We start from the raw sequence: 113,558 nt of genomic DNA on the forward strand, positions 1-113,558 counted from the left end.
GCCGCCGCCTTCGATCCCTTCACCGGTCCGTACCAGGTGGATCCCGCGGCGTCGCTGCGCTGGTCGCGCGACGAGGAGCCGGTCTTCTACAGCCCCGAGCTCGGCTACTGGGTGGTCACCCGATACGAGGACGTCAAATCCGTCTTCCGCGACAACATCCTGTTCTCGCCGTCGATCGCACTCGAGAAGATCACCCCGGTCTCGGAAGAGGCGACGGCGACGCTCGCCAAGTACGACTACGCGATGGCGCGCACCATGGTGAACGAGGACGAGCCCGCGCACATGCCGCGCCGCCGAGCGCTGATGGACCCGTTCACACCCAAGGAACTGGTCCACCACGAGCCGATGGTCCGCCGCCTCACCCGTGAGTACGTGGACCGGTTCATCGACACCGGCCGCGCCGACCTGGTCGACGAGATGCTGTGGGAGGTACCGCTCACCGTCGCCCTGCACTTCCTCGGCGTGCCGGAGGAGGACATGGACGAGCTGCGCAGCTACTCGATTGCGCACACCGTCAACACGTGGGGCCGCCCCGCGGTCGAGGAGCAGGTCGCGGTCGCCGAGGCCGTGGGCAAGTTCTGGCAGTACGCCGGCACGGTGCTCGAGAAGATGCGCAAGGATCCGTCCGGCCACGGGTGGATGCCGTTCGGCATCCGCGTCCAGCAGGAGCAGCCGGACGTCGTCACCGACTCGTACCTGCACTCGATGATGATGGCGGGAATCGTTGCGGCGCACGAGACCACGGCCAACGCCTCGGCCAACGCCTTCCGTCTGCTGCTCGAGAACCGCAGCGTCTGGGAGGAGATCTGCGCCGACCCGAGCCTGATCCCGAACGCGGTCGAGGAGTGCCTGCGCCATTCCGGTTCGGTGGCCGCGTGGCGCCGACTGGTCACCGACGACACCACCATCGGCGGCATCGAGATCCCGAAGGGATCGAAGCTGCTGATCGTCACCTCGTCGGCCAACCACGACGAGCGACACTTCGACAATGCCGACGATTTCGACATCCGCCGCGAGAACTCCAGCGACCATCTGACGTTCGGTTACGGCAGCCACCAGTGCATGGGCAAGAACCTCGCCCGCATGGAAATGCAGATCTTCCTCGAGGAGTTCACCAAACGCATCCCGCACATGGAGCTGGTCCCCGACCAGGAGTTCACCTACCTGCCCAACACGTCGTTCCGCGGACCGGATCACGTTCTGGTGCAGTGGGACCCGGCCAAGAATCCGGAGCGCGCCGACCCGTCGATCCTCGACGAGCGGCAGCCCGTGAAGATCGGTGAGCCGTCGAAGACCAACATCTCGCGGACCGTCACGGTCGACGCCGTCACCCCCGTCGCCGACGGCGTCGTGCGCGTGACACTGTCCGATCCGTCGGGCAAGCCGCTGCCCAAGTGGACGCCGGGCTCGCACATCGACGTCGAACTGGGTGACCTGTCCCGGCAGTACTCGCTGTGCAGCGACCCGAACGATCTGTCGCACTACGAGATCGCGGTGCTCGAGGAGCCCGAGAGCCGCGGCGGATCGCGCTACGTGCACCGCACCCTGCAGGCCGGGCACACACTGAAGATGCGCGGCCCGCGCAACCACTTCAAGCTCGACCCCGACGCGCAGCGCTACGTCTTCGTGGCCGGGGGCATCGGCATCACTCCGGTGATCGCGATGGCCGACCACGCCAAGGCCATCGGCAAGGACTACGAGATCCACTACTGCGGGCGTGACGTCGCGACCATGGCGTTGCTCGACCGGCTGACGGCCGATCACGGCGACAAGGTCGAGATCCACTCGAGCGCCGCCGGCAACCGCCTCGACATCCCGGCCCTCCTCGCGACCCCCGTCGACGGCACCCAGATCTACTCGTGCGGACCGGAACGCCTGCTCGCCGCGCTCGAGGAGGCCACCGCGCACTGGCCCGAGGACTCGCTGCACGTCGAGCACTTCACGTCGAACCTGGCCACGCTCGACCCGGCCAACGAGCACGCGTTCGAGGTGGAGTTGCGCGACTCCGGCCTGACCATCCAGGTCGCTGCCGATCAGACGGTGCTCGACGCCCTGCGCGCGTCGAACATCGACATCCAGAGCGACTGCGAGGAGGGGCTGTGCGGATCGTGCGAAGCCCCGGTCCTCGACGGTGAGGTGGACCACCGCGACATGGTGCTCACCAAGACCGAACGGGCACAGAACAAGTCGATGATGACGTGCTGCTCGCGCGCGTGCGGCAAGAAGATCAGTCTCGCCCTCTGATCCCCTCCCCAGAATCTCTCCAGCACCCGAAAGGATCCGTCATGGGATCTCCGTCCGTCACCGGGGCCGCCGTGCCGCCGGGTTCGGCCACCACCGATCAGCCCCCGAAGTCCAGCTTCAAGCGCGTCCTGACCGGCAGTATGGCCGGTGCCGTGCTCGAGTGGTACGACTTCGCGATCTACGGCATCCTCGCCGCGACCGTCCTCGGCCCGCTGTTCTTCCCCGGTGACGACGGCGTCGCGAAGCTGCTGCTGGCGCTCGCCACCCAGGGCCTCGGCTTCATCGCCCGCCCGCTGGGCGGCATCGTGTTCGGCCATCTCGGCGACAAGTTCGGCCGAAAGCCGATGCTGGTCACCACCTTCATCCTGCTGGGTACCGCGACGGCCGCGATCGGCCTGCTGCCGACGTACGACCAGATCGGCATCTGGGCGACGGTCGCGCTGGTGGTGCTGCGCATGATCCAGGGCTTCGCGCTCGGCGGCGAGTTCGGTGCCGCGGTGCTGCTGGTCAGCGAGTACGGCGAGCCGAAGAAGCGTGGCTTCTGGGCGTCGTGGCCGCAGGCCGGCGCCCCGATGGGCACGGTGCTGGCGACCGTCATCGTCTCGGTCCTCGGCTTCTTCCTCACCGACGACGCGTTCGACCAGTGGGGCTGGCGTGTGGCCTTCCTGTTCGCGATCCCGCTGCTGATCGTCGGCTTCTGGGTGCGCCGCGGCGTCGAGGAGTCCCCGGTCTTCAAGGCCGCACAGGAGCAGGCCGCGAAGGCGCCTGCGACGCAGGAACGTTCGTCGATTCTTGAGGCACTGAGCCGCCCTCGCGCCGTTCTGATCGGCCTGGGCATGCGCCTCGGCGAGAACATCGCGTTCTACGTGTACACGGTCTTCGTCATCGCGTACGCCACGACGTACTTCGACTTCCACCGCGGTGACATCATCCTGGCTGTGACGTTCGCGTCGCTGTTCCAGTTCGTCGGCATGATCGGCGGCGGCGCTTGGTCGGACCGCATCGGCCGCAAGAAGGCGATGCTGGTGCCCGCGATCATCCTCGTGGTGTGGGCGCCGGTGTTCTTCTGGCTGGTCCAGCTCGAGAGCCTGCCGATGCTGTGGCTCGGCGTGTGCGTGGGCGCGTTCTTCCACGGCATGCTGGCCGGTCCGGAGGCGGCATGGATCACCGAGCTGTTCCCGACCCGCTACCGGTACGCCGGTTCGTCGCTGGTGTTCCAGGGCTCGTCGATCATCGCGGGTGCCCCGGCGCCGTTCATCGCGGTGTGGCTGATCGAGAACTTCGGCGTCGGCACCGTCATCGGATACCTGGTGGTGACGATGGCGATCACCGTGGTGGCGCTGCTGCTGAGCCGGGAGACCAAGGGCGTGGACCTCGACGAGGTCGCGTGATCGGGACCGCCGGGTCGGCTGATCCGGCCTGACGATATGGGCCCCGGTCCGATTCCCCGCGTGGGATCGGGCCGGGGCCCATATCGTTCGGCATACTCGACGGCGGCAGTTACAGACAGGAGACTTCGAATGACCATCGCTCACAAGCTCGTCGGGCACGGCCCGGTCAAGGTGATCGCGCTGCACGGCTGGTTCGGCACGTCCGAGGGCTGGGGCATGCTCCCCGAGCTCGTCGACGCCGACACCTACACGTACGCGCTCATCGACTACCGCGGCTACGGCGCCCGCAAGGACGAGGCCGGCGAGTACACGCTCGAGGAGATCTCGGCGGACACCCTCGCCCTCGCCGACGAGCTGGGCTGGGACCGCTTCGCCCTGGTCGGACATTCGATGGGTGGCGCCGCGGCGCTGCGCGTGCTGGCGGACGCCCCGGAGCGTGTCACCGCGGTCGTCGGCATCAGTCCGGTGCCCGCGTCGGGCGTCCCGTTCGACGCCGACAGCGAGGCGTTGTTCACGGGTGCCGAGAACGAGGACGGCAACCGCTACGCGATCCTCGACTTCACGACCGGTAACCGGCAGTCGGCCACGTGGCTGAACCAGATGACCGAGTTCTCCGTCGAGCACACGACGCGCCCGGCGTTCGGTGCGTACCTGCGCGCGTGGGGCGGGGCCGATTTCGTCGATGCGCTGCCGCAGACGTCGATCCCGGTCAAGGCGATCGTCGGCGAGCACGATCCCGCGTTGGGCGCCGAGACGATGAAGGCGACGTGGATGGCGCAGCTGCCGCAGTGCGAACTCGACGTTCTCGCGAACGCCGGCCACTACGCGATGTTCGAGGCTCCGGTCGCACTGATCACCAGCATGGAGGCCGTGCTCTCCGAGCTGAAGTGAGCTGATCCGAGCTGACACCACGGCAGCGCCGGTACCCCGCGGATGGGGTACCGGCGCTGCCGTCTTCGTGGATCCGGACGTGTTGCCGGTCAGGGCTTCCCGGTGAAGACCGGGTCCTCGAAGGAACGACGGGATCGAACCCAGGAGGGGGACAGGGCGTCGACGATCTCGTCGGTCACGGACTCGTCGAACACGACGATGCGGTCCGCGATGCGCCACTGCCCGTCGCGCCGCTCGAACCGGTCGACGTAGCGGCACTTGACGGTGGCCCGGGACTGCGGGCCACCCGCGACGGCGGGCGCCTGCCGCAGGTAGCACAGGCAGTACGACTCGACGTCCGCCGTGTCGCCGTCGAGATCGATGAGCACGTTGGTGACGTAGTGCAGCGACGAGTCGATGGTGGCGTGCCGGCTCTTCATGTCCTCGATGAGTCCCGCCACGGTGCCGATGTAGCCGCCGTGGTTGTCGATCGCGTCGGGGAAGTAGCAGTCGGCGACGCGATCGAAGTCCTTGCGGTCCACCGCCCGCGCGTAGCGGTAGAGGACCTCGGTGATCTCCTGCTTGTCGATGAGCGACACGCGCTCTCCTCTCGTGACGAACGGGCCCTGCCGGTGTCGCCACCGGCAGGGCCCGAGGGGACGAACTAGTCGACGCGGAGCTCGATGCCCTTGGTCTCCTTGACGAAGAAGATCGCGCCGAGCGTGAGCAGCGCACAGAACACGAAGTAGAACGCCGGCGCGAGGTTGTTCCCGGTGATGTCGATCAACCACGTCGCGATGAACGGGGCCGTGCCACCGAGAGCCATGTTGGTGATGTTGTTACCCAGGGCCAGGCCGCTGTAGCGGACCGACGCCTTGAGCATCTCGACGTACGTCACGTAGGACGCACCGTTGACCACCGACACCGCGATGAACAGGACGGACTGGCCGACGATCGCCTGCCAGATGCTGCCACCCGCCATGAGCATGAACATCGGGACGCCCAGGACCACGGCGGCAACCGTGCCGGTGAACAGGACGGGCTTGCGGCCGTACTTGTCCGCCAGGTAGCCGGCGATCGGCAGCGTGATGACACCGAGAACCAGCGCGAGCGACGTGGACAGGAAGGCGACGGTCGACGACTGGCCGCCGGCCTTCTGCAGGTACGTCGCCGCGTACACCGAGGCGATGTAGTAGCCGCCGGTGATGAGCGCACCCAGGAAGATGATCTTCACCAGCGCCGGACCGGAGCTGCTGAGCAGTTCCTTGACCGGCACCTTCGCGGTCTCGCCCTTGTCCTCGAGCTCCTTGAACTGCGGGGTGTCCTCCATGTGGTTCCGGATCCAGATACCGACGACGCCGATGACGACCGACAGCAGGAACGGGATACGCCACGCCCACGACATGATCTGGTCGTGCGTGAACACGGAGGTGAGCGCCAGCGCGGTCAGCGATGCCACCAGCGAACCGATGTAGGTGCCGGAGTTGACCATCGAGGTCTGGAACGCGCGCCACCTGGCCGGAGCGGACTCCGACACGAAGGCGTTGGCGCCACCCAGCTCGCCACCGGCAGCGAAGCCCTGCAGGCAACGGGCCAGCACCAGGATCGCCGTCGCCCACACACCGAGCGTGACGTAGGTGGGCATCATTCCCATCGCCGCCGTCGCGACGACCATCAGCAGAATCGTCCAGGACAGGGCGTTCTTGCGGCCGTACTTGTCGCCGATGTGGCCGAAGAAGATGCCACCGGGCACACGCAGGAAGAACGCGACCGCGAACGTCGCGAACGTGCCGAGCAGTGCGGCGGTGTCGTTCTCCGAGACGAAGAACAGCGACGCGATGATGGTCGCCATGTAGCCGTAGATACCGAAGTCGTAGTACTCGACGACGGTGCCGACGATGGCCGCACGCACCACCTTGACGGTGGACTGCTTCGGCTGGGTCTCTGTCTGCACGGGATCCGGTCCTCGGGCGGGCTCGGGGTTACGAACCGCGGGCTCCACAATATCGTTCGTTGGCATGGATGGTCCTTTGTAAGTGTCTGGTGCGCAACACGCTCGGTGTCAGATTCCTGCAGTTGTCAGTGCCGTCGACGTCGTCGACTCGCCGCGGGCGGTGCGCGCGGCGTTCATTCCGGCGATCCGGCCCATCGTGAGGGCGTTCGCCACGGCGTTGCCGCCGCCCACGTACCGGAGGCCGAGGATGCCGGCTCCGGCCTCACCGGCCGCGAAGAGTCCCTGGACCGGGCGTCCGGTCCGGTCCAGTACCGATGCGTTGCCGTCGATCTCGACGCCCGCGTGTGTGCAGACGAGTTCGGCGGGCAGAAGTCGGGCCGCGTAGAACGGCCCCTGGTCGATCGGGTCGGGGTCGGCGGTCGATCCCTTGTTCGCGAGGGTGCGATGACGCAGGAAGTCGTCGTCGACACCGTTCGGGAGTTGGTCGTTCCACCGCGCGACGGCCGCCTCGAGAGCATCGGCGGGCACGCCCATCGCGGCGGCGAGTTCGGTGAGCGTGTCCGCTCGGAGGGTGCGCCCGGCCTCGGCCTCGTCGAGAATCCGCTCGGGAGCCCAATCAGTATAGCCCGCAGGAAGATTCAGTCTAGCCCTTTCGTCGAAGACGACCCAGGCCCCGCCCTGCTGTGCGTCGATGATCCCGGTCGAGACCGCGTACGACGCGTCCTCGTCCATGAACCGACGGCCGTCGCCGTTGACGTAGATCCGCGACTTGGGCGGGAAGCCCGACTGCCAGTGGTGGAACCGCTGGAAGTAGACGGTGGGCAGCATCAGACCCCAGCCCTCGCCGGTGACGGCCGCGTCGACCTGCTCACCGAACGCCAGGTGGTCGCCCCGGCTGCCCTCGGCGGCCACGACGAAGAGGGAGTCCCCGCCCCGGTTCGCGAACGGGTAGAGGCGGTCGACCAGATCCTTGTTCTGCGCGAATCCGCCGCTGGCGATCACCACTGACGACGCGCGGACCTCGATGTCGTCGGCGACCACACCGGCCACCCGGCCGTCCTCGACAAGCAACGATTGCACGCGGGTGTTCAGAACCACCTCGACGCCCTGGTCGCGGCGCGCCTTGTCGAGCACCTGGACCAGCCCGTAACCCTGATCCTTGGGCACGTGCCCGCGCCAGACGTCCTCGACGCCGGCCTGCGCGAGACCCGGCATGTGGGCGTTGGCGGATTCGCGGGCCGGAATCTCCACGCCCAGGCCGATCAGCCACTCCAGCGTGGGGCCGGCGTTCTCACAGAAGGCGCGGACCAGACCCGGCTTGAGCATCCAGTGGTTGAGGTCCATGTAGTGCTGGAAGAACTTCTCGGCCGTGTCCTCGATCCCGAGGCCCCGCTGGACGCTCGTGCCGGCGGCGGTGAACAATCCCGCCGACAGCTGCGTCGAGCCGCCCAGTTCGGTCTGCGACTCGAACAGCAGCACCGATGCACCCTGCTCGGCCGCCGAGACCGCGGCCGCGAGTCCCGCTCCGCCGCCGCCGATCACGACGACGTCCCAGTTGTCTTCACTCATGAGAGGGCTCCTCCCGTCTCGGCGAGAATGCGGTGGTACAGCCCGTTGGACACCAGGCCGCCGTCGACCGTCACCTCACTGCCGTTCATGTACGTGGACCGGTCGGACAGCAAAAACAGCACCGCATCCGTGATCTCGTCGACGGTGCCCATGCGTCCGGCCGGGATGCTCTGCAGCGAGGCCTTGACGAAGGCGTCCGCTCCCCCGACGAGAGCGGTGCCCACCAGCCCGGGATGCACGGAGTTCACCCGGATGCCCCACTGCGCGAACTGTCCGGCCGCCGACTTCGACAGCCCGGTCAGTCCCCACTTGCTCGACGCGTACGCCGGCGAGAAGTAGCCGACCTGGCCGGAGATCGACGAGATGTTCACGATCGATCCGCCGCCGCTCTCCCGCATCAGCGGTGCGGCGGCCTTCATCCCGTAGAACGGACCGAACAGGTTGATCCGCATGGTCAGTTCCCAGATGTCGTCCGGGGTGTCCATGAACTCGCGTCGCCGACTGATGCCGGCGTTGTTGACCAGACCACCGAGTTCGCCCTTGGTGGAGCGGATCTCGTCGATCACCCGGGTCCAGGCCGCGGAGTCCGCGACGTCGAGTTCATGCGCCGACGCGCTGCCACCGGCAGCCTCGATCTCGGCCATGACCGCGGAGCTGTCCGCGACGTCGGCGACGCAGACGTGCACGCCCCGTGCGGCCAATGCCTTCGCATGGCCCGCGCCCATGCCGCCGGCGGCGCCGGTGACGAGGACGACGTTCGGGAAAGTCTCGGAAGTGGAGCCTGCAGAACGACCCGTCGACTCAGACATGGCGCGAACCACCGTCGACGGCGATGGAATGGCCGGTGACGTAGCGGGCGCTGTCCGAGAGCAGGAACAGCAGCGGCCCGAAGACCTCCTCGGGCGAGCCGAGGCGGTGCAGCGGCACCACGCTCAGCGCGTGCTCGAGGGCGGCGGGATCCTCGCGGACCCACCGGGTCATCTCGGTGTCGATGTAGCCGGGGGCGATGGCGTTGACGCGAATACCCTTGTCGCCCAGTTCGACAGCGAGCGACTCGGTGAGGTGCGCGACGGCCGCCTTCGAGGTGCAGTATGCGCCGCGTCCACGGCGGATGCGCAGCGCCGACACCGACGACATGTTCACGATCGCGCCGCCCGGCGCCATGTGGCGGGACGCGGCCTGCGCGCCGAACAGCACACCCTCGACGTTGACGTCGAGCACCGCGGCGATCTGTTCGGGGGAGATCTCGTCGACCAGCGCGAACGGGAAGATGCCCGCGTTGTTGATCCAGAAGTCGATGTGGCCGAACTCCTTCAGCGCGACCTGCGCGAGCGCCTCGTGCTCGTCCGCCTTGGTGACGTCGATGCGGGTGCCGACGACGCGTCCGGGCGTCTCGGCCAGCGAGTTCGCGGCGAGCGCGGCGTTGATCTCGTCGGCGGTGGCCGCCATCTGCTCCTCGTTGATGTCGGCGCCGACGACGTTGACGCCGCGGGTGGCGAGACCGGCCGCGAAGGCCGCGCCCATACCCCGGGCAGCGCCGGTGACGACGGCGACCTTGCCGGCCATCTCCGGGTACAGCGCAGTCATCAGGGACGCGTCGGTGCGGCCGGGGTTCTGGGTGTCAGCGGTTTCGGTCATGATCGGGTGTTCCTCCAAAAACAATGTTCTGCAAAAGATTCGGGATGCACGTCTGTCGAGCCCCGAGATGTCAGGACTGAGGGGCCTGATCGTCCCGGCGGACGACGCGGCGCGCAATGCGCCACTGCCCGCCCTCTCGCACCACCCGGTCGGTGACGGTGGTGAACCGCACGAGGCGGGAATCCCCACCTATCCGGGTCGCGACGATCTGCAGGTAGGCGTGGACCTCGAGCTCGTCGTCACCGACACGATCGACGGCGATGTTGGTGAGCACGTGCCGATGCGCCTCCCCCGCCACGGACGCGTTCGTGAAGAACGCGTCGGCGAACTGGGTGAGCGCCTCGACTCCCACGACCGGGGCCGGGTAGCTGGGTGAGTGGAATTCACCGTCTGCCGTGAAGGTGGCCGCCCACTCGGACGCGTGCCCCTCGTCGATGAGGTGGCTCTGCCGCCCGTACAGCTGGTGGATCTCCACGATCGCCACTGCACCGATGTCGGCGCGTGCCTCGATCCCTGTCATCACGAACTCCTCGACCCTCGACGGCGCTTCCCGAACGGGATTGCGCCGTCACACTCGGTGTGCGATAATCGAACGCATAGTGCGATTAAGAAGAAGCGTAGGTGTCTCGCCTCACACGAGTCAAGGGAGGGATCCATGGCGTCGGTCGGTTCCGATGAACGGATGAACGAAAGTGCTGGGAGAACGGGCGCGGTCCAGCTCGATTCACGGATGTCGAAGACGCTGCACAACGGGCTCGAGATCCTCGAGTTGCTGACGCAACACAAGTACGGGCTGACGATCACCGAGATCGGCGAGGGAATCGGCGTGCATCGCACCGTCGCGGATCGGCTGGTGCGCACCCTCGAGGCGCACCGACTGTGCCGACGGACCGAGAGCAAACGCATCCTGCTGGGGTCGGGACTGGTGACGCTCGCGGGCTCGGTGGAGCAGGACCTGCGCGAACTCGCCCGCCCCATCCTCGAGGAGCTCGCGGATTCCGTGGAGGCGACCGCGCACCTCGCGGTCCGGGAGGGCGAGGACTCGGTCCGCGCGCTCATGGTGATCGAGCCGCGCAACTCCCGGGCGCACGTCGGCTTCAACGCCGGCCAGATCGACCCGATCAACCGCGGGTCGGCGGGATTGGCGATGCTCGCGGCGCTGCCGCCGCAGGAGGGCGAGCGCCCCGAGGTCACGCGCGCCCGCGAGCGCGGATTCGCGGTGACCTCGGGCGAGGTCACTCATTCGGTCACGGGCATATCCGCCACGCTGCCGAACCGCCGGCCGGCTGACCTGGTGAGCATCGGTGTCTCGGTGTTCGATTCGTCGGAGGAGCAGAAGCTGGGCGAGGCGGTCATGGCCGCGGCCCGGCGACTGGGGGCGCTACTGCTCCGCTGACCGCCGCAAGGCGGGTCAGGTCAGCGAGAATCCCTGACCCGCAGGGCGAGTCCGGCCACGAGGCAAGCCACGGCTGCGGTCGCGAGCACCAGGGGGCTCATGGACCAGCCCCCGACGTGGGTGGCGACGAACGCGACGGCCGGCGGTCCCACGATCGACCCGACGTTCGACAACTGCACCACCAGTCCGTTGACGGGGCCGATCTCGCGCGGTCCGCGGGCGGCGCTGGGCACGGCTGCGAACACCGCGGCCGGCAGCAGCCCACCGAGAAGGGCGAAAGCGATTGCAGCGCCGTAGGACAGGCCGAACGGCGACCACCCGGCGTAGACGAGGACGGCAGCCAGGCCCATCGACGTCGCGGCCACCGCGATCAGCGTGCCGGGGCGTACGCCCCGATGCAGCAACACTCCGGAAACGACGTTGCCGACGATGTTGCCGAGGACGACGAGCGCGGTGAGGATCGCCGCAGAGGTGTCGGCCCACCCGCCCGATGCGTACACGGTGGGCAGGAACCCGATGACCGCGAGGTACTGCAGCGAGTAGGTGCCGAAGGCGACAGCGATCAGTACTGCAGCCGGGTTGCGCCACACGGTAGCTCGCTTCGCGCCGGCCGACGCAGCCGGAACCCCGGCCACGCGAGGCACCACTGCGACCACCAGGCCCGCGCACCCGAGCAGCAGTCCGGCGTTGACGGCCCACAGCCCCCTCCAGCCGACCGCGTCGATGATCAACGGGCCCAGCAGAATCGCGACGAACTGTCCGAGCGGCATGTAGATGCCCCACAGCCCGAGCGCGAAGCGGCGATGCCGGTCCCCCGACGCCGCCGTGATGGTGGCGGGAGCGGACACCGCGACGCCCATGAAGCCGAGCCCCTCGAGGACCCGGGAGAACAGCAACGCCGGTGTCCCGGGACCGATCGCACCGAGCCCGGCGCCGGCTGCGAGGGCGAGCAGAGCGAACGCCAGCATTCGGCGTCGGCCGAGTCTGTCGACGAATCCGCCTGCCGCACTGCCCAGCAGAGCGCCCACGAACGTGTACGACGACAGCAGGACCCCTGCCGCGGTCAGGCTCATTCCGAGATCGTCGCGCACCGTCGGCAGTGCGACGATGACCTTGCCGACCTGACTGGCGGCCAGGACCCCGGCAAGCAATGCGACGGCCACCACCGGCCACGAAGACGACTCCAGCGCCGCCGGCTGCTGCCGGGCGGCGCTGGACTCGGAGACCTGCTCAGCCACCGATGGTGGCGTCCACGTTCCGGTCGGCAGGAACGGTGAGCGACGGATCGGCGGCTGCCGCGATGGCCTCCTCGAACTCACGCTGCCCCACCTGTGAACCGAGGACCAGGGCGAGGCGCGCGAGGAAGCCCTCGCGGTCTTTCTCGCCGACCTGGTCGAGCGCGTCGGACAGACCCATCCACACGTTCTCGCGGCGCAGCTCCGCCGGATCGATGGCGGGTCCGCTGTCGACGGTGGCGCTGGCACCGGTCGGGGCATCCCCCAGTGAAAGGTGGCGGGCGACGTCCTCGATTCGTCCGACACCGTCGATGCGACACAGCAGCAGACCGTCGGGGCGGATCACGAAGACCTCGCCGTCGCGGGCACCGAGCGCGGCGACGATCCCGCCGTCGGCGTCGGGCACGACGGAGACCGACGCGTCGGACGTGTCGCTACCGATCAGGATGGCGCGCACCGACTCCGGAGCCAACGCCGCGGCGAGAGTTGCAGTCGCGGCGGCCAGCGCCGCGGCATCGACCTGCACACCGAGCACCGCGAAACCGGTGCCGCGCAGCTTGTTGAGTGACGTCTCGGTGCCGTCGGCGGTCACGACGCGACGATCGTCGACCGGGTCGCCGGCGGCGACGCCCGCGACATCGGCCGGAGTGGGCCACGTGAGCGGCGAGATCCGGGCGTTGGTGGCGCTGGACTGCCGCGGGTTGATGAGGTGGCTGAACTCGGGGCGGTTGACGGCCAGCGCGAGGATCGCGTCCCGCGTCGTCAGGTAGCCGTGGCTCCCGGGCGACATGATGAGCGTGCTCTTGCCGGCGTTCGCGACGTTCTGCCGCCACGCGTCGTGGCGCTCCACCGAGTACGCCTGCAGCATCTTCTCGTCGGCATTGCCGTGGATCACCGCGGCGAGCTGCCAGGCGAGGGTCTCGGCGTCCTCCATGCCCGAGTTCAACCCGCGGACACCGAAGATCGGCACCAGATGGGCGGCGTCGCCGGCGAACAGCAGGCGACCGTGCGTGAAGTCCTCGAGCGCCAGCGCGCGAGCGCTGTAGAAGCCGTGCCATTCGAGGGTCCACGGCAGATCGTTCTGCAGCCACTCCAGGTGCCGCGTGATGCGGTCCCGGATGCGGTCCTCCTGCGTCTCGATCTCGGCGTCCTCGGACGGGTCGAGCTGATAGTCGATGCGCCAGATGTTCTTGGGCTGCTTGTGCATGATGATCGTCGAGCCGGGGTTGCTCGGCGGATCGAACCAGACCATGCGCTCGGCCGGCAGTTCCGACTCCCAGTGGATGTCGGCGATGACGTAGCGGCCGTCGTAGTTGTTGCCCTGCAGCCGGAGTCCGGCCAGTTCGCGCATGCGGCTGCGGCCACCGTCGGCGGCCACGACCCAGCGGGCGCGCAGGTGGCGCTTGCCACCGGCACAGTCGACCTCAAGAGTGACCTCGTCGTCGGCGCGCAGCACGCCGGCGATGCTCGCCGACCAGTGCAGCGTGATGAGGGGGTTCGCCTCGATCGTGTCGACCATGATCTGCTCGAACTCCGACTGGGAGACGTTGATCATGGGCGGGCGCACGTCGTGGTCGGCGTTGCGCATCTGGAAGTGCAGCACCTGCTGGTCGCGGTAGAAGCTGCGGCCACCGACCCACGGGAGCACGATCTTCTCCAGCTCGGCGCCGAAGCCGAGGCGCGCGGCGGCCTCGAGGCTGTGGCGGGAGATACAGATCGCGCGGCTGCCGAAGGACACCTGGTCGGCGGCCTCGATGATCGTGACGGGGATGCCGCGCTGCGCGAGGCCGAGCGCGACGGCCATGCCGACCGGGCCGGCACCGACCACGACGACCGGGAGGGTCTCGTCGGTGGCCGCCATCGAATCGAAGGCCGAGGCCGGGTATTTCTTGGGCTGGTAGTAGGTCGACATGGAGCTAGACCGCTTCCTGCTCGATCGGACGGGAGGACGTGGTACCGGGAACCTTCAGCACGAGGATGCTGGCGAGGCTGATCAGGGCGATCAGCACGAAGTACCCGGTGATCGCGAGCGACGTGTCGAAGCTCGCGTACAGCGCGGTGGCGATGATCGGGGCGAGACCGCCGCCGAGGATGGCGCCGATCTGGTAGCCGAGGGAGGCACCCGAGTAGCGGATCGCCGGCGGGAACAGCTCCGCGAACAGCGCGGACTGGGGTCCGGCGCAGCAGCCGAGGGTGAAGCCGAGGCCGATCATCGCGACGATCATGACGGGCAGGACCGCGGTGTCCATGAGCGGGAAGAACACGGCGGCGGCGATCACGAGCGCGATCGAGCTGCGCACGTAGACGGGACGACGTCCCATGGTGTCGGACTTCCACGCGCTGAATGCCATGCCGGCCATCCAGAACGGGCACGAGCCGATCAGCAGGAACAGCATCGTGGTCTTGCTGAAGCCGAGTTCGGTCTCCCCGTACTTGAGGACGTAGACCATGTACGCGTACGCGATGCCGTTGGTGGCGATGAACGTGCCCCCGGCCAGCAGCACCGTCTTCCAGTGCTTGGTGAGGACCTCCATGATCGGCAGCTTGTTCGGCTGCTCCTGGTCCTTGGTCTCCTTGAACTCGTTGCTCTCCTCGAGGCCGAGCCGGATCCACATCGCGACCAGCACGAGGACGGCGCTGAGCAGGAACGGGATTCGCCAACCCCACGCCTTGAAGGTCTCGTCGCTCATGAAGGCGGTCAGCGGCAGGTAGACGAGGTTCGCGACGAGGACACCCGCCGGGACGCCGATCTGCGGGGCCGCACCGTAGAGGCCCTTGCGCCCCTCGGGGGCGTTCTCGGTGGCGACGAGCACCGCGCCGCCCCATTCGCCGCCGACGCCGAGGCCCTGGACGAAGCGCAGCGTCACGAGCAGGATCGGGGCGAACACGCCGATCGCGTCGTAGTTGGGGAGCACACCGATGCCGACGGTCGCGAAGCCCATGAGCAACAGCGAGATGACGAGCATCGACTTCCGGCCGACGCGGTCGCCGAAGTGGCCCATGACGACGCCACCGATGGGACGCGCGATGAAGCCGACGGCGAGCGTCGCGAACGACGCCAACGTGCCCGCGAGGTCCGAGGAGTTCGGGAAGAACTGGTGCCCGAGTACCAGCGCCGCGGCCGTGCCGTAGATGAAGAAGTCGTACCACTCGATCGCGGTGCCGACGAAGCTGCCGAGCGCGGCCTTGCGGGCCTTGCGGTGCAACTCCTGCGGCGGAGCCGCAGCCATGGTTGCCGTCATGGTTCGGGTGCCTTTCAACTCTGGAGGCATGCAGGGACGAAACCCACCTGCACACATGCCGACTAAGCGGCCTGCAGGACATCTTGACCTGGATCACATCGCGTGAAAAGCGCAAGAAAGCGGGGTGAATGCGCAGAAATCCTGAGGTTTGTCACTCAGGTGCGGCGCACGCCCGGGTAGCGGACTCGCCGCTTCGGATCCTGCCTTGTTCCGGACCGATTGTCCCGTGTGAGAGTGCCTACACCGACGCCGTCTCAGTGGGCTGCGACATCTCCTGCGACATCGCCGTCCACCGCGAAGTCGACAAAGGCGCGCGCGGTTCGGCTCAGCAGCGCGTCCTGCGACCACGCCAGGAGGATGTCGACCTCCGGCACCGGAGGCTCCACCTCCGGGCGGACGACGACGCCGAGCCCCTCGTACGTGACGTCGAGCTGCGGCCGCTGGATCAGCAGCGTCCAGCCGAAGCCGCGGCCGACGAGCGCGCGGGCGGTCTCGAAGTTCTTGGGACGAAACCGCACCTGCGGAGTGAAGCCGGCGCGGCTGCACATCTGCAGCGCATGGAACGAACTCGGTGGGGCGTCGAGCAGCACCATCGGCTCGTCGGCGAGCTCGGCTAGCTCGACGACCGGCGCGTCGGCCAGACGATGGTCGGCGGGCAGCAGGATCGCGGGCTGCCGGGTGTCCATCCGGGCCCGCCGCAGTTCCGGCGACAGGTCGAGGTCGTAGACGATCGCGAGGTCCAGCTCGCCCGACATCAGCCGCCCTTCGAGGCGGTCCTGGGTGTCCTCGACGAAGTCGACGGTGACCTGAGGGTGCAGCTGGTTGAACTCGTACAGCAGCCGCGGCAGCAGTGTCGGGCCGAGCGACGAGTAGCAACCGATCGCGAGCGGACCGGTGAGCACGCCCTCCGCCCCGGATGCCTCGGCGGCGAGGTCGCCCGCCTGCTCGAGCAGCGCCTTCGCGCGAATCAGCACCCGTTCGCCCGTCGGGGTGAGTTGGACGCCGTGCGCCCGCCGGCGCACGCACAGCTGCGACTTGAGTCCGCGCTCGAGTTCGGTGATCGCGAGCGAGACCGCGGACTGCGAGACGTGCAGCCGATCCGCGGCGGCCCGGATGGTGCCGGTCTCGGCGACGGCGACGAACACGAACAGCTGACGCATCGTGTACGCCGGCGGCCTTGCCGAGCTGACCATGGTTACCTCCGGGCATCGATTCTCGCACGGGTTCCGCAAACCACGATCGAGGGGAATACTCGCCAGTAGCTTGTTCGCTAGGTTCTTCGATCGCTCTCTTCGAGGAGGCGGATCACGGTGACACCGACCCAGGTGACGGAGGAACAGGCCCGCGCGGTCGCCGAGGAGGCCCGCGAGAGCGGCTGGGAGAAACCGTCCTTCGCCAAGGAACTGTTCCTCGGGCGATTCCCGCTCGACCTCGTCCATCCCTTCCCCCGGCCCGCCCCCGACGAGGCCGCGCGAACCGACGTCTTCCTCGCCGACCTCGAGCGGTACTGCCGGGGGATCGACGGGTCGGTGATCGAGCGGGACGCCCGCATCCCCGACGAGTACGTCGCCGGGTTGGCCGAACTCGGTTGCTTCGGGCTCAAGGTGCCGGTCGAGTACGGCGGGCTCGGACTGTCCCAGGTCGCCTACAACCGCGCGCTGATGGTGGTGTCGTCGGTACACGGGAGCCTCGGCGCGTTGCTGTCGGCGCACCAGTCGATCGGTGTGCCGGAACCACTGAAGCTGGCCGGCACCGAAGAGCAGAAGAAGAAGTTCCTGCCGCGCTGCGCGAAGGGCGCGATCTCGGCGTTCCTCCTCACCGAGCCCGACGTCGGCTCCGACCCTGCGCGGATGGCGTCGACGGCGACCCCGACCGATGACGGTTCCGCGTATCTACTCGACGGCGTCAAGCTGTGGACCACCAACGGTGTGGTGGCCGAGCTGCTGGTGGTGATGGCGCGGGTGCCGCGCAGCGAGGGGCGCCCCGGCGAGCCGGGCAGTGGACATCGCGGCGGGATCAGCGCGTTCGTCGTCGAGGCCGACTCCCCCGGCATCACCGTCGAACACCGCAATGCGTTCATGGGCCTGCGCGGGATCGAGAACGGCGTGACCCGGCTGAATCAGGTACGGGTCCCGGCCGAGAACCTCGTCGGTCGCGAGGGGGACGGACTCAAGATCGCGTTGACCACTCTCAACGCGGGCAGGTTGGCGATTCCTGCGATGTGCGCGGGGGCCGCCAAGTGGTCGCTCAAGATCGCGCGCGAATGGTCCGCCGAACGGGTGCAGTGGGGCCGGCCGGTCGGCGAGCACGGTGCGGTGGCGGCCAAGATCTCGTTCATCGCGGCCACCGCGTACGCGCTCGAGGCCGTCCTCGATCTGGCCGGCAGGATGTCCGACGAGGGGCGCAACGACATCCGCATCGAGGCCGCACTGGCCAAACTGTGGTCCAGCGAGATGGCCTGCCGGATCGCCGACGACCTGGTCCAGATCCGCGGCGGACGCGGCTACGAGACCGCGGCGTCACTGGCGGCCCGCGGCGAACGAGCAGTGCCGGCGGAGCAGTTGCTGCGCGATCTGCGGATCAATCGCATCTTCGAGGGCTCGAGCGAGATCATGCGCCTGCTCATAGCTCGCGAAGCCGTCGATGCGCACCTCGCCGCCGCGGGCGATCTGGCCGATCCGAAGGCGAACCTGCAGCACAAGGCGAGGGCAGCGCTCGGGGCGAGCGGCTTCTACGCGCGGTGGCTGCCGCACCTGGTGTCCGGCAAGGGCCAGCTGCCCACGTCGTACAGCGAGTTCGGTTCGCTGGCAACGCATCTACGCTTCGTGGAAAGGAACGCGCGCAAGCTCGCCCGCTCCACGTTCTACGGCATGGCGCGCTGGCAGGCCGGCATGGAGAAGCACCAGTCGTTCCTCGGCCGCGTCGTCGATATCGGTGCCGAGCTGTTCGCGATGTCTGCGGCCTGTGTGCGGGCGGACATGGAGCACACGGAGGATCCGGTCCGCGGCGCGGCCGCCGTCGACCTCGCCGACGCCTTCTGTCGGCAGTCGCGGCTACGGATCGAGCGGCTGTTCGCGGCGCTGTGGGAGAACACCGACGACACCGACCATCGGATCTCGCGCGGCGTGCTCGGCGGCGAGTACACGTGGCTCGAGGCCGGAGTCCTCGACCAGTCGGAGGGCACCGGGCCGTGGATCGCGTCCTGGGCGCCCGGACCGTCGACGGAGGAGAACGTCGCGCGCAGATTCTCGACCACCACAGTCGAGGGGGCCACCACATAGCCTGCGTTCAACTGGCTCCAATTCCCTGTGGAGCCCGATGGTTTTCCCCTCCGAGTCGGGTCTATCTGTGCAAGCGCAGTATCTGACGAGGGGAGAATCCCTGTGGCAAAGGGATGGGAAGCGATCGGCGCCAACGGCGTCTCACTCGGGGTGGAGCACTTCGGGGATCCGACAGCACCGCTGATTCTGCTCACGGGCGGAACCACCATGTTCTCGTGGCCCGACGCGCTGTGCACCGCACTCGCTCGCGGCGGGCACCACGTCGTGCGGTACGACCTGCGCGATTCCGGTGCGTCGACCACCGTCGATCCCGAGAAGCCGGCCTACACCCTGCGCGACCTGGCCGCGGACGCCGCGGCGCTCGCCCACGAACTCGACTCGAGGCCGGCGCATCTGGCGGGCATCGGTGTCGGCGGAATGGTGGCCCAGGTAGCCGCGCTCGATCATGCGGACGCTTTCGGCGCACTCACGCTCGTCGGAACGCGGCCTGTCGCTCCGGGGCCGGTCGACGACGATCTGCCCGACCATGACGACGCAACCATGGGCCGGCTGTTCTCACATCCGATGCCGGACTGGTCCGACCGCGCCGCCGTGGCGGAATTCGCCGCCGCCGGCGCCGAGATCCTCGGCGACGACCCCGCCGCCGCTCGCGTGAGCGCCGAACGCATCTGGGACCGCACGCAGAGCACCGAACCGGCGATCCAGATGGCCAACCAGCTGGGAATGGTGTTCTCCAAGCTCGACTGCAAGCCGCGCTGGCGCGAACGCCTGCCCGAACTCACGATCCCGACACTCGTGGTGCACGGCAGGCACGACCCGTTCTTTCCCCTCGGCAACGGTGAGGCGTGCGCACGAGAGATCCCCGGCGCGCGGCTACTCGTGATGGAAGATGCGGCGACCGCGATCCCCGGTACGGCCGCCGACGGGGTGGCGGCCGCGATGCTCTCCCTGGGGCGGTGATACCGCCTCAGTGCGCCGTCGTGTCCTTCTTCCGCTTCGGAAGCAGGTGCGCGATCAGCACGACGATCGCGCCCAGGATCAGTCCGACGACGGCGGACGCCACCGTTCCCGCGGTCCACGACAGGACGCCGCCGAAGCCGCCGTGCACGAGTTCGCCGAACCAGTGCTCGAGGTCGTGCAGACGGTCGGCCGGCCAGTGGAATCCGGCCTCGCCGACGTTGACCAGCAGGATGTGGCCGCCCACCCACAGCATCGCCGCGATGCCGACCACGGTGAGCACCGCCATCACCTTCGGCATCGCGGCGACGAGGCCGCGGCCGATCCGCTGACTGAGCGTCGACTTGCGCTGGGCGAGCGCGAGACCCACGTCGTCCATCTTCACGATGACGGCGACGACGCCGTACACGAGGATGGTGATCAGGATCGCGACGACGATCAGAACCATCAGCCGGGTGAGGAACGGTTCGTCCTCTACCGACGACAGGGAGATCACCATGATCTCGGCGGACAGGATCAGGTCGGTGCGGATGGCACTGCTGACCATCGCCTTCTCACGTTCGGGCCCGTCCTGCAGCGCCGGCGCGTCCTCGTCCTCGTGGTGGCCGCCGGTGAGTGCCTCGTAGACCTTCTCGGCGCCCTCGTAGCAGAGGAAGAGACCACCGGCGATCAACAGATAGGGCAGCGCCGCCGGCAGGAACTGGCTGAGAATCATCGCCACCGGGAGGATGATCAGAAGCTTGTTCCGGATCGATCCGATCGCGATCTTCCGGATGATCGGCAGTTCCCGCTTCGGCGAGAAGCCGTGGACGTAGCGGGGCGTGACAGCGGTGTCGTCCACGACCACCCCGGCCGCCTTGATGCTCGCCTTGCCGGCCGCGGCGCCGACGTCGTCGATGGATGCCGCGGCCGCTTTCGCGATCGCTGCGACGTCGTCCAGCAGGGCGACGAGACCACCAGCCACGGGAACCTCCCACTTTCGAATGTGTCCAGCCGGATGCGCTGAGCCGGTCGAGCGACACGTGCTCGGGGCTAGTCAGCCTATCGCCGCGCGGGGAGCGGCAGCCACACCGGCTCGGCCGGGATCCGCTCCACCGCCGCCCGCCGGCCCGACACGCTCGTGTCGGTGCCGTCGCGCACACTGGACGCCGTGAGAACGGTGCTGGTATCCGACAGCGACGGTGCCACGCTGGTCCGGACCGACGAGTCCGGCGCTCCGGTGGAGGCGCCGCGCCGCACGGCAGACGTCGCGGCGACGGTCCGGGAGATCGAGGCGGCCGAGCATCCGCGCTGGGTGTTCGAGGACTCCGCACGTGCGTGCCCGCCGCTGCTCGCGGAGGGTGTGCGCGTACAGCGCAGCCACGACCTGCGGCTGACCGGCGCGCTGCTCGACATGCGCGCCGGGCGGCTCGCACCCGCACCCGAGATGCCCGTCGACGACCGTCCCGGACTGTTCGACGCGGTCGCGTCCACCGCGCCCGACGTGGTGATCGAGCGGCACCGCCGCCAGCTCGCGGCCATCGCGGACGATCCACGCTTGCGCCTGCTGGTGGCCGCGGAGTCGGCCGGTGGGCTCGCGGCCGCCGAGATGAGCCACGACGGGCTGCCGTTCTCCACCGACGCCCATCTGGCGCTGCTCGCCGACGCGCTCGGCCCGCGCACTCGGGACGACATGCTGCCCGTCCGCCTGCACCAGGTGACCGACGAGGTGTCGGCGGCGTTCGGGCGTCAGGTCAACCCGGCGTCGCAACCCGAGGTGGTCGCGGCGTTCGCACGCGAGGGCATCGAACTGGCGTCCACGCGCAAGTATCTGCTGCGGGAGATCGACCACCCGGCCGTCGAACCGCTGCTGCGCTATCGCGACCTGGCGAAGCTGCACGCCGCCAACGGCTGGACGTGGCTGGATGCGTGGGTGCGCGGCAACAGGTTCCGGCCCGTGTACGTGCCGGGCGGGGTGGTGTCCGGCCGCTGGGCCAGCCGCGGCGGCGGCGCGCTGCAGATCCCGAAGGCGTTGCGCACGAGCGTCATCGCCGATCCCGGACACACCTTCGTGATCGCCGACGCCGGCCAGCTCGAGCCGCGCATCCTCGCGGCGATGTCCGGCGACCCGCGGATGACCGCGGCGGCCGGCACCGACGACCTGTACGCCCTCGTCGCGGCCGAGGTCTTCGCCGGAGACCGCGCCAAGGCCAAGATCGCGATCCTCGGTGTCCTCTACGGCGCCACGGCCGGCGAGGCCCGCGCGCTCCTGACACTGCTGCGCAAGCGCTTTCCCGTCGCGGTGCAACTCGTCGAGGACGCGGCCCGGGCAGGTGAGCGCGGCGAGGTGGTGCACTCGTGGCTCGGCCGCGCCTGCCCGCCGCCGTCGGACTCGTGGTGGTCCAACGGCGACACCCACGCGCGTGGCCGGTTCACCCGCAACTTCGTCGTGCAGGCCACCGCCGCCGAGTGGGCGCTGTGTCTGCTGGCAGATCTGCGCCGGCGCCTGTCCGCCGCTCCGGGTGACGGCGAGTTGGTGTTCTTCCAGCACGACGAGGTGATGGTGCACACCCGCCGTCCCGACGCGGCGGCCGCGCACGTTCTCGCTTCGGCGGCGTCGGCGACGCGACTGCTGTTCGGCGACACAGCAGTTCGGTTCCCGATGGAGGTCGAGGTGCGAGAGTGTTACGCCGAGCCGGAGGACTGACGCGGCTCCGCCGCACCGCCCCGGATGGTGTCGTGCTGTACCGGGACGAGTCGCTTCTTCGGGAGCAGGAACAGCCACGCGGCGATCACGAACGCCACCTCTCCCACGGGTTGGGCGCGCCCGTCACCTGATCGGCGTCACCGTCACGGTGGATATCCGGCGGCCGTCGAGCGCCTCGACGGTGAGGTGGAACCCGTCGACGTCGACGCGGTCGCCGAGTCGGGGCAGTCGTTGCAGTCGATGCTGCACGAAGCCCGCGATCGTCTCGTACGGACCCTGGGGAAGCGCCGTACCCGTGTCCCGCTCGAAGTCGTCGACGAGCAACCGGCCGTCGACCCGGGACCGCTCGGTGTCGGCGACTCGCGGCTCGGGGTCGAACTCGTCACCGATCTCTCCGACGACCTCTTCGACGATGTCCTCGACCGTCACGATGCCGGCGGTGCCGCCGTACTCGTCGACGACGAGCGCTATCTGCGAATTGTCCTGGCGCATCACGGCGAGGGCGGCGAGCGCCGGTTTCGACCCGGGCAGACGCAGCAGCGGCCGGGCCAGGTCGCCCACAGTCTGCGCCTCGCCGCCGCGCGCGAGCAACAGGTCCCGTAGGTGCACGAAACCGGCGACGTCGTCGAGGGTCTCCGCGCACACCGGGTAGCGGCTGTGGCCGAGTGCCAGCGCGTCGCCGCGAGCCCGCCGCACCGGGGTGTCTGCGCCGAGGAAGTCCACGTCGGTGCGCGGGCGCATCACCTCGACGAGCGATCGCCGGGCCGCGTCGAACACCTCCGTGAGCACCCGGCGCTCCTCCTCGGCGACCGCGCTGTGCCCGGTCACCAGCTCGCGCAGTTCCTCGTGGGTGATCTCCTCCCCCTTACGTCCGGGATCGCCGCCGAGGATCCGCACCAGAGCGTTCGTGGACAGCGAGAGCAGCCAGATGACGGGTCGGACGAGTCGGGCGAACCGGTCGAGCGGCGGCGCGGTCACCAGCGCGACACCGGTTGCGCTCTGCAGCGCAATGCGTTTGGGGACGAGCTCACCCAGCACCAGCGACAGGTACGAGATCACCAGGGTGGTCGCGACGAGCGCCACCGCGTCCGCCGTCCCGGCCGACAGACCCCAGTGCCGCAGCGTGGGCGAGAAGTTCGGGGCGAGTGTGGATGCCCCGTAGGCGGCCGAGAAGAACCCGGCGACGGTGACTCCGATCTGCACGGACGACAGGAAGCGGTTCGGATTCCGCGCGAGCGCGGCCGCACGCTCACCCCGCCGCCCGTGCTGTTCCAGCGCGCGGAGCTGCCCTTCCCGCAGCGACACGAGTGCGATCTCGGTGGCCGCGAACACGCCGCCGATCAGGATGAACACAACCACCAGAACAAAGTTCAGGATCGTGCCGCCGTTCACACCCCGAGACTAGCGCCGCGGCGCGCTGCCGTCCTCCACCTCCACCCGGCTACCTCGAGAGGACGCACATCCGTATCGTCGAGGCCGCAGGTCGGTACGACGAAACTTCAACGATCACAATCGCATCGGAGTGAATCATGAGGCTTGACGGAAAGGTCGCGATCGTCACCGGAGGCGCCGGGGGTATCGGACGAGGGATCACGCGGGCGTTCACGAAGGAAGGCGCCAAGGTTCTGGTCGTCGACATCAACGACGAGGCGGGCAACGCGCTCGCGTCGGAACTCGGCGATTCGGTCCGCTATCTCGCCGCCGACATCTCGAAGGAGGCGAGTGCCGCCCAGATCTGCGCGGCCGCCGTGGACGCGTTCGGCTCGGTGGACGTGCTCGTCAACAACGCCCACGCGTCCCGGCAGGCACCCCTGCTGCAGACCACCCAGGAGATGATGGACCTGGCCTTCGGCACCGGCTTCTATCCCACCTTCTGGCTGATGAAGGCGTGCTACGAGCAGTTGAAGGCCCACGAGGGCTCGGTGATCAACTTCGCGTCGGGCGCCGGAATCGACGGCCAGGTGAACCAGGCGTCGTACGCGGCGGCCAAGGAAGCCATCCGCGCCATCTCCCGCGTCGCGGCCAACGAGTGGGCGGCCGACAACATCAACGTCAACCTGATTTCGCCGTTGGCTCTCACCGAGGGCGTCGAGGCCTACATCGCGGCCAATCCCGGCATCGAGGAAGCGCTGCTGTCCCGAACCCCGCTGCACCGCTTCGGTGATCCCGAATCCGACATCGGACGGGTCGCGGTGTTCCTCGCCAGCGCCGACGCGTCGTACATCACCGGACAGACACTCATGGTCGACGGCGGCAGCATCAAACTGCGCTGAGTGTCCGGCATCCGCACACGCGTCCCGCCTTCGATGTGGTGATCGGCCACCGCCGGCGAGATGGCGTGTTGTACTGGTCTGCATTGGTTGTCCGGCCGCGATCGCGCACGAGGAGCACCGATGACACGAGTGGAGTCCTCCGGTGACACGCCGCCCGGCACGGTGACGCGCGTGCGCCGCGGTTGGCCGGTGTTCACGGTCCTCGCGATCGCGATCGTCGCCTTCTTCCTGGGCGGACTGGGCGGTTCGTTCCAGGGCAAGCTCGCCGAGGTGCAGAAGAATGACAACGCGTCCTATCTACCCGGATCGGCGGAGTCGACGATCGTCGCGAACGAGAGCGCGAAATTCCTGAAGGTGGAGACCATTCCGGGTGCCGTGGTGTTCCACCGCGACAGCGGGTTGACGGACGCCGACAAGGCCGCGATCGACCAGGCGCGGATCTCGATGGCGTCGGTGGAGGGCGTGGACGCCGACGGCGTGACGCCCACGCAGATCTCGACGGACGGCACCACCGCGTCGGTGTTCGTGCCGTTGATCGCGAAGCAGGACGGAGCGACCGTCCAGGGCAACGACCTCGCGGCCGCGGAACAGGACGTCATCGACGCGGCGCAGAACGCGGTGCCGTCGGATCTCGAGGTGTTGCCCGCGGGCCCCGGCGGCCTGCTGGTGGCGTTCATCGACGCGTTCGAAGGCCTCGACAGCACGCTGCTCGGTGTCGCGCTGCTGGTGGTGATCCTGATCCTCTTGGTGGTGTACCGGTCGCCGATCCTGTGGTTCTTCCCGCTGTTCTCGGCCCTGCTCGCGCTGGGGTTGTCGTCGATGGTGATCTACGTCCTCGCCGACCACGAGATTCTCACCCTCACCGGACAGAGCCAGGGCATCCTGTTCGTGCTGGTGATCGGTGCCGGCACCGACTACGCGCTGCTGCTGATCGCGCGATATCGGGAGGAACTGCACTTTCACGACAATCGCTTCGACGCGATGATCAAGGCATGGCGGGAGTCCGCGCCGGCGATCACCGCCTCCGCGGTGACCGTGATCCTCGGCCTGCTGTGCCTGGGCTTCTCGCAACTGAACTCGAACAAGAGCCTCGGCCCGGTCGCCGCGATCGGCATCGCGTGCACGTACGTGGTGATGATGACCTTCCTGCCCGTGGTGTTGTCCGCAGTCGGCCGGTGGGTGTTCTGGCCGCGCAAGCCCCGGACCGACGGTGCGACAGACCTTGCGACACACGGGCTGTGGGGGCGGATCGCGGACGTCGTGGGGCGCCGGGACCGGCCCGCGTGGATCGGCGCCACCGTCCTGCTGGCGGTGCTGTTCGCGGTCGGCATCGGCAGCCTGCAGACCTCCGGTCTCACCGCCACCGAGAACTTCACCAACGAGCCCGACGCCGTCCGCGGGCAGGCACTCTACGACGCGAACTTCGACCAGGGTGCCGGGGCGCCCGCCGTCGTCGCCACGAACGCGTCCACCGTCGACGCCGTCATCGCTGCCGCGAGTGGAGTCGAGGGTGTGCGGCAGGGCCCGGGCTCGGTGTGCGTGCAGGTCGACATCGAGAAGGTCAAGGCGCTGCTGCAGAACTCCGGTGGCAATGCGCAGCAGCTCCCGCCCGGCTGCCCGCCGTCGCTGCTGAACGTCGCGCCGATCGACGGTCGGACCATCGTCAATGTGGCACTGGCCGATTCGTACGATTCGCCGGAAGCCCTCGAGACCGTGGAGCGCCTGCGCGACACCCTGCACGCGGTGCCGGGCGCGGATGCACTCGTCGGCGGTAGCTCGGCCGCGACGCTCGACGTACAGACCGCGTCGGTACACGACCGGAACCTGATCATCCCGATCGTGCTCGTCGTGATCTTCATCGTGCTCGCGGTGCTGCTGCGGGCGCTGCTGACGCCGCTGATCCTGATCGCGACAGTCGTGCTGAGCTTCGCCGCGACCCTGGGCGTGTGCGGATTCTTCTTCACGCACGTGTTCCATTTCGCGGGTGCAGACCAGTCGTTCCCGCTGTTCGCGTTCGTGTTCCTGGTCGCGCTCGGCATCGACTACAACATCTTCCTCATGACTCGTGTCCGGGAGGAGACGCTCACGCACGGCACCCGGTCGGGCGTGCTGCGCGGCCTCGCCGTGACCGGCGGCGTCATCACGTCGGCGGGCATCGTGCTGGCGGGCACGTTCGCGGTCCTCGGGGTGCTGCCGCTGGTGTTCCTCGCCGAGGTGGGCTTCGCGGTCGCGTTCGGCGTCCTGCTCGACACGATCGTCGTACGCAGCGTGCTGGTGCCGGCACTCTCGCACGACATCGGCCGGAAGATCTGGTGGCCGTCGAAGTTGGCGCAGGCGAAGAACTGAGCCGTCGACGGTCGGCGGGACGGCGCATCGGTTGACGGATCGGTCCGGAAGTGGTCGGCTGGTAGGTGATGGATGGCGCGCCTCGCCCGCGCCGCGGCCAGGTACGCGCTCTCCACCGATGATGCCCTGCAGCCCAAATACTTTCGGGGCGTCGTCTCTACCGCACGGAAACGTGATCCGTAGGGAAGGAATGAGATGTCGAACTACACCACCGACGACTCCGGTATCCCGGTACCCAGCGACGAACACTCACTGACCGTCGGACCCGACGGGCCGATCCTCCTCCAGGACTACTACCTGATCGAGAAGATGGCCCAGTTCAACCGTGAGCGCGTGCCGGAACGCCAGCCACATGCCAAGGGCGCCGGTGCGTTCGGCACTTTCGAGGTCACCAACGACGTGAGTGCCTACACCAAGGCGGACCTGTTCCAGCCCGGCAAGAAGACGGAGATGCTCGCGAGATTCTCCACCGTCGCCGGTGAGCGGGGCAGCCCGGACACGTGGCGCGACCCTCGCGGCTTCGCCCTGAAGTTCTACACCGAGCAGGGCAATTTCGACATGGTGGGCAACAACACCCCCGTGTTCTTCGTCCGCGATCCCATGAAGTTCCAGGACTTCATCCGGTCCCAGAAGCGGCGGGCCGACAACAATCTGCGCGATCACGACATGCAGTGGGACTTCTGGACGCTGTCTCCCGAGTCGGCACACCAGGTGACATGGCTGATGGGTGACCGCGGTATCCCCCGCACGTGGCGGCACATGAACGGGTATTCGAGCCACACGTACATGTGGGTGAACGCGCAGGGCGAGCGGTTCTGGGTGAAATACCACTTCAAGACCGACCAGGGCATCGAGTTCTTCACGCAGGACGAGGGCGACCAGATGGCCGCCATGGACACCGACTACCACCAGCGGGACCTGTGGGAGCACATCGACGGCGGCGACTACCCCACCTGGACGCTGAAGATGCAGATCATGCCGTACGAGGAGGCCAAGACCTACCGGTTCAATCCGTTCGATCTCACCAAGGTGTGGCCGCACGCCGACTACCCGCTCATCGACGTCGGCACCATGAAGCTGGACCGCAACCCGGCCGACTACCACTGCGAGATCGAGCAGGCCGCCTTCGAGCCGAGCAGTTCGGTGCCGGGCACCGGGCCGAGCCCCGACAAGATGCTGCTCGGTCGGTGGTTCTCCTACCCGGACGCGCACCGCTACCGGATCGGATCCAATTACAAGGAGTTGCCGGTCAATTCGCCGCATGCCGGGCCGCGGAACTCGTACACCAAGGACGGGCAGTTGCGGCACCACAATCCGGGCGATCCGGTGTACGTACCGAACTCGAAGGGCGGCCCGCACGCCGACGCCTCGGTGTCCGGCGAGTCCCCCGGCTGGTACACCGACGGCGAGATGGTCCACCAGGCGTACACGCTCCGCAAGGACGACGACGACTGGGGTCAGGCCGGCACGATGGTGCGCGACGTCCTCGACGACGCGGCCCGCGAACGGCTGGTGTCGAACATCGTGGGGCACCTGCTCAACGGGGTCACCGAGCCGGTTCTCTTGCGCGCCTTCGACTATTGGCGCAACGTCGACAAGACCCTCGGCGATCGGGTCGAGGACGGCGTCCGCGCGAAGCAGGGGGAGAAGGATCCCAAAGCCGCGGGCCAGTCCAATCCGGCGCGGTCCTCGGCTCAGGCGAAGGCGTGAATGTCTGATTGATCCCGAATCCGTGATAGACAGCTTCCCAGGGGAGCTGTCTGTTACGGGGAGGGACATTGGGCGACGACAACGAGGCGGGGACGTCCCGCGCGGTCGCGGCGTGGACGTTCGGGCTGTCACTGGTGTCCGTCGTGGCCGTCGGCGTCGTCGTCGCGGGGTTTCTGCACAGCCCCGAGCCCGAACTGACGACCGCACTGCCGACCACCACGCCACCGACCACCGAACCCGAGCGGCCCGAGTACTCGTACGTCACGCCGTCGGTGACGTATCCGACGCAGATCCCCGGATGCGATGTCGTCGAACGGCCGGGCGAGAGCGAGTGGACTGCGTTCGTGGTCGACCGCGACTCGGGTTACGACAACCCCGACTACCCGTGGTTCTCCGGACCCAAGGCCGGTGCCATGTCGCGGGCGCCACGGGACGCGCTGCCCGGCGGCGTGGAGGTGGAGTTCGCTTCGCCCGAACGGTCGCTGATCTTCCAACCGATCATGAGCGAGGACGCGCCGGAGGACGGCGCTCCGGATTACGACGGCAACACCAATGCCGACGCGACACTGTCGCGGGATGGGAAGAACGGCTCCCTGTCCGTCGCGGTTCGGCTCAGCACCGACGCCATCCCGGCATGCGTAGCCGGATACCTCGACGCGCGCCGGACGCTCGCCGACGGCACCGTCGTCGACGTCCTGGACACGTGGTCGGAGACCAACGGGGTGCGCACCCTGTCGCGCAGTGCCAGTGCGTACGCGCCGGACGGGACCCGCGTCTCGGCCTATGCCACCGATGCCGCGGTCGCGGACTCCGGGCAGGCGAACAGCGGGACCGTACCGCTCACCGTCGACGAACTCGTCGTGCTCGTCACCGCGCCCGGCCTGCGCGTGACGGCCCCGGTCCCGCCCGGCAGCGCCACCCCGCCCGCCTCGTGTTCTTCCCCGGTCGAGCAGCGGTCGGGTCCGGACATCGACCGCGCCACCGCCGAACGGTTCGGCACGATGCTGGCGGCGGTGCCCCTCGACGGCCTGACACTCGATCGTCCGCTCGGCGCGCTGCAACCAGCCCGTCTGGGCGGCGACGCCGTGTGCCAATCGGTGCGGGTGACCACACCGGGTCGGGAGTCGACGCTCGACGTCGCGATCGCCGGCGGGCAGGAACTGCCGTCGACCGACGCCCCACCCGAGGCCTCGAGTGAGCGCAGTCGCACCACGGTGCGACAACTCCCCGACGGGTCTGTCGTCGAACAGAGCGAGCACGACTACACATCGATGGGTCTGCACCCCGGTTCCGAGACGAGAGCGACGACGCAACGGGTCGTGACCGTCACCCGCCCGTCCGGGACCCTCGTCCGAGCGTCGTCCGAGGCGGACTCACCGTCCGTGCCGGTGTCGTTCGAGCAGCTCGACGCGATCGCGCTCGTACCCGGGATCGAGGTGCCCAGGTGAAGCGCGAGATCCGTAACCTGCTCGCGGCCGCGGCGGTGGCCGTCGTGACCGTCACCGGCGCCGTCGTCACCGTCGCGCAGGCAGGAGACGACGGCACCCGCAAGATCACCGGAACCAACGATGCCGCACCGGGGCTGGGCTGGTCGGTGGACGCCGCTGCGATGCACGGACAGGCGTTCGCGGAGTTCCGCGATCCCCGCACCGGCAGCGAATTCGACTGGGGAAGTAGCGGTTTCATTGCCGCTGATGACGTCGTCGTCAGTATCGTGGGCGTCTCGCACGGCGGCATGACCCTGACCGATCCCCAGATGTTCGGGATCGACGCCGGCAACGGTGCGGTGCGCTGGCAGAGCGCGGCCGACGACCTCGGGGGCTGCGCGGAGGCTCCCGTAGACGGCCGCCTCGTGTGTTTCACGGCGCCGCTTGCGGAGGACCCGGCCCTCGTCGGATTCGATCTGCGCACCGGCGAGATCACCCGAACACCCACGGACTGGATGGTTTTCGCTATCGCCGCCCACGACGACCGCTTGTATGTCGCGGAGGGCAACATCGAGGACGACGACGTCCGCCTGCACGCCGGCACCCTCGCCGACCCGGACGCGCAGTGGTCGCAGCCGTTCGCGATGGGCTCGATCTGGGAGGACGACCTGCCCCAGGCCCTGGACGTCGCGCATGGTCAGGGCCTGCTCACCCTCGGTGCGGATGTCGCCGGCTTCGATCTCGACAGTGGCCGGCCGACGTGGACCACGCGACTCGAGGGCTGTTCGCGGGCCGTCCCCGGCGACGGTGGTGTCGTGGTCCGGTTCCGCACCGAGTGCGACGGCTACCGGATCACCGGGTCCGATGCCATCGGCAGTGACGGACGCACCATCGTGTCGACCGAAGGCGCGGGGGCCCAGAACCTCTCGTTCGATCACCCCGCCGACGAGAGCCTTCCACTGCTGGTCGGCGACGGCGCGTACGACCGCCGGACCGGCGAGCGGGTCTGGACCAGTCCTGATCTCGTCGCCGCGCGCGAACCCGACGAGTACAACTCCGACACCGTCCGCGGTACGGCTGTCGCTGTGGCGGGGGACGTCGCGATCCTGCGCCCTGGGGCGCAGACGATGTCGGGACTCGACCTGCGTACCGGTGAACGGTTGTGGACCCATGACGACAAACGGTTCGGAACCGTTGCGGCACTCGACGGGCCGTCGCTGTTGACGATCGACGGTGACGGGATCCGCGCCGTCGACACCGGGACCGGGGAATCGCTCTGGGACACCCCGTTCCGCAAGATCGACGACGACCCCGACGCGCTCGCCTCGGACGGAATGCTCGCCGCCCCGCATCCCGGCCACTACGTGTACGCCTCGTCCCGGACGATGATCGGGTTACGCCCGCTGCCGCGGTAGCCGCCTGGGCGGCGTCACAGGAAGGCCTGGCTCGTCCACAGGTGGAACAGCGCGTAGGCCCGCCACGGCCGCCACGGCTCCGACGCCGCAGCAGCCTCACGCGGCGTCTTCACACCCAATGCCCGGCGCAGCACCAGATCCCCTGACGGGTAGGCGTCACGGTCACCGAGCACCCGCACCGACAGGTAGTCCACGGTCCACGGTCCGATGCCGGGCAGCGCGAGCAGCCGGGTCCGGAACTCGACCGGATCGGCGCCGGGCCCCAGGTGCAGCCCGTCCGACGCCGCCGCGGCGAGCGCCTGCACGGTGCGGGCGCGGGCACCGGTGAGTCCGACGGCCTTCCGGATGATCGCCGGATCGAGTGCGGCCAAGGACTCGGGTTCAGGGAAGCTGACGAACCCGTCGAATGCGGTCGGGATGCCGAACGCCGCCACGAACCGGGATCCGAATGTCCTTGCCGCCGAGAGCGACACCTGCTGACCGAGAACCGTCAGCACCGCCGTCTCGAAGCCGTCGACGGAGCCGAGTACCCGCAGGCCGGGCCGCGCCGCGACGTGCGGCGCGAGCAGGGTGTGCCGCGCGAGTGCGGCGTCGACGACGTCCGGGTCGGCGTCGAGGTCGAGCCAGCGGCGAACCAGTGCTGCGACATGCGAGACATCGGCGGAGTGTGCCGCCCGGATGTCCGCCTCGACGTGGTCGGTCCCGGCGAAGCGGACGCTCACCACCGCGGGCCCGTGCGGCGCGGGCACCACCCGGGTGTGCGTCCCGCTCTCGACGTCGTGGCGTTCGAGGCCGTCCACCGCGTGCGCCGCCAAGGCGCCGAGCATGGGCGCCGTGGTGAAGGGTGGGCGGAACGGCAAGTTCGTGGCGGTCAACGTTCATCCTCCAGCCCGGTGACCCGCAGCGTGATGTTGAGCCGACCGGCAGTGAGGCCGCAGTCGGGGTCGGCAGTGCCCGGAAATACCTTGGGTACACCGTGGTACGCGAACCGTGACGGGCCGCCGAACACGAACAGGTCACCCGACTGCAGTTCGACGTCGGTGTACGGCTTGGTGCGGGTATCGGGGTTGCCGAAACGGAAGGTGCAGGTGTCGCCGATGCTCAGCGACACCACCGGGGCGTCCGCCCGCTCCTCCTGGTCGCGGTGCATGCCCATGCGGGCGGCGTCGTCGTAGAAGTTGATCAGCGCGGCGTCCGGCTCGTAGGCGGCACCCGCAGCCGGATCGTCGTAGGCGTCGGCGACGGCACGTCTTCCCAACTGCGCCAGCCACTCCGGCACCGGCAGCACCCGCCCGCCACCCGCGTCACCGGCGATCCGGCTGTAGCGGTACGGCTGCCAGTGCCAGCCCAGGCACACGGTCTGCACCGACATCGCGTGCCCGGTGGGCAGGCGCGCGGCCCGCATCGGCACCGGCCCGCGCGCCCAGTCGCGGCACGCCTCCACGAGTCGGCGTTGCTCACCCAGGTCGAGCCAGTCGGGGACCAGCACCGCACCGTCCGCGACGGTGCGGCGGGGCCGAGGCAGCAGGGCCGACATCTACCGGTCCCCCTTCCCGTGCGATCGCTTCCATTCGTCGTACTCGTCTCGTAGGCACACCGCGCACGGCCGGTAGCCGGCGGCGACAGCGGTGTCCTCGTCGGCAAAGAACACGCGCTGTGTCACGTAGCCGCCGCGGGCGATGGCGCGGGCCGCGCCCGGACAGTCGAGCCTGCCGTAGATGCGGTCCTTGCGGTGACCGCCGAGAGTGCCGGGAGTGGCGCTCTCGTAGGGCTTCCCGTCCCTACCGATCAACATGTACATCCCCGATTCACTCCGCATCATGCAGTACCAGTCCGAGCGTGCGCCGGACGCCGCCGCGGACGGTGCTGACCCCGTGCCGCATCGGGGCCGCGGACCAGCCGCGCACCGACTCCACCGGGCGGTCGTTGGTGGTGAAGACGAACGCGTGCCCCTGCCGCAGCACGGTGGCGGTGCCGCGGGACTGGGCGCGGGCGCGCTGCTCGACCAGCAGGAACTCGCCGCCCTCGTGGTCAACGCCGGGCGCGTCGAGTCCGATCACCACCTGCAGCGGAAACACCAGCTCGCCGTAGAGGTCCCGATGCAGCGCGTTCCAGTCGTCCGGACCGTAGCGCAGGATCAGCGGGGTGGGCCGGCGCTGCCCCGCCGCGTGACACATGGTGAGCCACTCGTCGAGGGTGTCGGGCCACGGCGCCGGCCGGCCCAGCCGCCATGCCCACTCCCGCGCGACCGGCAGAAGTTTCACGTAGAACCGGGCCCGCATCTCGGCGATCGTCGGCGGCAACGGGTAGTCGAAGTACCGGTACCGGCCGGCGCCGTAGCGGTGCCGCGCCATGTCGACCGTCGACCGGAACAGCGCGTCGTCGTCGAAAAGCTCCGCCAACTCCCGGCATTCGCCGGGATCGAGGAGCGGACGGGCGCTCTGGGCGCCGCCGAACCGGTCGAGCTCGTCGAGCAGCGGCGTCCAGTCGAGGGCGTCGACGCGGTCCGCGAGCGCGCTCACGCCGCCTCCAACGTCAGCAGCGCGCGCTTGGTGTCGACGCCACCCGCGTACTGGCCCATGCTGCCGTCGCTGCGCACCACCCGGTGGCACGGCACGAACAGCGGCAGCGGGTTGGTGGCGCAGGCCGATCCGACCGCCCGGACCGCGCGCGGGCTGCCGGCGGCCTCGGCCACCTGCGCGTAGCTGGCGGTGCGGCCGTACGCGATGTCGGGCAGGCGGGTGAGGACAGTGCGCCGGAAACCGCTCGACAGGCGCAGATCCAGCGGGACGTCGAAGCGGGTGCGCCGGTGCGCGAAGTACTCGTCGAGTTGCCGGGCCGCGGCGTCGAGCCGTCCCGGAGCCTCCAGGATGCGCGGGCTCACCTGCCGAGCCAGCATCGCGAGCACCACGTCGTGGTCCTCCCGTGGGTAGGCCACCCGGACCAGCCCGACGTCGGTGGCGACGAGCAGCAGCCGTCCGACGGGGGTGTCGACGGACCGGTAGGCGAGGTCGAGCAACCCGTCGCGGTCCGCGGCGGTAACGAGTCGGGCGTGCAGGCGGCTCAGATCCGAGGGGTCCACGCTCGGGGTGGGGATGACGCTCATCGGACGGCTCCTTCCTGAGCGAGTGGTTCGGTGGCGGCCGGGTAGGTGCGGCGAAGCCGGGCGATGCCGTCGGCGGCGGCGCGGCGGGCCGCATCGGTGCTGTTGCCGAGGATCGCCGCGACCTCCGCATACGGAAGTCCGGCCAGGTGGTGGTAGACGACGGCGGCGCGCTGCGTGAACGGCAGATCGGCCAGGGCGTCCCACAGTTCGTGGTTCCACGCGCCGGGCAGATCCCGCGCCGACGCCCGGTCGGGCAGGTCGTCGGTGGGGACCGGCGTGCGTTGTCGGACGCGGTACACGTCGACGGCCTTGCGGTGCGCGATGGTCACCAGCCACGCCTCGACGTTCGCGCCGGGCGGCAGGTCGGGGTACGCCCGCAGCGCCGCCAGGAACGTCTCGGACCACGCGTCGTCGGCGTCGACGGGCCCGAGCAGTGCCCGGCACACCCGCAGTACCACCGGCCCGTGCTCGGTGACGATGTTCTCGAACGGTTTCAGTCCCACACCGGGTAGACGCTCCGGTGCGCCGGAACGTGAGGATCGATCCGCGTCAGAACAGTCCATCCTGGATTCCCACGGCGGCCGGGCTCTCCAGATCCAGCAGGAACTGCTTGCGTCCCAGCCCGCCGGCGTAGCCGGTGAGCGCGCCGTTGCTGCCGACCACGCGGTGACACGGGACGATGATGCCGATCGGGTTCCGGCCGTTGGCGGCGGCGACGGCGCGGATCGCGGCGACGTTGCCCAGATGCTCCGCGAGCTGCAGATACGACCAGGTCTCGCCGTACGGGATGGTTCGCAGCGCGGCCCACACCCGCTGCTGGAACTCGGTACCGCGCGGTGCGAGCGGCACCGTGAACTCGGTGCGCTCCCCGGCGAAGTACTCGGTGAGCTGCGAGGTGACGTCTTCGAAGCCGGTGTCGGTGCGCGGACCGAACCGCGCACCGTCCGGCAAGTGCCGCTGAAGGTGCATGTACAGCCCGCACAGACCCTCGGGATTGCGGACCAGCGTCAGCGGCCCGACGGGCGAATCGACGACGGTGTGTTCGGCATCCACAGCTCCGATCCTCCCAGCAACCACCGACAGTCCGGGAAGTTCGGGCAGGATTGCAGAATGCCGCTTCTCCCCAACCCGCTCCAACTCGTCTCGACGGTCCAGAAGGCGGCGCAGTCGTCCCTGCAATGGTCCGTGGACACGGCCGTCTTCGTCGCCGGCCTGCCCACCCGGGTGTCGGCGCTGCTCGACGAGGCCGAGGGCCTGGTGCGGCAGGTGTCCGGCGTGGTCGACGGCGCGGCCCGCGCGGTCGCCGCGGCCGACACGGTGATCGCCGCGTGCGCCGCGCTGGTCGATCGCACTGCGGTGGTCGCGGGCGAGACGGAAGTGGTGGTGGCGTCGGCCTCGCGGTCCGCAGCCGTCGCCGACCAACTACTCGAGATCTACCGACCGCTGGCGCTGACGGCCGCGCCGCTGGCGACGCAGTTCGTCGACGAGATCAGCGAGGACGAGGTGCACGCCGCGGTCCGGCTGCTCGACCAGCTTCCCGAGCTGACCGACCGGATGGCGGCGCTCATGCCGATCCTCGCGACGCTCGACACCGTGTCCCCGGAGATCCACGAGCTGCTCGAGGTGGTCAAGGACGTGCGGCAGGCGATCATCGGGGTTCCCGGGTTCGGCTTCTTCCGCCGTCGCGGGGAGGACAAGCTGGGCGAAGGCGAGTAGGCCGAACCCTGCCCCACAACGAAAGGCAGAGCCGATGGAACCGCAACCGCACGGCACGCTCGTCCGCACGCCCGGCGGCGTCGACCTGCGTCTCACCCGCACGTTCGACGCCCCGATCGACGACGTCTGGGCGAGCATCACCGAATCCGGACGCACCGCAGCATGGTTCGGACCGTGGGAGGGAGAACCCGGCGCCGGCAACACGATCCGCGTGCAGATGGCGTTCGAGGAGGACGCTCCGTGGACCGACATGCGCATCGATGCGTGCGAGCCGCCGCGACACCTGGCGCTGTCCACCAGCGACGACGCCGGGGCGTGGCGACTGGCCGTCGACCTGCGTGAGGCCGACGGCACCACCGAGTTGACGCTCACCCACGTCGGCGTCCCCGACGAGGCCGTCAGCGAGATCGGGCCCGGCTGGGAGTACTACCTTGACATGCTCGTCGCGGCGCGCAACAGGACGCCCCTGCCGGACTTCGCGAACTACTTCCCCTCCCAATCCGGCTACTACCGGGACCTGGCCGCGAATCTCGGTTAGCGCTCGACCGACTTCGCGAGCAACGGCAGCGTCCGGAACGGCACGATCTCCGACAGCACCACCACCGACATCGACCGCGCAACGGTCGACGAGTGGTGCAGTGCGATCAGCAGGGTCTGCAGGTCGTCGTGCGACGCGGTCGCGACCCGGCACAGGACGTCGCCGACGCCGGTGGTGGCCCACGCCTGGACCACCTCGGGAAACTCCTCGAGTTCCTTCGTCAACTGTCCGAGCGAGCCCTGCGCGATCTCCAGGGTCACGAACGCCTGCACCGGGTAACCGGCTGTGTGCAAATCGATCTCGGGCCCGTAGCCGGTGACGATCCCGGCCTCCTCGAGACGGCGCAACCGCGCCTGCACGGTGGCGCGGGCCACCCCGGCCCGCCGGGACAGTTCGAGGATCCCGATCCGCGGCTCGTCGCGCAGGCGGGCGATCAGGTCGACGTCGAGCGCGTCCAGTCGATGCCCACCCCGGTCCATGGCAATGTCACGGCGTGACGCGGGAGCGGGCGACGATCACCGGGCACTGCGCGTGATACAGCAGCGACTGGCAGGTGGAGCCCAGGAGTGCGCTCTCGAAGCCGCCGCGGCCGCGGCTACCGACGACGATCGAGCGGGCGGTGGCACTGAGGGCGACCAGGTGCTTGGTGGGCCCCGCCTCCGCGATCACGGTTTCGACCTGCACCGACGGGAACTTGGCGCCCAGGGTCGCGATCAGCCGATCGATGCGGCCGCGGGCCTCCTCGTCGGCCTCCTGCGTGCCGCGCCGACGACGCGCGTGCACGGCCGTCATCTCGGCATGCCGGATCGACGCCTCCTGCATCGCGGTGCCGACGACGATGTCGGCGCTGTCGGAATGGTCGACGCCCGCGACGACGGGACCGGACGTGGGCGGGACGGGGCTGCCGTCGGCGCCGCGCACCACCGCAACCGTGCACTTGGCGTGATGTGCGAGGGAGAGGGCGGTCGACCCCAGGACCATGCGTTCGAAGAAACCGGCGCCCACCGACCCGACCACCAGCAAGCTCGCCTTCTCCGACAGGTCGACGAATGCCCGATTGACCCGGCCGCGAAGCAGTTCCACCTCGATGTCGATGGTGTAGTCCTCGATCGTGGCAGCTTCCCGCGCAGCCTTGAGAGCCTCCCGGCCGGCCGCCTCTTCTTCCTCGAGGTCGTCGGCGACGAACGGGAAGTCGTTCTCGGTGTCGATGACGTGCACCAGTTTCAGCGGCACCTTGCGGGCGTGGGCTTCGACGGCCGCCCACCGGACGGCGTGGATCGCGGCGTCGGATCCGTCGACGCCCACGATCACCGGCCTGGTCTCGTTCGCTGGTGACATCGTCCACTCCGATCGGCTCGTGTGTGCACGTTCGGTATCAGACTAACGGCGAAACCCTGCCGTGGCGTGAGCTTGGGACCGCGATCGTGGCTTCGGTCAGGACGCCATTTCGTCCGAGGGATCCTGATTCGTCCGGGCGTCCGCTGCATCCTCGAGTTCCGCGAGGCTCGCGCGGATGAGTTCCAGGTAGTGGTCCAGATCCGGCATGGTCGCCTTGTCGGCGATCACGGTGAGCATCAGGCTGCCATCCGCGGTCGTCACGACAAAGTGGCGCAGCTGGTCTCCATCGACGGGCGGTTGGGCACCGATCACCGCCACCGCCGGCGCACCGTTGAGCGTGAAGCCCTCGATCGAGAAGGGCATATTGCTCACCATCGTGTGCTGGTGCCGCGGACGAGACGGGTCAGGGGTGCTCTTCTTGCGCGAGTACGCCATCAATCGCAGCAACGGCGGGGGCGCGGTCTCCATCGCCGCCGCCTGTCGGCGCACCGCGATATGAGAGGTTCGGGTCTTCTCCGACTTCGATGACAGAGCGATGAGGGCAACTCGTTCGAGGGGATCTGTAATGCCGGTGTGCATGTCGACGCCCATGATCGCCAACTGGTTGGCGGACTCCCATTCCTCGATCTTGCGCATGGATCGCGGCACCATCGCGACGAGCGAACCCTGATGAGGCTCGCCCTTCTCGGCGAGGTAGCGCGCGAGGGCGCCGCCGATCACGGCAAGCAGTACATCGTTTGCAGTGGCGTCCGGAGCGGCTGCGCGGATACGGCGAACCCCGCTCGCGGGCAGAGTAACTGGAGATAGAGAGCCGAATCCGGTCACCTTGCCGTTGAAGCGGGTGGCAGGCTGCTCGACCGCCTCCACCCACTGCCCGGACTCCGCGGCCTCGTTCACCTCACGGACGGCTGCTCGGTTGCCCGGAACATCCTTGGCGAACCGCCGGAGCGCTCCGGGAAGTCCCAGTACCGACCTGGCGAACATGCGACCCCGCAGGAAGCGCGTGGCCGGCACAGGGTTCGCGGGAGCCGCCTTGTCCGAGAAGATCTTCTCAGCCAACTGCAGGACCGCGAGCCCATCACCCGCGCTGTGGTGGGTCTTGAGCACGACGGCGGTCCGCCGACCGGACTGGCCGTCCATTCCGGTTATTCCGGTGAGAATGTGCAACTCCCACGGTGGACGGGTGAGGTCCATCCGCGAGGTCAGCAGTGCGTCGAGATGCTGTTGCACGGGCACCCATCCGGGTTCGGAGATCGCGCGGACTCGAACATGCTGATTCAGGTCGAGATTCGCGACCGGTTCCCAGAAGGGGTGTGCGAGACCCAGAGGAACACGGCGGATCCGGTGTGTGAACATGCGGTTGTGGCCGAGTCTCGCAGCCACCCATTCGACTGCGGCGCTCTGCGACAGCTCGGCTGGCTGCCGATCTGTGTCGAACAGATACACAGCGAGGAGGTGGCCGGGATGCCCGTCCGACTCGTTGTAGACGAAGTCGGCGTCGCGTGGACTGAACTGTTCGACCCCCGCAACCGGTACTTCAGACGAAGGCATGGACACTCCTATCGGTTCGATCTGTAGTGCGATCGCATCGGCGGTCCGATTCGCGTCTTGTCCCGCGAACACGAAACCGAGGCGTCGAACCCGCTGTCGGGTGCGAGAGCCTCGGTTCCGCCACGTGAATACGATGGGCGCCGGCTACTTCTGGGGCGGGTTCTCGAGAATCTTGCTTCCCGTGCCTACCAACCCGAAGATCGCGGCGATCACGGTGATCGAGCCGTTGAGGTACTGCTGGACCATTTCGAAGACCTTTCTCTAGACCGGATTCGTTATGGGCGGGTTCGGGTTCAGAGACAGAGCATTCAGGTACTGAGCGAGCGTGCCCACCAGATCGATAGACCCGAACCCGACCAGGTCGGCGCTGTACGTGAGAGACAGATCGAACATGTTTTCCCCTCCTTCGTTACTGGCCGACGGTCGAGCCGAGAGTTGTGCCGACGGAGCCGAGGCCGCCGTCGAGGCTTCCAGCGATGCCTGAGGAACCTGCAGGCCACAGCGCGATCACGTCACCGACGACATTGAAGATCGCGTTGACGATGCCGTTGAGGCCATTGAAAATGGGCGCTTCCAGAGAACCCACGTCGACACTCGTGACGAGGTCGACAAGACTTCCGGTGTCCACTACGAATCACACTCCTTCAAAAAATTGGTCGTTTTACCCTCGTCAGAAGGGGACGAAGGTGAAGTCGGTCGACAAAGCCAGCGGGACGAAGAGCATGTTTCCTATGATCATCTGTACGAGTTCATTCGTGAGCAACGGAGCCAGCGATCCCAGCGTCATTCATCTACTCCTTCTCTCAGAGATTTGGCACGGCAGTACAAATCTGCCGTCAGCTCATTTCCAACAGGCCGGCCAGCGACCCGGTGAGGCCCTCGACGCCCGGCATCCACGAGCCGCCCCAGACGTCGTCCAGGAGGCCGCGCACCAGTACCGCCGTCGCGTTCAGAAACGACACACTCATTCGAAATCCCACCCTCTCGGTCGGTGTTGAAACCATTCATCGAACATCTGCACGGTGCCGCTCCCACCTTCCACGCAGTTGCGAACTCAAGCAGCACACAGACGCTCAGGAAGCTCACACGCTGGGGCCCGATCGCCCCTTCCGAACCCCTTCAGCAGCCGTGATCGAAAAGAAACTAACCCATGCGAGTCCGATTCGGATGGCTTTTGACCGAAACATTCCAGCGGTCCACTTTGCACACCATAACCGCAGGACAGAGGGCTCGTTCCGGGCCGCCCGATGACGCAGCGGCCTTGACCCGGAAACGGCAGGCCCAAATTGCACTGGAGTTCAATTCATTGGAGTTCAACAAGGAAGTGGTCGACTTCGGAAAGAGTGCACTGCAGACAAATTCAAAGTGCAAGGCGTCGCACTCGGCATACAAACTGCACACTCGACAGGGCCTCCGTCGGCACAGATTGTCCACTCTGGACATCCGAACAGGCCGATGTTGCCTCCCCCGAGCGCCTCGGGGTGTGATCGACCCGTACCTGTCACGGGAGGTCCGTTCATGACCGTCGACCAGTCACTGACCCGCCACGATGACGCCGTCCTGCGCCAACTACTCGGGCTCGTCGAACACGACCCGTCCGCCGATCCGTTCCCGGTTGTCGGGTGGGACGCCATCGTGTGGGTGGTGGGCAACGCGACGCAGGCCGCCGCCTACTACCGAGCGGTGTTCGGGATGGAGCTCGAGGCGTACTCGGGTCCCGAGAGCGGCAACCGCGATCACCGCGCCTTCGTATTACGCAGCGGTGCCGTCAGATTCGTGCTCACCGGCGGCGTCGACCCGTCCAGCCCCCTGCACGACCACCACTTCCGGCACGGCGACGGCGTCTACGACGTCTCGCTCGAGGTCACCGACGTCGACCGCTGCATCGCGCACGCCCGCAGCCAGGGCGCGCGGATCCTCGTCGAACCGCACGACATCTCCGACGAGCACGGCACCGTCCGCACCGCGAGCATTGCCGCCTACGGCGAGACCCGGCACACCCTGGTCGACCGCTCCCGTTACTCGGGGCCGTACCTGCCCGGCTATGTCGCGCGCACCGCCGCCACGAGTGCTGTGCCGCAGGTGATCCAGGCGCTCGACCACGTCGTCGGGAACGTCGAACTCGGCAGGATGAACGAGTGGGTGGAGTTCTACCACCGCGTCATGGGGTTCACCGATCTGGCCGAATTCGTGGGCGACGACATCGCCACCGAGTACTCGGCGCTGATGAGCAAGGTCGTCGCGAACGGCAACCACCGCATCAAGATTCCGCTCAACGAGCCCGCGGTGGGACGCAAGCGGTCGCAGATCGACGAGTTCCTCGAGTTCTATCGCGGCCCCGGATCGCAGCACCTGGCGCTCGCGACGTCGGACATCCTGGGCGCCGTGGACCGGCTGTCGGCGGCGGGCGTCGAGTTCCTGCCGACACCGGCGTCGTACTACGACGATCCGGCGCTGCGGGCACGGATCGGCGAGGTACGTGTCCCGATCGGGGAACTCCAGCGCCGCGGGATCCTCGTCGACCGCGACGAGGACGGGTATCTGCTGCAGATCTTCACCAAACCCATCGGCGACCGTCCGACGGTGTTCTTCGAACTCATAGAGCGGCACGGCTCGCTCGGGTTCGGCAAGGGCAATTTCCAGGCCCTGTTCCTCGCGATCGAACGTGAGCAGGAGCGGCGCGGCAACCTGTAGGCGCTTCGCGCCCGTGCGCCTTTTTGGTAGCTGGGCCCACCAGAAAGGCGCACGGGTGGCGCAGCCGCCTAGATCGACGTAATGCCCAGATCCAGCGACATCTGCGAACCGGTGACGGTGCGCGAGCGGTCGCTGGCCAGGTACAGCACGACCTCGGAGACGTCGTCGACGCTGCACTTGCTGAGCCCGGCGAGCGGCCACTTGTAGTTGTCGATGTAGCGCGGGTACTGCGCCAGGATCTTGCCGACGTTGGCGTCCTGGCCCATCGGGGTGTCCACCGCGCCCGGGTGGATGGAGTTGACGCGGATACCGAACTCGCCCAACTCGATCGCCGCAGTCTTCGTCAGACCCACCAGGCCGTGCTTGGCGGACGTGTAGTTCGACGTCCCGGGGCTGGCCTTGATGCCGGCCGCCGAGCTGACGACGATGATCGAGCCGCCGCGACCGCCGTCGATCATCGCGGGAACCGCAGCCTTCAGGGTGCGCCACACGCCGTTGAGGTTGATGTCGATCATCGTGGTCCACTGCTCCTCGGGCATCTCCCAGAAGCGGTTCCACGTCGAGATGCCGGCGTTCGCGACCACGATGTCGAGACGGCCGAATCGCGCAACACCGGCGTCGACGGCGGCCTGCAGGTCGGACTGGTCGCGGACGTCGCCGATCGCGGTGACGATCTCGCGGCCCTCGGCGCGCACGAGGCGGGCGGTCTCCTCGAGATCCTCGGGCGTGGCCGCCGGGTAGCCGACGTCGTCGGACACGGACGCGCAGATGTCGAGCGCGATGATGTCCGCGCCTTCCTGTGCGAAGCGCACCGCGTGGTTGCGCCCCTGTCCGCGTGCCGCGCCTGTGATGAAGGCAACCTTGTTCTCGAGCAGTGCCATGCGAATCCCTCCGGATCCCTCGTCGTGCAGTATCTCCGCAGATTAAGGCAGTGATTGAGCCTCGTTCGGGGCGCTTTCCGGTGACCGGGACCACAACCGATTCGACCCCCGATCCGGCGGGTGGTCGAGGCACCCCGAAACGTCGTGTAGGCTGAACATACCGACGCGGGGTGGAGCAGCTCGGTAGCTCGCTGGGCTCATAACCCAGAGGTCGCAGGTTCAAATCCTGTCCCCGCTACAAATGAAAGACCCGGTATCGCACCAGCGATACCGGGTCTTTTCTTTTGTCCACGACGCCGCCGCCGGCGTCACACCGGTTTTCGGAACAACACACACGAAATGCACGCCGAATCGGTGTGTGTTGCCGACAGAAAGGGTGTGGCGCCGCGGCCTCGGCGCGCCGGCACTCCACCGCCCGACCCGAGACGATTCCGGGCAACCCGAAGCTGCCCCTCCCCCGGTACCCCTGTCGGCGGCTAGATTGCTTCTATGGCCGACCGCGATCGGGACACCCTCGGTAAGCCGCGCAACGCCCGGCCCCGGGATCGTCTGGGGCGCCCGCTCGAGTGGGGCGAGGAAGGGTTTCCGACGATGCCCGACGACCTGGACCTCGATCCCGGCGAGGCGATCACCGAGGCGCAGCGCCTGCTCGATCACGACCTGCCGTTCCACGCGCACGAGGTGCTCGAGTCCGCCTGGAAGAAGGCGCCGCACGAGGAGCGCGGACTGTGGCAGGGCCTGGCCCAGCTCGCGGTGGCGGTAACCCATCAGATGCGCGGCAACCCGGCCGGCGCCGTCTCCCTGCTCAGGCAGGGCCGACACCGCATCGTCCCGTTCGAGGACGACCCGCCGCACGCGCTCGACATCACCGGCCTGGTCGCGTGGGCCGATCACCTCATCGTCGAACTCGATCGAGACACGCAACCCGACACGATCCCGGTTCCCCGACTCCGGATGCCCTGATGACTCATCCTGGTCAAATGACCGTTCTGCCGATGTTCCCCCTCGGCGCCGCACTGCTGCCCGGGGAACGGCTCCCGCTGCACGTGTTCGAGCCCCGGTTCCAGGCGCTCGTCCGCGACTGTCTCACTGCCACCGAGGGTCCCGTCTTCGGCACTGTGCTCATCGCGCGTGGCCACGAGGTGGGCGGTGGTGACGTCCGCAACGACGTCGGCACCGCGGTGCGGATCGTCTCCCACGTCGGCATCGGCGACGGACGGTACGCGTTGGACTGCGTCGGCGAGGAGCGCATCCGGATCGTGCGATGGCTCGGCGACGACCCGTATCCGCGCGCCGAGATCGAGCCATGGCCGGTGGAGGCGTCGAGTCGCGTGTCGGACGACCAACTCCAGCACCTCACCGACAAGATCACCGAGCTGTACATCCTGCTGACCCGGATCCGGGAGTTGCGCGACGATCCGCCGCCAGCCCCTCCGCGCCTGTTCGACGTGCTCGAGCGGCCCGGCGACCACCTGTACGCGCTCGCCTCCTGGGTACCGATGGGGGCAGCGGACAAGTACGCGGTGCTGTCCGCCCAGACCGCCGACGACCGGCACCGGGCGCTGACGGACGCGATCGACAACGCCCGCGAGATCGCCGAGTTCCGACTCTCGGGGCGGCGGTGACCGGAGTGGACCGTCGGATGCACTAGCGTCCGACCTCCGGGGAATTCAGGGGAGGAAACACATGATCCACGTTCGACACAAGGCCGTTGCCGTCGTTCCCGTCGATCTGGCGTTCGCGCACATCGACGACTATCGGAACGTGCCCGACTGGATGTTCGGCATCAGCCGATTCGTCCCGATCGGCGACCTCGACCAAGGTCTGGGCGCCACGTACGACGCGACGATGCAGCTCGGCCCCAAGGCGCTGAAGTCGACGGTCGAGGTCACCGAGTGGGAGCGGGATCGGCTCATCACGTTGTCCTCGGTCTCCGGATTCGGCAACCGGTCCAGTTGGATGTTCACCCCGGTCGGCGACGACCGCACCGAGTTGTCCGTCGACTTCGGCTACGAACTGCCGGGCGGGCTGGCCGGCAAGGCCCTGGGCAGGCTGATCGAGCCGTTCGTCACCACCGCGATCAAGCAGACCGAGACGAATCTGCGCAAGCAGATCGAGTCGCTGGGCCTGTAGATCAGGCGGAGTGCCGGCCGCGGTAACCCAGTGCGCGGCGGGCGAAGTCGAGGCTGAACGCGATCGTCATGGTGGCCTCCGTCAGCACTGTGCCCATCACCGGGTAGGCGTGGATCTGGCCACTCCACACGTGCGTCTCGACGGCCTGTCCGACGTCCTCGAGCATCCCCGTCATCGCCTCCACGTCGGGGCGCATCAGCTCGTACTGGGCGACGCTGAAGAACACCGGCGGGTACACCCGCGGATCGGCCTCGATGGGCGAATCGGCCCCGGCGATCGGTTCCGGACCGCCGGCCCACCGGTCCTTGAGCGCCTCGACCTGGCTCATCGGCAGGTAGGCGTCGCGACGCATGTAGTCGGGGTCGTGCTTCTCGAGCGCCAGGTTGAGCAGCGGCGAGTACCCGATCACGGCGGCGGGGGTCACCATGCCGCGGGTCGCGGCCAGTTCGGCCACCTTCATCGCCAGGTAGCCACCCGCCGAGTCGCCCGCGAGGATGATCTTCGTGGGATCCTCGGCTCTGCCGAGCAGATCGGTGTACGCGGCCATCGCGTCGTGGATGGACGTGCCGATCCCGCCGTACGGCAGCTGCCGATACTCGACGGAGATCACCGGGACGCCTGCTCGGGCCGCGAGTACCGCACAGAGGCTGCGATGAGTTGCCAAGCCGCAGAAGACGAATCCGCCGCCGTGGAAGTACAGGACGGTCGCACCCGCGAGCGAGTCGGCAGCCTTCCGGTGATGGCTGATCAGTTCACTCGGCACCCCGCCGAGCGTCATCGGCTCGATCGTGACGCCCTTGGGCTTGGGTAACCGGTCGACGACCTTCTCCAGGTGCCCGAGAGCCGCGATGCCCCGGTCGGTGGTGGGCCACGCCGCGAAGAGCGGTTTGACGAAGATGCGCGCGATCCAGAACACCAGCCACGCCCGCCAGCTCACCTTCCAGTGCCGGATGATCGTCGTCTCGCGCGTACGCATCGTGCCCCCAGTCGTCGTCCCCGCGGGTGGTCAGGTCCACCCCGCCCGCCACCCTAGAGTCCGGCGCCGGAACCCGCACGGACATCAGACCTGCAGCAGCGGGATCAGGAGTTCGTCGTCGGTGAGTGCACCGTGCTGGCCCGCCAGCATCGACATCCGCGGCTCGGCCTCGCTGCGGACCACGGCAGTGGCGCCGTGCGCGATCATCACGACGTCACCCACCCGGCGCAGCGCGGCCGGGGTCGGGTTCGGCCCCAGCAGCCCGGCGGCGGCGACGTCGTCGCGGGTACCCACCCAGGCCCGCGAGCCGAGCAGCTCCCGCCACCGGCTCAGGACGCCCGCGGCACGCCCGGGTTCGGTGTGCACGTACCGGCAGCGGGCTTCGCCGGTGAGGGCGACCACCCCGCTCGACAGCGCGGGTTCCTTGTCGAAGTCGACGCGGTGCGACGGGTCGACCGGCACCATGCCGTGGTCGGCGGTCACCAGCAGGTTGACGTCGGGACCCAGGTGCGCGACGAGGTCCTCGACGAACCGGTCGACGATCGTCAGCTGCGCCACCCACGGGTCGCTGCCGGGTCCGTACACGTGGCCGAGGGTGTCGATCTGACTCAGGTAGCAGTAGACCAGGGTCCGCTCTCCCGCCGTCGCGGCGTGCACCGTCGAGTGCAACAGGTCGCCGTACGCGACGGTGCCGACGAAGCGGCCGCCGCGCAGGGCGGCACGGGTGAGTCCGCTGCCGGCGAACTCGCGGGGCAGAACTGTCGTCGCGATCACGTCGGCTGCCGTCGCGCGCTCGAAAACTGTGGGGGACGGCTGGATCCGCTCCGGCATCACCTGCGCGAGCAGGTCGCGGTGGTCGCCGACCCGCTGCCAGCGCAGCCAGTTGAACGGTCCACCCGCCTCCGCGACGTCCGAGACGTAACCGGTGATGCCGTGCCGGCCCGACGGCAGTCCGGTGCCGAACGACGCCAGGCTCGTCGCGGTGGTGGTGGGGAATCCGGCCCGGATCGGTCGCCCCTCGATGCCGTTGAGGAACGGAGCGGCATCGAGGTTGCGGCGCAGTAGATTCCAGCCGAGACCGTCGATCAGCAGAACCACGGTCCGATCGGACTCGGGTATGTCCAGCCGGTTCGCCTCGCCGGGCGCGCCCAGCGAGGACAGCGCCGACGGTAGGACGTCGGCGAGCGTGGGCTCGGCGTACACGTCGCGCAGAGGTAGGTCGTTCGCCACCGGCACTCGCTATCGTCTCGAAGATCGGGTTCGCTTCGTACCCCTCCGACTCTAGGCGGATCATCCGTGGGTCGAGGTACGAAAATTTCGACCCAAATCGCTCATGCCAGGCGATTTCCCCCGCTACTGTCCGTGAGATGGTGCAGGCGTTGAGCTTTGAATCGACGGTGCCGCGACGGTTCGTACATCGTCAATCCGTGTCCGAGGTCTACCTGACGGACGGTATCCCCGTCGGGGAGGCCGGCCGGTTTCGGCTGGGCGCCCAATGGCCGCGACAACACGCCTTCTACCGAACGTGCACCGACCGCTACGACACGATGCTGCTCGGCGAGACCGTTCGCCAGTGCGCCATCTATCTCGGACACATGCACTACGCCGTACCCCTGGGGCACCTCTTCACGATGCAGACGATGCGCATCGAGGCACACCTCGACCGGTTGACCATCGGGTCGTCGGCGGCGGGGGTCGTCATGAACGCCCAGGTCACCGAGCACGCGCGGCGGGGCAGTCGCTTGTCGGCGTTCAGTGTCGACGTGGACTTCCTCGTCGACGACACGCCGGCGGGACACGGCATGGCCGTTGCCGGTGTCCTCACCCCGGACGACTACGCCCGCATCCGGTGGAGCAGTGACCGGGCCCCGACGGTGGGGCGCATCCCGCAGCCGCTTCCCGTGCTGCAGTCCGCCGTATGTGTTCCCGACGACCGCGCGGTCGTGCTCGGTGTCCATCCGTCGGGCGACATCGGTCGCTGGCTGCTGCGGGTGGATCCGACGCATCCGGTGCTGTTCGACCATCCCTCCGACCACGTTCCGGGCGTGGTGGTGCTCGAGGCGGCCCGCCAGAGCGCGCGCCTACGGCTCGGATGGTCGTGCGCCGATGTGGAATCGCTCGAACTGCGGTTCCGTCGGTTCCTGGAGTTGGACGAACCGACAACGGTGACCACCGAACTCCGGCCCGGAGAGGACGGCTGTGTCGACGTCGAGTTCTCGCAGTGGGGCGAGATCAAGGCGTCGGGCACCATCCGCCTGGCGGTGCCTCTGCCGACCGTCGAACCGGCTCACGCGTTCGTCGGGCTCCACCGGGTATGAACGTACCGGTCGATCTTGTGACGCCGGCGGGGTGCGACCACCGAGGCCAGCACGAACGACACCATCTGATCGAGTCGCGCATCGAGATCCGCGCGGCCCGTGAGCACGTTCGACACCATCTGGACGCCGGTGAAAGCCGAGACGAAGTACCGCGCGAGTTCCGCGGAATCGACGGTGTCGGCGATGTCGCCCTCTTCGATCGCGGCCTGGAACACCTCACGAAGACCGTCGATCCAGTCCAGGTACGGCGCCGTCGGTCCGGCCGCCGCGCTCATCTCCAACGTCAGGCGGATACCGGCCCGCACCACGGGGTCCTCGACGATCTGCCGCCCCATCTCGTACGCGAGCATCACCAACTGCTCGAGCGCCGGAGCCTCGGTCGCGCGGATCGCGGCCACCGCGTTCATCGAGATCGCATGCTGTTCCTCGATGATCGCGACGGCCAGATCGTCCTTCGATTTGAAGTGGAAGTACAACGCGCCCTTGGTGAAGCCCGTCAGTTCGACGATCTCGGTGAGGCTGGCTCGTTCGTAACCGGTCTCGTCGAACCGAGTGGCTGCGGCCCAGATGATCTCGTTCCTCGTCTCGAAAGCCCTCTCCTGCTTGAGCACTGTGCCGATCCCCTCTCGCTTCGCCTCCCCATCGGACACACCACTGCTGCGCTCGCCGCTCCCTCCGGCGCCGCCCAGTGATGCCACGCGACGAAACGGGCGGACACCGTCCCCACATCGCCCTGGTCGGTGCGTCCGGTTTCATCGGCGGTGCCACTCTACGGGCACTTGCCGCGTCTGACGGCGAAGTCACCGCAGCAGTGCGGCGAATGCCGGAGTCACCGATCCCAGGTGTCCGATATGTCCTGTCCGACATAGGCGTTCCGTCCACTTTGCACTCAGCGCTCGACGGTGTCGACGCCATCGTCCACGCCGCGAGCTACACCGGTCCGGACGAGACCCTGTGCCGGCGAATCAACTACGAGGGCACCCGGAATCTGCTCGCGGCAGCCGAGGCCCGGTCGATCGATGTCGTCGTCACCCTCAGCACCATCGGCGTCTACGGAGCGGGTCCGTTTCGGGACGTCGTCGAGGACACCCGCGAGCCGAATCCGGTCACCGTGCTCAGTGCCACCCGAGCGGCAGCCGACCGGATGGTCCGCGCCCAGGGCGGCATCGTCGTCCGACCCGGATTCGTCCAAGGCGAGGGCGATCGCTGGTTCCTTCCGGGGCTTCGACACATCCTCGCCCGCATGGGGGCCTGGATCGACGACGGCGCCGCACTCCTCTCGGTCATCTCCGTCGACGAACTCGGCGAACTGATCGCCCGTCTCGCTCTCACCAGCTCGGACGCCGACCGGGGCGCACTGTTCCATGCCGCGTCACCGGAACCGATGTCGGTGTTCGACATTGCGACTCGAACGGCCACCGACGGCCTACCCACCACCAGTTGTTCGTTCCCGACGGCGCTCGCCGGCGCCGGTGCGGCAGGCCTCACCGATCGGCACGTCGACCTCGTCGGGCGCGACCACACGATCGACGGGACGAAACTGCGGCGGCGTTGCGAGCGACCCACCCTTCGGGCCACCTCGGAGTTGCCGATTCGCCCACGCGACACCACCCGCAGTGCCAACCTGAAGCCATGAGTCCCCGGAACGCCCCAGTACGAGGTGATCACTGATGGCCCGACCCGTCCGCGTCGTCGTTCTCGGCTCCGGATCCTGGGGCACCACGGTCGCCAAACTCGCGGCCCACAACACGCCCACGTTGCTGTGGTCGCGTAACCCCGAGACGGCCGACGAGATCAACACCGAACACCGCAATTCGCGTTACCTCGGCGAGCACGAGCTGCCGGAGAGCCTGCGGGCGACGTCCGACATTCTCGAGGCCGCGAACGAGGCCGACGTGCTGGTGGTGGGGGTGCCGTCGCACGCGATCCGCAGCACGCTGAACCTGATCTCCAACGAGGTGCGCGCGTGGGTGCCGGTGCTCTCGCTCGCGAAAGGCCTCGAACCGGGTACCCGGCAGCGGCCCACCGAGGTGATCTCCGAGTGCCTGCCCGGTCACCCCGTCGGGCTCCTCGCCGGCCCCAACATCGCCCGCGAGATCGCCGACGGGCTGGCCGCCGCGTCGGTGGTCGCCACACAGGACGAGGACGTCGCCACGGCGCTGCAACCGTTGTTCGCGTCCAAGGTGTTTCGCGTCTACCGCAACACCGACGTCCTCGGCTGCGAGCTGGGCGGCGTCCTGAAGAACATCGTGGCGATCGCGTCGGGCATGGCCGACGGTCTGGGCGTCGGCGACAACACCCGCGCGATGGTTCTGGCCCGCGGGCTCGCCGAGATGACCCGACTCGGGGAGGCGATGGGCGCCAACCCGCGCACCTTCGCCGGACTCACCGGCGTCGGCGATCTCATCGCCACGTGCATGAGCCCGGCGTCGCGCAACCGGCGTGTCGGCGAAGCCATCGCCCGCGGGCTCACCGTCGACGAGGCCGTGGAGAAGCTGGGGCAGGTGGCGGAGGGCGTCAAGACCGCGCCGACGGTGATGGAACTGGCCCGCGACTACCACGTCGAGATGCCGATCGCCGCCGAGGTGGAGGCCGTCGTCGCCGGACGCAAGACCCCCGAGGACGCCTACCGTGGCCTGCGGAAAGTCCAGCCGGGCGGCGAGGACGAGGTGGCCTGACCCGCTCGACCGATTTGTCTTGAACACTGTTCAAGTTGCACACTGCTGACGTCAGGCGGTGAGGGAGGCGCTGCGCGGAGACCTCACGGATGGGAAGCAGCGTGTCGGAGTCGGTTCGTCACACCCGGGTGCTGATCGTGGGCGCGGGATTCGCCGGACTCGGCATGGCCCTGCAACTCACGCGCCGCGGCCGACGCGACTTCCTGATCCTGGAGCAGGCCGACGCCGTGGGCGGCACGTGGCGGCAGAACACCTACCCGGGCTGCGAGTGCGACATCCCGTCGGTGCTGTACTCGTATTCGTTTGCCCCCAAGACGGATTGGACGTCGTCGCACGCCGGGCAACCGGAGATCCTGGACTACCTCATTGAGCTGACCGAGCGCCACGGACTGCGCGACCGTCTGCAGTTCGGTACCGAGGTCGCCGGGGCGCAGTGGGACGAGACCGGCTGCCGCTGGCATGTTTTCGACAAGAGCGGACGTGAGTTCGTGGCACAGTACCTGGTGGTCGCGTCGGGCGCTCTCAACGTGCCGCGCATCCCACGCATTCCCGGCGCCGAGACGTTCGCGGGCGCGAGCATGCACTCGGCGGCGTGGCGCAACGACGTCGACCTCACCGGCAAGCGGGTGGCGCTGATCGGCACCGGCGCCAGCGGGATCCAGCTGGCGCCGCACCTCGCCGAACGGGCGGCCGAACTCACCGTCTTCCAACGCACCCCGGCCTGGATCCTGCCGCGCCGGAGGTTCCGTACGGCGGTCGCGGCGAGCCGACGGAGCACGCTGGCGCGCAATCTGTTTCGCGCGGCCACCTACTGGGGCGGCGAGGCGCTCGGTGTCGGCCTCGGCCGTCCCCGACTACTCGAGCACACCCAGAACCGCGCCCTCGCACACCTGCGCAAGCAGGTGCACAACGCGGTGCTGCGCGACGCCCTCACCCCCGACTACCGCATCGGCTGCAAGCGGATACTGCGCTCCAACGACTTCTATCCCACGCTGGCCCGCCCGAACACCACCCTCGTCACCGACCCGATCACCGCGATCCACCCGAGCGGCATCGAGACCGCCGACGGCACCCGCCACGACGTCGACGTCATCGTGTACGCCACCGGGTTCCGCGTCGCCGGCGCGCTGAACCGCATGAACCTGGTCGGCCGCGGCGGCGTCAGCCTGCTCGAACGCTGGCAGCAGGACGGCGTCCGCACCCACCTGGGCGTCACGATGTCCGGGATGCCCAACGCGTTCTTCCTGTCCGGGCCCAACACCGGCCTGGGCCACAACTCGGTGATCGTGATGATCGAGGCGCAGATCGCGCACGCACTCGACGCGATGCGCCTGGCCGAGGAGAGCGGCGCGGGCACCGTCGAGGTCCGCGCCGCCGCCCAGGACGCGTTCGATTCGTCTCTGCGGGAACGGCTCTCGCGCGGCGTGTGGAGCACCGGTGGCTGCGCCAGCTGGTACCTCGACGCCCGCGGGTCCAATCACGCGCTGTGGCCGGGGACGTCCTGGGACTACCGGCGGCGCACCCGCGTCGTCGATCCCGCCGACTACCAGCTGCTCCGTGCCGAATCGCATCGCGGCCTGACGACGCCGAAAAACGGCTGGACGCGCTCCGACGCCCGTTGCTAGCGTGTGCGCGACCGTGACTTCACACCAGGAGGTGAGACCCATGTACGCAACGAACATGTGGGTGCTCCCACTCGTGTGCACGGTCGGGCGATTGACGTAGGTGTCGCCGGGAGCGCCGAAATTCAAGGCACTCCCGAAAGGCCACACCATGCACTTCACTTCCGAGACATCGTCGAACGGTGTCGTCGAACGCACTTTCACACTGGACGAGATCACCGGCGCGCTCTGGTCGCCCCGATCCGGGGCCGGCGGCGGGCCACTGCTGCTGTCGGGTCATTCCGGCGGCATGCACAAGCGAGCGCCGGGACTGGTGGCCGGCGCACTGCACAGCGTCGCCGCCCACGGGTTCACCGTCGCCGCCATCGACGCACCCGGGCACGGCGACCGCCCGCGAAGCGCCGAGGATCAACGGCGGGTGGACGCGATCCATCGGGCCCGGGCGGCGGGCGAACCCCTCGCCCCGATCGTCGTCGAGCACAACATGTCGGTGGCGGAGCGCGCGGTACCCGAATGGCAGGCGACGTTGGACGCGCTGCAGGCGCTGCCCGAGATCGGTGCCGAAGCGCAAATCGGCTACGGCGGAATGACGTTGGGCGTCACGACAGGACTGTTGCTCGCGGCAGCCGACCGCCGGATCGCCGCACTCAGCATTGGTGCGGTGTTCGTGAACGATGCCCTGATCGAGGTGGCCCGACGGATCACCGCGCCGGTCGAGTACCGGATTCCGTGGGACGACGACGAGATCGACCGCGCGTCCGGGCTCGCACTGTTCGACGCGTTCGCCTCCACCGAGAAGACCCTGCACGCCCACCCGGGCCGGTACTTCCAGGTGCCCGAGCACGAGCGCGACAGTTCGGCCCGCTTCTTCGGCCGCCACCTCGGCCGAACCACCGGCGAGGTTCCGGACTGACCGAGGCGGTATCGGCGTCCACCCACCGGGCGCCGATACCGCCACCGCACACGCCGTTGCATGCACGAATGCACATCTTCGCCTTTGACAATGATTTTCATTACGCGATAGACCTTGCGGCATGATTCGCACCGACCCCACCTCCCGACGCCTCACCCTCGCCGCGTCCGTCGCGACGTGCGCGGCCCTGCTGGCGGGCTGCTCGGGTACCGACGACGGCACCACCACCGCGACCGCCGCAGCGGCCGTGGGCCCCGAGTCCACCACCGCCAAACCCGCGCAGGCTCGCTCCGCGACACCTCGACTGGCCGTCACCTACGACGGCGGCATCCTCGTACTCGATGCCGAATCGCTCTCGCTGGTGGGCGAAACCGAGCTGGCCGGGTTCAACCGGCTCAACCCGGCCGGCGACGAGCGGCACGTGATCGTCTCCACCGAGGACGGCTTCCGTGTGCTCGACACCGGAGCTTGGTCGGAGGCGCACGGCGACCACGCGCACCACTACACCGCCGCGCCCGCCCTCACCGCCGTCACGTTCGACGCGGACAAGCCCGGCCACGTCGTGCGGCACGCGGGCCGCACCGTCCTGTTCGACGACGGCACCGGACGCGTCGACTCGTTCGACCCGAGCACCCTCGCCGACGGCAAGCCACAGACCACGACGTTCACCACCCCGGTCGCGCACCACGGCGTCGCCGTGGAACTGGCCGACGGTGGGCTCGTCACCACGCTCGGCGACGCCGAGACCCGCACCGGCATCGTCGTCTACGACGCCGCCCGCACCGAGATCGCCCGCAGCGAGGAGTGCCCGGGCGTGCACGGCGAGGCCGTCGCCGCCGACGAGACCGTGGTGTTCGGCTGCCAGGACGGTCTGCTGATCTACCGCGACGGCGCGATCACCAAGGTCACCAGTCCCGACCCGTACGGGCGGATCGGCAACCAGGCCGGCTCGGAGGAGTCCGCCGTGGTGCTCGGCGACTACAAATCCGACCCGGACGCCGACCTGGAGCGTCCGACACGGGTGTCGCTGACGAACACCGTCACCGGCGAGCTGCGCCTGGTGGACCTCGGCACCAGCTACACGTTCCGGTCTCTCGGACGCGGCGCGTTCGGTGAGGCCTTGGTCCTGGGCACCGACGGCGCGCTGCACGTACTGGACCCGAACTCCGGTGCCACGATCCGCACGATCCCGGTACTCGACCCGTGGACCGAGCCGACGGAGTGGCAGACGGCCCGGCCTGCGCTGTTCGTGCAGGGTTTCACCGCGTACGTGACCGATCCGGCCACCAACCGGATCCTCGCTGTCGACTACGAGAAGGGCCAGGTCACCACTACTGCCGAGCTGCCGCACACCCCCGACGAGATCACCGGTGTGCGCGGCTGAGGTTCACCCGGAGGGTTGCGTGTTTCTGGGAGTCTCGCTTAGACTCCTCGGTCATGCAGCGCATCCAGGTAGTAGTTCACCGCCGTAGCGGGGTCTGATTCGGACCGACCCCTCGCTGCGGGTCGTTGAGCTATCTACTTGTCGGTCCTTCCTTCACTTCAGGAAGACCCCCGAAAATGCCCACCTCCCAGGCTTTCGCCACCACCACCACGTTCTCGAACGATCCGTTCTTCCAGCGTTTCGGCACCCACCTGCCGCGCGACCTGCGCGCCCAGGCGCAGGGCCTGAGCTGGACCGAGTTCGCCCAGCGCTTCAGCCCCACCGGCGGCCCGGTCCGTCTGGGCAGCTGGACGTCGGAGCACCTCGGCGCCGGTCGGCACACGTTCACCGCCACCCTCGGGCTCGGCGACCGCATCTCGTCCGCGGCGGCGACCGCCACCGGACCCATCGCGGCGCTCACCTCGATGCTGTTCGACGCCGGTTTCCAGCTCGAGATCCTGTCGTTCCACCAGCAGCGCACGTCGGAGGGCACCGCGACGTTCATCCTCGCCGAGCACGACGGCGAGCGCCGCTGGGCGATGTCCATCGCCGAGGACTGCAACGCCTCGGCGCGGGAGGCGATCATCGCGGCCGCCAATCTGCTGCATCGCTGAGAAAATTGATCTTCCGGACCCATCCATCGACAGGGGCGGCACCGAATACCGAGTGACCGCTCCTGTCACAACCGGAAGGACCACCATGTCTGCCACCAGGAAGCTCACCGCCGGACTGTTCGCTGTCGCCGCCGCCGCGGCAGTCGCCACCGCCGCGCCCGCCGCGGCCCAGCCCACCGGTTCCGCCGATCTGTGGCAGCCGCTCGCCCCGATCCCGTCGCTGGACGTCGCCCGCTACGCCGGCACGTGGTACCAGCTGGCGGCTGTCCCGCAGCCGTTCAACCTGGATTGCGCCCGTGACACCCGCGCCACCTACGGCGTGCTCGACGCGTCGAACGTCAGCGTGAACAACACGTGCACCACGTGGAACGGCGGGACCAACGGCATCGTCGGCAACGCCCGCGTCAACGACCCGGTCACCAATGCCCAACTGCACGTGAGCTTCCCGTCGGTACCGTTCCAGAACTCCCCCGACGGACCCACCAACTACGTCGTCACGTACCTGGCCGACGACTACTCGTGGGCATTCGTCGGCGACCCGTTGCGCGTCTCCGGTTTCGTGCTCTCGCGCACGCCCGCGGTGAGCGCCGAGGGCTGGCAGCAGATCCGCAGCGTCGTCGAGTCGCGCGGCTACAACTCGTGCCTGGTGCTCACCTCGCCCACCACGGGCGGGCGGTCCGACATCGCCCCGCTCTGCACGGTTTGACAGTTCGCCCGGCTCGCGCCATCGGCCTGAGTGCCCACTCTCTTCTCTTACATGCGGGATTCCGCGGATCGGGGCTGAGAGTGGGCGCTCCGGCTTAGTGGCTCAGTCCCTATTCGGTCGCCGCGGCCTCACGTACCGCGGCGCCGGTGATGTTCGCGAGCATGCCCTTGAAGATGATTCCGTGGAACGGCAGGATCGAGTACCAGTAGGCCCTGCCCGCAATGCCTTTCGGAAAGAAGATCGCCCGCTGCTCGAGCCGGGACCGGTGCGGCCCCTCCGGCTCCACCCGCCATTCGAGCCAAGCGCCACCCGGGGTACGCATTTCGGCCCGCAGCCGCAGCAGGTGGCCGCGGTCGATCTCCTCCACCCGCCAGAAGTCCAGCGGGTCACCGGTGTTGAGATGTCGCGCGTCGCGCCGCCCACGGGTGAGTCCGACGCCGCCCACCAGCCGGTCGAGCCAACCTCGGATCACCCACGCGAGAGGGAAGGAGTACCAACCGTTCTCACCGCCGATGCTCTCGAGCACCCGCCACAACGTGTCGGCATCCGCGTCGCACTCGGCGCTGCGGACATCGGTGAAGACCACCTCTCCCGCCCAGTCGGGATCGGACGGCAACGGATCCGACGGCGCCCCCACCGGCGACGCGTTGGCCCAATTGGTCTCCACCTCGCCGTTCTTGATACGGCGCAGCGCCAGTTGCACCGCTCGGCGGTACGGCGTCAGCCCCTCCTCGGGCGGTGGGATGACGTCGTCGATGTCGCGGTCGGTGACGACGGCGTCGTTGTGCAGCGATTCGATGAGCGCGCGGCCCAGCGAGCTGGGGATGGGTGTCACCAGTCCGATCCACAGACCCGCCAGGCGCGGTGTCAGTACCGGCAGCACCAGCACCCGACGCCGCCGCAGACCCGCCTCCTCCGCATACACCTTCATCATGTCGCCGTACGTGAGGACGTCGGGGCCACCGATGTCGAACGTCCGGCTGCGCGGCAGCGGTGCCGTGGCCGCAGCAACCAGGTAGTACAGGACGTCGCGCACCGCGATCGGCTGGATCCGGTTGTTCACCCACTTCGGGGTCGTCATCACCGGTAGCCGGTTCGTCAGGTGCCGGATCATCTCGAACGAGGCCGACCCGGAACCGATGACGACGCCGGCCTGCAGCACCATCGTCGGAACCCCCGACTCCATGAGTATCCGGCCCACCTGCGCGCGGGAGCGCATGTGCGGCGAGAGGTCGGTGTCCTCCGGGTGCAATCCACCCAGGTAGACGATGCGTCCGACGCCGCTCGCCTTCGCGGCCGCCGCCATGTTGGACGCGCCGCGCCGCTCCGCTTCCACGAACTCCTCGGAGCCGCCCATGGCGTGCACCAGGAAGTACACGACGTCCATGTCGGCGGTCGCGGCGGCCAGCGACTCGGGGTCCGCGAGATCGCCGCGCACGATCTCCACCTGTTTCGCCCACGGGATGTCCCGCAACTTCTCGGGAGAACGCGCCAGCACCCGAACATCGTGTCCGGCGGCGAGCAGACGGGGAGCCAGGCGCCCACCGATGTAGCCGGTGGCCCCGGTGACGAGCACGCGCAGTCGCGACATCACTCCACGGTAGCCTCGACAGTCATGAGTGCGCTCGACGAAACGGTCCTCCTCGACACCGACGACGTGTACGGATACCTGCACCGTCCGGCCGGCGACGCGGTCGGCAAACTCGTCCTCGCGCACGGCGCGGGCGGCGACCTCGACGCAAAACTCTTGCAGGTCATGGCCATCGGCTTCGCCGAACGGGGCTTCCTGGTACTGCGCTACAACCTGCCGTTCCGCCGGCGTCGGGCGTCGGGCCCGCCGAACCAGTCCCGGGCCGGAGAGGACCGCGAGGGCATCGTCGCCGCGGCCGACGCGATCCGCGACCTCGCCGACGGTCCATTGATCCTGTCCGGGCACTCGTACGGCGGACGCCAGTCGACGATGCTCGCCGCCGAGCGCCCCGACGTCGCGGACGGGCTTGTGCTGCTGTCGTATCCGCTGCACTCGCCCGGTAAACCGGAGAAGCAGCGCACCGAACACCTACCGGATCTGCGTAATCCGTCGCTGTTCGTACACGGCGACCGGGACCCGTTCGGCACCCCCGACGAGATGCAGGCGGCGCTCGAACTCATTCCTGCCCCGCATCTCCTGCTGCTCGTCGAGGGCGGGCGGCACGGGCTCGACCCCGAGCGCGCGGACGTCGTCGCGCGGACGGTCGCCGCTGCCGTGGACCTGTTCGACATCGGCTGACCGCCCGGGTCGGGGAAGCCGTCAGGGCATCAGTGCCGAACTGCCGGCGCTGACGTCGAGCGAGGTCCCGGTGACGTACCGCGCCTGCTCCGACACCAGGTACAGCACGGCGTGCGCGATGTCCTCCGGTGCCACCCACGGCACCCGCATCGGCGTGATCGAGGCATAGCGCGACTCCACGGTCTCCCGGGTGGGGTGCTCGACGTCCGGAGCGAACAGCCCGTAGAACGCCTCGTTGTGCACCATCGGGGTGTCCACCGATCCCGGGCACACCGCGTTGACCGTGATGCCGTGGCGGGCGAGCTCGAGCGCCAACGTCTTCACCAGGCCGATCACACCCCACTTCGCCGCGACGTAGTGCGACAGGTTCGGGATGCCGGTGTGTCCGCCCATCGACGACGTCGCGACGATACGTCCGTACCCCTGTTCGATCATGTGCGGCGTCACGGCCCGCAGCGTCTTGAACACCCCGGACAGGTTGGTGTCCACCACCGCGTCCCACATCTCGTCGGTGAGGTCCCACGTCTTCGCGAACGCGCACACCCCGGCGTTCGCGACGCAGATGTCGATCCTGCCGAATTCGGCTGCGGCGGCCGCGACCGCGGCATCCACCGCCGCCCCGTCGCGCACGTCCACGACGGCGGTGCGACACCGGACGCCGTGGGTCTCGACCAGGCGACGGGTCTCGTCGAGTTCGTCGACCGTCGCCAGCGGGTACGGCACGGTCGTGACGTCGGCGCAGATGTCGATGCCGAACACGTCCGCGCCCTCGTCGGCGAGCGCGAGGGCATGTGCGCGTCCCTGCCCGCGGGCGGCACCGGTGACGAACGCGACCCGACCTTCGAGCTGTCCCATATCTCCTCCAAGCATCAACTGCCCCAGATCATTACCGGGCCGATGCCGGTGCGGTCCAGACCTTCTTCCACACAACGGGCAAAACGCGGCCGCCGGCCCTCGGCGCCGAGACCGGAGACAAACCCCTGCCGGGACGTCGCGGTCCTGGGTACGCTGAAGGCGACCAACTATCGGGAGGTCGAGGAATGCTCTACAGCGATATTCCGAGTCACGCCGAGGTTCGCCGGCTCGCCGAGGTGGAGGGTCGCACCTGCATCTCGATCTACACGCCCACCGAGGACGACATCCACGATCCGGGCAAGAGCCGGCTCGAATTCACCAATCAGGTCAAGTCCGCGCTCGAACAGATCGAGGATCACAAGGAGCGACTGGCGTTCGAGCAAGCGTTCGACGACCTGATCGAGGACGAGGCGTTCTGGCGCTACCAGGCGCGCACGCTCGTCGTTCTCGCGACGGCGGACCGACTCCGCCGCTACCGGTTGCCGAACCGACTCGGTGCGTGCTGCATTGTCAGCGACCGCTTCTACATCAAGCCGCTGCTGCGGACGGTGACGTTCCCTCAGACCGCCTATGTGCTGGCCCTCGCCGAGGGGTCGGTCCGGTTGATCGAGGTCACGGCCGATCAGCCGCCGACGACGGTCGACGTCCCCGGGCTCCCCAAGGACGCTGCGAGCTACGCGGGCGTACGGTCACTCGGACGGACCCCGCCGGGACGGGTCAACGGCCGGGTGCAGGGCGACGAAGGCCGCAAACTCCGGGTTCGGGAGTATGCCCGCGCCATCGATCACGAACTGCGCAGCGTGCTGACCGGGCGGGACATCCCGCTGGTGCTCGCCGCCGCCGAACCGACCGCGTCGATCTACCGGTCCGTGAACAACTATCACAAGCTGCTCGACGACGGCATCCACGGCAATCCGGAGGAAATGAGCGACGAGCAGATATCGCAGGCCACCCGGGCAGTCCTCGACGGCTACTACGCCCAGCAACTGGCGACCATCCGCAAGCAGTTCGACGACCTGCGGTCCAAGGGCCGGGCACAGGTGGAGATCTCCGACGTCGCGCGGTCGGCGACGTTCGGGCGGGTCGAGACACTGTTCGTCGACATCGAGGGCGTCGTGCCCGGCACGGTGGATCCGGACACCGGCACCGTCGACCTCGCCGAGCTCAACGGCAACCACGAGTACGGCGTGGTCGACGAGATCGCCCGCCGGGCCCTGCTCACCGGCGCGAAGGTGCTCGCGGTGAGGTCCGGCGACGTGCCCGACGAGGTTCCGGCCGCGGCGATCCTGCGGTTCGCCGAATAACCCCCGCGCGAACTACGTCTCCTGCTGTCGAGACTCGAGGATCGTGGCCAGCACCGCCTCGACGTAGCTGTCGACGGCCGCCTTCTCGACGCCCAGCTCCGCGAGCACGCCCGCCCGGTCCTCGAGCTCGAGCAGCGCGAGCAGGATGTGTTCGGTGCCGATGTAGTTGTGCCCCAGCCGCAGCGCCTCCCGGAACGTGAGCTCGAGCGCCTTGCGTGCTCCGGCGTCGAAGGGAATCAGGTCGGGCACCTCGTCGGCGCGTGCGGGCAGCACCGCCGTGGCGGCCGCGCGAACCGCCTCCGCGTCGATGTCCTGCGCGGCGAGCGCCTTCACCGCAAGCGATTCGGGTTCCGAGAGGAGCCCGAGCACCACGTGCTCGGGGGTGATCTGGTCGTTGCCCGCCGCCCGCGCCTCGTTCTGTGCCGCCATCACGACGTTGCGGGCGCGGGGGGTGAATCGACTGAAGCCCTGGCTCGCATCGAGATCGGACGGCTCCTCGGGACCTTTGGGCACGAAACGTTTCTGGGCCGCCTGCTTGGTGACGCCCATGCTGCGACCGATGTCGGTCCAGGAGGCGCCGGAGCGCCGGGCCTGGTCCACGAAGTGGCCGATGAGGTGATCGGCCACTTCGTCGAGGTGTTCCGCGGCGAGGACCGCGTCCGTCAACTGTTCGAGGGCGTCGGAGTGCACCTTCTTGATCGCCTCGATGAGGTCGTCGAGGCGCACGGGATTCGACATACGCGTGGGATCTGTCATAAGACAACCGTAGGTTGACGAACCCATGTCGTCAACCCTGGGTTGTCGATCGGTTCGGTACCCGAGACGCCGCCCGGCACCTATCGTGAGAAGACCGATCGTCGTCGACGAAGGAGCCTGCAATGCCCGACTACGGCAACGACATCCGATTCGGTTACTTCCTCGTGCCCGACGCGGATGCCGCGCAGGGCCTTCTCGACACTGCGGTAGTTCTCGACCGAGCCGGATTCGATCTCGTCGGCATCCAGGATCACCCGTACCAGCGCCGCTTCCTCGACGCCTGGACGCTGTTGTCCGTCATCGCGGCCCGCACCGAGAACCTCGCAGTGTTCCCGGACGTCGCGAGTCTGCCGCTGCGCCCACCCGCCGTGCTGGCGCAGGCGGCCGCCAGCCTCGACCTCCTCACCGGTGGCCGCGTCGAACTGGGCCTGGGTGCCGGGGCGTTCTGGGATGCGATCGCCGCGATGGGCGGGCCTCGGCGGACGCCCGGCGAGTCGGTGCGCGCTCTGGAGGAAGCGGTGTCGATCATCCGGCTCATGTGGAGCGGAGAGCGGGCGATCCGCTTCGACGGCGACTTCTACTCCGTGGACGGAGTCCATCCCGGGCCCGTGCCCCTGCACCCCATCGGGATCTGGATCGGCGGCTACAAGCCTCGGATGCTGCGTCTGATCGGTGAGATCGGCGACGGCTGGCTGCCGTCGCTCGGTTACATCGACGACGACGGAATAGCCTCGGCCAGTGCGGCGATCGACGCTGCGGCCACCGCCGCCGGCCGCGATCCCGCGCAGATCCGGCGGATTCTCAACGTCGGCGAGGAGATTCCCCGCGACGAACTGCCACGGCGGTTGACGGCCCTCGCTCTCGACCACGGCATCGACACGTTCGTTCTCGGCGGCGCCGCGAGCGAAGAACAGCTGACCTACCTCGCGCAGGACGTGTTCCCGCGGGTACGCGACGACGTCGCGGCCCGGCGCTGAGGGCGCGGGCCCCGGATCCGGACCCGCGCCCCGAGGCGCCGAGGCGTCAGATGAGCGCCACCCCGGCGAAGGCCGCGAGCGCGACGAGGGCCGCGCCCGTGACCACCTGGACCCGGCGGTCGACCACACACATCGCGGAGAGGAATCCGGGCATGGATCCCCCGCGGCGGGTGTGCACGATCGCGAGCAGGCTCGGCATGCAACGCCCGAGACTGACGAGCGTGAACAGCGCGGCACCCAGGGCCGGCGATCCGGCCGCGATCACGCCGAGCACCAGCAGGTAGTAGGCGCTGGACCGGATGAAGATCACGAAGCCGGGACCGATCATCGCGCCGAACAGCAGCGAAACCTTCCACGGCGCCATCGACCGACGCAGGTGCCGGGGCAGCTGTCGCCGCCGCATCGGCGCGGGCAGTGTCACCAGGCCCATCTCGTGCAGGCCGTACGCCAATGCCAGCACCGCCCAGACCCCTACGGCCCACGCGATCGGGACCGCGCCCGCCACGACGGCGCCCAACGCACCGAGCAGCGCACCGGTGGGCGCACCCGTGGCGATCGAGCCCAGCGCGTGCCAGCCGAGCCGGCGCACGGGCGTCGACGAGCCCTTGCGTCCCGGCTGCTTCGGCGCCGCGACGACGCCCGCGACCGACATGCCGCACGTCGACCAGTTGGCGGCGAGCGCGGTGAGCGCACCCGCCCCCACCACCGACGCGATCAGGGACGAGCCCGCCGCCGGGGCGACGAGTGCACCGACACCGGCGCCGAGCACCGCGGCACCGGCGACGAGCGCGGCACGGGCCGGCATCGACACCGCCTTCTGCAGCGTGGGCCGGATCTCCGGGACGTCGGTCGCGATGGGGGCGTGCGCGAGCGACTCGCGCGTGAGTGTTTCCGTCATCGAAATCCCTCTTCCATGTGAACGAATTGCTGTGTCCGTCAGCCGGTCACGGTGACGGTGCCGGTCATGTAGCGATGGATCGAGCAGTGGTACTCGTAGACGCCCGGGGCGTCGAAGGTGTGTTCGTAGCTCCCTTCGCTCGTGATGCCGCTGTCGAACACTCCGTCGGAGCCGACGTGGTGGAGCAGGCCGCCGTCCTCGAACCGCCACTGCACCGTGCCCCCGACCGGCACGGTGACGTCCATCGGCCCGAAGTGGACATTGCGCACCACCACGACGGCGTCCGGGCCGGCGGCCGACGCGTCCGCGCATCCCGCGGCCAGCGAGAGCAGCACGGCGGGCGCGGCGAACCACCGCCGGTTCATTCCGTCACGACGACGGTGCCGACCATCATCGGGTGCGGCGTGCAGTGATAGTCGAAGGTGCCCGCGTCGTCGAAGGTGTACTCGTACGTGCCGGTGGTCATCAGTTCGCTCTTCAACTTGTCCTGCAGCGCCCCCTCACCCGCGACGTCGTGCGGCAGGCCCGCGTCGTCGAACTTCCACTGCACGGTCTGTCCCTTCTCGATGGTGACCTGGGCCGGTGTGTAGGCCATGTTCTTCACCTCGATCACCGCGGCGGGTGCACTGCCGCCCGCGTCGGCCTCCCCACTGCTGCAACCGGTGACCAGCGCAGCCGTCGTGATCAGGCCCGCGGCGAGTGCGACGATTCTCTTCATGATCGGTCCTCTCACCGGATGTACCGCAGGTTCGCGGTCATTCCGGCCTCGAAGTGGTAGGCGTTGTGGCAGTGGAACATCCACTCGCCCGGATTGTCGGCGTCGAACTCGATCGCCAGCTCCGTGCCGGGCAGCACGTTGACGGTGTCCCGGCGCAGCCCCCCGTAGGCGGGGACGGCGAAGGTGTGCCCGTGCGTGTGCATCGGATGCCACATCGACGACGAGTTCGTCATCGTGATGCGCACCCGCTCACCCTGTTTCATGACGAGCTTGCCCGCGTCGGCGCCCGCCATGCCCCACACGTAGCGGTCGCCGGCCTGGATGAGTTCGACGCGGTAGTCCCGGTCCGGGGTGCGGTCCTCCAGACGCACCGCGTCGACGGGACGAAGCTCGCTCTCGAGCACCAGCCGACCCGAGAGTTCCGGGACCAGTCCGCCGACATCGGGATTCGACAACGGAACAGCGTCGGGTGTGCGCAGCACCGTCGATGCGTAGCCGTCGCGCCCCTCGACCTTCGCCACCACCGGCCACACCCCGGACCGGACGGTGACCAGCACGTCGATGCGCTGCGCCATGCCGACGATCACGGTGTCCGCGACGGCCGGCCGGACGTCGAAGCCGTCGACGGCCACGACGGTCAGTTCGTGACCCGCCACCGCGAATCGGTACGGAGTCTCTGCCGCGGCGTTGATGATGCGCATTCTCAGCCGCTGCCCCACCGGCGCCTCGATCGCCGCCGGATCGTTCGGCGGTCGCCCGTTGATCAGGTGCATCGGGTAGGCGATGTGCTGGGTCATACCGCCCAGTGCCGTCGAATCACCGTGGCCCTGCGCCACCAACTGCTGCGCCACTCCCATCTCGCCCTCGGAGTGAGCCGTCGGCGCGGCCGCACCGCCACCGTGCCCCGCGTGCCCGCCGGCGATCGCCGGGTTGAGTGCCATCAGCACCGCGTCCGGCGTGGTTCCCAGGCCGTCGATCCAATCGTCCAGCACCAGCACGGCGTCCGCATCGGCGCCGGTACTGTCGTCCGGATCCTCGACGATCATCGCGCCGAAGAGGCCCCGGTCGGCCTGCAGGCCGCTGTGCGAGTGGTACCAGTAGGTGCCGGGATCGGGCGCGACGAAGTCGTACTCGAACGTGCCTCCGTTCGCTCCGATCGCCGGCTGGGTCACCGGTGCCGCGCCGTCCATGTCGTTGCGGATCCGTATGCCGTGCCAGTGCAGCGTGGTGTCCGCGGGTAGGCCGTTGGCGACCGACACCCGTACCCGGTCGCCCTTGCCGAGCCGCAGTTCGGGGGCGACCGCGTTGCCGCCGTACGTCCACGTGTCCACCACGCGGCCACCGAGATCGACCGCGCCGACCGCGGCCGCGAGCGCGAACGACGCCGTCGCCCCGCTCGCGGCGCGGGCCGCTTCGGCCTGCGCGACTTCCGGATCGGTGGGCAGGATGTAGTCGAGGTTGCCCGACGAGGCCTGCGCGTCCGACGTTCCGGAACTACAACCCGCGGTGGCCGATCCTAGTGCCGCGAGCCCGACCGCGCCGACGCCGAGCGAACTCAGCCGCAAGAACCGGCGGCGGTCGAGCACCGGGCCGCGGTCGGGCCGAATCATCGGAGCACCTGGGGAGTGAGGAGCGTACCGATGTCCTCGACGGTTCCGGTCACCTTCGCGGTGCTGACCTTGTTGCCGGTGGCGGACTCGATGCCGACGATCGTCTTCTCGGTCTCACCGTCCACCTCGGGACCGTCCCCGAGCACGTAGAGCGTGCGGCCGTCCACCGCGTACGCCATGCTGTCGATCCCGGTCAGCCCCAGCGCAGGCAGGTCGAGTGTCTTGACCGGCGCGAACGTGGTGGCGTCGTGCAGTTGAATCTTCACGACGTCGCCGCCGCGCGCCGAGTGCGGATGGATCTCGGTGTCGGTGTACTCGATCGCGATGCGACTGCCGGTGTTGTCGATCGCGTTCCCCGCGAAGCGGCCGCCCTCTTGACCGGCATTGCCGATCGGAGCCACCGTCGACGACGGCAGACCGTTCGCGAAATCGAACACGTACACGTCACCGTTGCCGCCGACAAGAAGCGCCTTCTTCGCGTCCGCCGCCCACGTGACCTCGCGGGCGCTGACGAAGTCGTCGGGCAACACCTTGGTGCGCTCGGTCTCGGTGGGGACGCCCGCGTCGTCGATGGAGATCCGGATCAGCTCGCGGCTCTCCTCGCACACGCTGTAGAGCTCGTGTCCGTCGAGCCACGTGAACGGCCCGCACCCGATGATCTGCAACGCGCCGCTCTCCTTCTTCGCGGCGAGGTCGACGACGCGGACACCGTAGAGCCCGTCGTCCCACGTGACGAAGTACTTGCCGTCCGACGTCACCGCACTCGAACCGGGCCGCGAGTGGACGCGGGCGTAGTCGGGCAGCATCGCCTCCGACGGCTCGAGCAGGTTGCCGGAATAGGTGCTCACGGTGAAGTCGGCCGCCCCGCGGGACCCCCGCGGACGCCACACCTCGGCGGCGAGCACTGCCGGGTCGCTCGTCTTCTCGCCGACGAAGCCGTGGATCACCGGGTCCCAGATTCCGGGACCCACCACGATGCGGCTCGCGGCGACGCCCGTCGCGGGATCGATCACGTTGACACCCAGCTCGAGTTTGCCGAATCCCCCGGCCACGGCGAGGAGTTCGTTCGCCTTGGCCGGCTGGACCTCGCCGACGTGCAGCGGTTCGGGGATGGTGGAACCGATCGCCTGGTCGTCGTGTCCCAACGAGATGCCCGCGCCGGGCGCGGTGAACGGGACACTCGGGTAGGTGACCTCGCCTGCTGTGGCCTGCGAGGACTCCGACTCGTTACCGGCCGCGTCGGACGAGCACGCGGCGAGCGAGAGGACGAGCGCGACGGGGACGGTAGCCGCGGCACCACGGACGAGGCGGCGTGAGGCATCGGTCATGAGCCGGCTCCGACCTTGGGACGGGCGGCGGGACGGGTCTGGCAGTCCTCGCCGATGATCGGCGCCATCGTGCACGTGTACGACTGGGATTCGTCCGACACGCACCAGATGATCTCCTGGTCGTAGCTGCCGGAGACCGGGTTGTACATGATCGCCTGCATGTCCGGCTCGCCGCAGAAGGCATTGGAACACGAAGGCGCACCGCAGCAGTCGTAGTACGCGATGAGGTACGTCTTGCCGGTGTCGGGGTTGGTGCAGCACCCCACCCAGAACTCGGCGCCCGGCTTGCTGCCCGGCGCACACGTCGTGACGCCGCCGCCGTTGCACGCGGCACACGACGTGCCGTCCATGTTGCACCAGCGCCAGTACTCGCACTCGGCAGGGTCCTTGCCGTCGTACACCGGTACGAGTGGGTCCTTGTCGGGTGTCGGCGCGGGCGGCGGTGCGGCCTCCTGCGCGAACGCGCTCCTGGTAACCGGCAGCGAACTGATCAGGGCCACACCGGAAACGCCCATCGTCCATTTGCCGATCCGGCTGATCATCGACCGGCGCGACACACGCTCGGACATCCGGCGCCCGGCACGGCTGGCGAGGGTTCCGCCGGACCCGGCCATCCACGCGGCCTGCTCCCTCACGGTGTCCTCGTCGACGGGATACCGGTTCTCGTACATCTCCGGACCGTCGTGTATCGGTTTGTCGGACATGTGTTCTCTCCGTTCTCGATGGGGGTTTCAGACGTGCGCGGCGAGGTTGGTCTTCGCCTGCTCGTGCAGGTGCTGGAGTGACGGGGTACCGGATTCGAGTGCGTTGAGCAGACTTTCGACCTGCGCCATGTGGTTGCACAGTCCCTTCGACCGGATCTTGCCGTGCTCGTCGAGGATGACGCCGTACGGCGTGGTCCCGACCTGGTAGGCGATACCGACGTCACGGCCGTCGACGTAGCTGAGTTCGCTGCCGATCCCCGAGCCGGCCAGGAACTGCGCGTGCTCCTCCGGGGTCCCGTCGGAGACGATGACGATCTCCAGGTCCCTCTCGGCCTTCGCCATCGCCCGCAGCCCGGGCAGCAGGCTCTTGCACGTGGAACAGGTGGGCGCGGTGAACAGCAGCAGCTGCGGCTTGTCCCGGTGCCCGCCGACGCCGACGGTGCGTCCCAGGTGGTCGGTGAGGCCGCGGAACGACGGCGCGACCTGTTCCACCTTGGGGCCGGTGTCCATCATCCGGGCGCCCAGTGGGCCGAGCCGGACCTGCACACGGCCGATCTCGCGGGCGAGCGCCAGCACCATGAGGAACAGCACCGCGACGGAGACCGCCAGGACCACGACGGCGATGAGGAGGAAAGTGTTCATTGTCGATCCTTGTCGTGAGGGAACGTCGGTCAGTAGCGCGAGATCGCCGATGCGACACGCAATTCGATGGATGCATTGCTCAGGTGCGCGTCGACGGGCCGGCGTCCGAGGTGGACCACCGAGCGCAGTTGCACGGCCGCGACGATTGCGGCCAGCACTACAAGCACGCCCGCGACCGCCAGCACGTGCTCGGCCGGTGTCGGGGCCGTCGACGTCGTGGCCGCGAGCGCCCCGGCGACGACGGCCAGCGTGGCCGCCCGCACCGCGTGGAACCAGCCGATCCGCGGCGCCTCGCCCTCGTTCCCGAACGCGAAACAGCCGCAATCGAGTTCGCGGCGTCCTCGCAGCAGGTTGACGGTGAGCCCGACACAGAAGCCGGTGAACAGCACCGTAGCGACCGCCGCCGCGATCCGCGGGGCGAAGCCCGCGATCAGGGCCACGCCGAGCGCGATCTCCACCGACGGCAGCGTCGCCGCGACCAGTCGCTCCAGTGGCGCCGGCAGGATCCGGTAGCCGCGGACCACCCGCAGCAGGCTCTCCCGGTCTCGCACCTTCGGCACTCCGGCGAGCAGCAGCACACCCCCGACGGCTGCCGCGATCATCGTCCACAGCATGCGTGGATCCACCTCCTTCTCCAACGGTGTGGACCCATCGTTGCCGTCCCGGAAGTCGCCGTTGCGACGGTGACGAAACGTTCCGTCGCATCACGAGTGGGGCCGGCGAGAAGACGATTCCCACTTGCGAATCGCACATTGTTCGCAAAGGTAACCGGGCCGAAACACACCGGGGTTAGCTTGCGTCTGTACCACCGGGCGTACAGACGGGACGAGAGTCGTGACAGCTGCACTCCGGGCAGCGATTGCCCGTGCACAGGAGGCGGAAAGCCCACCGGAGCAGGTGTATTCACCGTTGCGTGCCCTCGGCCGGCGACGGCTCACGTTGGTCGACCTGATCGGCCAGTCGTTGTCGACCATCGCGCCCGCCACCGGGATGGTGTTCATCGCGTTGTGGATCACCGCGTACCGGCCCGGCGTCGGGGGCGTGCTCGTGATCGGCGCGACGACGGCGGCGGTCGCGCTGGTGGCGCTGTGCATCACCCAGTTCACCCGCCGCCTCGCGGCCGCCGGATCGCTGTACAGCTTCGTGTTCCAGGGCCTCGGCGCGCGGGCGGCGCTCGCTACCGGCACCGCTCTGGTCGTCGGCTACCTCGGCATCTCGATCTCCGTCATGTCGCAGGCCGCCGGGAGTCTGCTCGACATCGCGGATCTGCTTGGGCTGCGGCTGGACGGGCCCGCACCGTGGGTGCTCACCATCGCCGTGTTGGCGGCGGTGGTCGGCGCGATCGCGGTGCGGGGTGTGCGGTTCGCTACCCGTGCGATCCTGGTGGTCGAGAGCCTCTCACTGGTCCTGATCGTGGCGATCATGATCGGCACGCCCACCGGCACGGCCCCGGCCGGCGCTCATCTGCCGCCGACACCCGTGAGCCTGCTCCCCTTCCTCGCGATGCTCACCGTGCTGTCGATGGCGGGCTTCGAGAGCGCCGCGTTCTTCGGCCCGGAGGCCAAACGCCCCCTCGTCACCGTCACCCGCACCGTCCTCGTCTCCCCCGTCCTCGTCGGGATCCTCTTCGTGTTCGCCGCCACCGCGTCGCTCCTCGGGCACGGCTCGGTGATCGTCGGCGCGTACTTCGACGGCACCGCCTCCGGTGCCTCGTGGGGGGTCGTGCTCGCGGTGAAGGCGGGCATGGCGTGCTCGTGGTTCGCGTCCACGCTCGGCTGCGCGCAGGCCGGATCGCGGCTGCTGTACTCGATGGGCGTCGAACGCGTACTCCCGCCGGCACTCTCGCGCGTACACCGGCGCTTTCGGACACCGCACGTCGCGGTCGCGCTCTTCTCCTCCGCAAGTCTGACCGGCGCGGCGGTCTACGCGCTGTGGGCGCAGGCCGATTCGGCGGTGTTCGACGGCGTCGTCGAGGTCGGACTGGTCACGGCGTACACGCTCGTCGCCTTCGCGTCGCTGCGCTTCCTGCGCCGCATCGGCGAGCACACCGCGACGACCCGTGCGGCCGCCGTGTTCGTCACGGTACTCGGCGCCGGCCTGCTCGCGTGCCTCGCCGTCGACGGCACCGTGCACGACGTGTGGATGGTGCCCGCAACGCTCACGCTGGTCGGGTCGTCCGGCGTGTTGTGGCACGAGTTGTTGCGCCGGTCCCGGCCCGACAGTCTCGCCACGGTGGGCGCGTTCGACTCGGTCGAGACAGCCGACATCCTGCCGGGCGCAGGGGTTCTCGTCGTGGACGAGGACGGCCGACGGCGTATCGTCGCGACCGCCGGACACGGCGTGCGACAGGCCCGGGACGGCGAACGGTGATGCCGTCACGCACCCAGGTCCGCACCGAGGGCACGCACTTCAGCGGGCAACAACCGCAGGCCGTGCAGCGGGCACTCGGGATGCTCGAGGCGGTGGCGCATCTGGGGCCGGGGACGACGGCCAAGGAGATCGCGCGCTTCGCGGGTGTGCCTCCGGCCACTGCCTACCGGATGCTGAATCTGCTCGTCGCCGAGGGCTTCCTCGTGCGGGTGCCGGACCTGTCCGGCTTCGCGCTGGGACGCCGCACCGCGGAGCTCGCGCGGGCCGCCGCCGACACCGGCACAGTGCCGTCACTGCACGAGGCCGTGGAGGGACTACGGTCGCGCACGCGGTTCGCGATCCACGTCGCGTCGTTCGCGGGCGGCCGGCTGCGCATCGTCGACCGCGACCCCGACCACGAGATCGCGGCCGTCGGCATGCTGTCGAAGCACCTGCACGCCAACGCCCTCGGCAAGCTGATGCTCGCGTATCTCCCGGACGTGCACCCCGAGCCGGACCTGCGCCGGCTGACGGAATTCACGATCTGCGACCCCGACGAGCTGACCCGGCACCTGCGGGCGGTGATGCTGGACGGGTTCGCTCACGAGTGCCAGGAGTCCCGGATCGGCCGGGCCGCACTCGCGGTTCCGCTGCGCGATCGGGCGGATCACGTCGTCGGCGGGCTGTATCTGCACGGCGCCGACGGACGCGTCCAGCCCGACCGAGAGCTGATCCGGTTCCTCGCCGACGGCGCCGAAGGACTCACCGGGATGGTGTGATTCAGCCCTCCGCTGTCACGAAACCCTGGTCGACGAGCCACTGCCTGGCCACCGTCGCGGGGTCCTCGCCTTCGACGTCCACCTGCTTGTTGAGTTCGCTGATCACGTCGTCCGTGAGCACCGCCGAGATGGGTGCCATCACCTCCGCGACCTCCGGGTACCGCTCGGCGAAGTCCTCGCGCATCGTCAACGCCGGGTTGTACTTCGGGAAGAACTGACGGTCGTCCTCGAGCACCACGAGATCGAGGGCCGCGATCCGGCCGTCGGTGGTGAACACCTCGCCGAACTTGCACTGGCCGCCGTCCGCGGTCGCCTGGTAGATGATGCCGGTCTGCAGGATCCGCCGATCGGCTCGCGCCGGGTCGAATCCGTACGCGGCCGCCATGCCGGGAAAGCCGTCCTGGCGGACGTTGAACTCGGTCTCGACGCACGTCGTCGCCGCAGTCGGATCCCGCTCCACCAGGGCGGCGTAGTCGGACAACGTCCGCACCCCGGTGCGCTCCGCGGTGGCCCGACTGGTGGCGAGCGCGTACGTGTTGTTCATCGGCGCCGGATCCGTCCATACCATCCCGTTGCGCTCGAGATCCTCGTCCCGGACGGCTTCGAACTGTGCTCGTGAGTCGGGAATCGGCTCTTCGTGCCCGAGGTAGTTGATCCAGCCCGTGCCGGTGTACTCGTAGCTGACATCGATCTGTCCTGCCAACTGCGCGTCGCGAGTGCTGTTGGAGCCCTGGATGTTCGTCAGGTCGCGGACGTCGGCACCGGCCGCGGACAGTGCGAACTCGATGATGTAGCCGAGGATCACCTGCTCGGTGAAGTCCTTGGAGCCGACCGTGATCCGCGCACCGTCGAGCTCTGGGACGGGCGCGATGCTGCCGGGACCGACCTTCAGTGGGAGGGCACCACCCGATTCGAGGCCGCACGACGCCAGCAGCGTGGTCGCCAGCACCACCGCGGTGCCGACCAGGACTCGTCGCATCACCTTCATGTCAGCGCAGTCCCTTCGGGCCGAGGTACGTCTCGGCGAGCGCGCCCAGCCAGTCGACCAGCAACGCGAGCGCCACCGCCAACACCGCGCCCACCACGAGGGTCACGTTGTCGCGCAACTTGTATCCGGTGTCGATGAGGATGCCGAGACCGCCCGCGCTCACCAGGAAGCACAGCGTCGCGGTGCCGACCGCGAGGACGAGCGACGTGCGCAGGCCCGCCAGGATGTACGGCACCGCGAGCGGGAACTCGACGCGGCGCAGCACCGTCAGCGCCGACATGCCCTGTCCTCGACCGGCGTCGACGAGCGTCGGATCGACCGACTGGTAGCCGAGGATCGTGTTCCGCAGCACCGGGAGCAGCGAGTAGAACGCGATCGGCAGCACCCCGATCCAGAATCCCGTGGTCCGGGTCGCGAGGTAGAACAACACCAGCAGGCCGATCGCCGGCGCGGCCGCACCGATGTTCGCGATGCCCACGAAGATCGGCGCCAGCCGCGTGAAGCCCGGCCGGGTGAGCAACGTACCCAGCGGCACCGCGAGCGCCAGCACGATGAGTACCACCACCACGGTGATCAGTACGTGCTGCCACGTGAGCGTCGCGATGTTGGCGACGTTGATGCTCGCCTTCTGCGTGGCATTGAGGTCCCGGCTGAACGCCCAGCCCAGCACGCCGCCTACCAGGATCAGCACCAGCACCGGCTGCACCAGCAGCCGCATGCGTTCGGCGCGCGCGGTCGCCTGCTGTTCGGTGGCGGTGGTCATTCGGACAGTTCCCCGGTGACGTGGTCGTCGGCGTGTTCCTCGCGTACCTCCTGCAGTGCGTGGACGAGCGTGTCGATCGTCACGATGCCCGCGTACTCGCCCCGCCGGCCGGTGACGGCGGCCGACGCGCTCGCCTGCACCAGCAGTGCTTCCAGGGCGTCCTGCAACGTGGAGGTGAGCGACACGTTCTCGCCCACCGGGTTGCCGACGTCCTCGAGCGAACCCGCCGTCGCGAGTTGCTCGGGCGAGACCCACCGCAGCGGGCGATCGCGCGGGTCGAGGATCAGGCCCCACGGCGCGTCCTGCTCGGCCAGCTCCCGGCGCAGTTCGGCCACCGATCCGTTCCGGTACGCGGTGGGGCACTGGCTCAGTTCGATGTCGCGAACCCGGGCGAGCGTCAGCTGCTTGAGCGACGCGTCGGCGCCGATGAACCCGGCGACCATGTCGTTGGCCGGGTTGGCGAGGATCGCCTCCGGGGTGTCGTACTGCATCACGTGCGACTGGCTGCCCAGCACGGCGATCCGGTCGCCGAGTTTGACGGCCTCGTTGAAGTCGTGGGTGACGAAGACGATGGTCTTGCCCAGATCGGACTGCAGTCGCATCAACTCGTCCTGCAGCAGTCCGCGCGTGATGGGGTCGACCGCACCGAACGGCTCGTCCATCAGCAGCACCGGCGGATCCGCGGCGAGTGCGCGGGCCACGCCGACGCGCTGCTGCTGCCCGCCCGACAACTGCCGCGGGTAGCGGTCGCGGTACGTGTCCGGGTCCAGTCCCACCAGATCGAGCATCTCGTCGACACGCTCGGCGGTGCGCTTCTTGTCCCACCCGACCAGTCCGGGCACCGTGGCGACGTTCTTCGCGACCGTGAGGTGCGGGAACAGACCGGCCTGTTGGATCGAGTAGCCGATGCCCCGGCGCAGCCGGTCGGGGTCGATCGAGTGGGTGTCGCGGCCGGCGATGGTGATCGTGCCCGACGTCGGCTCGATGAGCCGGTTGATCATCCGCATGGTGGTGGTCTTGCCGCATCCGGACGGTCCGACGAACACGACCGTCTCACCGGCGGGAATGGTCATCGACACATGATCGACGGCCGGGTCGTCCTGGCCCGCGTACTGCTTGACGACGTCGTCGAGCACGATTTCGACGCCACTGCCGGTTCGTTCTTCGGCGGGTAGAAGGTCAGTCACGAAGCCCCCTCGAGGTGGTGAGGCGCCCGAGCAGGACGAGCAGTCCATCGAGGACGAGCGCCAGGATGACGATGAGAACGGTGCCGGTGAGCGCCTGCGGTACGGCGGTGGGACTGCCGACGCGGGACAGGCCCGAGAAGATGAGATTGCCCAGGCCCGGGCCTTTCGCGTAGGCCGCGATCGCGAGGATGCCCATGAGCATCTGCGTACTGACCCGGATCCCGGCGAGGATCGACGGCCACGCCAACGGCATCTCGATGCGGGTGAGCACCCGGAGCCGGTTCATGCCTACGCCGCGGGCCGCGTCCGTGATCGCCGGATCCACCGAGGCCAGACCGATGATCGTGTTCCGGATGATCGGCAGCAGGCCGTACAGGACCAGGGCGGTCACGGTCGGCGCGACGCCCAGGCCCAGGATGGGGATGAGCAGGCCCAACAGGGCGAACGACGGCAAGGTCAGCACGGTGCTGGCCAGGCCCGTCGCGACCGCCGACCCGATCGGACTGCGGTAGACGGCGATCCCGACGAGGACGGCGATCACACCCGCGATCACCACCGACTGGACGACCGCGCTGACATGGAGATACGAGTCCGTGAGCAGCTGTTGACGCCGCTCGGACACGAAATCCCACAGGGTCTGGAAATCCACTCCAGAACCTCCCTTCAGCCGCGACAAAGCCCGAAAAAGGCCCGTCCACTCACTGCAGACGGGCCTTCCTCGGGCCGCGCGGCACTGCGCTTGCTGTCAACCCTGCCCCGGAATCGCGGTTTCCGCACGGCAATCGCCCGAGCGGGTCCGGGCCGACCCTTCGGTTCCGAGCCGAGAACCGGCTACCGGACGCGATCGAGATGCGAGAGCGGACGCACCGCGATCCGCACGAGGGCGAGCGGGTTGTCGTCACCGGCCGTGCGGTTCACACCCATCGCACCGCACGCACCGCATCGGTGGACGATGAGCCATTCACCGCCGCCGCGCACCGAGATGGAGATCGGGTCCATCCGGCCGCCACACGACGACGCACGGTCGCCGGGGACGGTGCGGTCGACGTGCCTACTGCACAAACACGTCGGACAGTGGTTGCGGTGCGCCGTGCCGGGCGCCCACATCGGGACGTCCAATCCGCAGCCCAGGCAGCGGAAGGATGTCCCGCGGCGTGCCGGGCCGTCCCGGTGGACGGGTTTGGCGCGCTGCGGACGTTCGGTTCTGCCGTTCCTGCGTGACACGCGAATCACCTCACGCCGCGTCAGAGGTGCGCGAGGTGTTCGAGCGGAAACGGCGGTTGCGCCAACGGTTTCACCGCGATGCGGATCAACAGCAGCTGGTTGTCGTCCGAGGCCACCGGACCGGCCTCGAGACGATCGCAACCGGTGCATCGATGGATCAGCATCCAGTCGCCGTCGCGTTGCACGGCGACCGCGATCGGATGGGTTCGGGCGTCGCACCGTCCGTGCCTGCCGGCGAGGCAGTTCGGGCAGTGCGTACGCGGGACGGCGTCCGGCGTGGTGACGCACACGGTGAGCCCGCAACGGACACACGTGAAGGTGGACAGGCGTGAAATCGGCGTGCCGCTGTGGGACACGGGAAACTCCTCTGTGAGATCGACTGGGCGGCAAAGGTTGCCGAGCGTCGTCGACCCCGCGGAAGGATCACACCGGACAGGGGATCCGATGTCTGGTTCGGATCACCGGCCGGAGCGGTTCGCGGGATCGCGAAGGAGCTCGGCGGCTGTCCGGGGCATAATTCACCACTTCCATACGGGTAGGGACCGGCCGACGTGCCGGATTCGCGAAACCCTAGGACGGGCGCACGCACCGCGCAATCGAATTACCGAGTGGCGCCGTCGACCGCACCGAACTCGATCGCATCCGCCGCGGACGACGACCGGAGCTCGGCGAGGGTCGCATTGTCGTGCAACCACGTCGGCCGGGCGATCGGACGCTCCGCCAGCCGCGCAACCGCCCACGCCGTGATCGCGGCGGTCCCCTCCGACTGGCCGCGCCCGGTCGCCCACCGCGAAGCACCGTCCGCGTTCCGCGCCAGGGCGATCCACCGGTCGGAACCCCACATCCGGGTCGGCGCCAAGGACCGTAGTGCCGGAACCCACGTCAGCGTCGCCAGCCCCAGGGTCGCGATCCGCGAGTCCATCCGCAGATAGGTACGGACCGGGACCCCGAGACCGGCGGTGAGCACGTGCTGATCCGCGAAGTCCGCGCGGACGGCAGGGAAGGCGCGGTACTCCGAGGAGACTGCGGGCGGCAACGAAATCGACTGCGGACGCGTGAAGTTGCGGACCGGTGAGCCGTCGGGGTCGTCGAACCGCTCCCCCAGCAGGCGGTACGTCCACTCAGCCGCCGCCGCGCCGTGGCGCTCGCCCGCCCCGATCCCGACGAGGATCTCGACCGGACCGGCTCCCGTGGCGGCGACCTCGGAGGCGAGCAACCCGGTGAGCCCCGGCGCCAGACCGACACCGAGCAGGACCGGACCTTCGATCCGCTCCAGTTCCCGCGAGTACGACGTGGTGGCAGTGATGTCGACGAACACCGCGCCCGCCCGCACCGCGGCCCTCGCGACGTCGACGTTCTCGCGCCCGGATGCGTTCACCACCACGTCCACCGCTCGCGCCGCCGCCTCGAGCGCACCGGTGTCGGCGAGGTCCAGCAGGACATCGGCGCGGGCCGCGTCGCGTCCGGCCACCGAAGACTCGATACCCGCCGCCCGCAGGTGCCGTACGAGCGGCGCGCCGACCGCACCGTAACCGCCCAGGACCAGTGCCCTCATCCCGCCACCTCCACCACTAGAGATCTGCTCTAGAGCACAACTCTAGAGCTAGGGTTTGGGCGTGGCAACCTCCAACGGACAGCGACCGGCACGCGCGAAGATCCTCGACGCGGCGTGCGCCCTGTTCACGACCACCGGGTACGCGGCCACCACGATCAAGCAGATCGCCGCCCGCGCATGCGTGTCGTCGCAGAGCGTGTACTTCGTGTTCGGCAACAAGCGCAGCGTGCTGTCGTCCCTGCTCGACGTCACCATCGCCGGCGACGACGCGCCGGTCGCGACTCTCGACCGGGGCTGGGTCGCCGACGCCGTCGCGGCCCCCGATCCGCGCGATCAGCTGCGGATCCAGATCCACCACGCCCGCCTGATCCTGGAACGCGCCGCCGACGTGCTGCTCGCGGTGCGGGCCGGAGCGTCGGCCGACCCCGAGGTCGCGGAGTTGTGGCAGACGAATCTCGAGCAGCGTCGCACCGTTCAGCGGCACCTGATGGACGCCCTCGCCGCGAAGTCGCCTGGCGTGGACCCCCACGCCGCCACGGACGTCGCACTGGCGCTGCTGAGCCCCGAGACCTATACACACCTCGTGCGCGAGAGCGGTTGGACGCCGGAGCGATACGAGGCGTGGGTACTCGACACCGTGGCGGTCGCCGCCGGACTACCGCCCGCGCACACTCAGGAGAGGTAACGCGGCTGCGGCTCGCTCTTGTGCGACCAGTCCCAGCCGATGTCGTGTTGCGTACGCGCGTCGAGGTGCGCCTCCCGCACGGTGCCCGCCCGCTCCAGTCGCACGATGATGGATTTGGACGTGGGGCAATTACTCTTCAGCGCAGTCGAATCCAGCGGGACGAGCGGATTGGTCTCGGGATAGTAGGCCGCCGCCGTGCCTCGCGGAATGTCGTACTCGACGATCCGGAAACTCGGCGCGTACCGAGCACAGTCGTCGCCTTTCCATTCCGTCAGCAGGTCCACCCGATCGCCGTCGTCGTAGCCGAGAGCGGCGATGTCGTCGCGGTGCATGAAGATCACGCGGCGCCCGCCCTCGATACCCCGATAGCGATCGCTCAGGCCGTAGATGGTGGTGTTGAACTGGTCGTGGCTGCGCAGCGTCTGCAGGATCAGGTGCCGCGGCGGCACCTGCATCACCTCGATCGGAGCGACGTCGAACTCGGCCTTCCCCGAGGGGGTTTCGAACGTCCTCGAGTCACGCGGCGGATGCGGGAGGATGAATCCGCCCGGACGACGCACGTTCACCTCGTAGCCCTCGCACCCCGGAACCACCTTCGAGATGTGGAGCCGGATCTTCGCGTAGTCGTCCCGCATGCCCAGCCAATCGAGGCCGTAACGGTCACCGAGAGTCGCGTGCGCGATCTGCGTGACGATGGCCGTCTCCGACTGCAGGTGCGGACTCGCCGGATCGAGCGGGCCACGCGACGCGTGCACGGCGCACACCGAGTCCTCGACCGAGATGAACTGTTCCCCGCTCGCCTGGACGTCCTTCTCGGTGCGCCCCAGCGTCGGGAGTATGAGTGCGGTCTCGCCGGTGACGAGGTGTGACCGGTTGAGCTTGGTCGAGATCTGCACCGACATCCGGGTGTTGCGCATCGCGCCCGCGGTGACGCGGGTGTCCGGGGCCGCTTCGACGAAGTTGCCACCGAGCCCCATGAAGAACTTGGCCTTGCCGTCCCGCATCGCGCGGATCGAATCGACGGTGTCGTAGCCGTACTCGCGGGGCGGATCGAAACCGAACTCCAGCTGGAGCGCATCGAGGAAGCTCTGCGGCGGGCGTTCCCAGATCCCCATGGTCCGGTCGCCCTGAACGTTGGAATGGCCGCGCAGTGGCAGCAGCCCCGCTCCGGGCCTGCCGATGTTGCCCTGCGCGAACGCGACGTTGCAGACCTCCTTGATGATCGCGACCGCGTTGCGGTGCTGGGTCAGCCCCATCGCCCAGCAGAAGACCGTGGCCTTCGACTCGCGCAGCATCTGCGCCGCCCCCGTGATCTCCGCCCGGGACAGCCCGGTGGACGCCGTGACCGCGTCCCAGTCCACCGCCCTGACATGATCGCGCCACGCCTCGAAGCCGTGCGTGTACGCCTCGATGAACTCGTGGTCGAGCGCGTCCCACTCGACGAGTAGCGAACCGATCGCCTGCATCAGGGCGAGATCGCCACCGAGCTTGATCTGCAGGTGGTAGTCGGAGAGATCCGTCCCCCGGCCGATCACCCCACTCGGGGTCTGTGGGTTCTGGAAGTGCAGCAGGCCCGCCTCCTTGAGCGGGTTGATCGACAGGATCTTCGCGCCGCGCTTCTTCGCCTCCTCGAGGTGCGTGAGCATCCGCGGGTGGTTGGTTCCGGGATTGTGCCCCTGCAGCACGATCAGATCGGCCTCGTGGATGTCCTCGAAGACCACGCTGGCCTTGCCTATTCCGATCGATTCGGCGAGCGCGATCGACGTCGACTCGTGGCACATGTTCGAGCAGTCCGGCAGGTTGTTGGTGCCGTACGCCCGGACGAACAGTTGATAGGCGAAGGCAGCCTCGTTCGAGGCACGGCCGGATGTGTAGAAGATCGCCTCGTCGGGGTCGAGGGACTGCAGCTCGCGTCCGATCAGCGCATACGCGTCGGACCAGTCGATCGGTTCGTAGTGCGTCGCCCCTGGCCGCTTGATCATCGGGTGCGTGATCCGCCCCTGCTCGTTGAGCCAGTACTCACTGCGCGAGGCGAGTTCGGCGATCGAGTGACGCGCGAAGAACTCGGGCGTCACCCTGCGCAGGGTCGCCTCGTTCGCGACGGCCTTGGCGCCGTTCTCGCAGAACTCCGCCGGGTGCCGGTGTCCGGGTTCGGGGTCGGGCCACGCGCAGCTCATGCAGTCGTAGCCGCCGACCTTGTTCAACTCGAGCAGCGTCTCACCGGTGCGGACGATGCCCATGTTCTCCAGCGACCGCTTCATGGAGACCGCAACGGCGGGAACACCGGCGGCCTTCGTCTTCGGCTTCCCGACCCTCAGGTGGGATTCATCGTAGTCCGGGCGTTCTTCCTTGTCGCGCCTGCGCATGTCGACCTCCGCTCGCTGTCGGCCTCCGGTCCACCGTAGGACACTTCGGCACGCCGGGCGCGATACCGGGACGGTCTCCTCGTGAAGCCGTCAGCCGGTGCGGATCCCGTCCAGCACCAGTCGCACGAGATAGTCGACGAAATCGTCCGCTTCCCAGTCCGGCCGAGCCGAGGTCAGCGTGGTGAGCGCACCGCGCAGCGTGTCCAGCACGAGGGCGCCGTCCACGTTCGGTCCGATCTCGCCGGATCGGGCCGCTCGGTCGAAGACCTCGACGTAGCGCGCCCGCACGGGACCGATGAACCGGCGTTCGGCCTGATCCTGGAGGGCCGGGTCTGCCACCATGTCTGCGATCAGTCCCGGCATCCCTCGCCGGTACTCGGGCAGCAGTTGCAGCGACACCATGTCGTGAACCATCGCCGTGAAGGTCTCCTCGAAGGACGCGCCGGGAGTGACGGCCCGCGCCGACACGGGTTCGCGCCGGAACAGCACCTCCTGCACCAGCGCGCCCTTCGTTCCCCACCATTGGTAGAGCAGTGGACGTCCGACACCCGCCCGCCGCGCCACCGCCGCAAAGGTGAGCGCCTCGTAGCCGTCCTCGACCAGCACCTGCGCCGCGGCGTCGAGCACCGCGCGATGCCGCACGGGGTCGCGCCGCCGCCCCCTGCCGGGACCGTCCTGAGTCACCTCGGACCCTTCCTCGTGAAAGTGCTGCGTATTTACCTTACATCGTGTAAGCCTGATAGCCGGACGATTCGAACGAAGCGGAGCCCGAATGACTTTGATCGACATCGCACGGCCCGCACCGGACGTCGCGATCCTCACACTCGACCGGCCGGAGCGTCTCAACGCGCTGAGCTTCGCCCTGGTCGAGGAACTCCACGACGCCCTGGCCGCGTTCGAGCGAGACAACTCGTGCCGCGTCGTGATCCTCACCGGCGCCGGTCGCGGCTTCTGTGCCGGTCTCGACCTCAAGGATCCGGTCCGCACAGCGCCGACCGCCGCCGGCCTCACCGGACCGGCGGCCGGAATGCGCACACAGGAGTACATCGCCTCGCTGGTCCCGCGGATCCAACGACTCCCGCAGACCGTGATCGCCGCGATCAACGGACCCGCGTTCGGTGGCGGACTCGCGCTGGCGGCGGCGTGCGACATACGGATCGCGTCCACATCGGCCCGATTCGGCGTGCAGTTCGTCAAGATCGGGATCTCGGGCTGCGACATCGGGATCAGCTACACACTTCCCCGGATCGTCGGCGGCGGCCGCGCCGCCGAACTGATCACCACCGGTCGCGAGTTCGATGCCACCGAGGCGGAGCGGATCGGCTTCGTCACCCGCGTGGCCGAAGACGGCGAACTGCTGGACACCGCAACCGAACTCGCGGCCACCCTGTGCAACCACAGCCCGTTCGCGTTGGCGATGACGAAGCAGGTTCTCGTCGCCAACGCATCCGCCGGCAGCGTGGACGCGGCCATCGCGCTCGAGAACCGCACCCAGATCCTGGCAGGCACCGGCGGCGAGTTCGCCGAAGCCGTCACGGCGTTCGCGGAGCGCCGGGCACCGTCCTGGGTCCACTGACCCGCATGTCCCTCGGAAAGGAACCCCCGATCGTGAACCGTGAGAAGCTCGGCACCCTGTTCGATCTCACCGGCCGCACCGCGGTCGTCACCGGCGGCACCCGCGGCATCGGCCTCGCACTCGCAGAGGCGTACGTGTCCGCGGGCGCGAACGTCGTCGTGGCCAGCCGCAAACCCGAGGCGTGCGCCAAGATCGAGCAGCACCTGCGAAATCTGGGTGGCAACGCGATCGGTGTGCCGACCCATCTCGGTGAGCTCGACGATCTGACGACACTCGTCGACCGGGCCGTTGGAGAGTTCGGCGGCATCGACATCCTCGTGAACGCCGCCGCGAATCCCTTGACACAGCCGCTGGGCCGATTCACCGCGGACGCGTGGTCCAAGTCGTACGACGTGAACCTGCGCGGCCCGGTCTTCCTCACCCAGGCCGCCCTGCCGCATCTCGAGGCCAGCGCGCACGCTGCCGTGCTCAATGTCGTCTCCGTCGGCGCATTCATGTTCTCTCCCCGAGTCGCGATGTACGCGGCGGGCAAGAGCGCACTGCTGTCGTTCACCCGCTCGATGGCCGCCGAATTCGCGCCGCGCGGCATCCGCGTCAACGCGCTCGCACCGGGCTCGGTCGACACCGACATGGTCCGCAACAACCCGCCCGAGGCGATCGAGGCGATGCGGGAGATGTCCCTGCAGAAGCGCATCGCCGAACCTGACGAGATGGTCGGTCCCGCACTACTGCTGACGTCCGACGCCGGCAGCTACATCACCGGCCAGGTGATCATCGCGGACGGCGGCGCCGTCGTGCACTAGACGCCACCCGAGATGTGACCCGTACCACTGAGTGAGAAACGCCCTTTTCTTCACGGGGCGATCACGCCATGGTCCGTGGCAGGCCGGACCGACCGGCGCGCAACGGATTTCGGAGGACACATGGCACGGCTCGAAGGCAAGGTCGCGATCGTCACCGGCGCGGCGCAGGGCATGGGCGCCGCCACCGCGCGCTTGTTCGTCCACGAGGGCGCCCGCGTGGTGCTCGGTGACGTGCTCGAGGAGAAGGGGCGTGCACTCGCCGCCGAACTCGGCGACGCCGCCATCTTCACGCCTCTGGACGTGAGCGACGAATCTTCGTGGGAGTCGGCCGTCGCAGTGGCCGTCGACCGTTTCGGCGGCCTCGACATCCTGGTGAACAATGCCGGAGTAATGCACTGGGCGCCGATCGAGGACCTCGACGTCGCGCGGACCGAACGCCTGCTCGACATCAACGTCCTCGGAAACCTGCTGGGCGCCAAGGCTGTCGTGCCGACCATGAAGAAGGCGGGCGGCGGCGTCATCGTCAACATCTCCTCGGTGGACGGGCTGCGCGGCGTCAACGGCCTGGCCGCGTACACCGCGAGCAAGTGGGCGGTGCGCGGACTCACCAAGGCGCTGGCCTACGAGTTGGGTCCGGCGGGCATCCGCGTGTGCTCGGTGCACCCCGGCGGCGTGGACACCACGCTCGGCAATCCGGGCGGTCTGGTCGGCGACGATCTGCAGAGCAAGTACGTGGGTGTGCCGCTGCAACGAATCGGCGAGTCCGAGGACATCGCGCGGGCCACCCTCTTCGTCGCGAGCGACGAGGCGTCGTACATCTCGGGCGCCGAACTCGCGGTGGACGGCGGTTGGTCGGCCGGCACGTACTACCCGGGCCTGCCGGGTACGCCGCCGGCGCTCATGCCGAACTGAGCACTCCGGGGCGAGCGGGGCGGTCCGGGCCGCGGCGGCCACAATGTACGCCGTGAGTTCCGAGATCGCCCCGCCCCGCTCCACCACGATTTCCATCCCCGGCGGGCGTGTACCGCGCATCCACCCGGCCTGGTTCGTCGCGGTCGTGGCCTTCCTCGCCCTCGTCGGAGCCGCCAGTTTCCGGGCGGCGCCGTCGATCCTGATCGACCCGCTGCACGACGACTTCGGCTGGTCCCGCGCGAGCATCTCCGCGGCGGTCTCGGTGAACCTCGTGCTGTACGGACTGACCGCACCGTTCGCCGCAGCGCTGATGGAACGCTTCGGCATGCGGCGAGTCGTGGCGGCAGCGCTGACGCTGGTCGCGCTGGGCAGCGGCCTGACGGTCTTCATGACCACGACGTGGCAGTTGATCCTGCTGTGGGGAGTCCTGGTGGGTCTGGGGACCGGGTCGATGGCGCTCGCCTTCGTCGCGACGGTGGTCGACCGTTGGTTCGTCGCCCGCCGCGGCCTGGTCACCGGCATTCTCACCGCGGGCGGTGCCGCCGGCCAGCTCGTGTTCCTGCCGGCGCTGGCGGCCCTGTCCGAACGCTACGACTGGCGGACGGTCTCGCTCACCGTCGCCGTCGCCGCACTCGCGGTGGTGCCGTTGGTACTGGTGTTCCTCCGGGACCGTCCGGAGGAGGTCGGTGTGCCGCCGCTGGGAGCGCCGGCCGACTACGTCCGGCCACAGCCGCCGTCGGCGTCCGGAGGTGCGGTCGGGCGCGCGCTCGGCGTCCTGCGCTCGGCGGCACGGACCCGGGTGTTCTGGCTCCTGGCGGGAACCTTCGCCATCTGCGGTGCCAGCACCAACGGACTGGTCGGCACGCACTTCGTCCCCGCCGCCCACGATCACGGCATGCCCGTCACGGCAGCCGCCGGCCTGCTTGCCGTGATCGGCATCTTCGACCTGGTGGGCACCATCGCGTCGGGCTGGTTCACCGATCGGTTCGACTCCCGCAAGCTCCTCGGGATCTACTACCTGCTGCGCGGCCTGTCGCTCATGGTGCTGCCCATTCTCCTCGCGGAGACGGTGCACCCGCCGATGATCGCGTTCATCATCTTCTACGGGCTCGATTGGGTGGCGACCGTGCCGCCGACCGTCGCACTGTGCCGCAAGCACTTCGGCGCCGACGGCCCCATCGTCTTCGGGTGGGTGCTCGCGTCGCACCAGATCGGCGCCGGGCTCGTCGCGTTCCTGGCCGGCGTCGTCCGGGACCGGCTCGGCGGCTACGACGCGGCGTTCTTCGTCGCGGGCGGCCTGTGCGCGGTCGCGGCCGTGATGGCACTCGCGATCACGACATCATCGGACCGTGACGAGCGGGAGATGGTGAGGAACACCGTCGCCTCGTAACGTGGGAGCGGAGCGAAACCGCCGAACACCCGAGGAGTTCACATGAGCGGCAAGCGGGTACTGATCGTCGTCACGAGCGTCGGCGAGTACGAGAGCGTCGGCTACCGCACCGGACTGTGGTTGGGAGAGTTGACGCATTTCTGGGACTACCTGCACGAAGCGGGTGGCACCGCGACCATCGCGAGCATCGCCGGCGGCCCGGTCCCACTCGATCCGGAGAGCCTCACCCAGGAGGTCCTGGAGGAGCTGGGAACCGGAAAACGTTATGCAGACCGGGCATTCATGGACCTACTGGACACCACCGTCTCTATCGCAGACGTGGCCGCCGACGACTACGACGCCATCTACCTCACGGGCGGGCACGGCGTGATGTTCGACTTCCCGGACGACCCGCACCTCTCGCGACTGCTGCGGGAATTCCACGAGACGGGCAAGGTCGTCTCGGCCGTGTGCCACGGCCCGGCCGGCCTCCTCGGTGCGACCCTCTCGAACGGCGACTACCTGATCGCCGGCCGCAATGTCACCGGATTCTCTTGGCCGGAGGAAGAATTTGCGCACCGTGCCGATGCGGTGCCGTTCAGTCTCCAGGCGAGGCTGGAGGAGCGGGGCGCGGTGTACTCCTTCGCGGCCGAACCCTTCGCGCCGCACGTCGTGGAGGACGGGCGCCTGGTGACGGGGCAGAATCCGGCGAGCGCTCGGCCCGTGGCCGAAGCGGTTGTGAAGCAACTCGGCTGAGCGTCACCCACATGTGACCCGATTCGCCGGGTGTCGGTGCGCTGGGCCCGTCTATGTTGGGGCAGTGCGCTCCGATCAGGACGACACGATCGACGCTGCGGGTCCACGCCGCCGACGCAGGACGGTCACCGCCCTGCGCATCGCGGCGGCCACCGCGGCGACCGCCGTCCTGGTGGTGACCGGACTCGGATGGGCGGCGCACCACGAGTTGACGAGCGGAATCCTCCGGTCGGGCGCCCTCGACGTCCTGACCGGCGGCGACCGCAATTCCCGACATGGCGACTCGAACATTCTGCTCATCGGCCTCGACAGCCGAAAGGACATGCACGGCAACGATCTACCGGCCGAGTTCGTCACCGACGAACTGCATGCCGGGGACAGCGACGCGGGTGGCTACAACACCAACACGCTCATCCTGCTGCACGTCCCGGGAGACGGCAGCCGAGCCACCGCGGCCGCGATCCCCCGCGACGACTACGTGGACGTCCCCGGGTACGGCAAGCACAAGATCAAGGAGGCGTACGGGATGGCGAAGGCGGACGCCGACGCCGACCTCGAGGAGCAGGGCGTGACCGACCCCGCCGAACGCGAACAGCGATCCCGCGACGCCGGGCGACGGTCCACGATCGAGACCGTGCAGAAGTTGCTGCGCGTCCCCATCGACCACTTCGCCGAGGTGAACCTCGTGGGCTTCTACGACATCGCCGAGGCGCTCGGCCCGCTCGAGGTGTGCCTCAACGCACCGGTCGACGACCCGTACTCGGGCGCGAACTTCCCCGCCGGCAGGCAGATGCTCGATCCGTCGCAGGCGCTGTCGTTCGTGCGGCAACGGCACGGGCTCGCCAACGGCGACCTCGACCGCACCCGCCGGCAGCAGGCCTTCCTCACCGCCGTCCTCCGCAACCTCGATGCCGGTGGCATGTTCGGCAGTGTCTCCAAGATGCGCGGGCTGTTCGACACGGTCAAGAGCGACGTCGTGGTCGACGACGACCTCGATCCGGTGTCGTTCGCCCTCCGTGCGCGCAACCTCACCCGGGGCGAACTCGACTTCCACACCCTGCCGATCGAGGGGTACCGCACCGTCGACGGTCAGGCCGTGAACATCGTGGACCCCAACCGCCTGCGCGCCGAGGTGGCCGGCTTGTTCGCGGGCGAGAGCCCCACCACGACCACGACCACGACCGGTCCGTCGCCCACGTCTTCCCGGACCACCCGGTCCGGGTCGCACAGCACCACGACGACCTCCGAGGACACCAGCACTCCGCTCGAGGCTCCACCACCGGAAGAACCCGTGGCGGCGGACGACAGCCGAGGCATTCCGTGCGTCGACTGATCTGCTGCCGTCCCCGCTACGGCAGCAGCACGAACTTGCCCCGGGCGTGCGGTTCCTGCAGCGCTCGGTGCGCCGCCGCGGCCTCGGCCAACGGGAACCGGGTGCCGACGACCACGTCCAGCCCGCCGTGCCCGGCCATGTCCACGAGCAGCGGACGCGCCTCGCGGCGGATCCGCGCACTCTCCTCACTGATCCCGTCGACCGTGCGGAAGCCGTCGCGGACCGCCCGGCCGAACGCGACGAGACTGACGAACCGATCCCTCTCCACGCCCAGCGCGAGCGAATCGTCGACCACCTCGTCGGTACCGACGGTGTCCACGACCGCGTCGACCCCGTCCGGTGCGACCTCGTGGATCCGCGCGACCAGGCCGGGCCCCGGCGAGACCGGGACGGCGCCGAGAGTGCGCAGGAAATCGTGATGAACGGGCCAGGCGACGCCTATCGCCACGGCGCCTCGCATCACGGCCAGTTGGACGGCCAGTTCACCGACACCGCCGGCCGCGCCGTGGATGACGACGGTGTCCCCCTCGCCCACGTCTGTGACCGCGAGGGCCTCGTACGCCGTCGCGCCCGACGACAGCAGGCAGGCTGCGCCCTCCCATGTCAGCGATTCGGGTTTCGGCAGGACGTCGTCCACCGGAAGCAGTATCCGATCGGCGTAGGCGCCCTCATCGGTGCGCACGATCACCTCGTCGCCCACCCGGACGGTGTCGGCGCCGGCACCGGTCTGTTCGACGATGCCGGCCCCCTCCATGCCCGGGCGGATCGGCAAGCGGGCGGGATCGGTACCGAAGGCACCGCTGTAGAGCTTGTAGTCCAGCGGATTGACCCCGACAGCCCGCATCGCGACGACGACCTGGCCCTGCCCCGGGGGCGGGATGTCCGCGTCGATCACCTCGAGGACCTCGGGGCCCCCGTACGCGGTTGCGACCACCGTTCTGGCCATGACCGGGCAACCGCGAGGCGCGTCGGCTTATTCCGGCGCACCCCGCGGGTCGTCCGTCGGCGTCAGTTCGAAGCAGCGACCTCGGCCGCCCGTCGCTCCATGTTCTCGGCGACCTCGCGCCGCCAGGCGGCGACGGGCTTGGTGGTGTCCATTTCGAACTCGAAACGGTTGGTCATGTCCGGGCTGATGTCGGCGACGTCGACGTAGAACTGCTCGTACCAGCGGCGCAGCTGGTAGACGGGGCCGTCTTCCTCGCACAGCAGCGGGTTCTCGATGCGGGTCTTGTTCTTCCAGATCGCGACGTCCTGCTCGAACCCGATCGTGATGTACGACGCCATCGCCGTCGCCAGCTCCTGTGCCTTCTCCCCGCGGATGTCGTCGGTCTGCTTGACCTTGATGCCGTACATGAGGACGAACTTGTTCGGCGAGATCGGGTAGTGGCAGTTGATCAGGATCGAGTCGATGTCGAAATCCGGGTAATGGTAGGTCAACTCGTCGATCATGAAGGACGGGCCGTAGTACGCCGCGACCGAGCTGTTGCCCGTGGAGGCCGCCTGTCCGTCCTTGGTGGGCCGGGCCATGTCCTCGCGTCCGACGCCCTCGTAGTACTGGGTGGCGATGTGGCCCTCGAAGATGTTCTTGAACTTGATCGGGAAGCCGTAGTGCACGTAGAAGAAGTGCGCCATGTCGACGACGTTGTCGATGATCTCGCGGCAGTTGGTGTCGATGGTGATCTGCTTCCACACCCAGTCGGTCCACTCCTCACCGGGGGCGGTCATCTCCGGGATGGTGACCTCGGCCGGCGGCTGGTTGCCCTCGGGGTCGTGCCAGACGAACAGCAGTCCGTCCTTCTCCATCGTGGTCCACGCGCGGGTCTTGGCGAGCGGCGGCACGCGGCGGGCGTAGGGGATGTCGGTGCAGCGGCCCTTGCCGTTCCAGCGCCAGTCGTGGAACGGACACGCCACCGAGTCGCCCTTGATCTCGCCCTGGCTCAGGTCGCCACCCATGTGCCGGCAGTACGCGTCGAGAACCTTCAGATCGCCCTCGCTGTCCGCGAACACCACCAGCTTGGTGCCGAAGGCGTGGATCGGATGCGGCTTGCCGTCACGCAGGTCGCGCGTCAGACCGACGCAGTGCCACCCGCGCGCGAAACGCTCCGGGGCCTCGCCGGCATCGATCATCCGGACTTCTTCGTTCTCCGTATCCATCGTCGTCATGACCGCTCCCCAAGTCCCTTTCAGTGAAAAACGCTCGACTACCGGTATCAATCATCTGTTTGATGATGTGTCCTGCTTCACACTGAAACACGTGTCAGTCGAGAGTGGCACGAATCTCACTGAACGGGACCGAATCGAACTGTTTGTCCTCGATTGGTGACCAAAGTCCATACCGAAACGGCGATAACGACTTCCGCGAGTGGTGCGGCCGAGCATCGTGATAGCCAGCACTGGGGACACATTCCACGATCTGGAAGGACCCGAGACCATGCCCGACACGCCGGACACACCGCACCTCGCCGTCGACGCCCCGCCGGTCATGTTCATCCACGGACTCTGGCTCGCCGCCTCCTCGTGGGACCCGTGGCGAACGAGATTCGGCGCCGCCGGATTCAGCACCCTGGCACCCACGTGGCCCGGGGAGGCGCCGAGCATCACCGACACCCGCGAACACGCCGACGACCAGGCCGGCTACGGGATCGACGAGGTCACCGCACATTTCGCCGAGGCCATCGCACCGTTGGGCCGCAAACCCATCGTCGTCGGCCACTCGTTCGGCGGCCTCGTCGCGCAGAAACTGCTGGCCGCCGACGTCGCCGCGGCCGCCGTGGCGATCGACCCCGCCCAGATCCAGGGCGTGAAGGTACTGCCACTCGCGCAACTACGGTCGACGTTCTCCGTACTTGGCAACCCGGCGAACGCCAAACGCACCGTGACACCGACGCCCGACGCCTTCGCGTACAGCTTCGGAAATGCCATCGACCGCAGCGAATCCGACGAAATCTACGACCACTGGACCATCCCGTCCCCCGGCCGGCCGCTGTTCCAGGCGGCGTTCGCGAACCTGCTACCCGGTTCTCCCGCGCACGTCGACACGACCGCACGTCGTGGACCGCTGCTCATCCTCGGTGGTGGTCAGGACCACGCCGTCCCGGAATCGGTCAGCCGGTCCGCCCACCACCGCTACCGCAAGGCCCCCACCGACAACGACTACATCGTGCTGGCGGACCGCGGTCACTCCCTCACCGTCGACCACGGTTGGCCGGACGTCGCCGACACCGTCCTGGACTGGCTCGCACAGAGAGGATTCGGCGCACCCGTCAGCCACTGAGGGTCCGGTCAGCCCTCGGTGGCGGTGTCCTCCTCGATCTCGTCGAGCAGGCGGGACGCCCGGGTGACGGCGTCGTGGGCCGACCGGCCCTCGCCCTGCACCGCCCCCACCACGAGACGGCCGGCGGCGCCGACCCGCGCGGCGAACAGGAACACCCCGCCCGCCTCGTCGGTCGTACCGGTCTTGAGGCCCACCACTCCCGGACGGCCGAGCAGCGAGTTGGTGTTGAAGACCACCCCCACCCCCGACAGCGTCGCGTGGTCGCGCGCGACGATCTCGGCGATCACCGGATTTCGCACGGCCGCCGCCGCGAGCAGGGTCAGGTCCTGCACGGTGCTGGTCGTCGACGACGAGAAGCCGCTCGCGTCGGTACCCACCGTCGTCGACGTCATGCCGAGCGAACGGACCAGCTGCGTTGCCGCCGTCCGGTATTCGGCGAGCGATCCGAATGCCCACACCGCGAGGGTGTCGGCCAGGTTGTTGGCCGACGGCAACAGCATGCCGACGAGCATCTCGTACTCCGACAACTGCTGTCCGGCTCCCACCGCGACCGCCGAGCCGCCCCGGTCGGCGTAGTCGCGGTAGAGATCGGCGTCGGCCTCGGTCATGGTCAGCGTCGGCCCGTCCTCGCCCGGCGCGAGCGGCTTCCTCTCCAGCACGGCCAGCGCCGTGATGACCTTCGCGGTGCTCGCGGTGGGCCGCGGCCGCGATTGTCGCGCCCCTCCGACACGCATCTCCGCGACCGCGTCGTCCACGAAGGTGTACGCGGTCGAGGCGCCGGGCCGCGCCAGGCCGACGGGCCCACCGGATGCCGGTCGCGACATCACGTCGACGAACCACAGCGCGGCGCCCACCAGCAGGATCACGACCGCGATCGGGAGGGCGATACCTCTACGAAGGATGTGCATGGCGTCCACCGTCGCCGCCGAGTTTCCGGATCCTGCGGGTGTTTCGTCACCGTTCTGCTACAAGGTGTGGCGACGATTGTCCCGGGGCCCGGGGTCGGGAGGATGGGCGTCATGACTGCGGTGTTGCTGATCGAGGACGACGACAACCTGCGCGACGCGCTGAGCCTCGCGCTGCACCGCTACGGACACGTGGTGACGGCGGCGGCCAGCGGTGAGGCCGGACTGGCGGCGCTCGCCGACGGCGCGCCCGACATCGTCGTGCTGGACGTGATGCTGCCGGGCGTCGACGGGTTCGAGGTGTGCCGGCGGATCCGGGCCCGCAGCGGTGTCCCCGTCATCATGCTCACCGCACGCGGTGAGGACGTCGACGTCGTCTCGGGACTCGAGACCGGCGCCGACGACTACGTCGTCAAGCCGGTGCAGCCGCGGATCCTCGACGCTCGGATCAAGGCGGTGCTGCGCCGAACCCCGACCGCGCCCACCGTGGACGGCCGCGAGGTGCACGGCGACCTCGTGATCGATCGCGACGCCCTGACGCTCACCGAGGGCGCTCGGCGGCCCGAACTCACCCGCACCGAATGGCAACTGCTGCTGGCTCTGTCGGAGCGCCCCGGCCAGGTGCTCTCCCGCGAGCAACTGCTCGAGAAGGTGTGGGGCTTCGACCACCTCGGCGGCTCCCGTCTGGTCGACGCCTGTGTGCAGCGACTGCGCGCGAAGATCGAGAAGGAACCGTCGAATCCCCGCTACGTGCAGACGGTGCGCGGATTCGGCTACCGGTTCGGTCCCGTCGCATGAGGATTCGACGCCCGGGGCTGCAGGCCCGGCTCACGGCGCTCGTCGCGGTGATCGCGCTGGTCGCGGCGGTAGCGACCTCCGCCGCGGTGTACCTGCAGGCGCGTGCCAACATCTTCTCGACCGCGCAGGACCAGATCCTGAACAGCTTCGCCGACACCCTCGACTCCGCGGTGCCCTGGATCGGAGAGCGTCCGACCCGACGAGAGCTGTCCGAGTTCAGCGGCCTCGGGGACGGGAGCGTGGCCTGGTCCGGCACCGTCCGCACCGACACGTGGCCCCTCGGCGTCCCTTCCCCACCACCGGAACTACTGGCCCGCCTCGAGCAGTCGGAGCTACCGGTGTTCCAGCGCGTCGACAACGACGGCGCACCACTGTTCTACGTCGGTGGCCGCGTCGGGGATCCCGAGTTGCCCCTGGGCCGGCCGACGTTCGTCGCCGCCGTGTTCGGCCTGGGCGAGGCCCAGGCGCAGATCGATTCGCTCGAACGCCGTGCGGCGGCGGTCGCGATCGTCGTCTCGGCGCTCGCCGCGTTGACCGGGCTGTGGACCGCGCGCCGACTCGTGCTGCCGCTGCGTCGACTCAACGCCGCCGCTGCGGCGCTCGTCCCGGGACGTCCCCGCCAGGAACTCACCGCCGGCGCCAGCCACGAACTGTCCGAGCTGGTCGCGACGTTCAACCGGTCCGCGGCCGAACTCGACCGCACCGTTGCCGATCTCGCTGCGAAGGAGGCCGACGCGCGACGTTTCGTCGCCGACGTCTTCCACGAGCTCCGCACGCCGCTCGCTGCGCTGGTCGCGGTCGCCGAGGTCCTCGAAGAGGACGCCGACTCGATGGCGCCGGACACCGCGCGTGCGGCCCGCATCGTCAGTCGGGGCACCGAGCGGCTGTCCCGCCTCACCGAGGACGTCATCGAGATCTCCCGGTTCGACAACGGACGGGCCGATCTCGTCCTCGAACCGCACGACCTCGTCGAGGTCGTGCGGGAGTCGTTGGCCACCCGTGGTTTCGGATCGCGCGCCCGGCTCGGGGCGGACGGAGCCGTCCCGTGCCGAGTGGACCGGCGCCGCATCGACATCGTCGTCGGGAACCTCGTGGCGAACGCCTTCGCGCACGGTCGGCCGCCGGTGGCGGTGGCGGTGCGAACCGACGGCGACGACGCGGTGATCACCGTGACCGACCACGGCGCTCCGATCCCCGCGGAGGTTCGGGCGCACCTGTTCGAACGCTTCTACAAGGCCGACGAATCCCGCGGCCGCACCGACGGCAGCGGGATCGGCCTCGCCCTCGCCGAGGAGAACGTGACGCTGCACGGCGGAACCATCTCCGTGACATCGGGTTCCACGGGAAACACGTTCACGGTGCGGCTGCCCCGGGGGAACGGGCGGCAGGCGCTGGAACGACCTGCGTGCCGGGTCGGGGAGCGCACGGACACCGAATAGACAGACACACCACGGTTAGTTTCTCCGCTCGCAAACGTTCGCACCGTCGCCTCGCCGTAGGCTTCCCGCTTGGCCGACCGCTCGTCGTCGGACCGTCCCACCGGTCTCGATTCCCGGTAAATCCGCAGGAAGACTCGATACGGGGAGACCCGCATTCCAGACCGCTCGCAGCTCTCCACCCGGTTGGAGAAACAGGGTGTGGCGCACGCCACAAATGTGGGCTAGGGTAACGGCCGTTAGCCTGCGTCGTCGGCGGGTCGAAAAGAAGAAGGATGGTATTGCCGTGCAGTCATCGCTCGTCTCCCTGACGCCCATGGAGAGAGTCCGCATCGGGATCCCGGTGGCCGAGGCCGCCGCCCAGGAAGCGGATCTGCTGGGCGCGAAGCGTGTGTTCGTCGTGTGCAGCGGCACACTCAACTCGCAGACCGACGAGATCGCCCGCGTGAGAGAGGCACTGGGCGCTCGGTTCGTGGGACTGTTCGACGCGGTTCGGCCCCACGTGCCACGCGAGGACGTCATCGCCGCGACCCTGGCAGCCTCCGAGGTCGACCCCGACATGCTGTTGTGCGTGGGCGGCGGGTCGGCGACGGACCTGGCGAAGATCCTGGCCGTGACTCTGGAACACGGCGTTCGCGAGGTCTCCCAGATGGACGCCTATCACCTGCAGGTCAATCCGGACACCTCGGTGACGGCCCCCAGCTTCACGGCGCCGAGGATTCCGGTGGTGGTGGCACCCACGACCCTCGCCGGTGGCGAGTTCAATGCACTGGCCGGGTCGACGGACCAGAAGAGCAACGTCAAGGAGGGGTACCTGCATCCGGCGATGACCCCGAAGGCCGTGATCCTCGATCCGGCGCTCGCACGGCACACGCCGGAATGGCTGTGGCTCTCGACCGGGGTGCGCGCGCTCGACCACGCCTTCGAGACGCTCGGCTCCCTCGAGTCGAACGGGTACTACGACGGAATGGCGATGAATGCCATCCGGCTGCTCTCCGAAGGACTCGTCCGGGTGAAGGAGGACGCCGACGACGTGGAGGCCCGCCAGATGTGCCAGGTCGGTGCGTGGTCGTCGATGGTCGCGATCGTCGCGGGACTGGACATGGGTGTGAGCCATGCCGTCGGGCACGCCCTCGGTGGTTCGTTCGACGTGCCCCACGGCTACACCTCGTGCGTCATGGCGCCTTTCGCGCTCGAGTACAACCGTGAGGTCAACGAGCATCGCCAAGCGCTGATCAGCGCCTCGCTGGGCGCGCCGCAGACGCCCGCACACGAGTTGGCGGACACGCTCATCCGGCAACTCGGCATGCCGCGGTCGTTGGGTGAGGTGGGGTTGACCGAGAACGATCTCCACAGTCTGGCGACGTACACGTTCAAGGACATCTGGTGCGGGACCAACCCGAACCCCATCGCGGATCCGGACGCCCTGGTCCCCCTTCTACGGCGAGCACTCTGATCCGAGACGTGAATGCAGTCGGTCTCCCTCCGCGCGATGCGAAGGGAGACCGACTGCTTCGGAGGACATGGACCGGGGCCGCCGACCGGCCCGACCTCTCTACTGTCCGGGGCGGTGGCGCAGGATTCCGCCGACGATGTAATCCACGTAGGTGGTCACCAGCGCGTCGATGTCGTGATCGTCCCGGAGCCACCAGCTCACCCCGTTCATGAGGTCCAGCACGGCAACGGCCGCGCGGGCCGGGTCGTCGTTGTCGAACTCCCCCGCGCGAACCCCGGCCGCGATCACGTCACGCACACGTCGCTGGTAGTACTTGCGGTACTCGAGCACCCGTTCGCGGTGCTCCTCGGTGAGCGCAGACAGCTCTCGCAGGCTCACCAGGTGCTCGACCCGGTTGACCGCCAGGTGCCGCAGATGGACATCGATCAGCGCCGTGAGCCGCTCGGCCGGCGTTCCGGACTCTTCGAGGACCAGGAGATGTTCCTCGACCGGGACCTGCGTCATCTTGAGCGCGATCGCATAGAGGATCTCCTCTTTCGAGGTGAAGTGGTTGTACAGGCTCGCACCCTTGATCCCCACCGAATCGGCGATGCCCCGCATCCCGGCGGAGTGATACCCCTGCTCGGCGAAGTACTCGGCCGCGGCGGCCAGGATGGCGTCGCGTCGACTGGGAAGACCCACGAGTCCGGATCGACCGGATGCGGGCGTCGCACTGCCGTCGGGTTCGGTGTTCAGCGTTTCATTCCTTTGCATACATCCGGCGCAGTTCTCTCTTGAGCAGCTTGCCTTGGGCGTCCGTGGGCAGCTCGTCCACGATCATGATCGCCTTGGGGACCTTATAACCGGCGAGCTCGGTCTTGCAGTGATCTCGGAGCTCCTGGACGGAGAGGTCGCTGCCGTCGACTGCGACGACGAAGCCCGTGACCGCCTCGGACCAGTAGGGATCCGGAAGTCCCACGACGGCGGCCCGCGCCACCCCGGGATGCGTCTGCAGTACGCGCTCGACCTCCTGGGAGGACACGTTGTAGCCGCCCGTCTTGATCATATCCTTGCTGCGATCGAGGAAGAACATGTTGCCGTCGGCGTCGCGGCGCACGATGTCGCCCGTGCGGACCCACCCGCCGTCGAGCACCGCGGCCGTCTTCTCGGGATCCTTGTAGTAGCCCAGCATCACCGACGGTGTGCGGCAGAGCAGTTCGCCGCTCTCGGTCTCGTTCCCGTCGGCATCGACCACCTTGACCTCGAGGTGTCCGACCGGCTTGCCGATCCAGGTCGGATCCTGATCGGGAATGTCCTCGAGCCGCTTGAACCAGCCGACGGAACCCAGCTGCGTCAGCTCGGACTGACCCCAGTAGGTGCCCCACACCGACGCGGGTGCCGCGTCGTGCCAGGCATCCACCGTCCGCGGTGACACCTGGCCTCCGTAGGTCAGGCAGCGTTGGATGGTGCCCACGGTTTCGGGACCGAACCGTGGGTGTTCCGCGAGCGAGATGAAGAACGTCGGCGTCTGTGCCAGCACCGTGATCTGCTCCGTCTCGATCATCTGCAACGCGTCGGCCGGCGCGAGGCTCGCCGGAAGCACCAGAGTCGCACCGAGGAGCAGAAGCGATGTCAGGGAACCGATCCCGGCGATCGTGTGGAACGGCATCACGTACAGCCAGACGTCGTCGTCCAGGCACCTGAGCCCCCATGTGTAGGCGGGCGCAGTCGAGACCAGGTAATTGCGGTGGGGCAGCATGACGCCCTTCGGCGCCGCCTCGGTGCCGCTGGTGTACACGATCATGGCGAGGTCGTGCTCGTCCACGTCGCAATCCGGCTCGGTGGCCGGCGAGGACTCGAGGAGGTGCTCGAAACGGTGGCCACCGGTGTCGCGTCCGCCGTCGAGGACCACGACTTCGGGACGAGTCGTCAGGCCCGCCAGCGCCTCTTCGACGACCGGCAGGAACTCGGCGGCCACGACGACGGCCGCGGGCTCGAGATGCGCGAGCTGCTGGGACACTTCGCCGGGCCCGAAGAGGACGTTGATCCCGGAGTACGCCGCCCCGATCTTGAGGGCACCGTAGTAGGCGATCACCGACTCCACCCGGTTGCGGGCCATCACCGCAACGCGCTCACCGCGGGAGACCCCCAGCCCGAGGAACATGTGGGCGGCTCGGTTGGCCCCCCTGTCGAGCGCCGCGTAAGTGGTCACCGTGCGTCGACCGTCGGAACGGTACGACACGATCGCGGCCTTGGACGGCCGGCTCTGCGCGTGGCGGCGGAGCTGGTCGCCCAGGGTCGCCCGACCCAGAGGTGATGCCTGGATCTGCGTGAGGGTTCGACCGTCGGCCATTGCGCTCACGGTGTTCATGCTGCCTCGCAGACGTCGACACCGGCAGCAGGGACAGTCCGGGGCCGCCCCGCGCCGGCCTCACGGCACAGTCTCGGCCACCGCCGCAGATCGGTCGCCCACGCTTCGACACGTACCGACAGGTCCATGGTTCCTCACTTCCAAGACTTACCATCGTTAGTATGATGTGGCTCATACTTGCATCGGCGCCGCCCGTGGTCAAGCCTTGATTACTAAGGTAGTGAACGGTTCTACCTTCAAGGTTTGCGAACAAACTAACTCGTGTTAGCCTCCGTCGCATGGCTAACTTCACTGACCACGACCGCCTCCGTTCGGCGGTGCGACAGGGAAACGTTCCGACCATGCTCGCGGTGTTGCTGGAGTTGACCGCCGACGAGCGCTGGACGGGCCCCCGTTACCGACCCACCCGCAGCCGAGGCATGGACGACAACGCGACGGGAGGGCTTCCCGACGACGTCCAGTCCGAGATCCGGGGTGCACTGGTGGACGCCGTCGAACATTGGTGGGCGCTGGGCCGGCCCCCGCGGCGGCGGTTGGACGACGCGGAGGTCGAGCGGATTCTCGACCTCACCTGCGGTGAGACGGTGCCGTCGGATTTCGCGCCCATGATGGCGGAGATTGTCAACGGTCCACGGCCGGAACCCGTTACGAGCACGCCGGACGACCGCCTGCACGCGATCGTGATCGGAGCGGGCATCGCGGGGATGCTGGCCTCGGTCGAGCTGACCCGCGCCGGAATCCCCCACGTGATCGTGGAGAAGAACGACGAGGTGGGCGGTTCGTGGTGGGAGAACCGCTACCCGGGTGCCGGGGTCGACACACCGAGCCACCTCTACTCGATCTCGTCGTTCCCGCACAACTGGTCGACCCACTTCGGCAAGCGTGACGAGGTGCAGAACTATCTCGAGGACTTCGCCGCGGCGCACGACATCCGGCGGCATGTCCGTTTCCGGCACGAGGTGACGCGTGCCGAGTTCGACGAATCGCGACAGTGCTGGCGCGTCACGGTGCGCCGGCCCGACGAGAGCTCGGAGCTCTGGGAGGCCCCGATCCTGATCAGCGCTGTCGGCCTGCTCAACCGTCCGAAAGTCCCCAACCTGCCGGGGATGGAGAGTTTCGGTGGGCGCCTCTTCCACTCGGCGGAGTGGCCCAGCGAGCTCGACGATCCGGAGGCGCTGCTGGGTAAGAAGGTGGGCATCGTCGGGTCGGGCGCCAGTGCCATGCAGATCGGGCCGGCCATTGCGGACCGTGTCGGATCGCTGACGATCTTCCAGCGTTCGCCGCAGTGGATCGCGCCGAACGACGACTACTTCGCGACCATCCCCGAGGACGTGCACTGGCTCATGGACCACGTGCCCGGCTATCGCGAGTGGTATCGGGCACGTCTGTCGTGGATCTTCAACGACAAGGTGTACCCGTCCCTCCAGGTGGATCCGGACTGGCCCGAGCCGAACGCCTCGATCAACGCGACCAACCACGGTCATCGCAAGTTCTACGAGCGCTACCTACGCGATCAGCTGGGTGACCGCACCGATCTGATCGCGGCCTCCCTGCCGGACTATCCCCCCTTCGGCAAGCGGATGCTGCTGGACAACGGCTGGTTCGCGATGCTGCGCAAACCCGACGTCACCCTAGTTCCGTTCGGTGTCGACGCCGTGACACCCTCCGGCCTGATCGATTCGAACGGCGTCGAGCACGAACTGGACGTCATCGTGATGGCGACGGGCTTCCACAGCGTGCGTGTTCTCCACCCGATGGAGATCGTCGGTCGCTCGGGTCGGTCCACCAAGGAGATCTGGGGTGAGCACGACGCCCGCGCCTATCTCGGCATCACGGTCCCGGACTTCCCCAACTTCTTCATCATGACCGGGCCGAACACCGGCCTCGGCCACGGAGGAAGCTTCATCACGATCCTGGAATGCCAGATCCGTTACATCATGGACGCTCTCGCGCTGATGCGGTCGGAGGGTCTCGGCACACTCGAGTGCCGGACCGAGGTGAACGATCGCTACAACGAGGCAGTCGATCGTCGGCACGCACGCATGGTGTGGACACACCCCGCGATGGAGAACTGGTACCGCAACCCGGACGGCCGCGTCGTATCGGTACTGCCCTGGCGTATCAACGACTACTGGGCGATGACCAACAAGGTCGACCCTGCGGACTTCCGAACCGAACCCGCCCGTGCCGCAGCGGTTCCGGCCCCGGCCGGGCAGGGATGACGATGCCGCAGAGGACGGCCGCGCACGGTCACGGCGGGCCGCTGGCGGGGGTCCGGGTGGTCGAGATGGAGGCCATCGGTCCGCTACTGCACGCGGGGATGATGTTGGCGGACCTGGGCGCCGACATCGTGCGCGTCGTCCGGCCGTCGTCGACAGCCTCCGACGACGGGATCGACGACGCCGATGCGGGGATGCTCCGGGGACGGACCGTGGTCACCGCGGACCTCACGAGCGACCGCGGCCGGCGCCGAGTGCGCAGCCTGATCGGCAGCGCCGACGTCCTGATGGAGGGTTCCCGGCCCGGCACGATGGAGAAGCTGGGCCTCGGCCCGGACGTCTGCCTGCAGGACAATCCGGGACTGGTCTACGGCCGGATGACGGGTTGGGGGCAGGAGGGCCCGCTGGCCCGGGAGGCCGGCCACGACGTGAACTACCTTGCGCTGTCGGGCGCGCTCGAACCGCTCGGCCCCGCGACCGGGCCACCGTCGCCGCCACTGAACTACGTCGCGAACTTCGGTGGGGGATCGATGTTCCTGCTCGTCGGCATCCTCGCCGCTCTGTGGGAGAGAACCCGGACCGGCCGGGGCCAGGTGGTGGATGCGGCCATGATCGACGGCGCCAGCTCGGTGACCGCGCTCGTCCGATCGTGGCAGCATGCCGGCCGTTGGTCGCCCGACCGAGGCACCAATCTCCTCGACGGATCGGCGCCCTTCTACCGCGCCTACGAGTGCGCCGACCACGGGTTCATGGCCGTGGGCGCCCTCGAGGATGTGTACTACGACCGATTCGTGCGCGGCCTCGGACTCGACCCGGCCGCACTACCCGACCGGTGGGACCGCTCGAACTGGAACGAGCTGGCGGAACGGTTCGACGGGATCTTCGCCTCTCGGGCGCGCAGCGACTGGACGGCGGCCTTCGAAGGAGCGAACGCCTGTGTCACACCGGTACTTTCACTGCAGGAGGCCACCCTTCACAGCCACGCAACCCACCGCGCGGCATTCACCGACACCGCCGGCTTCATGATGCCGGCGCCTGCCCCACGGCTGGGCTCGACGCGCGGTGCGGCGCCGCCGCCGCGCACCGAGGATCTGGATGTGGCACTGGCTCGATGGGATAGGCACGGCATGCGTTCGAACTCACCGGACAACGAATCGACAGGAGCATCATGAGCTTTCGCAGCCCCTATCCCGCAGTCCCGATCCCGAACCGGAGCGTCCACGACGTCCTGTTCGGTTCCATCGCGGATACCGACCTCGATCGTCCGGCTCTGATCGACGGCGCGTCCGGGACCGTCACCGACTACCGGACCTTGATCGGGCGGATCGACGCCGTGGCCGGCGCCCTCGCGGCCCGTGGCGTGGGGGTCGGTGACGTCGTCGCCCTCCTCTCACCGAACTCGCCCGACTTCGCGGCCGTGTTCCACGGCATCCTCCGGGCCGGTGCCACCGCCACGACTGTCAACGCGCTCTACACCGCGGCGGACATCCGCGGACAGCTCGCGGACTCGAAGGCGCAGTGGCTGTTCACGGTCTCGGCGCTGCTTCCTCAGGCAACGGAGGCAGCCGCCGCCGTCGGCCTTCCCGCCGATCGTCTGGTCGTGATCGACGGTGCGCCGGGACACCCATCCCTGAGCGACCTGCTCGCCGAGGACGTGCCCGCTCCCGACGTGTCGTTCGACCCCGCCACGCATCTGGCGGTGTTGCCGTATTCCTCGGGGACCACCGGCCGACCCAAGGGCGTAATGCTCACCCACCGCAACCTCGTGGCCAACGTGCTCCAGATCGAGGCGCCGATCGAGATCACCCCGAACGACCGGATTCTCGCGGTTCTGCCGTTCTTCCACATCTACGGAATGACCGTGCTGCTCAACGCCGCCCTGTACAACCGGGCGTCACTGGTGACGATGCCCAAGTTCGAGCTACCGGAGTTCTTGCGAATCGTCGCGGAGCAGCGCTGCACCTACGTGTTCGTCGCCCCGCCGGTCGCCGTGGCACTGGCGAAACATCCGCTCGTGGAAGAGTTCGACCTCTCCAGCGTGCACACCGTGTTCTCCGGCGCGGCGCCGCTGGACCGGGCGCTCGGCGAGGCGGTGAGCGCCCGGCTCCACTGCAAGGTCCGCCAGGGTTACGGCATGTCCGAGATGAGCCCGGTCAGCCACGTGATCCCGTTCGACGGGGACGACGTTCCGCTCGACTCGGTGGGACCGACACTCGCCGGCATGGAGTGCAAGCTCGTCGACCCGAACACCGGGGAGGAAGTCGACTACCCCATCGGAGAGGGCAACTCCGAACCCGGCGAACTGTGGTGCAAGGGACCCAACGTCATGCTCGGCTACCTCGGCAACCCGCAGGCCACCGCCGACGCGCTCGACGCGGACGGCTACCTGCACACCGGAGACATCGCGACCGTCGACGCAGCCGGCAACGTCACGATCGTCGACCGCTTGAAGGAACTGATCAAGTACAAGGGCTACCAGGTGCCACCCGCCGAACTCGAGGCACTCCTGCTGACCCACCCGCAGATCGCCGACGCGGCCGTCGTCGGGGTCCTCGACGCCGACGGCGAGGAGGTGCCCAAGGCGTTCGTCGTTCGCCAGCCGGGTGCCGCGCTCACCGAGGAGGCGGTGATCGACTTCGTCGCTCGACGTGTCTCGCCGCACAAGAAGGTGCGGCAGGTGGAGTTCATCGAGATCGTCCCGAAGTCGGCCTCCGGCAAGATCCTGCGCCGAAACCTGCGTGCGACCACGTCCTGACCCACCGCTGGACGTGACTCGGGCCCGCGCGTGCGGTCTCGACAGACCTGGCGGCGTCAGCTGCCCACGAACGCCGCGAGCGACCCGAGGTCGAGCAGCACGGCCGATCCGCTGCAGGACAGCCCGAACGTCGCGGAGGAGACGGGCGCCGACCACTCCGAACCGAGTCCGGTGTCCAGCGACGCCGACGACGCCGATCCGGTCGCGGTGCAGTCCTGCGGCTCGGACGTCGACACATCCGTCGGTGGCGTCGCCGGTGTGTCGGCGGGCGCGCCCCATGCCGGTGCCGCGAGGGCCGTCATCGCCGCGAGGGCGCACGCAGGCGCCGCGAACCGTCCCACGACCGAAGCTCGTCTACCGATCCCCACGGGCACTCCTCGTCCAACGGTCGGATGTTATGCGGCGGGACGCGGCGGGCACTGCGCCGCCGCACGCCCGCCGGCACCGGCATCATCCCGTGTCCGCCGCGCCGATGTCGGATATCGGGCGAATTCCCCGGATCAGCGCGTGATGCTGCGCAGCAGGTCGTTGAGGTGCGTGCACGTGTGCGGTCCACGGAAGCCGCGGCGCACGTCCGCCTCGACGTCCGTGATCGCGGTCCCGACCAGTCGTCCGGCGCTGGCCACGGCGCCCGGACAATCGAGCCACGGCAACACCCGAGGCGTCGCCGTCGCCTCGCGGACGACGCCCGTCGCGGCGTCGACGGCCGCCGTGAGTTCGTACTCGTGGATCACCGTCTCGACCCCGTCGGCGCGGACGTAGGTGTCTCGGAACATCGCGTCGAAACGCAGCTCGCCGTTCTCGGTCCACCGGTCGATCCTGCGACGACGTCGCATCGCGTGGATCCCCAGGGCGGGCGGTGTGCGCCCGAAGGCGTCGTCGAGGGGCGGTGCGACGGGTCCGTCCGCGACCGGACTGCGCCCGCGCACGGCGATCGTGGTGATGAGCGCGCCGCCGTCGACGTAGCCCGCGCACTGGTCGCCCACCGGAACGTAGCCGGTGCCACCCACGGCAGCGTGTGGATCCAGCGCGCGTTCGGCCGACACGGCGTGACCCGAGATCAACGTGCCCAGTGGCACGTCGTCGAGCAACTGGGCCAGCGGTGCACGCACGTCGGCGGCACCATCCGCGACCGCGGCGTCGACCCGCCCACGGAACCCTGCGATCGCCGACGCCCCGACGAGAGTTGCGAGTTCCGGCACAGCGGGCGACGTGCGGATGCGGGTGAGGGTGCGACCGTCGTGATAGTCCACGACTGCCTCGAGGTCGGCCGCGTCCCGCACCGACTCCACGGCGCGCGCGTCGATCTCGAACTCCCACGCCCGCCCGCTCAATCGGAGCATGCCTCCGGCACCGTCCGGCCGCGACAGGTCGAGACGAGTGACCAGCCTTACCGAATTCGATCGAGCGACCGGCACATCGGCACGGGGCGCCCGCACGGCACCGTGCAGTGCGGGATCCGGAGCGGTCTCGGTCATGGGATCGACCGTGCCCCATGACGTACGCGGCGATCAAGTGCAGGTCTCATCGGGTGGAAGTAGAGGGTAGCCAATGTCCGGTGTGGCGCAATTTGCAATGATCGTGCGGAAGAGGTTTGTGGAGAGAAGTCTCGAAGCCCGCCGCGTCGCGGGAATCGTGCGAACCGGAGCCGGGGGGTGGTTTCCAATGAGAGAGCGCCGGCAGAACGGCATTACAGGTCCGATGCCGAGCCGCAGTTCGGCATGGGCTCCGGCCCGGAAGCGACTTCTCGCGCGCCTGGACCGGAACTCGCCGATCACGGTGATCCGCGCGCCGCGGGGCTTCGGCAAGATCAACCTCCTCGTGTCGTGGCTCGAGTCCGCCAGATCGGAATATCGTGCAGTGCTGTGGATTTCCGCCCCTGCGGAGACCACCACGTCGGAGGAGTTCTGGCGGTCCGCGATCGAGCGAATCCGTGCGGCGGGCATCATTGCGGGAGAGACCGATCCGTCGCCGGACAACACGTCGGCAGCAGAGCAGGTCCGGGAGTATCTCGCCCACTGCGGAGCGCCGGTACTGCTCGTACTCGTTCGTATCGATCTGGTGCACGACGTCCGTATCGAGGACGAGATCCTGCATCTTCTCGACCGGTGCCACAACGTCAACATCGTCGCCACCGCGTGCGACAGATCGCTGTTCGGGGACCCCGTCGTCATGGAGCCCACGCACGAGCTGATCCTGGCGCGCGACCTGCTCTACACCCGCGAGGACGCGGAGGAGCTGTTCGCTCACGCCGAAATATCGCTCGAGCCGGGCGAACTGGACTACATCCGCACTCGGACCGGAGGACTGCCGGCCCTGATGCGCATCGCGGTCGTCGTCACGAAGAATCTCCCCGACTCCCCGGAACGCCGGGAACTCCTCGCGCACCGCCTCGACAGCACGATCGCCCGATACGTGCAATCGACTGTGCTCGAACATCCTTCGATTGACGAAAGCCGCGACTTCGTCATCACCGTCGCCACCGCGCGCGTCATCACGGAGGAGATCGCTCGGCTGCTGACCGGCGCCGACGACGCCGTGCGACGGCTCGAGATTCTCGAATCCGCCGGAATCGTCAACCATTGCGAGACAACGGTCGAGGACGCCTGGGAGTTCGCGCCGGCCGTCCGCGACTGCCTGCTCGCGGCACAGGCGCAGGTGGGCATCGACCGCGACGAGAGACTCACGGTCCTGGCGCGCCACGAGGTGCAGCGCGGGAACATCGCGTCGGGACTCGGGTACGCGGTCGAGGCGAAGGACTGGGACTTCGTGCTCGATCTGATCTCCGATCACTGGGTGAGACTGATCGACAGCCACTTCGGATTACTGCGGTCGACGCTGAGCGGCCTGCCGGAAGAACACCTCGACGCCCACCCCGCCATCAAGGCCGGACGCGACCTGTTCATCCTCCTGGGCGCCCAGCCGACCATCCCCGCCGACGCGCTGCCCAGCCGGCCCGCAGCGCTCGAGCAACTCGGCACCACCGAGAAGGCGCGCGACGCCCTCAGCGTGGGCTGCGTCCAGACCCTGATGCTCCGCCTCGGCGGTGAGCACGAACGCGCCGCGGAAATGACCCGCCGGCTCACCCATCTGGTCCGCGGCGCGCTCGACACCCGCCCGGACGACATCGCCGACCAGTTGCCGGTGATGCGCCTCCAATGGGGAATCACGTACGAACTCGCCGGGGCATTCGCGGAATCGGCGGTGGAGCTGCGGCTCGCACACCGTGGCGCGTTGGCGCAGGGAGTCGACTTCGTGGCCCGCAACGCGGCGGGCAACTCCGCGATGAACTGGGCCGTGACCGGCGAACCGCGGCGCGCCGAGGAATGGATCGAGCTCGAGAACGCGCACCCCGATCCCGACGGCTGGCTCGAGCCGATGGTCAAGGTGGGCGGACTCGTGGCCCGCACCCTGGTGGCACTCGACCGCCTCGACATCGCGGCCGCCGATCACTGGCTCGACGAACTGGGCGAGGCCTCCGAACGCGAGGAGCTGTGGCCTTTCGTCACTTTGGCCCACTGCCGGCACGCCCTCGCGACCGGACAGGCGTACGCCGGTATGGCCGTCCTGCAGCGCGCGATCGCGTCCCACGCCGCGAGGCTCCGCCCGGGATCGAAGGTCGCGTCGCTGACGTCGGCGCTCGAGGTCGAACTGCGCCTGGCCCTCGGCGAGGGCAACCGCGCCCTGTCGATGCTCGCCGAACGCGAACTCACCGAGCCGATCCTGCTGATCCCCGCCGCGCGCGCTCACCTGCTCACCGGCAAGCCGGCGACCGCGCTCGCACTGTGCCGCAAATGCGACTGGTTCAGCTATCCGTTCACCCGCAGCCAGCTCGACGCCCTGCTGATCGAGACCGCTGCGCACCACGCGCTGGGCGAGCACGCCGCGGCCGCCCGGTCGTGGGCGCAGGCGACGGCGATCGCGGACCGGACCGGGCTGCTCGGAATGCTCGCCACGGTCCCCCGGGCGCTGCTCGCCGACCTGGATGCGGCGGCACGGACCCCGTCGAAGGCCGTGGCCGCGCTGCTCGCGACCGACGCCCGCGAGGTGTACCCCGCGGCCGTCCACCACGTGGAACTCACCGAACGTGAGCGTGCGGTCCTCGCCGAACTCGCGCGCGGCCTGTCGACACTCGAGATCGCCCGCACGCTCTTCGTGTCGACCAACACGGTCAAGAGCCAGTTGCGGACGCTGTACCGGAAGATCGACGCGCACTCGCGCGACGAGGCCCTCGAGATCGCGTATCGGACCGGCCTGATCGACTGAGGCCGATCCGCCGCGCGGCGTGCCCCGGCCCTGATTCAATCGGGTATGCCTGACACCATCGGGCGTCCGACCGGATCCCGGGCGACGCTGATCCTGGCGACACTGTCGGCGGGACAGTTCCTGATGACGCTCGACAGTTCGGTGATGAACGTGTCGATGGCGATGGTCGCGTCGGACCTCGGCACCACGATCACCGGGATCCAGACGGCGATCACGCTGTACACGCTCGTGATGGCGACACTGATGATCACCGGCGGGAAGATCGGCAGCATCATCGGTCGTCGGCGGGCGTTCGGCATCGGTCTCGTCGTCTACGGTGCGGGCTCGCTGACCACCGCACTGGCCCCGAACCTGGGCGTGCTCCTGCTGGGGTGGTCGGTGCTCGAGGGTCTCGGTGCCGCCCTCATCATGCCCGCGATCGTCGCCCTCGTCGCGGCCAACTTCCCGCCCGAGAAGCGTGCGAGCGCCTACGGACTGATCGCCGCCTCGGGCGCCGTCGCGGTGGCCGCCGGTCCGCTGATAGGCGGCGCGGTCACCACGTTCGCGTCGTGGCGGTACGTGTTCGCCGGTGAAGTCGTCCTCGTGATCCTGATCCTGCCGGTGCTGCGCCGGATCGAGGACGCCCCGCCGGCGCGAGCCCGGCTCGACCTGGTCGGCTCGCTGCTGTCCGTCGCGGGCCTGGGCCTGGTCGTGTACGGCGTGCTGCGGGCCGGCGAATGGGGATGGCTGCGCAGCCGACCCGGCGGTCCCGAACTGCTGGGCCTGTCCCCGGTCTGCTGGCTCGTGCTCGCGGGCCTGCTGGTGATCTACGCCTTCACCCGCTGGGAGGCGCGCCTGACGCACCGCGGTGGCGAACCGTTGCTCGACACCCGGCTGCTCGCCAACCGGCAACTGTCCGGCGGACTGACGATGTTCTTCGCACAGTTCATGATTCAGGCCGGCGTGTTCTTCACCGTCCCACTGTTCCTGTCGGTCGTTCTCGAACTGACCGCGCTACAGACGGGCGTGCGCCTGCTCCCCCTGTCGGTCGCGCTGCTCCTGACCGCGGTCGGGATACCGCGGGTGTGGCCGCGCGCGAATCCGCGCCGCGTCGTGCGGGCGGGCCTCGCGTCGATGACCGTCGGCATCGGGATCCTGGCCGCGGGCATGGACCCCGGCGCCAACGCCGGGATCGTCGCGGTCCCGATGCTGCTGATGGGTCTCGGGCTCGGCGCGCTCGCGTCCCAACTCGGCGCGGTCACCGTCTCCGCGGTGCCCGACGCGCGCAGCGCCGAGGTGGGCGGCCTGCAGAACACCGCGACCAACCTCGGCGCTTCGCTCGGCACCGCGCTCATCGGTTCCGTGCTGATCGCGACACTGAGCGCCTCGATCGTCGCCGGAATCCAGGACGACCCCCGCGTACCCGACACCGTCCAGGAACAGGCCACCACGGAACTCGCCAGCGGTGTCCCGTTCCTCAGCGACACCCAACTGTCCGGGGCTCTCGATGCCGCCGGAGTGGATCGGACGGTCGCGGACGCGGTGGTGTCGGCCAACACCGACGCCCGCCTGCAGGCGTTGCAGGCCGCACTCTGGGTCGCCGCACTGCTGACGGTAGCGGCGCTCTTCGCCAGCGGACGCATCCCCCGGACGTCGGTCGGCGACGACGGCCGTCAGCCCTGAACCCTCGTGTCCCGTCCCGTCGCCCGTCCTGCCCGTCAGGTTCGGCGAATGTGCGGCGCCGGAACCCCGATCAGCAGGCGCCGGGCCGCGTCCCAGGCCTGGCGGACCACTGCGGCCACGGCCTCGGTCTCGGTGCCGAGCACCCGGAGCCACACCCCGCAGTCCTCCGGGAGGATGCTCACGCCCGCCTCGATGCCGTCCGTCGGGCCCTCGATCGCATCGTGCAACACGTCGGCGAGGGCACGGGCGTGCGCGAGCGGAGTGATCACGTACAGCGTGCCCATCACGTCGTGGTCGCCGAACACCGCAGGCCCGGTGACGCCGCCGTCCGACGGCTGCAGCCGGATCGTGTCGACCGCCAGTAGCACGCCGTCGGGTCGGACGACCTCGAGATCCGACGCGAACACGTCGTACTCGTGCTTCTCGTCCCGGGCCAGGCGTCCGGCGAGCACCGTCTCCCCGAGGATCACGGTGGCGGACGGATCGACGGTCACCGTGGTGCGCTGGTGCAGGCGCGCCCCACCGAACGGGATCAGCGGTTCGGGAAGATACTCGACGAAGGCGCCGGCACCCGCCCGCAACGTCACCGTCTGCGTCGCGTAGTCGGTGTCCATCCGCTGCACCTTCGTCGAGGCCTGCGTCGTCAGATGCACGGACGTGTCCGGGCCGCAGTCGATGTCGAGCCTCATACGATCGCCCTGGACCAGCCCGCCGCCGGTCGACATCAAATACACCACCGGCAGGTCGGGACGTTCCGGGTCGACGTACAAGGGCCGCATGATCTGCAGTGGCGGCTGCTGCCGGTGCTGCGACAGCTCGGTCCGGCCACCGATTCGGACGAATCCGAGCTCGAGGACGCCGTCCTTGCCGGGGCTGCCGGCAGGCAGCGTCTCGGGGGTTCCCGCGTAACCGGCCACGATCTCCGGGACGTCGCCGTTCCCGTCCCCGGTCACGGTTGCTCCCTGAACGTGTCGAGGAAGTCCGCGATGGCATCGAGCCCCTGTCCGGTCAGGCAGTTCGTCAACTGCACCGGACGACCGTCGCGGACCCGGTACGCGTCGGACTCCATGACGTCCACGTCGGTGCGGACGTACTGCGCGATGTCGATCTTGTTGATCACCAACAGATCCGACTCGGTGATGCCCGGCCCCCGCTTGCGTGGCATCTTCTCCCCCTCGGCGGTGTCGAGCACGAACAGGAACAGATCGACCAGCACCGGACTGAACGTCAGTGTCAGATTGTCGCCGCCGGACTCGTAGAGGAGTGTGTCGACGTCCGGAAACTGTTCCAGCAGTTCGGCGCCCGCGGCGAGGTTCATCGTCGGGTCGTCCCGCACGGCGGTGTGCGGACACGCTCCCGTCTCCACGCCCACGACGCGTGCCGGATCGAGGATCCCGTCGAGCGTGCGTCGGACGTGCTCGGCGTCCTCCTGTGTGTAGATGTCGTTGGTGATCACTGCCGGACGGCGCCCCCGTGCAGTCAGCACCGGGACGAGCGCCTCGATCAGTGCGGTCTTGCCCGAGCCCACCGGGCCACCGATCCCGACCCGCAGAACGTCGGTCATGTCTTCTCCTTCCTCTGGTGTCAGCTGACGAACAGGCGGGCGTCGGCCCGCTCGTGTCCCGCCGACATCACGTCGGCGACGGGAGTGCACCCGCCGAGGTCGTTCAGGTCGCGGCGCAGCGCGGCCGCGGTGACCTCCCCGATCACCGGGGCGGCGTCGGCGAGGATTCGTTGCGCTCGAATGTGATCGGTGAGCCGCAGCCGCAGCGCGGCACCCACCAGGCTGGCGGAGAACGCGAACAGATCACCGGCCACCGCCTGCGCGACATCCACCCCGCACGCCGCCGCGACCACCCCGGTGACCACCGGCTGTGTGCCGGGGGAACGCTTCGCGGCGACGTCCTCGCCGAACCGCTCGATCTCGGGACGGCCGAACGTCTCGCGCGCGACCGCGAGCATCTGGTGGCCGGTCCGGGTACAGGCGCGCCGCAACTCGCGGTTGAGCTTGGTGGCGTGCAGGCGTCGGTCCACTCGGTGCAGTGCCTCGCGATCCCCGTCCCGAACAGCGTTGTGCGCGAGCGCCAGTGCCGTCGCGTCGGCGGGACCGACCGAATGCCGCAACAGATCCGTCAGCAGCTCCGGAAGCGTCGCCGGCGTCACCGACCCCGTCTGCGCGTAGCCCTCGAGGCCGTGCGAGAGCGTGTAGAACCCGGCGGGGAACGCCGAATCGGTGAGTTGCAATGTCACGAGCAGAGCTGCCACGTCGGTCATGCCGGCCTCACACGATGTAGAACAGTTGGGTGAGCGGAAGGCGTTGCGCCGGAGCGATCGTGACGGTCTCACCGTCTGCGCGGACGTGGTAGGTGTCCGGATCGACGGTGATGTGCGGCGTCCCGGTATTGCGCACCATGTCCTTCTTGCCGACCGAACGGCAGCCGCGCACCGCGACCACCGGGCTCTGCAGACCCAACCGCTCGGGCACACCGGCGTCGAGCGCCGCCTGCGATACGAACGTCAGCCGGGTCGCGCGCATCGCCGCACCCAGCGCACCGTACATCGGGCGGTACCGCACCGGCTGCGGCGTCGAGATCGAGCCGTTGGGGTCGCCCATGACCGACCAGCAGATCAGGCCGCCCTTGAGCACGAGACTCGGCTTGGCGCCGAACGAATGGACCGGCCACAGCACGATGTCGGCCAGCTTGCCGGGCTCGAGTGAACCCACGTGGTCGGCCACACCCGCCGCGAGCGCCGGATTGATCGTGGTCTTCGCGACGTACCGCAGGATCCGGTTGTTGTCGTTGCGCGACGAACCGTCCGGCGCGGTGTCCTCGGGCAGCGAACCCCGCTGATCCTTGCAGTGATGGGCGGTCTGGATCGCGCGCGTCCACGTCTCGCCCACCCGGCCCATCGCCTGCGAATCGGACGAGAAGATCGAGATGACGCCGTCGTCGTGGAGCACCGTCTCCGCTGCGATCGTCTCCGCCCGCACCCGCGAATCCGCGAACGAGACGTCCTCGGGGATGTCGTGCCGCAGGTGGTGGCACACCATCACCATGTCCAACAGTTCGTCGACCGAGTTCACGGTGTACGGCAGTGTCGGATTGGTCGACGCCGGAAGCACGTTCGGCTCACCGGCGATGCGCAGGATGTCCGGGGCGTGGCCGCCGCCCGCGCCCTCGGTGTGGAAGGTGTGGATGGTCCGGCCGTTGATCGCAGCGAGCGTGTCCTCGTAGAATCCCGACTCGTTGAGGGTGTCGGCGTGGATCGCCACCTGCACGTCCATGTCGTCGGCGATCCGCAGCGCGGCATCGATCGTCGCGGGCGTGGCGCCCCAGTCCTCGTGGATCTTGATCCCGCACAGTCCTGCTGCGATCTGCTCGGCCATCGCCTCCGGCAACGACGTCGCCTTCCCCAGCAATCCGACGTTCACCGGCAGCTCCTCGACGGCCTGCAACATCCGGCCGATGTGCCACGGGCCCGGTGTGCAGGTGGTGCCCTTGCTGCCGTCGGCAGGACCGGTGCCACCGCCGATCATCGTGGTGACGCCGTTGGTGAGCGCCTCCTCCACCTGCTGTGGCGCCAGGAAGTGGACGTGGGTGTCGACGGCGCCGGCGGTCGCCACCAGGTGCTCGCCCGAGATCACCTCGGTGCCGGGACCGATCACCAGTCCCGGGCTCACCCCGTCCTGCGTACGCGGGTTGCCTGCCTTGCCGATACCGACGATGCGCCCGGCGCGCACACCGAGGTCACCCTTGACGACCCCGAGCACCCCGTCGAGCACCACCACATTGGTGATCACCAGGTCGAGAGCCCCGGACGCGGCGGTCGCGGCGGGGTCCTGCGCCATGCCGTCGCGGACGGCTTTACCACCGCCGTACACGGCCTCGTCACCGAAGGCACCGGCGTTGCAGTCGCGTTCGACCTCGACCACGAGGTTCGTGTCTGCGAGCGTGAACCGGTCGCCGACGGACGGGCCGAACAGGTCGACGTACGTGCGTCGCGGCAGAACGGCCGGCTCGGGCTCGCGGCGGTCCGCCGCGCAGTCGCCGTCCGAATCGTCGGCGGCGGAGAGGAATCCACGCTCGACCGCACGCCGGAACGCTCCGGAACGGATGTCCGGGTCGTCGAGCGGCGCTACGTGGTCACCACCGTCGTGGACCAGTCCGGCGAACCCAGCGAGCTCACGGGTGCCGCCGAACTCGCACAGTGTGACGGTGCGGGTGTCTCCCGGTTCGAACCGGACCGCCGTACCCGACGCGATGTCCAGGTGCATCCCGTACGCCGCCGCCCGGTCGAACCGAAGTGCGCGGTTGACCTCGAAGAAGTGGTAGTGCGAGCCCACCTGCACCGCGCGGTCGCCGATGTTCGACACGGTGACCACAACTCGCCGGCGTCCGACATTGAGGGGCACCGGTTCGTCGGCGTACAGGTACTTCGCTCCCTCCGTCATGTGGTGTCGTGTCCTTTCCTGCGGGTTCTACCCGCCGCTGCGAAAAACGAACGAAGAAGCCGACTCCCGGATACCCGGGAGTCGGTCAGAGGTGTTCGGTGGTATCTGTCTGTCTGCCTAGTGGCCGTGTCCGTGGCCGTGGCCGTGGCTTCCGCCGGGACCGTGGCTGTGGGCGAAGCCGTGCCCGTGCTCTGCGCTCAGTCCGTCTGCGATTCCGTCGTGCCCGTGCGCCAGATCGTGCAGGGCATCGGCCACCCGGGCCTCGACAAGCTCGCGCAACGCCGCGCCGGTCAGTAGTGGGCCGCCGTCGGCGACCCCGGAAGGAAGCGCCGGCCCCGAGCCGAGCCACGCCGGCAGGACGGCGATCTGCCGGGCACCCAGTCGACGACATCGGTCGATACCGTCGTCGAGGTCGGGGTCCCCGCCCGACAGAGCCA

108 protein-coding genes and 1 tRNA gene (2 of these 109 only partly in view) are annotated in these 113,558 nt (G+C 68.7%); 48 read left to right on the forward strand and 61 right to left on the reverse strand.

Annotated features, from left to right (window positions below):
* From C7H75_RS22805 to C7H75_RS22815, 3 genes are all read left to right on the forward strand, one after another.
* Positions 1 to 2,244, forward strand: the 3' portion of a protein-coding gene (locus C7H75_RS22805) for a cytochrome P450/oxidoreductase (RefSeq protein ID WP_106851869.1). 63 nt of this gene lie to the left of the window's left edge; 2,244 of the gene's 2,307 nt are visible here — the last part of the coding sequence; its start codon lies beyond the left edge, outside the window; its stop codon occupies positions 2,242 to 2,244.
* Between the two features lie 41 nt (positions 2,245 to 2,285).
* On the forward strand, positions 2,286 to 3,635 hold the full coding sequence (locus tag C7H75_RS22810) for an MFS transporter (protein WP_005517058.1): 1,350 nt from the start codon (positions 2,286 to 2,288) through the stop codon (positions 3,633 to 3,635).
* 129 nt (positions 3,636 to 3,764) lie between these two features.
* Positions 3,765 to 4,526, forward strand: coding sequence for an alpha/beta fold hydrolase (locus C7H75_RS22815; protein ID WP_013417470.1), 762 nt, complete (start codon positions 3,765 to 3,767; stop codon positions 4,524 to 4,526).
* Between the two features lie 89 nt (positions 4,527 to 4,615).
* On the opposite strand, the gene C7H75_RS22820 is transcribed toward C7H75_RS22815, so the two are convergent.
* The 6 genes from C7H75_RS22820 to C7H75_RS22845 all read right to left on the reverse strand — a co-directional run bounded on the left by C7H75_RS22820 (position 4,616) and on the right by C7H75_RS22845 (position 10,186).
* On the reverse strand, positions 4,616 to 5,104 hold the full coding sequence (locus C7H75_RS22820) for a nuclear transport factor 2 family protein (protein ID WP_013417471.1): 489 nt from the start codon (positions 5,102 to 5,104) through the stop codon (positions 4,616 to 4,618).
* Positions 5,105 to 5,169: 65 nt separating this feature from the next.
* Entirely contained in the window at positions 5,170 to 6,459 is a 1,290-nt protein-coding gene (locus C7H75_RS22825; protein ID WP_005517052.1) for an MFS transporter, read from the reverse strand.
* A 108-nt stretch (positions 6,460 to 6,567) separates the two neighbouring features.
* Positions 6,568 to 8,028, reverse strand: coding sequence for an FAD-dependent oxidoreductase (locus C7H75_RS22830; protein WP_022598361.1), 1,461 nt, complete (start codon positions 8,026 to 8,028; stop codon positions 6,568 to 6,570).
* Positions 8,025 to 8,837, reverse strand: coding sequence for an SDR family NAD(P)-dependent oxidoreductase (locus tag C7H75_RS22835; protein ID WP_022598364.1), 813 nt, complete (start codon positions 8,835 to 8,837; stop codon positions 8,025 to 8,027). The genes C7H75_RS22830 and C7H75_RS22835 overlap by 4 nt, the downstream gene beginning before the upstream one ends.
* Complete coding sequence (locus C7H75_RS22840; RefSeq protein WP_081187234.1) at positions 8,830 to 9,666, reverse strand: SDR family NAD(P)-dependent oxidoreductase; 837 nt, start codon at positions 9,664 to 9,666, stop codon at positions 8,830 to 8,832. The genes C7H75_RS22835 and C7H75_RS22840 overlap by 8 nt, the downstream gene beginning before the upstream one ends.
* A gap of 70 nt (positions 9,667 to 9,736) precedes the next feature.
* On the reverse strand, positions 9,737 to 10,186 hold the full coding sequence (locus C7H75_RS22845) for a nuclear transport factor 2 family protein (RefSeq protein ID WP_022598366.1): 450 nt from the start codon (positions 10,184 to 10,186) through the stop codon (positions 9,737 to 9,739).
* A 162-nt stretch (positions 10,187 to 10,348) separates the two neighbouring features.
* Between C7H75_RS22845 and C7H75_RS22850 the strand changes: the two genes are divergently transcribed.
* Complete coding sequence (locus C7H75_RS22850) at positions 10,349 to 11,062, forward strand: IclR family transcriptional regulator (protein WP_231813587.1); 714 nt, start codon at positions 10,349 to 10,351, stop codon at positions 11,060 to 11,062.
* A 20-nt stretch (positions 11,063 to 11,082) separates the two neighbouring features.
* Here C7H75_RS22850 and C7H75_RS22855 read toward each other — a convergent pair whose 3' ends face one another.
* The 4 genes from C7H75_RS22855 to C7H75_RS22870 form a co-directional block, all read right to left on the reverse strand.
* Positions 11,083 to 12,300, reverse strand: coding sequence for an MFS transporter (locus C7H75_RS22855; protein ID WP_106851870.1), 1,218 nt, complete (start codon positions 12,298 to 12,300; stop codon positions 11,083 to 11,085).
* A complete protein-coding gene (locus tag C7H75_RS22860; protein ID WP_106851871.1) occupies positions 12,293 to 14,209 on the reverse strand; it encodes an FAD-dependent monooxygenase in 1,917 nt (638 codons plus the stop codon). Before C7H75_RS22860 ends, C7H75_RS22855 begins: the two co-directional genes overlap by 8 nt.
* Positions 14,210 to 14,213: 4 nt before the next feature.
* Positions 14,214 to 15,539, reverse strand: coding sequence for an MFS transporter (locus C7H75_RS22865; RefSeq protein ID WP_005517038.1), 1,326 nt, complete (start codon positions 15,537 to 15,539; stop codon positions 14,214 to 14,216).
* Positions 15,540 to 15,793: 254 nt separating this feature from the next.
* A complete protein-coding gene (locus C7H75_RS22870) occupies positions 15,794 to 16,732 on the reverse strand; it encodes a LysR substrate-binding domain-containing protein (protein ID WP_013417479.1) in 939 nt (312 codons plus the stop codon).
* A gap of 117 nt (positions 16,733 to 16,849) precedes the next feature.
* Between C7H75_RS22870 and C7H75_RS22875 the strand changes: the two genes are divergently transcribed.
* Together C7H75_RS22875 and C7H75_RS22880 are read left to right on the forward strand one after the other, a co-directional pair.
* Positions 16,850 to 18,820, forward strand: a complete 1,971-nt coding sequence (locus tag C7H75_RS22875) for an acyl-CoA dehydrogenase family protein (protein WP_084845973.1) — start codon at positions 16,850 to 16,852, stop codon at positions 18,818 to 18,820.
* Positions 18,821 to 18,922: 102 nt separating this feature from the next.
* Positions 18,923 to 19,780, forward strand: a complete 858-nt coding sequence (locus C7H75_RS22880; RefSeq protein WP_064076310.1) for an alpha/beta fold hydrolase — start codon at positions 18,923 to 18,925, stop codon at positions 19,778 to 19,780.
* 7 nt (positions 19,781 to 19,787) lie between these two features.
* Here the strand turns inward: C7H75_RS22880 and C7H75_RS22885 are convergent, their stop codons facing one another.
* Positions 19,788 to 20,741: a DUF808 domain-containing protein gene (locus tag C7H75_RS22885; RefSeq protein ID WP_081184074.1), complete on the reverse strand. Its 954-nt coding sequence runs from the start codon at positions 20,739 to 20,741 to the stop codon at positions 19,788 to 19,790.
* 186 nt (positions 20,742 to 20,927) lie between these two features.
* On the opposite strand from C7H75_RS22885, the gene C7H75_RS22890 reads away from it, so the two are divergent.
* Positions 20,928 to 22,463 carry a bifunctional 3'-5' exonuclease/DNA polymerase gene (locus tag C7H75_RS22890; protein ID WP_175271978.1) on the forward strand — a complete coding sequence of 512 codons (1,536 nt, stop codon included), beginning with the start codon at positions 20,928 to 20,930 and terminating at the stop codon, positions 22,461 to 22,463.
* A 123-nt stretch (positions 22,464 to 22,586) separates the two neighbouring features.
* On the opposite strand, the gene C7H75_RS22900 is transcribed toward C7H75_RS22890, so the two are convergent.
* Positions 22,587 to 23,855 (reverse strand): hemolysin family protein, encoded by a 1,269-nt coding sequence (locus C7H75_RS22900; RefSeq protein WP_081184069.1) that lies wholly within the window; start codon positions 23,853 to 23,855, stop codon positions 22,587 to 22,589.
* Between the two features lie 137 nt (positions 23,856 to 23,992).
* On the opposite strand from C7H75_RS22900, the gene C7H75_RS22905 reads away from it, so the two are divergent.
* The 5 genes from C7H75_RS22905 (at position 23,993) to C7H75_RS22925 (ending at position 31,634) form a co-directional block, all read left to right on the forward strand.
* On the forward strand, positions 23,993 to 24,736 hold the full coding sequence (locus C7H75_RS22905) for an SDR family NAD(P)-dependent oxidoreductase (RefSeq protein WP_106851872.1): 744 nt from the start codon (positions 23,993 to 23,995) through the stop codon (positions 24,734 to 24,736).
* 120 nt (positions 24,737 to 24,856) lie between these two features.
* Positions 24,857 to 27,082 (forward strand): MMPL family transporter, encoded by a 2,226-nt coding sequence (locus C7H75_RS22910; RefSeq protein WP_013417486.1) that lies wholly within the window; start codon positions 24,857 to 24,859, stop codon positions 27,080 to 27,082.
* Between the two features lie 195 nt (positions 27,083 to 27,277).
* Positions 27,278 to 28,792 carry a catalase gene (locus C7H75_RS22915; RefSeq protein ID WP_106851873.1) on the forward strand — a complete coding sequence of 505 codons (1,515 nt, stop codon included), beginning with the start codon at positions 27,278 to 27,280 and terminating at the stop codon, positions 28,790 to 28,792.
* Positions 28,793 to 28,860: 68 nt separating this feature from the next.
* Positions 28,861 to 30,240 carry a hypothetical protein gene (locus C7H75_RS22920; RefSeq protein ID WP_106851874.1) on the forward strand — a complete coding sequence of 460 codons (1,380 nt, stop codon included), beginning with the start codon at positions 28,861 to 28,863 and terminating at the stop codon, positions 30,238 to 30,240.
* A complete protein-coding gene (locus tag C7H75_RS22925) occupies positions 30,237 to 31,634 on the forward strand; it encodes an outer membrane protein assembly factor BamB family protein (RefSeq protein WP_106851875.1) in 1,398 nt (465 codons plus the stop codon). Before C7H75_RS22920 ends, C7H75_RS22925 begins: the two co-directional genes overlap by 4 nt.
* Positions 31,635 to 31,648: 14 nt before the next feature.
* On the opposite strand, the gene C7H75_RS22930 is transcribed toward C7H75_RS22925, so the two are convergent.
* Genes C7H75_RS22930 through C7H75_RS22960 form a run of 7 tightly spaced genes read right to left on the reverse strand, consistent with a single transcriptional unit; the run spans position 31,649 to position 35,793 of the window.
* Positions 31,649 to 32,509 (reverse strand): DNA-3-methyladenine glycosylase family protein, encoded by an 861-nt coding sequence (locus C7H75_RS22930; protein WP_106851876.1) that lies wholly within the window; start codon positions 32,507 to 32,509, stop codon positions 31,649 to 31,651.
* Positions 32,506 to 33,171 (reverse strand): alpha-ketoglutarate-dependent dioxygenase AlkB family protein, encoded by a 666-nt coding sequence (locus tag C7H75_RS22935; RefSeq protein WP_005517018.1) that lies wholly within the window; start codon positions 33,169 to 33,171, stop codon positions 32,506 to 32,508. The genes C7H75_RS22930 and C7H75_RS22935 overlap by 4 nt, the downstream gene beginning before the upstream one ends.
* A complete protein-coding gene (locus C7H75_RS22940) occupies positions 33,172 to 33,435 on the reverse strand; it encodes an Ada metal-binding domain-containing protein (protein ID WP_106851877.1) in 264 nt (87 codons plus the stop codon).
* 7 nt (positions 33,436 to 33,442) lie between these two features.
* The gene (locus tag C7H75_RS22945; RefSeq protein ID WP_106851878.1) at positions 33,443 to 34,156 is read right to left on the reverse strand and encodes a 2OG-Fe(II) oxygenase; all 714 of its coding nucleotides are present in this window, start codon (positions 34,154 to 34,156) and stop codon (positions 33,443 to 33,445) included.
* Entirely contained in the window at positions 34,153 to 34,740 is a 588-nt protein-coding gene (locus tag C7H75_RS22950) for a methylated-DNA--[protein]-cysteine S-methyltransferase (RefSeq protein ID WP_064059391.1), read from the reverse strand. Before C7H75_RS22950 ends, C7H75_RS22945 begins: the two co-directional genes overlap by 4 nt.
* On the reverse strand, positions 34,737 to 35,243 hold the full coding sequence (locus tag C7H75_RS22955; RefSeq protein WP_064059392.1) for an RNA polymerase sigma factor: 507 nt from the start codon (positions 35,241 to 35,243) through the stop codon (positions 34,737 to 34,739). The genes C7H75_RS22950 and C7H75_RS22955 overlap by 4 nt, the downstream gene beginning before the upstream one ends.
* 46 nt (positions 35,244 to 35,289) lie before the next feature.
* Complete coding sequence (locus C7H75_RS22960; protein ID WP_064059393.1) at positions 35,290 to 35,793, reverse strand: methylated-DNA--[protein]-cysteine S-methyltransferase; 504 nt, start codon at positions 35,791 to 35,793, stop codon at positions 35,290 to 35,292.
* Positions 35,794 to 35,850: 57 nt separating this feature from the next.
* Here C7H75_RS22960 and C7H75_RS22965 point away from each other — a divergent pair, with 57 nt between their 5' ends.
* On the forward strand, positions 35,851 to 36,456 hold the full coding sequence (locus C7H75_RS22965) for a hypothetical protein (protein WP_064059394.1): 606 nt from the start codon (positions 35,851 to 35,853) through the stop codon (positions 36,454 to 36,456).
* Between the two features lie 34 nt (positions 36,457 to 36,490).
* Positions 36,491 to 36,994, forward strand: coding sequence for an SRPBCC family protein (locus tag C7H75_RS22970; RefSeq protein WP_106851879.1), 504 nt, complete (start codon positions 36,491 to 36,493; stop codon positions 36,992 to 36,994).
* Here C7H75_RS22970 and C7H75_RS22975 read toward each other — a convergent pair.
* From C7H75_RS22975 to C7H75_RS26380, 6 genes are all read right to left on the reverse strand, one after another.
* Positions 36,991 to 37,473 carry an Lrp/AsnC family transcriptional regulator gene (locus C7H75_RS22975; RefSeq protein ID WP_013417499.1) on the reverse strand — a complete coding sequence of 161 codons (483 nt, stop codon included), beginning with the start codon at positions 37,471 to 37,473 and terminating at the stop codon, positions 36,991 to 36,993. The two genes, C7H75_RS22970 and C7H75_RS22975, sit on opposite strands and share 4 nt — an antisense overlap.
* A 7-nt stretch (positions 37,474 to 37,480) precedes the next feature.
* A complete protein-coding gene (locus C7H75_RS22980; RefSeq protein WP_013417500.1) occupies positions 37,481 to 38,332 on the reverse strand; it encodes a universal stress protein in 852 nt (283 codons plus the stop codon).
* A gap of 96 nt (positions 38,333 to 38,428) precedes the next feature.
* Positions 38,429 to 39,883, reverse strand: a complete 1,455-nt coding sequence (locus C7H75_RS22985) for a wax ester/triacylglycerol synthase domain-containing protein (protein WP_044991501.1) — start codon at positions 39,881 to 39,883, stop codon at positions 38,429 to 38,431.
* A gap of 261 nt (positions 39,884 to 40,144) precedes the next feature.
* Complete coding sequence (locus C7H75_RS26375) at positions 40,145 to 40,276, reverse strand: hypothetical protein (RefSeq protein WP_013417503.1); 132 nt, start codon at positions 40,274 to 40,276, stop codon at positions 40,145 to 40,147.
* Positions 40,277 to 40,292: 16 nt separating this feature from the next.
* On the reverse strand, positions 40,293 to 40,511 hold the full coding sequence (locus C7H75_RS22990) for a hypothetical protein (protein ID WP_013417504.1): 219 nt from the start codon (positions 40,509 to 40,511) through the stop codon (positions 40,293 to 40,295).
* Between the two features lie 208 nt (positions 40,512 to 40,719).
* On the reverse strand, positions 40,720 to 40,851 hold the full coding sequence (locus C7H75_RS26380; protein WP_013417505.1) for a hypothetical protein: 132 nt from the start codon (positions 40,849 to 40,851) through the stop codon (positions 40,720 to 40,722).
* A gap of 550 nt (positions 40,852 to 41,401) precedes the next feature.
* On the opposite strand from C7H75_RS26380, the gene hppD reads away from it, so the two are divergent.
* Positions 41,402 to 42,577 (forward strand): 4-hydroxyphenylpyruvate dioxygenase, encoded by a 1,176-nt coding sequence (gene hppD / locus C7H75_RS22995; protein WP_106851880.1) that lies wholly within the window; start codon positions 41,402 to 41,404, stop codon positions 42,575 to 42,577.
* 68 nt (positions 42,578 to 42,645) lie between these two features.
* Here the strand turns inward: hppD and C7H75_RS23000 are convergent, their stop codons facing one another.
* A complete protein-coding gene (locus tag C7H75_RS23000) occupies positions 42,646 to 43,458 on the reverse strand; it encodes a mycofactocin-coupled SDR family oxidoreductase (RefSeq protein WP_106851881.1) in 813 nt (270 codons plus the stop codon).
* A 164-nt stretch (positions 43,459 to 43,622) separates the two neighbouring features.
* Here C7H75_RS23000 and C7H75_RS23005 point away from each other — a divergent pair.
* The 4 genes from C7H75_RS23005 to C7H75_RS23020 all read left to right on the forward strand — a co-directional run bounded on the left by C7H75_RS23005 (position 43,623) and on the right by C7H75_RS23020 (position 45,591).
* Positions 43,623 to 43,696 (forward strand) — tRNA-Met (locus C7H75_RS23005).
* Positions 43,697 to 43,947: 251 nt separating this feature from the next.
* Positions 43,948 to 44,421: a DUF309 domain-containing protein gene (locus tag C7H75_RS23010; RefSeq protein ID WP_022598400.1), complete on the forward strand. Its 474-nt coding sequence runs from the start codon at positions 43,948 to 43,950 to the stop codon at positions 44,419 to 44,421.
* 17 nt (positions 44,422 to 44,438) lie between these two features.
* Entirely contained in the window at positions 44,439 to 45,083 is a 645-nt protein-coding gene (locus C7H75_RS23015; protein WP_005517000.1) for an LON peptidase substrate-binding domain-containing protein, read from the forward strand.
* Between the two features lie 61 nt (positions 45,084 to 45,144).
* Positions 45,145 to 45,591: an SRPBCC family protein gene (locus tag C7H75_RS23020; RefSeq protein ID WP_013417509.1), complete on the forward strand. Its 447-nt coding sequence runs from the start codon at positions 45,145 to 45,147 to the stop codon at positions 45,589 to 45,591.
* A gap of 1 nt (position 45,592) precedes the next feature.
* Here the strand turns inward: C7H75_RS23020 and C7H75_RS23025 are convergent, their stop codons facing one another.
* Positions 45,593 to 46,567, reverse strand: a complete 975-nt coding sequence (locus C7H75_RS23025) for an alpha/beta hydrolase (protein ID WP_022598403.1) — start codon at positions 46,565 to 46,567, stop codon at positions 45,593 to 45,595.
* An 84-nt stretch (positions 46,568 to 46,651) separates the two neighbouring features.
* Positions 46,652 to 47,803, reverse strand: coding sequence for an alkaline phosphatase family protein (locus tag C7H75_RS23030; protein ID WP_084867225.1), 1,152 nt, complete (start codon positions 47,801 to 47,803; stop codon positions 46,652 to 46,654).
* A 131-nt stretch (positions 47,804 to 47,934) separates the two neighbouring features.
* Between C7H75_RS23030 and C7H75_RS23035 the strand changes: the two genes are divergently transcribed.
* The gene (locus C7H75_RS23035; protein WP_106851882.1) at positions 47,935 to 48,885 is read left to right on the forward strand and encodes a ScbA/BarX family gamma-butyrolactone biosynthesis protein; all 951 of its coding nucleotides are present in this window, start codon (positions 47,935 to 47,937) and stop codon (positions 48,883 to 48,885) included.
* On the opposite strand, the gene C7H75_RS23040 is transcribed toward C7H75_RS23035, so the two are convergent.
* A complete protein-coding gene (locus C7H75_RS23040) occupies positions 48,855 to 49,496 on the reverse strand; it encodes a ScbR family autoregulator-binding transcription factor (protein WP_013417512.1) in 642 nt (213 codons plus the stop codon). The genes C7H75_RS23035 and C7H75_RS23040 overlap by 31 nt on opposite strands.
* A gap of 80 nt (positions 49,497 to 49,576) precedes the next feature.
* On the opposite strand from C7H75_RS23040, the gene C7H75_RS23045 reads away from it, so the two are divergent.
* The 7 genes from C7H75_RS23045 to C7H75_RS23075 all read left to right on the forward strand — a co-directional run bounded on the left by C7H75_RS23045 (position 49,577) and on the right by C7H75_RS23075 (position 56,841).
* Entirely contained in the window at positions 49,577 to 50,521 is a 945-nt protein-coding gene (locus C7H75_RS23045; protein ID WP_049910668.1) for an NAD-dependent epimerase/dehydratase family protein, read from the forward strand.
* Positions 50,522 to 50,555: 34 nt separating this feature from the next.
* A complete protein-coding gene (locus C7H75_RS23050) occupies positions 50,556 to 51,563 on the forward strand; it encodes an NAD(P)H-dependent glycerol-3-phosphate dehydrogenase (protein WP_013417514.1) in 1,008 nt (335 codons plus the stop codon).
* 89 nt (positions 51,564 to 51,652) lie between these two features.
* Complete coding sequence (locus C7H75_RS23055; protein ID WP_106851883.1) at positions 51,653 to 53,188, forward strand: flavin-containing monooxygenase; 1,536 nt, start codon at positions 51,653 to 51,655, stop codon at positions 53,186 to 53,188.
* 148 nt (positions 53,189 to 53,336) lie between these two features.
* A complete protein-coding gene (locus C7H75_RS23060; protein WP_106851884.1) occupies positions 53,337 to 54,098 on the forward strand; it encodes a dienelactone hydrolase family protein in 762 nt (253 codons plus the stop codon).
* A gap of 121 nt (positions 54,099 to 54,219) precedes the next feature.
* Complete coding sequence (gene aztD, locus C7H75_RS23065; protein ID WP_106851885.1) at positions 54,220 to 55,482, forward strand: zinc metallochaperone AztD; 1,263 nt, start codon at positions 54,220 to 54,222, stop codon at positions 55,480 to 55,482.
* A 176-nt stretch (positions 55,483 to 55,658) separates the two neighbouring features.
* Positions 55,659 to 56,135 carry a 2-isopropylmalate synthase gene (locus C7H75_RS23070; RefSeq protein ID WP_106851886.1) on the forward strand — a complete coding sequence of 159 codons (477 nt, stop codon included), beginning with the start codon at positions 55,659 to 55,661 and terminating at the stop codon, positions 56,133 to 56,135.
* Positions 56,136 to 56,220: 85 nt separating this feature from the next.
* On the forward strand, positions 56,221 to 56,841 hold the full coding sequence (locus C7H75_RS23075) for a lipocalin family protein (RefSeq protein WP_064078223.1): 621 nt from the start codon (positions 56,221 to 56,223) through the stop codon (positions 56,839 to 56,841).
* A gap of 109 nt (positions 56,842 to 56,950) precedes the next feature.
* Here the strand turns inward: C7H75_RS23075 and C7H75_RS23080 are convergent, their stop codons facing one another.
* Positions 56,951 to 58,432, reverse strand: coding sequence for an SDR family oxidoreductase (locus C7H75_RS23080; RefSeq protein WP_022598419.1), 1,482 nt, complete (start codon positions 58,430 to 58,432; stop codon positions 56,951 to 56,953).
* A 24-nt stretch (positions 58,433 to 58,456) separates the two neighbouring features.
* Between C7H75_RS23080 and C7H75_RS23085 the strand changes: the two genes are divergently transcribed.
* Positions 58,457 to 59,110: an alpha/beta hydrolase family protein gene (locus C7H75_RS23085; RefSeq protein WP_106851887.1), complete on the forward strand. Its 654-nt coding sequence runs from the start codon at positions 58,457 to 58,459 to the stop codon at positions 59,108 to 59,110.
* A gap of 21 nt (positions 59,111 to 59,131) precedes the next feature.
* Here the strand turns inward: C7H75_RS23085 and C7H75_RS23090 are convergent, their stop codons facing one another.
* Complete coding sequence (locus tag C7H75_RS23090; RefSeq protein WP_005516971.1) at positions 59,132 to 59,965, reverse strand: mycofactocin-coupled SDR family oxidoreductase; 834 nt, start codon at positions 59,963 to 59,965, stop codon at positions 59,132 to 59,134.
* A 185-nt stretch (positions 59,966 to 60,150) separates the two neighbouring features.
* Here C7H75_RS23090 and C7H75_RS23095 point away from each other — a divergent pair, with 185 nt between their 5' ends.
* Positions 60,151 to 61,269: a baeRF11 domain-containing protein gene (locus C7H75_RS23095; protein ID WP_005516969.1), complete on the forward strand. Its 1,119-nt coding sequence runs from the start codon at positions 60,151 to 60,153 to the stop codon at positions 61,267 to 61,269.
* Positions 61,270 to 61,281: 12 nt separating this feature from the next.
* On the opposite strand, the gene C7H75_RS23100 is transcribed toward C7H75_RS23095, so the two are convergent.
* Positions 61,282 to 62,025, reverse strand: coding sequence for a Clp protease N-terminal domain-containing protein (locus C7H75_RS23100; protein ID WP_037084821.1), 744 nt, complete (start codon positions 62,023 to 62,025; stop codon positions 61,282 to 61,284).
* Positions 62,026 to 62,147: 122 nt separating this feature from the next.
* Here C7H75_RS23100 and C7H75_RS23105 point away from each other — a divergent pair, with 122 nt between their 5' ends.
* Positions 62,148 to 63,002, forward strand: coding sequence for an LLM class flavin-dependent oxidoreductase (locus C7H75_RS23105; protein ID WP_005516967.1), 855 nt, complete (start codon positions 62,148 to 62,150; stop codon positions 63,000 to 63,002).
* 46 nt (positions 63,003 to 63,048) lie between these two features.
* On the opposite strand, the gene C7H75_RS23110 is transcribed toward C7H75_RS23105, so the two are convergent.
* Genes C7H75_RS23110 through C7H75_RS23145 form a run of 8 tightly spaced genes read right to left on the reverse strand, consistent with a single transcriptional unit; the run spans position 63,049 to position 69,516 of the window.
* The gene (locus tag C7H75_RS23110; protein ID WP_106851888.1) at positions 63,049 to 63,900 is read right to left on the reverse strand and encodes a methylamine utilization protein; all 852 of its coding nucleotides are present in this window, start codon (positions 63,898 to 63,900) and stop codon (positions 63,049 to 63,051) included.
* 38 nt (positions 63,901 to 63,938) lie between these two features.
* Complete coding sequence (locus C7H75_RS23115) at positions 63,939 to 64,265, reverse strand: cupredoxin domain-containing protein (RefSeq protein WP_106851889.1); 327 nt, start codon at positions 64,263 to 64,265, stop codon at positions 63,939 to 63,941.
* Positions 64,262 to 64,618, reverse strand: coding sequence for a cupredoxin domain-containing protein (locus C7H75_RS23120; RefSeq protein ID WP_005516963.1), 357 nt, complete (start codon positions 64,616 to 64,618; stop codon positions 64,262 to 64,264). Before C7H75_RS23120 ends, C7H75_RS23115 begins: the two co-directional genes overlap by 4 nt.
* Before the next feature lie 11 nt (positions 64,619 to 64,629).
* On the reverse strand, positions 64,630 to 66,228 hold the full coding sequence (locus tag C7H75_RS23125) for a multicopper oxidase family protein (RefSeq protein WP_084870259.1): 1,599 nt from the start codon (positions 66,226 to 66,228) through the stop codon (positions 64,630 to 64,632).
* A complete protein-coding gene (locus tag C7H75_RS23130) occupies positions 66,225 to 67,556 on the reverse strand; it encodes a hypothetical protein (protein WP_084924960.1) in 1,332 nt (443 codons plus the stop codon). The genes C7H75_RS23125 and C7H75_RS23130 overlap by 4 nt, the downstream gene beginning before the upstream one ends.
* Positions 67,553 to 68,260, reverse strand: a complete 708-nt coding sequence (locus C7H75_RS23135; RefSeq protein ID WP_005516959.1) for a methylamine dehydrogenase light chain — start codon at positions 68,258 to 68,260, stop codon at positions 67,553 to 67,555. Before C7H75_RS23135 ends, C7H75_RS23130 begins: the two co-directional genes overlap by 4 nt.
* A 27-nt stretch (positions 68,261 to 68,287) precedes the next feature.
* Positions 68,288 to 68,902, reverse strand: coding sequence for a redoxin domain-containing protein (locus C7H75_RS23140; protein ID WP_081184026.1), 615 nt, complete (start codon positions 68,900 to 68,902; stop codon positions 68,288 to 68,290).
* Positions 68,903 to 68,931: 29 nt separating this feature from the next.
* Positions 68,932 to 69,516 (reverse strand): MauE/DoxX family redox-associated membrane protein, encoded by a 585-nt coding sequence (locus C7H75_RS23145; RefSeq protein WP_106852060.1) that lies wholly within the window; start codon positions 69,514 to 69,516, stop codon positions 68,932 to 68,934.
* Positions 69,517 to 69,736: 220 nt separating this feature from the next.
* Here C7H75_RS23145 and C7H75_RS23150 point away from each other — a divergent pair, with 220 nt between their 5' ends.
* Together C7H75_RS23150 and C7H75_RS23155 are read left to right on the forward strand one after the other, a co-directional pair.
* Positions 69,737 to 71,272 (forward strand): APC family permease, encoded by a 1,536-nt coding sequence (locus C7H75_RS23150; protein WP_013417528.1) that lies wholly within the window; start codon positions 69,737 to 69,739, stop codon positions 71,270 to 71,272.
* Positions 71,272 to 72,030, forward strand: a complete 759-nt coding sequence (locus tag C7H75_RS23155) for an IclR family transcriptional regulator (RefSeq protein ID WP_106851891.1) — start codon at positions 71,272 to 71,274, stop codon at positions 72,028 to 72,030. The genes C7H75_RS23150 and C7H75_RS23155 overlap by 1 nt, the downstream gene beginning before the upstream one ends.
* A gap of 1 nt (position 72,031) precedes the next feature.
* Here the strand turns inward: C7H75_RS23155 and C7H75_RS23160 are convergent, their stop codons facing one another.
* The 7 genes from C7H75_RS23160 to C7H75_RS23190 form a co-directional block, all read right to left on the reverse strand.
* Positions 72,032 to 73,018, reverse strand: coding sequence for a glycine betaine ABC transporter substrate-binding protein (locus C7H75_RS23160; RefSeq protein WP_106851892.1), 987 nt, complete (start codon positions 73,016 to 73,018; stop codon positions 72,032 to 72,034).
* 1 nt (position 73,019) lies between these two features.
* Positions 73,020 to 73,781 carry an ABC transporter permease gene (locus C7H75_RS23165; protein WP_005516951.1) on the reverse strand — a complete coding sequence of 254 codons (762 nt, stop codon included), beginning with the start codon at positions 73,779 to 73,781 and terminating at the stop codon, positions 73,020 to 73,022.
* A complete protein-coding gene (locus C7H75_RS23170; RefSeq protein ID WP_013417531.1) occupies positions 73,778 to 74,968 on the reverse strand; it encodes an ABC transporter ATP-binding protein in 1,191 nt (396 codons plus the stop codon). The genes C7H75_RS23165 and C7H75_RS23170 overlap by 4 nt, the downstream gene beginning before the upstream one ends.
* Positions 74,961 to 75,617, reverse strand: a complete 657-nt coding sequence (locus C7H75_RS23175) for an ABC transporter permease (RefSeq protein WP_005516948.1) — start codon at positions 75,615 to 75,617, stop codon at positions 74,961 to 74,963. Before C7H75_RS23175 ends, C7H75_RS23170 begins: the two co-directional genes overlap by 8 nt.
* 182 nt (positions 75,618 to 75,799) lie before the next feature.
* Positions 75,800 to 76,192 carry an RNHCP domain-containing protein gene (locus tag C7H75_RS23180; RefSeq protein WP_175271663.1) on the reverse strand — a complete coding sequence of 131 codons (393 nt, stop codon included), beginning with the start codon at positions 76,190 to 76,192 and terminating at the stop codon, positions 75,800 to 75,802.
* A gap of 20 nt (positions 76,193 to 76,212) precedes the next feature.
* Positions 76,213 to 76,548 (reverse strand): RNHCP domain-containing protein, encoded by a 336-nt coding sequence (locus C7H75_RS23185; RefSeq protein WP_005516946.1) that lies wholly within the window; start codon positions 76,546 to 76,548, stop codon positions 76,213 to 76,215.
* Between the two features lie 245 nt (positions 76,549 to 76,793).
* Positions 76,794 to 77,747 carry a hypothetical protein gene (locus tag C7H75_RS23190; RefSeq protein ID WP_069855424.1) on the reverse strand — a complete coding sequence of 318 codons (954 nt, stop codon included), beginning with the start codon at positions 77,745 to 77,747 and terminating at the stop codon, positions 76,794 to 76,796.
* 61 nt (positions 77,748 to 77,808) lie between these two features.
* On the opposite strand from C7H75_RS23190, the gene C7H75_RS23195 reads away from it, so the two are divergent.
* On the forward strand, positions 77,809 to 78,432 hold the full coding sequence (locus tag C7H75_RS23195) for a TetR/AcrR family transcriptional regulator (protein WP_233281818.1): 624 nt from the start codon (positions 77,809 to 77,811) through the stop codon (positions 78,430 to 78,432).
* Here C7H75_RS23195 and C7H75_RS23200 read toward each other — a convergent pair.
* Both C7H75_RS23200 and C7H75_RS23205 read right to left on the reverse strand, forming a co-directional pair.
* The gene (locus tag C7H75_RS23200; RefSeq protein ID WP_013417532.1) at positions 78,420 to 80,798 is read right to left on the reverse strand and encodes an FdhF/YdeP family oxidoreductase; all 2,379 of its coding nucleotides are present in this window, start codon (positions 80,796 to 80,798) and stop codon (positions 78,420 to 78,422) included. The two genes, C7H75_RS23195 and C7H75_RS23200, sit on opposite strands and share 13 nt — an antisense overlap.
* Positions 80,799 to 80,888: 90 nt before the next feature.
* A complete protein-coding gene (locus tag C7H75_RS23205; RefSeq protein WP_081122310.1) occupies positions 80,889 to 81,482 on the reverse strand; it encodes a TetR/AcrR family transcriptional regulator in 594 nt (197 codons plus the stop codon).
* Between the two features lie 88 nt (positions 81,483 to 81,570).
* On the opposite strand from C7H75_RS23205, the gene C7H75_RS23210 reads away from it, so the two are divergent.
* From C7H75_RS23210 to C7H75_RS23235, 6 genes are all read left to right on the forward strand, one after another.
* A complete protein-coding gene (locus C7H75_RS23210) occupies positions 81,571 to 82,374 on the forward strand; it encodes an enoyl-CoA hydratase/isomerase family protein (RefSeq protein WP_005516932.1) in 804 nt (267 codons plus the stop codon).
* Positions 82,375 to 82,406: 32 nt separating this feature from the next.
* Entirely contained in the window at positions 82,407 to 83,177 is a 771-nt protein-coding gene (locus C7H75_RS23215; RefSeq protein WP_013417535.1) for an SDR family NAD(P)-dependent oxidoreductase, read from the forward strand.
* A 120-nt stretch (positions 83,178 to 83,297) separates the two neighbouring features.
* Positions 83,298 to 84,089: an SDR family NAD(P)-dependent oxidoreductase gene (locus tag C7H75_RS23220; RefSeq protein ID WP_064076338.1), complete on the forward strand. Its 792-nt coding sequence runs from the start codon at positions 83,298 to 83,300 to the stop codon at positions 84,087 to 84,089.
* A 52-nt stretch (positions 84,090 to 84,141) separates the two neighbouring features.
* Positions 84,142 to 85,479 carry an MFS transporter gene (locus tag C7H75_RS23225; RefSeq protein ID WP_175280053.1) on the forward strand — a complete coding sequence of 446 codons (1,338 nt, stop codon included), beginning with the start codon at positions 84,142 to 84,144 and terminating at the stop codon, positions 85,477 to 85,479.
* Positions 85,480 to 85,521: 42 nt separating this feature from the next.
* Entirely contained in the window at positions 85,522 to 86,214 is a 693-nt protein-coding gene (locus tag C7H75_RS23230; RefSeq protein WP_064076340.1) for a type 1 glutamine amidotransferase domain-containing protein, read from the forward strand.
* 64 nt (positions 86,215 to 86,278) lie between these two features.
* Positions 86,279 to 87,547, forward strand: a complete 1,269-nt coding sequence (locus tag C7H75_RS23235; RefSeq protein ID WP_106851895.1) for an LCP family protein — start codon at positions 86,279 to 86,281, stop codon at positions 87,545 to 87,547.
* A 16-nt stretch (positions 87,548 to 87,563) separates the two neighbouring features.
* Here the strand turns inward: C7H75_RS23235 and C7H75_RS23240 are convergent, their stop codons facing one another.
* Positions 87,564 to 88,493, reverse strand: coding sequence for an NADP-dependent oxidoreductase (locus C7H75_RS23240; protein WP_081206053.1), 930 nt, complete (start codon positions 88,491 to 88,493; stop codon positions 87,564 to 87,566).
* A 62-nt stretch (positions 88,494 to 88,555) separates the two neighbouring features.
* Positions 88,556 to 89,710 (reverse strand): 3-ketosteroid-9-alpha-monooxygenase, oxygenase component, encoded by a 1,155-nt coding sequence (locus C7H75_RS23245; protein WP_005516923.1) that lies wholly within the window; start codon positions 89,708 to 89,710, stop codon positions 88,556 to 88,558.
* 199 nt (positions 89,711 to 89,909) lie between these two features.
* On the opposite strand from C7H75_RS23245, the gene C7H75_RS23250 reads away from it, so the two are divergent.
* Entirely contained in the window at positions 89,910 to 90,821 is a 912-nt protein-coding gene (locus C7H75_RS23250) for an alpha/beta hydrolase (RefSeq protein ID WP_106851896.1), read from the forward strand.
* 8 nt (positions 90,822 to 90,829) lie between these two features.
* Here the strand turns inward: C7H75_RS23250 and C7H75_RS23255 are convergent, their stop codons facing one another.
* Positions 90,830 to 91,729: a D-alanyl-D-alanine carboxypeptidase family protein gene (locus C7H75_RS23255; RefSeq protein ID WP_106852061.1), complete on the reverse strand. Its 900-nt coding sequence runs from the start codon at positions 91,727 to 91,729 to the stop codon at positions 90,830 to 90,832.
* A 111-nt stretch (positions 91,730 to 91,840) separates the two neighbouring features.
* Between C7H75_RS23255 and C7H75_RS23260 the strand changes: the two genes are divergently transcribed.
* The 3 genes from C7H75_RS23260 (at position 91,841) to C7H75_RS23270 (ending at position 95,416) form a co-directional block, all read left to right on the forward strand.
* On the forward strand, positions 91,841 to 92,524 hold the full coding sequence (locus tag C7H75_RS23260; protein ID WP_022598451.1) for a response regulator: 684 nt from the start codon (positions 91,841 to 91,843) through the stop codon (positions 92,522 to 92,524).
* A complete protein-coding gene (locus C7H75_RS23265) occupies positions 92,521 to 93,963 on the forward strand; it encodes a sensor histidine kinase (RefSeq protein WP_081183996.1) in 1,443 nt (480 codons plus the stop codon). The genes C7H75_RS23260 and C7H75_RS23265 overlap by 4 nt, the downstream gene beginning before the upstream one ends.
* A gap of 283 nt (positions 93,964 to 94,246) precedes the next feature.
* Positions 94,247 to 95,416: an iron-containing alcohol dehydrogenase gene (locus C7H75_RS23270; RefSeq protein ID WP_041674470.1), complete on the forward strand. Its 1,170-nt coding sequence runs from the start codon at positions 94,247 to 94,249 to the stop codon at positions 95,414 to 95,416.
* A 99-nt stretch (positions 95,417 to 95,515) separates the two neighbouring features.
* Here the strand turns inward: C7H75_RS23270 and C7H75_RS23275 are convergent, their stop codons facing one another.
* Positions 95,516 to 96,169, reverse strand: coding sequence for a TetR/AcrR family transcriptional regulator (locus C7H75_RS23275; RefSeq protein WP_005516912.1), 654 nt, complete (start codon positions 96,167 to 96,169; stop codon positions 95,516 to 95,518).
* Positions 96,156 to 97,766: a class I adenylate-forming enzyme family protein gene (locus C7H75_RS23280; protein ID WP_106851897.1), complete on the reverse strand. Its 1,611-nt coding sequence runs from the start codon at positions 97,764 to 97,766 to the stop codon at positions 96,156 to 96,158. The genes C7H75_RS23275 and C7H75_RS23280 overlap by 14 nt, the downstream gene beginning before the upstream one ends.
* 341 nt (positions 97,767 to 98,107) lie before the next feature.
* Between C7H75_RS23280 and C7H75_RS23285 the strand changes: the two genes are divergently transcribed.
* The 3 genes from C7H75_RS23285 to C7H75_RS23295 are packed head-to-tail and all read left to right on the forward strand — an operon-like array spanning position 98,108 to position 102,740.
* Positions 98,108 to 99,988 carry a flavin-containing monooxygenase gene (locus C7H75_RS23285; RefSeq protein WP_081183990.1) on the forward strand — a complete coding sequence of 627 codons (1,881 nt, stop codon included), beginning with the start codon at positions 98,108 to 98,110 and terminating at the stop codon, positions 99,986 to 99,988.
* Complete coding sequence (locus tag C7H75_RS23290; protein WP_106851898.1) at positions 99,985 to 101,157, forward strand: CaiB/BaiF CoA transferase family protein; 1,173 nt, start codon at positions 99,985 to 99,987, stop codon at positions 101,155 to 101,157. The genes C7H75_RS23285 and C7H75_RS23290 overlap by 4 nt, the downstream gene beginning before the upstream one ends.
* The gene (locus C7H75_RS23295) at positions 101,154 to 102,740 is read left to right on the forward strand and encodes an AMP-binding protein (RefSeq protein ID WP_081183986.1); all 1,587 of its coding nucleotides are present in this window, start codon (positions 101,154 to 101,156) and stop codon (positions 102,738 to 102,740) included. Before C7H75_RS23290 ends, C7H75_RS23295 begins: the two co-directional genes overlap by 4 nt.
* Positions 102,741 to 102,796: 56 nt before the next feature.
* Here the strand turns inward: C7H75_RS23295 and C7H75_RS23300 are convergent, their stop codons facing one another.
* Both C7H75_RS23300 and C7H75_RS23305 read right to left on the reverse strand, forming a co-directional pair.
* Positions 102,797 to 103,108: a hypothetical protein gene (locus C7H75_RS23300; RefSeq protein ID WP_013417550.1), complete on the reverse strand. Its 312-nt coding sequence runs from the start codon at positions 103,106 to 103,108 to the stop codon at positions 102,797 to 102,799.
* Between the two features lie 132 nt (positions 103,109 to 103,240).
* The gene (locus C7H75_RS23305) at positions 103,241 to 104,218 is read right to left on the reverse strand and encodes a DUF2889 domain-containing protein (RefSeq protein ID WP_005516900.1); all 978 of its coding nucleotides are present in this window, start codon (positions 104,216 to 104,218) and stop codon (positions 103,241 to 103,243) included.
* A gap of 223 nt (positions 104,219 to 104,441) precedes the next feature.
* Between C7H75_RS23305 and C7H75_RS23310 the strand changes: the two genes are divergently transcribed.
* Both C7H75_RS23310 and C7H75_RS23315 read left to right on the forward strand, forming a co-directional pair.
* Positions 104,442 to 107,006, forward strand: coding sequence for a LuxR C-terminal-related transcriptional regulator (locus tag C7H75_RS23310; RefSeq protein ID WP_233281820.1), 2,565 nt, complete (start codon positions 104,442 to 104,444; stop codon positions 107,004 to 107,006).
* A gap of 45 nt (positions 107,007 to 107,051) precedes the next feature.
* Positions 107,052 to 108,668 (forward strand): MFS transporter, encoded by a 1,617-nt coding sequence (locus C7H75_RS23315; protein WP_022598462.1) that lies wholly within the window; start codon positions 107,052 to 107,054, stop codon positions 108,666 to 108,668.
* Positions 108,669 to 108,703: 35 nt separating this feature from the next.
* Here the strand turns inward: C7H75_RS23315 and C7H75_RS23320 are convergent, their stop codons facing one another.
* From C7H75_RS23320 to C7H75_RS23340, 5 genes are all read right to left on the reverse strand, one after another.
* On the reverse strand, positions 108,704 to 109,621 hold the full coding sequence (locus C7H75_RS23320; RefSeq protein WP_022598463.1) for an urease accessory protein UreD: 918 nt from the start codon (positions 109,619 to 109,621) through the stop codon (positions 108,704 to 108,706).
* Entirely contained in the window at positions 109,618 to 110,232 is a 615-nt protein-coding gene (gene ureG / locus C7H75_RS23325) for an urease accessory protein UreG (RefSeq protein ID WP_106851899.1), read from the reverse strand. Before ureG ends, C7H75_RS23320 begins: the two co-directional genes overlap by 4 nt.
* 20 nt (positions 110,233 to 110,252) lie before the next feature.
* The gene (locus C7H75_RS23330; RefSeq protein WP_106851900.1) at positions 110,253 to 110,942 is read right to left on the reverse strand and encodes an urease accessory protein UreF; all 690 of its coding nucleotides are present in this window, start codon (positions 110,940 to 110,942) and stop codon (positions 110,253 to 110,255) included.
* 7 nt (positions 110,943 to 110,949) lie between these two features.
* Positions 110,950 to 113,121 (reverse strand): urease subunit alpha, encoded by a 2,172-nt coding sequence (gene ureC, locus C7H75_RS23335; protein WP_106851901.1) that lies wholly within the window; start codon positions 113,119 to 113,121, stop codon positions 110,950 to 110,952.
* Between the two features lie 117 nt (positions 113,122 to 113,238).
* Positions 113,239 to 113,558 carry the 3' end of a sirohydrochlorin chelatase gene (locus C7H75_RS23340; protein ID WP_233281821.1) on the reverse strand. 433 nt of this gene lie beyond the right edge of the window, so 320 of the gene's 753 nt are visible here — the last part of the coding sequence; its start codon lies off the right edge, out of view; it ends in the stop codon at positions 113,239 to 113,241.

Source organism: Rhodococcus (subgen. Prescottella) equi, from assembly GCF_003013675.1.
Lineage (GTDB): Bacteria > Actinomycetota > Actinomycetes > Mycobacteriales > Mycobacteriaceae > Prescottella > Prescottella equi.

What these genes read in the sequence shown, in the direction of transcription:
- C7H75_RS23120 (WP_005516963.1), bottom strand. Translation starts at nt 64,618, where the DNA reads ATGAAGAGAATCGTCGCACTCGCCGCGGGCCTGATCACGACGGCTGCG.
- C7H75_RS23115 (WP_106851889.1), bottom strand. Translation starts at nt 64,265, where the DNA reads ATGAACCGGCGGTGGTTCGCCGCGCCCGCCGTGCTGCTCTCGCTGGCC.
- C7H75_RS23100 (WP_037084821.1), bottom strand. Translation starts at nt 62,025, where the DNA reads ATGACAGATCCCACGCGTATGTCGAATCCCGTGCGCCTCGACGACCTC.
- C7H75_RS23260 (WP_022598451.1), top strand. Translation starts at nt 91,841, where the DNA reads ATGACTGCGGTGTTGCTGATCGAGGACGACGACAACCTGCGCGACGCG.
- C7H75_RS23165 (WP_005516951.1), bottom strand. Translation starts at nt 73,781, where the DNA reads ATGACCACCGCCACCGAACAGCAGGCGACCGCGCGCGCCGAACGCATG.
- C7H75_RS23240 (WP_081206053.1), bottom strand. Translation starts at nt 88,493, where the DNA reads ATGGCCAGAACGGTGGTCGCAACCGCGTACGGGGGCCCCGAGGTCCTC.
- hppD (WP_106851880.1), top strand. Translation starts at nt 41,402, where the DNA reads ATGACCGTCGACCAGTCACTGACCCGCCACGATGACGCCGTCCTGCGC.
- ureG (WP_106851899.1), bottom strand. Translation starts at nt 110,232, where the DNA reads ATGACCGACGTTCTGCGGGTCGGGATCGGTGGCCCGGTGGGCTCGGGC.
- C7H75_RS23070 (WP_106851886.1), top strand. Translation starts at nt 55,659, where the DNA reads ATGCCCACCTCCCAGGCTTTCGCCACCACCACCACGTTCTCGAACGAT.
- C7H75_RS22970 (WP_106851879.1), top strand. Translation starts at nt 36,491, where the DNA reads ATGGAACCGCAACCGCACGGCACGCTCGTCCGCACGCCCGGCGGCGTC.
- C7H75_RS23315 (WP_022598462.1), top strand. Translation starts at nt 107,052, where the DNA reads ATGCCTGACACCATCGGGCGTCCGACCGGATCCCGGGCGACGCTGATC.
- C7H75_RS23190 (WP_069855424.1), bottom strand. Translation starts at nt 77,747, where the DNA reads ATGAGGGCACTGGTCCTGGGCGGTTACGGTGCGGTCGGCGCGCCGCTC.
- C7H75_RS22865 (WP_005517038.1), bottom strand. Translation starts at nt 15,539, where the DNA reads ATGACGGCAACCATGGCTGCGGCTCCGCCGCAGGAGTTGCACCGCAAG.
- C7H75_RS22835 (WP_022598364.1), bottom strand. Translation starts at nt 8,837, where the DNA reads ATGTCTGAGTCGACGGGTCGTTCTGCAGGCTCCACTTCCGAGACTTTC.
- C7H75_RS22940 (WP_106851877.1), bottom strand. Translation starts at nt 33,435, where the DNA reads ATGTACATGTTGATCGGTAGGGACGGGAAGCCCTACGAGAGCGCCACT.
- C7H75_RS23310 (WP_233281820.1), top strand. Translation starts at nt 104,442, where the DNA reads ATGCCGAGCCGCAGTTCGGCATGGGCTCCGGCCCGGAAGCGACTTCTC.
- C7H75_RS23290 (WP_106851898.1), top strand. Translation starts at nt 99,985, where the DNA reads ATGACGATGCCGCAGAGGACGGCCGCGCACGGTCACGGCGGGCCGCTG.
- C7H75_RS23045 (WP_049910668.1), top strand. Translation starts at nt 49,577, where the DNA reads ATGCCACGCGACGAAACGGGCGGACACCGTCCCCACATCGCCCTGGTC.
- C7H75_RS26375 (WP_013417503.1), bottom strand. Translation starts at nt 40,276, where the DNA reads ATGTTCGATCTGTCTCTCACGTACAGCGCCGACCTGGTCGGGTTCGGG.
- C7H75_RS22850 (WP_231813587.1), top strand. Translation starts at nt 10,349, where the DNA reads ATGAACGAAAGTGCTGGGAGAACGGGCGCGGTCCAGCTCGATTCACGG.
- C7H75_RS23035 (WP_106851882.1), top strand. Translation starts at nt 47,935, where the DNA reads ATGGTGCAGGCGTTGAGCTTTGAATCGACGGTGCCGCGACGGTTCGTA.
- C7H75_RS23265 (WP_081183996.1), top strand. Translation starts at nt 92,521, where the DNA reads ATGAGGATTCGACGCCCGGGGCTGCAGGCCCGGCTCACGGCGCTCGTC.
- C7H75_RS23280 (WP_106851897.1), bottom strand. Translation starts at nt 97,766, where the DNA reads ATGAACACCGTGAGCGCAATGGCCGACGGTCGAACCCTCACGCAGATC.
- C7H75_RS22810 (WP_005517058.1), top strand. Translation starts at nt 2,286, where the DNA reads ATGGGATCTCCGTCCGTCACCGGGGCCGCCGTGCCGCCGGGTTCGGCC.
- C7H75_RS22845 (WP_022598366.1), bottom strand. Translation starts at nt 10,186, where the DNA reads ATGACAGGGATCGAGGCACGCGCCGACATCGGTGCAGTGGCGATCGTG.
- C7H75_RS23285 (WP_081183990.1), top strand. Translation starts at nt 98,108, where the DNA reads ATGCTCGCGGTGTTGCTGGAGTTGACCGCCGACGAGCGCTGGACGGGC.
- C7H75_RS23295 (WP_081183986.1), top strand. Translation starts at nt 101,154, where the DNA reads ATGAGCTTTCGCAGCCCCTATCCCGCAGTCCCGATCCCGAACCGGAGC.
- C7H75_RS23330 (WP_106851900.1), bottom strand. Translation starts at nt 110,942, where the DNA reads ATGACCGACGTGGCAGCTCTGCTCGTGACATTGCAACTCACCGATTCG.
- C7H75_RS23085 (WP_106851887.1), top strand. Translation starts at nt 58,457, where the DNA reads ATGAGTGCGCTCGACGAAACGGTCCTCCTCGACACCGACGACGTGTAC.
- C7H75_RS23220 (WP_064076338.1), top strand. Translation starts at nt 83,298, where the DNA reads ATGGCACGGCTCGAAGGCAAGGTCGCGATCGTCACCGGCGCGGCGCAG.
- C7H75_RS23230 (WP_064076340.1), top strand. Translation starts at nt 85,522, where the DNA reads ATGAGCGGCAAGCGGGTACTGATCGTCGTCACGAGCGTCGGCGAGTAC.
- C7H75_RS23160 (WP_106851892.1), bottom strand. Translation starts at nt 73,018, where the DNA reads ATGAAGGTGATGCGACGAGTCCTGGTCGGCACCGCGGTGGTGCTGGCG.
- C7H75_RS22985 (WP_044991501.1), bottom strand. Translation starts at nt 39,883, where the DNA reads ATGCCTTCGTCTGAAGTACCGGTTGCGGGGGTCGAACAGTTCAGTCCA.
- C7H75_RS23000 (WP_106851881.1), bottom strand. Translation starts at nt 43,458, where the DNA reads ATGGCACTGCTCGAGAACAAGGTTGCCTTCATCACAGGCGCGGCACGC.
- C7H75_RS22915 (WP_106851873.1), top strand. Translation starts at nt 27,278, where the DNA reads ATGTCGAACTACACCACCGACGACTCCGGTATCCCGGTACCCAGCGAC.
- C7H75_RS22965 (WP_064059394.1), top strand. Translation starts at nt 35,851, where the DNA reads ATGCCGCTTCTCCCCAACCCGCTCCAACTCGTCTCGACGGTCCAGAAG.
- C7H75_RS22910 (WP_013417486.1), top strand. Translation starts at nt 24,857, where the DNA reads ATGACACGAGTGGAGTCCTCCGGTGACACGCCGCCCGGCACGGTGACG.
- C7H75_RS23210 (WP_005516932.1), top strand. Translation starts at nt 81,571, where the DNA reads ATGACTTTGATCGACATCGCACGGCCCGCACCGGACGTCGCGATCCTC.
- C7H75_RS23060 (WP_106851884.1), top strand. Translation starts at nt 53,337, where the DNA reads ATGCACTTCACTTCCGAGACATCGTCGAACGGTGTCGTCGAACGCACT.
- C7H75_RS23145 (WP_106852060.1), bottom strand. Translation starts at nt 69,516, where the DNA reads ATGCTGTGGACGATGATCGCGGCAGCCGTCGGGGGTGTGCTGCTGCTC.
- C7H75_RS23095 (WP_005516969.1), top strand. Translation starts at nt 60,151, where the DNA reads ATGCTCTACAGCGATATTCCGAGTCACGCCGAGGTTCGCCGGCTCGCC.
- C7H75_RS23155 (WP_106851891.1), top strand. Translation starts at nt 71,272, where the DNA reads ATGCCGTCACGCACCCAGGTCCGCACCGAGGGCACGCACTTCAGCGGG.
- C7H75_RS22980 (WP_013417500.1), bottom strand. Translation starts at nt 38,332, where the DNA reads ATGTCACCAGCGAACGAGACCAGGCCGGTGATCGTGGGCGTCGACGGA.
- C7H75_RS22840 (WP_081187234.1), bottom strand. Translation starts at nt 9,666, where the DNA reads ATGACCGAAACCGCTGACACCCAGAACCCCGGCCGCACCGACGCGTCC.
- C7H75_RS23305 (WP_005516900.1), bottom strand. Translation starts at nt 104,218, where the DNA reads ATGACCGAGACCGCTCCGGATCCCGCACTGCACGGTGCCGTGCGGGCG.
- ureC (WP_106851901.1), bottom strand. Translation starts at nt 113,121, where the DNA reads ATGACGGAGGGAGCGAAGTACCTGTACGCCGACGAACCGGTGCCCCTC.
- C7H75_RS23090 (WP_005516971.1), bottom strand. Translation starts at nt 59,965, where the DNA reads ATGGGACAGCTCGAAGGTCGGGTCGCGTTCGTCACCGGTGCCGCCCGC.
- C7H75_RS23275 (WP_005516912.1), bottom strand. Translation starts at nt 96,169, where the DNA reads ATGCAAAGGAATGAAACGCTGAACACCGAACCCGACGGCAGTGCGACG.
- C7H75_RS22950 (WP_064059391.1), bottom strand. Translation starts at nt 34,740, where the DNA reads ATGAGCGTCATCCCCACCCCGAGCGTGGACCCCTCGGATCTGAGCCGC.
- C7H75_RS23200 (WP_013417532.1), bottom strand. Translation starts at nt 80,798, where the DNA reads ATGCGCAGGCGCGACAAGGAAGAACGCCCGGACTACGATGAATCCCAC.
- C7H75_RS23010 (WP_022598400.1), top strand. Translation starts at nt 43,948, where the DNA reads ATGGCCGACCGCGATCGGGACACCCTCGGTAAGCCGCGCAACGCCCGG.
- C7H75_RS23020 (WP_013417509.1), top strand. Translation starts at nt 45,145, where the DNA reads ATGATCCACGTTCGACACAAGGCCGTTGCCGTCGTTCCCGTCGATCTG.
- C7H75_RS23135 (WP_005516959.1), bottom strand. Translation starts at nt 68,260, where the DNA reads ATGTCCGACAAACCGATACACGACGGTCCGGAGATGTACGAGAACCGG.
- C7H75_RS23025 (WP_022598403.1), bottom strand. Translation starts at nt 46,567, where the DNA reads ATGCGTACGCGCGAGACGACGATCATCCGGCACTGGAAGGTGAGCTGG.
- C7H75_RS26380 (WP_013417505.1), bottom strand. Translation starts at nt 40,851, where the DNA reads ATGAGTGTGTCGTTTCTGAACGCGACGGCGGTACTGGTGCGCGGCCTC.
- C7H75_RS23245 (WP_005516923.1), bottom strand. Translation starts at nt 89,710, where the DNA reads ATGACGACGATGGATACGGAGAACGAAGAAGTCCGGATGATCGATGCC.
- C7H75_RS22860 (WP_106851871.1), bottom strand. Translation starts at nt 14,209, where the DNA reads ATGTCGACCTACTACCAGCCCAAGAAATACCCGGCCTCGGCCTTCGAT.
- C7H75_RS23125 (WP_084870259.1), bottom strand. Translation starts at nt 66,228, where the DNA reads ATGATTCGGCCCGACCGCGGCCCGGTGCTCGACCGCCGCCGGTTCTTG.
- C7H75_RS23110 (WP_106851888.1), bottom strand. Translation starts at nt 63,900, where the DNA reads ATGACGGAAACACTCACGCGCGAGTCGCTCGCGCACGCCCCCATCGCG.
- C7H75_RS22975 (WP_013417499.1), bottom strand. Translation starts at nt 37,473, where the DNA reads ATGGACCGGGGTGGGCATCGACTGGACGCGCTCGACGTCGACCTGATC.
- C7H75_RS23105 (WP_005516967.1), top strand. Translation starts at nt 62,148, where the DNA reads ATGCCCGACTACGGCAACGACATCCGATTCGGTTACTTCCTCGTGCCC.
- C7H75_RS22870 (WP_013417479.1), bottom strand. Translation starts at nt 16,732, where the DNA reads ATGGTCAGCTCGGCAAGGCCGCCGGCGTACACGATGCGTCAGCTGTTC.
- C7H75_RS22935 (WP_005517018.1), bottom strand. Translation starts at nt 33,171, where the DNA reads ATGTCGGCCCTGCTGCCTCGGCCCCGCCGCACCGTCGCGGACGGTGCG.
- C7H75_RS23140 (WP_081184026.1), bottom strand. Translation starts at nt 68,902, where the DNA reads ATGAACACTTTCCTCCTCATCGCCGTCGTGGTCCTGGCGGTCTCCGTC.
- C7H75_RS23075 (WP_064078223.1), top strand. Translation starts at nt 56,221, where the DNA reads ATGTCTGCCACCAGGAAGCTCACCGCCGGACTGTTCGCTGTCGCCGCC.
- C7H75_RS23255 (WP_106852061.1), bottom strand. Translation starts at nt 91,729, where the DNA reads ATGCACATCCTTCGTAGAGGTATCGCCCTCCCGATCGCGGTCGTGATC.
- C7H75_RS23055 (WP_106851883.1), top strand. Translation starts at nt 51,653, where the DNA reads ATGGGAAGCAGCGTGTCGGAGTCGGTTCGTCACACCCGGGTGCTGATC.
- aztD (WP_106851885.1), top strand. Translation starts at nt 54,220, where the DNA reads ATGATTCGCACCGACCCCACCTCCCGACGCCTCACCCTCGCCGCGTCC.
- C7H75_RS23050 (WP_013417514.1), top strand. Translation starts at nt 50,556, where the DNA reads ATGGCCCGACCCGTCCGCGTCGTCGTTCTCGGCTCCGGATCCTGGGGC.
- C7H75_RS22815 (WP_013417470.1), top strand. Translation starts at nt 3,765, where the DNA reads ATGACCATCGCTCACAAGCTCGTCGGGCACGGCCCGGTCAAGGTGATC.
- C7H75_RS22905 (WP_106851872.1), top strand. Translation starts at nt 23,993, where the DNA reads ATGAGGCTTGACGGAAAGGTCGCGATCGTCACCGGAGGCGCCGGGGGT.
- C7H75_RS23130 (WP_084924960.1), bottom strand. Translation starts at nt 67,556, where the DNA reads ATGACCGATGCCTCACGCCGCCTCGTCCGTGGTGCCGCGGCTACCGTC.
- C7H75_RS23015 (WP_005517000.1), top strand. Translation starts at nt 44,439, where the DNA reads ATGACCGTTCTGCCGATGTTCCCCCTCGGCGCCGCACTGCTGCCCGGG.
- C7H75_RS23080 (WP_022598419.1), bottom strand. Translation starts at nt 58,432, where the DNA reads ATGTCGCGACTGCGCGTGCTCGTCACCGGGGCCACCGGCTACATCGGT.
- C7H75_RS22830 (WP_022598361.1), bottom strand. Translation starts at nt 8,028, where the DNA reads ATGAGTGAAGACAACTGGGACGTCGTCGTGATCGGCGGCGGCGGAGCG.